This is a genomic window from Polaribacter sp. 11A2H, assembly GCF_011379025.1.
GTDB lineage: Bacteria > Bacteroidota > Bacteroidia > Flavobacteriales > Flavobacteriaceae > Polaribacter.
The window spans coordinates 73,908-189,250 of sequence record NZ_WTLD01000008.1 but is presented as its reverse complement, the minus strand read 5'-3'; the positions used below and the strand labels follow the sequence as shown (position 1 = coordinate 189,250).

110 protein-coding genes and 1 pseudogene (1 of these 111 only partly in view) are annotated in these 115,343 nt (G+C 29.5%); 41 read left to right on the top strand and 70 right to left on the bottom strand.

Features of this window, described 5'->3' with window-relative positions:
* The 6 genes from GQS58_RS12095 to GQS58_RS12070 form a co-directional block, all read right to left on the bottom strand.
* Window positions 1-252 carry the 5' portion of a hypothetical protein gene (locus GQS58_RS12095; RefSeq protein ID WP_166386211.1) on the bottom strand. Its footprint begins 12 nt before the window's first position, so only the first 252 of its 264 coding nucleotides appear in the window; the start codon lies at window positions 250-252; the stop codon falls past the left edge of the window.
* Window positions 253-1,043: 791 nt separating this feature from the next.
* The gene (locus tag GQS58_RS12090; protein WP_166386209.1) at window positions 1,044-1,775 is read right to left on the bottom strand and encodes a GLPGLI family protein; all 732 of its coding nucleotides are present in this window, start codon (window positions 1,773-1,775) and stop codon (window positions 1,044-1,046) included.
* A gap of 52 nt (window positions 1,776-1,827) precedes the next feature.
* Window positions 1,828-2,046, bottom strand: a complete 219-nt coding sequence (locus GQS58_RS12085) for a hypothetical protein (protein WP_166385898.1) — start codon at window positions 2,044-2,046, stop codon at window positions 1,828-1,830.
* Between the two features lie 226 nt (window positions 2,047-2,272).
* Window positions 2,273-2,410, bottom strand: coding sequence for a hypothetical protein (locus GQS58_RS12080; protein ID WP_166386207.1), 138 nt, complete (start codon window positions 2,408-2,410; stop codon window positions 2,273-2,275).
* A gap of 135 nt (window positions 2,411-2,545) precedes the next feature.
* Window positions 2,546-3,268: a GLPGLI family protein gene (locus GQS58_RS12075; RefSeq protein ID WP_166386205.1), complete on the bottom strand. Its 723-nt coding sequence runs from the start codon at window positions 3,266-3,268 to the stop codon at window positions 2,546-2,548.
* A gap of 82 nt (window positions 3,269-3,350) precedes the next feature.
* Window positions 3,351-3,554 (bottom strand): hypothetical protein, encoded by a 204-nt coding sequence (locus GQS58_RS12070; protein ID WP_166386203.1) that lies wholly within the window; start codon window positions 3,552-3,554, stop codon window positions 3,351-3,353.
* Between the two features lie 811 nt (window positions 3,555-4,365).
* On the opposite strand from GQS58_RS12070, the gene GQS58_RS12065 reads away from it, so the two are divergent.
* Window positions 4,366-4,656 (top strand): helix-turn-helix domain-containing protein, encoded by a 291-nt coding sequence (locus GQS58_RS12065; protein ID WP_240914606.1) that lies wholly within the window; start codon window positions 4,366-4,368, stop codon window positions 4,654-4,656.
* Window positions 4,657-4,773: 117 nt separating this feature from the next.
* Here the strand turns inward: GQS58_RS12065 and GQS58_RS12060 are convergent, their stop codons facing one another.
* The 17 genes from GQS58_RS12060 to dinB form a co-directional block, all read right to left on the bottom strand.
* On the bottom strand, window positions 4,774-5,514 hold the full coding sequence (locus tag GQS58_RS12060) for a succinate dehydrogenase/fumarate reductase iron-sulfur subunit (RefSeq protein ID WP_166386201.1): 741 nt from the start codon (window positions 5,512-5,514) through the stop codon (window positions 4,774-4,776).
* 10 nt (window positions 5,515-5,524) lie between these two features.
* The gene (locus GQS58_RS12055) at window positions 5,525-7,537 is read right to left on the bottom strand and encodes a fumarate reductase/succinate dehydrogenase flavoprotein subunit (protein ID WP_166386199.1); all 2,013 of its coding nucleotides are present in this window, start codon (window positions 7,535-7,537) and stop codon (window positions 5,525-5,527) included.
* A 10-nt stretch (window positions 7,538-7,547) separates the two neighbouring features.
* On the bottom strand, window positions 7,548-8,225 hold the full coding sequence (locus tag GQS58_RS12050; protein WP_166386197.1) for a succinate dehydrogenase cytochrome b subunit: 678 nt from the start codon (window positions 8,223-8,225) through the stop codon (window positions 7,548-7,550).
* Window positions 8,226-8,387: 162 nt separating this feature from the next.
* The gene (locus GQS58_RS12045; RefSeq protein ID WP_166386195.1) at window positions 8,388-10,004 is read right to left on the bottom strand and encodes an aspartate:alanine exchanger family transporter; all 1,617 of its coding nucleotides are present in this window, start codon (window positions 10,002-10,004) and stop codon (window positions 8,388-8,390) included.
* 206 nt (window positions 10,005-10,210) lie between these two features.
* Window positions 10,211-10,828, bottom strand: a complete 618-nt coding sequence (locus tag GQS58_RS12040; protein ID WP_166386193.1) for a DUF6973 domain-containing protein — start codon at window positions 10,826-10,828, stop codon at window positions 10,211-10,213.
* A 423-nt stretch (window positions 10,829-11,251) separates the two neighbouring features.
* A complete protein-coding gene (locus GQS58_RS12035) occupies window positions 11,252-12,124 on the bottom strand; it encodes a helix-turn-helix domain-containing protein (protein WP_166386191.1) in 873 nt (290 codons plus the stop codon).
* Window positions 12,125-12,160: 36 nt separating this feature from the next.
* On the bottom strand, window positions 12,161-12,619 hold the full coding sequence (locus tag GQS58_RS12030) for a 3-oxoacyl-ACP synthase (RefSeq protein WP_166386189.1): 459 nt from the start codon (window positions 12,617-12,619) through the stop codon (window positions 12,161-12,163).
* A gap of 9 nt (window positions 12,620-12,628) precedes the next feature.
* Entirely contained in the window at window positions 12,629-13,195 is a 567-nt protein-coding gene (locus tag GQS58_RS12025; RefSeq protein ID WP_166386187.1) for a 4'-phosphopantetheinyl transferase superfamily protein, read from the bottom strand.
* Complete coding sequence (locus tag GQS58_RS12020) at window positions 13,188-13,439, bottom strand: acyl carrier protein (RefSeq protein ID WP_166386185.1); 252 nt, start codon at window positions 13,437-13,439, stop codon at window positions 13,188-13,190. The genes GQS58_RS12025 and GQS58_RS12020 overlap by 8 nt, the downstream gene beginning before the upstream one ends.
* 69 nt (window positions 13,440-13,508) lie before the next feature.
* The gene (locus tag GQS58_RS12015; RefSeq protein ID WP_166386183.1) at window positions 13,509-14,783 is read right to left on the bottom strand and encodes a beta-ketoacyl-[acyl-carrier-protein] synthase family protein; all 1,275 of its coding nucleotides are present in this window, start codon (window positions 14,781-14,783) and stop codon (window positions 13,509-13,511) included.
* Between the two features lie 54 nt (window positions 14,784-14,837).
* A complete protein-coding gene (locus GQS58_RS12010) occupies window positions 14,838-15,278 on the bottom strand; it encodes a 3-hydroxyacyl-ACP dehydratase FabZ family protein (protein ID WP_166386181.1) in 441 nt (146 codons plus the stop codon).
* Window positions 15,279-15,331: 53 nt separating this feature from the next.
* A complete protein-coding gene (locus GQS58_RS12005; RefSeq protein ID WP_240914605.1) occupies window positions 15,332-15,946 on the bottom strand; it encodes a transposase in 615 nt (204 codons plus the stop codon).
* Window positions 15,947-15,963: 17 nt separating this feature from the next.
* Complete coding sequence (locus GQS58_RS12000) at window positions 15,964-17,016, bottom strand: type III polyketide synthase (protein ID WP_166386179.1); 1,053 nt, start codon at window positions 17,014-17,016, stop codon at window positions 15,964-15,966.
* A gap of 92 nt (window positions 17,017-17,108) precedes the next feature.
* The gene (locus tag GQS58_RS11995; RefSeq protein ID WP_166386177.1) at window positions 17,109-17,819 is read right to left on the bottom strand and encodes a methyltransferase domain-containing protein; all 711 of its coding nucleotides are present in this window, start codon (window positions 17,817-17,819) and stop codon (window positions 17,109-17,111) included.
* Window positions 17,819-18,982: an NAD(P)/FAD-dependent oxidoreductase gene (locus tag GQS58_RS11990; RefSeq protein ID WP_166386175.1), complete on the bottom strand. Its 1,164-nt coding sequence runs from the start codon at window positions 18,980-18,982 to the stop codon at window positions 17,819-17,821. The genes GQS58_RS11995 and GQS58_RS11990 overlap by 1 nt, the downstream gene beginning before the upstream one ends.
* A 16-nt stretch (window positions 18,983-18,998) precedes the next feature.
* A complete protein-coding gene (locus tag GQS58_RS11985) occupies window positions 18,999-19,451 on the bottom strand; it encodes a GNAT family N-acetyltransferase (RefSeq protein ID WP_166386173.1) in 453 nt (150 codons plus the stop codon).
* A gap of 341 nt (window positions 19,452-19,792) precedes the next feature.
* Window positions 19,793-20,875, bottom strand: a complete 1,083-nt coding sequence (gene dinB / locus GQS58_RS11980) for a DNA polymerase IV (protein WP_166386171.1) — start codon at window positions 20,873-20,875, stop codon at window positions 19,793-19,795.
* Between the two features lie 311 nt (window positions 20,876-21,186).
* On the opposite strand from dinB, the gene GQS58_RS11975 reads away from it, so the two are divergent.
* From GQS58_RS11975 to GQS58_RS11955, 5 genes are all read left to right on the top strand, one after another.
* Window positions 21,187-21,516, top strand: coding sequence for a HesB/IscA family protein (locus GQS58_RS11975; protein WP_166386169.1), 330 nt, complete (start codon window positions 21,187-21,189; stop codon window positions 21,514-21,516).
* Between the two features lie 15 nt (window positions 21,517-21,531).
* Window positions 21,532-22,980 (top strand): Fe-S cluster assembly protein SufB, encoded by a 1,449-nt coding sequence (gene sufB / locus GQS58_RS11970; RefSeq protein WP_166386167.1) that lies wholly within the window; start codon window positions 21,532-21,534, stop codon window positions 22,978-22,980.
* Between the two features lie 79 nt (window positions 22,981-23,059).
* The gene (gene sufC / locus GQS58_RS11965; RefSeq protein WP_166386165.1) at window positions 23,060-23,806 is read left to right on the top strand and encodes a Fe-S cluster assembly ATPase SufC; all 747 of its coding nucleotides are present in this window, start codon (window positions 23,060-23,062) and stop codon (window positions 23,804-23,806) included.
* Between the two features lie 137 nt (window positions 23,807-23,943).
* A complete protein-coding gene (gene sufD / locus GQS58_RS11960) occupies window positions 23,944-25,257 on the top strand; it encodes a Fe-S cluster assembly protein SufD (protein ID WP_166386163.1) in 1,314 nt (437 codons plus the stop codon).
* A gap of 100 nt (window positions 25,258-25,357) precedes the next feature.
* Window positions 25,358-25,561, top strand: coding sequence for a hypothetical protein (locus GQS58_RS11955; protein ID WP_166386161.1), 204 nt, complete (start codon window positions 25,358-25,360; stop codon window positions 25,559-25,561).
* Window positions 25,562-25,634: 73 nt separating this feature from the next.
* Here GQS58_RS11955 and GQS58_RS11950 read toward each other — a convergent pair whose 3' ends face one another.
* The 3 genes from GQS58_RS11950 to GQS58_RS11940 are packed head-to-tail and all read right to left on the bottom strand — an operon-like array spanning window position 25,635 to window position 29,827.
* A complete protein-coding gene (locus GQS58_RS11950; RefSeq protein WP_166386159.1) occupies window positions 25,635-27,284 on the bottom strand; it encodes a hypothetical protein in 1,650 nt (549 codons plus the stop codon).
* Window positions 27,285-27,301: 17 nt separating this feature from the next.
* Entirely contained in the window at window positions 27,302-28,462 is a 1,161-nt protein-coding gene (locus GQS58_RS11945; RefSeq protein WP_166386157.1) for an ATP-binding cassette domain-containing protein, read from the bottom strand.
* 45 nt (window positions 28,463-28,507) lie between these two features.
* On the bottom strand, window positions 28,508-29,827 hold the full coding sequence (locus tag GQS58_RS11940; RefSeq protein ID WP_166386155.1) for a serine hydrolase domain-containing protein: 1,320 nt from the start codon (window positions 29,825-29,827) through the stop codon (window positions 28,508-28,510).
* A gap of 100 nt (window positions 29,828-29,927) precedes the next feature.
* Here GQS58_RS11940 and GQS58_RS11935 point away from each other — a divergent pair, with 100 nt between their 5' ends.
* Entirely contained in the window at window positions 29,928-31,142 is a 1,215-nt protein-coding gene (locus tag GQS58_RS11935) for an aminotransferase class V-fold PLP-dependent enzyme (RefSeq protein WP_166386153.1), read from the top strand.
* Between the two features lie 81 nt (window positions 31,143-31,223).
* On the opposite strand, the gene GQS58_RS11930 is transcribed toward GQS58_RS11935, so the two are convergent.
* Window positions 31,224-32,855: a G-D-S-L family lipolytic protein gene (locus GQS58_RS11930; protein ID WP_166386151.1), complete on the bottom strand. Its 1,632-nt coding sequence runs from the start codon at window positions 32,853-32,855 to the stop codon at window positions 31,224-31,226.
* A gap of 18 nt (window positions 32,856-32,873) precedes the next feature.
* Window positions 32,874-35,726 carry a TonB-dependent receptor gene (locus GQS58_RS11925; RefSeq protein ID WP_166386149.1) on the bottom strand — a complete coding sequence of 951 codons (2,853 nt, stop codon included), beginning with the start codon at window positions 35,724-35,726 and terminating at the stop codon, window positions 32,874-32,876.
* Between the two features lie 192 nt (window positions 35,727-35,918).
* Here GQS58_RS11925 and GQS58_RS11920 point away from each other — a divergent pair, with 192 nt between their 5' ends.
* Window positions 35,919-36,851 carry a bifunctional riboflavin kinase/FAD synthetase gene (locus tag GQS58_RS11920; protein ID WP_166386147.1) on the top strand — a complete coding sequence of 311 codons (933 nt, stop codon included), beginning with the start codon at window positions 35,919-35,921 and terminating at the stop codon, window positions 36,849-36,851.
* Between the two features lie 399 nt (window positions 36,852-37,250).
* Complete coding sequence (gene serS / locus GQS58_RS11915; RefSeq protein ID WP_166386145.1) at window positions 37,251-38,525, top strand: serine--tRNA ligase; 1,275 nt, start codon at window positions 37,251-37,253, stop codon at window positions 38,523-38,525.
* Window positions 38,526-38,667: 142 nt separating this feature from the next.
* Here the strand turns inward: serS and GQS58_RS11910 are convergent, their stop codons facing one another.
* Window positions 38,668-38,811 (bottom strand): hypothetical protein, encoded by a 144-nt coding sequence (locus GQS58_RS11910; RefSeq protein WP_165731424.1) that lies wholly within the window; start codon window positions 38,809-38,811, stop codon window positions 38,668-38,670.
* Between the two features lie 125 nt (window positions 38,812-38,936).
* On the opposite strand from GQS58_RS11910, the gene GQS58_RS11905 reads away from it, so the two are divergent.
* The 4 genes from GQS58_RS11905 (at window position 38,937) to mgtE (ending at window position 43,335) form a co-directional block, all read left to right on the top strand.
* On the top strand, window positions 38,937-40,730 hold the full coding sequence (locus tag GQS58_RS11905) for a tetratricopeptide repeat protein (protein ID WP_166386143.1): 1,794 nt from the start codon (window positions 38,937-38,939) through the stop codon (window positions 40,728-40,730).
* A 96-nt stretch (window positions 40,731-40,826) separates the two neighbouring features.
* Entirely contained in the window at window positions 40,827-41,156 is a 330-nt protein-coding gene (locus GQS58_RS11900; RefSeq protein ID WP_166386141.1) for a DUF4286 family protein, read from the top strand.
* Window positions 41,157-41,189: 33 nt separating this feature from the next.
* Window positions 41,190-42,002, top strand: a complete 813-nt coding sequence (rsmA, locus tag GQS58_RS11895; protein WP_166386139.1) for a 16S rRNA (adenine(1518)-N(6)/adenine(1519)-N(6))-dimethyltransferase RsmA — start codon at window positions 41,190-41,192, stop codon at window positions 42,000-42,002.
* On the top strand, window positions 41,983-43,335 hold the full coding sequence (gene mgtE, locus GQS58_RS11890) for a magnesium transporter (RefSeq protein ID WP_166386137.1): 1,353 nt from the start codon (window positions 41,983-41,985) through the stop codon (window positions 43,333-43,335). Before rsmA ends, mgtE begins: the two co-directional genes overlap by 20 nt.
* Before the next feature lie 298 nt (window positions 43,336-43,633).
* Here the strand turns inward: mgtE and GQS58_RS11885 are convergent, their stop codons facing one another.
* Window positions 43,634-44,164: an RNA methyltransferase gene (locus tag GQS58_RS11885; protein WP_166386135.1), complete on the bottom strand. Its 531-nt coding sequence runs from the start codon at window positions 44,162-44,164 to the stop codon at window positions 43,634-43,636.
* Between the two features lie 470 nt (window positions 44,165-44,634).
* Between GQS58_RS11885 and mutS the strand changes: the two genes are divergently transcribed.
* The gene (gene mutS / locus GQS58_RS11880; RefSeq protein ID WP_410524707.1) at window positions 44,635-47,208 is read left to right on the top strand and encodes a DNA mismatch repair protein MutS; all 2,574 of its coding nucleotides are present in this window, start codon (window positions 44,635-44,637) and stop codon (window positions 47,206-47,208) included.
* Entirely contained in the window at window positions 47,208-47,663 is a 456-nt protein-coding gene (locus tag GQS58_RS11875; protein ID WP_166386131.1) for an RNA methyltransferase, read from the top strand. The genes mutS and GQS58_RS11875 overlap by 1 nt, the downstream gene beginning before the upstream one ends.
* A gap of 23 nt (window positions 47,664-47,686) precedes the next feature.
* On the opposite strand, the gene GQS58_RS11870 is transcribed toward GQS58_RS11875, so the two are convergent.
* From GQS58_RS11870 to GQS58_RS11840, 7 genes are all read right to left on the bottom strand, one after another.
* Complete coding sequence (locus GQS58_RS11870) at window positions 47,687-48,394, bottom strand: zinc-dependent peptidase (protein WP_240914608.1); 708 nt, start codon at window positions 48,392-48,394, stop codon at window positions 47,687-47,689.
* A 165-nt stretch (window positions 48,395-48,559) separates the two neighbouring features.
* A complete protein-coding gene (locus GQS58_RS11865; protein WP_166386127.1) occupies window positions 48,560-49,168 on the bottom strand; it encodes a short chain dehydrogenase in 609 nt (202 codons plus the stop codon).
* Window positions 49,169-49,235: 67 nt separating this feature from the next.
* Window positions 49,236-49,799 (bottom strand): Crp/Fnr family transcriptional regulator, encoded by a 564-nt coding sequence (locus GQS58_RS11860; RefSeq protein WP_166386125.1) that lies wholly within the window; start codon window positions 49,797-49,799, stop codon window positions 49,236-49,238.
* A gap of 170 nt (window positions 49,800-49,969) precedes the next feature.
* Window positions 49,970-50,773: a tetratricopeptide repeat protein gene (locus GQS58_RS11855; RefSeq protein WP_166386123.1), complete on the bottom strand. Its 804-nt coding sequence runs from the start codon at window positions 50,771-50,773 to the stop codon at window positions 49,970-49,972.
* 5 nt (window positions 50,774-50,778) lie between these two features.
* Complete coding sequence (locus GQS58_RS11850; RefSeq protein ID WP_166386121.1) at window positions 50,779-51,276, bottom strand: hypothetical protein; 498 nt, start codon at window positions 51,274-51,276, stop codon at window positions 50,779-50,781.
* Window positions 51,277-51,445: 169 nt separating this feature from the next.
* Window positions 51,446-52,579 (bottom strand): hypothetical protein, encoded by a 1,134-nt coding sequence (locus tag GQS58_RS11845; protein WP_166386119.1) that lies wholly within the window; start codon window positions 52,577-52,579, stop codon window positions 51,446-51,448.
* A 332-nt stretch (window positions 52,580-52,911) separates the two neighbouring features.
* Complete coding sequence (locus tag GQS58_RS11840; protein ID WP_166386117.1) at window positions 52,912-54,177, bottom strand: D-alanyl-D-alanine carboxypeptidase; 1,266 nt, start codon at window positions 54,175-54,177, stop codon at window positions 52,912-52,914.
* A 90-nt stretch (window positions 54,178-54,267) separates the two neighbouring features.
* On the opposite strand from GQS58_RS11840, the gene GQS58_RS11835 reads away from it, so the two are divergent.
* Window positions 54,268-54,594 (top strand): twin-arginine translocase TatA/TatE family subunit, encoded by a 327-nt coding sequence (locus tag GQS58_RS11835; protein WP_166386115.1) that lies wholly within the window; start codon window positions 54,268-54,270, stop codon window positions 54,592-54,594.
* Between the two features lie 177 nt (window positions 54,595-54,771).
* Here the strand turns inward: GQS58_RS11835 and GQS58_RS11830 are convergent, their stop codons facing one another.
* The 3 genes from GQS58_RS11830 to GQS58_RS11820 all read right to left on the bottom strand — a co-directional run bounded on the left by GQS58_RS11830 (window position 54,772) and on the right by GQS58_RS11820 (window position 56,424).
* On the bottom strand, window positions 54,772-55,413 hold the full coding sequence (locus tag GQS58_RS11830; RefSeq protein ID WP_166386113.1) for an O-methyltransferase: 642 nt from the start codon (window positions 55,411-55,413) through the stop codon (window positions 54,772-54,774).
* A 177-nt stretch (window positions 55,414-55,590) separates the two neighbouring features.
* Window positions 55,591-55,854, bottom strand: a complete 264-nt coding sequence (locus tag GQS58_RS11825; protein ID WP_166386111.1) for a hypothetical protein — start codon at window positions 55,852-55,854, stop codon at window positions 55,591-55,593.
* A 3-nt stretch (window positions 55,855-55,857) separates the two neighbouring features.
* Window positions 55,858-56,424 (bottom strand): sigma-70 family RNA polymerase sigma factor, encoded by a 567-nt coding sequence (locus GQS58_RS11820; RefSeq protein ID WP_166386109.1) that lies wholly within the window; start codon window positions 56,422-56,424, stop codon window positions 55,858-55,860.
* 256 nt (window positions 56,425-56,680) lie between these two features.
* Between GQS58_RS11820 and panB the strand changes: the two genes are divergently transcribed.
* From panB to GQS58_RS11795, 5 genes are all read left to right on the top strand, one after another.
* A complete protein-coding gene (gene panB / locus GQS58_RS11815) occupies window positions 56,681-57,499 on the top strand; it encodes a 3-methyl-2-oxobutanoate hydroxymethyltransferase (RefSeq protein ID WP_166386107.1) in 819 nt (272 codons plus the stop codon).
* Between the two features lie 163 nt (window positions 57,500-57,662).
* Window positions 57,663-58,601, top strand: coding sequence for a 2-hydroxyacid dehydrogenase (locus tag GQS58_RS11810; protein WP_166386105.1), 939 nt, complete (start codon window positions 57,663-57,665; stop codon window positions 58,599-58,601).
* 661 nt (window positions 58,602-59,262) lie between these two features.
* A complete protein-coding gene (locus GQS58_RS11805) occupies window positions 59,263-59,649 on the top strand; it encodes a VOC family protein (RefSeq protein WP_166386103.1) in 387 nt (128 codons plus the stop codon).
* 31 nt (window positions 59,650-59,680) lie between these two features.
* Window positions 59,681-60,094, top strand: a complete 414-nt coding sequence (locus tag GQS58_RS11800) for a hypothetical protein (protein WP_166386101.1) — start codon at window positions 59,681-59,683, stop codon at window positions 60,092-60,094.
* Between the two features lie 12 nt (window positions 60,095-60,106).
* The gene (locus GQS58_RS11795) at window positions 60,107-60,505 is read left to right on the top strand and encodes a DoxX family protein (RefSeq protein ID WP_166386099.1); all 399 of its coding nucleotides are present in this window, start codon (window positions 60,107-60,109) and stop codon (window positions 60,503-60,505) included.
* Window positions 60,506-61,302: 797 nt separating this feature from the next.
* Here GQS58_RS11795 and GQS58_RS11790 read toward each other — a convergent pair.
* The 4 genes from GQS58_RS11790 to GQS58_RS11775 are packed head-to-tail and all read right to left on the bottom strand — an operon-like array spanning window position 61,303 to window position 67,948.
* Window positions 61,303-62,160: a class I SAM-dependent methyltransferase gene (locus GQS58_RS11790; RefSeq protein ID WP_166386098.1), complete on the bottom strand. Its 858-nt coding sequence runs from the start codon at window positions 62,158-62,160 to the stop codon at window positions 61,303-61,305.
* Between the two features lie 55 nt (window positions 62,161-62,215).
* Window positions 62,216-64,093 carry a tRNA uridine-5-carboxymethylaminomethyl(34) synthesis enzyme MnmG gene (mnmG, locus tag GQS58_RS11785; RefSeq protein ID WP_166386096.1) on the bottom strand — a complete coding sequence of 626 codons (1,878 nt, stop codon included), beginning with the start codon at window positions 64,091-64,093 and terminating at the stop codon, window positions 62,216-62,218.
* Window positions 64,094-64,142: 49 nt separating this feature from the next.
* A complete protein-coding gene (ybeY, locus tag GQS58_RS11780; protein ID WP_166386094.1) occupies window positions 64,143-64,553 on the bottom strand; it encodes an rRNA maturation RNase YbeY in 411 nt (136 codons plus the stop codon).
* Between the two features lie 2 nt (window positions 64,554-64,555).
* Window positions 64,556-67,948 (bottom strand): DUF4175 family protein, encoded by a 3,393-nt coding sequence (locus GQS58_RS11775; protein ID WP_166386092.1) that lies wholly within the window; start codon window positions 67,946-67,948, stop codon window positions 64,556-64,558.
* A 110-nt stretch (window positions 67,949-68,058) separates the two neighbouring features.
* Between GQS58_RS11775 and GQS58_RS11770 the strand changes: the two genes are divergently transcribed.
* The 6 genes from GQS58_RS11770 to GQS58_RS11745 all read left to right on the top strand — a co-directional run bounded on the left by GQS58_RS11770 (window position 68,059) and on the right by GQS58_RS11745 (window position 74,164).
* A complete protein-coding gene (locus tag GQS58_RS11770; RefSeq protein WP_166386090.1) occupies window positions 68,059-68,898 on the top strand; it encodes a hypothetical protein in 840 nt (279 codons plus the stop codon).
* A gap of 254 nt (window positions 68,899-69,152) precedes the next feature.
* A complete protein-coding gene (gene gltX, locus GQS58_RS11765) occupies window positions 69,153-70,673 on the top strand; it encodes a glutamate--tRNA ligase (RefSeq protein ID WP_166386088.1) in 1,521 nt (506 codons plus the stop codon).
* A 2-nt stretch (window positions 70,674-70,675) separates the two neighbouring features.
* Window positions 70,676-71,215, top strand: coding sequence for a hypothetical protein (locus tag GQS58_RS11760; protein WP_166386087.1), 540 nt, complete (start codon window positions 70,676-70,678; stop codon window positions 71,213-71,215).
* Window positions 71,216-71,374: 159 nt separating this feature from the next.
* Window positions 71,375-72,304 carry an SPFH domain-containing protein gene (locus GQS58_RS11755; RefSeq protein ID WP_205860424.1) on the top strand — a complete coding sequence of 310 codons (930 nt, stop codon included), beginning with the start codon at window positions 71,375-71,377 and terminating at the stop codon, window positions 72,302-72,304.
* A gap of 97 nt (window positions 72,305-72,401) precedes the next feature.
* The gene (locus GQS58_RS11750) at window positions 72,402-73,271 is read left to right on the top strand and encodes a LytR/AlgR family response regulator transcription factor (protein ID WP_166386086.1); all 870 of its coding nucleotides are present in this window, start codon (window positions 72,402-72,404) and stop codon (window positions 73,269-73,271) included.
* A 17-nt stretch (window positions 73,272-73,288) separates the two neighbouring features.
* Complete coding sequence (locus GQS58_RS11745) at window positions 73,289-74,164, top strand: LytTR family DNA-binding domain-containing protein (protein ID WP_166386084.1); 876 nt, start codon at window positions 73,289-73,291, stop codon at window positions 74,162-74,164.
* A 199-nt stretch (window positions 74,165-74,363) separates the two neighbouring features.
* On the opposite strand, the gene tatA is transcribed toward GQS58_RS11745, so the two are convergent.
* The 3 genes from tatA to rnr all read right to left on the bottom strand — a co-directional run bounded on the left by tatA (window position 74,364) and on the right by rnr (window position 77,680).
* Entirely contained in the window at window positions 74,364-74,552 is a 189-nt protein-coding gene (tatA, locus tag GQS58_RS11740) for a twin-arginine translocase TatA/TatE family subunit (protein ID WP_068447859.1), read from the bottom strand.
* Window positions 74,553-74,608: 56 nt separating this feature from the next.
* Entirely contained in the window at window positions 74,609-75,298 is a 690-nt protein-coding gene (locus tag GQS58_RS11735) for a head GIN domain-containing protein (protein ID WP_166386083.1), read from the bottom strand.
* Between the two features lie 156 nt (window positions 75,299-75,454).
* Complete coding sequence (gene rnr, locus GQS58_RS11730) at window positions 75,455-77,680, bottom strand: ribonuclease R (protein ID WP_166386080.1); 2,226 nt, start codon at window positions 77,678-77,680, stop codon at window positions 75,455-75,457.
* Between the two features lie 115 nt (window positions 77,681-77,795).
* On the opposite strand from rnr, the gene GQS58_RS11725 reads away from it, so the two are divergent.
* The 3 genes from GQS58_RS11725 (at window position 77,796) to GQS58_RS11715 (ending at window position 80,411) form a co-directional block, all read left to right on the top strand.
* Complete coding sequence (locus GQS58_RS11725) at window positions 77,796-78,701, top strand: diacylglycerol/lipid kinase family protein (RefSeq protein WP_166386078.1); 906 nt, start codon at window positions 77,796-77,798, stop codon at window positions 78,699-78,701.
* A 729-nt stretch (window positions 78,702-79,430) separates the two neighbouring features.
* Complete coding sequence (gene rpiB, locus GQS58_RS11720; RefSeq protein ID WP_166386076.1) at window positions 79,431-79,865, top strand: ribose 5-phosphate isomerase B; 435 nt, start codon at window positions 79,431-79,433, stop codon at window positions 79,863-79,865.
* Between the two features lie 99 nt (window positions 79,866-79,964).
* Entirely contained in the window at window positions 79,965-80,411 is a 447-nt protein-coding gene (locus GQS58_RS11715; protein WP_166386074.1) for a GNAT family N-acetyltransferase, read from the top strand.
* On the opposite strand, the gene GQS58_RS11710 is transcribed toward GQS58_RS11715, so the two are convergent.
* The 7 genes and pseudogenes from GQS58_RS11710 to dinD form a co-directional block, all read right to left on the bottom strand.
* Window positions 80,408-82,960 carry a carboxypeptidase-like regulatory domain-containing protein gene (locus GQS58_RS11710; RefSeq protein ID WP_166386072.1) on the bottom strand — a complete coding sequence of 851 codons (2,553 nt, stop codon included), beginning with the start codon at window positions 82,958-82,960 and terminating at the stop codon, window positions 80,408-80,410. The genes GQS58_RS11715 and GQS58_RS11710 overlap by 4 nt on opposite strands.
* On the bottom strand, window positions 82,923-83,840 hold the full coding sequence (locus tag GQS58_RS11705) for a FecR family protein (RefSeq protein WP_166386070.1): 918 nt from the start codon (window positions 83,838-83,840) through the stop codon (window positions 82,923-82,925). Before GQS58_RS11705 ends, GQS58_RS11710 begins: the two co-directional genes overlap by 38 nt.
* A 60-nt stretch (window positions 83,841-83,900) precedes the next feature.
* Window positions 83,901-84,410, bottom strand: a complete 510-nt coding sequence (locus GQS58_RS11700; protein ID WP_166386068.1) for an RNA polymerase sigma factor — start codon at window positions 84,408-84,410, stop codon at window positions 83,901-83,903.
* Between the two features lie 275 nt (window positions 84,411-84,685).
* The gene (locus GQS58_RS11695) at window positions 84,686-85,252 is read right to left on the bottom strand and encodes a pseudouridine synthase (RefSeq protein WP_302849996.1); all 567 of its coding nucleotides are present in this window, start codon (window positions 85,250-85,252) and stop codon (window positions 84,686-84,688) included.
* Window positions 85,253-85,256: 4 nt separating this feature from the next.
* Window positions 85,257-86,054: an alpha/beta hydrolase gene (locus tag GQS58_RS11690; RefSeq protein WP_166386066.1), complete on the bottom strand. Its 798-nt coding sequence runs from the start codon at window positions 86,052-86,054 to the stop codon at window positions 85,257-85,259.
* 43 nt (window positions 86,055-86,097) lie between these two features.
* Window positions 86,098-86,895: an aldose 1-epimerase gene (locus tag GQS58_RS11685; RefSeq protein ID WP_166386064.1), complete on the bottom strand. Its 798-nt coding sequence runs from the start codon at window positions 86,893-86,895 to the stop codon at window positions 86,098-86,100.
* 1 nt (window position 86,896) lies between these two features.
* Window positions 86,897-87,737, bottom strand: a pseudogene (gene dinD, locus GQS58_RS11680) (DNA damage-inducible protein D).
* Between the two features lie 100 nt (window positions 87,738-87,837).
* On the opposite strand from dinD, the gene recA reads away from it, so the two are divergent.
* Window positions 87,838-88,845: a recombinase RecA gene (gene recA, locus GQS58_RS11675; RefSeq protein WP_166386062.1), complete on the top strand. Its 1,008-nt coding sequence runs from the start codon at window positions 87,838-87,840 to the stop codon at window positions 88,843-88,845.
* Between the two features lie 149 nt (window positions 88,846-88,994).
* The gene (locus tag GQS58_RS11670) at window positions 88,995-89,537 is read left to right on the top strand and encodes a GNAT family N-acetyltransferase (RefSeq protein ID WP_166386060.1); all 543 of its coding nucleotides are present in this window, start codon (window positions 88,995-88,997) and stop codon (window positions 89,535-89,537) included.
* A 1-nt stretch (window position 89,538) separates the two neighbouring features.
* On the opposite strand, the gene GQS58_RS11665 is transcribed toward GQS58_RS11670, so the two are convergent.
* Window positions 89,539-89,691, bottom strand: a complete 153-nt coding sequence (locus tag GQS58_RS11665; RefSeq protein WP_166386058.1) for a PspC domain-containing protein — start codon at window positions 89,689-89,691, stop codon at window positions 89,539-89,541.
* Window positions 89,692-89,911: 220 nt separating this feature from the next.
* Here GQS58_RS11665 and GQS58_RS11660 point away from each other — a divergent pair, with 220 nt between their 5' ends.
* Complete coding sequence (locus GQS58_RS11660) at window positions 89,912-90,628, top strand: LytR/AlgR family response regulator transcription factor (protein ID WP_166386056.1); 717 nt, start codon at window positions 89,912-89,914, stop codon at window positions 90,626-90,628.
* Window positions 90,629-90,693: 65 nt separating this feature from the next.
* On the opposite strand, the gene dut is transcribed toward GQS58_RS11660, so the two are convergent.
* From dut to GQS58_RS11645, 3 genes are read right to left on the bottom strand one after another with little or no spacing between them, the layout of a single operon-like run.
* Entirely contained in the window at window positions 90,694-91,125 is a 432-nt protein-coding gene (gene dut / locus GQS58_RS11655; RefSeq protein WP_166386054.1) for a dUTP diphosphatase, read from the bottom strand.
* On the bottom strand, window positions 91,106-92,005 hold the full coding sequence (locus GQS58_RS11650) for an alpha/beta hydrolase (RefSeq protein ID WP_166386052.1): 900 nt from the start codon (window positions 92,003-92,005) through the stop codon (window positions 91,106-91,108). The genes dut and GQS58_RS11650 overlap by 20 nt, the downstream gene beginning before the upstream one ends.
* A 3-nt stretch (window positions 92,006-92,008) precedes the next feature.
* Window positions 92,009-93,463: a polysaccharide biosynthesis C-terminal domain-containing protein gene (locus GQS58_RS11645; protein WP_166386050.1), complete on the bottom strand. Its 1,455-nt coding sequence runs from the start codon at window positions 93,461-93,463 to the stop codon at window positions 92,009-92,011.
* A 95-nt stretch (window positions 93,464-93,558) separates the two neighbouring features.
* Here GQS58_RS11645 and GQS58_RS11640 point away from each other — a divergent pair, with 95 nt between their 5' ends.
* From GQS58_RS11640 to GQS58_RS11630, 3 genes are all read left to right on the top strand, one after another.
* Complete coding sequence (locus GQS58_RS11640) at window positions 93,559-94,554, top strand: NAD(P)H-dependent glycerol-3-phosphate dehydrogenase (RefSeq protein WP_166386048.1); 996 nt, start codon at window positions 93,559-93,561, stop codon at window positions 94,552-94,554.
* A gap of 190 nt (window positions 94,555-94,744) precedes the next feature.
* The gene (locus GQS58_RS11635; RefSeq protein ID WP_166386046.1) at window positions 94,745-95,404 is read left to right on the top strand and encodes a hypothetical protein; all 660 of its coding nucleotides are present in this window, start codon (window positions 94,745-94,747) and stop codon (window positions 95,402-95,404) included.
* A 101-nt stretch (window positions 95,405-95,505) separates the two neighbouring features.
* A complete protein-coding gene (locus GQS58_RS11630; protein ID WP_166386044.1) occupies window positions 95,506-96,774 on the top strand; it encodes an MFS transporter in 1,269 nt (422 codons plus the stop codon).
* A 56-nt stretch (window positions 96,775-96,830) separates the two neighbouring features.
* On the opposite strand, the gene GQS58_RS11625 is transcribed toward GQS58_RS11630, so the two are convergent.
* The 3 genes from GQS58_RS11625 to GQS58_RS11615 form a co-directional block, all read right to left on the bottom strand.
* Complete coding sequence (locus GQS58_RS11625) at window positions 96,831-97,169, bottom strand: hypothetical protein (protein WP_166386042.1); 339 nt, start codon at window positions 97,167-97,169, stop codon at window positions 96,831-96,833.
* Between the two features lie 470 nt (window positions 97,170-97,639).
* Window positions 97,640-97,978, bottom strand: coding sequence for a hypothetical protein (locus tag GQS58_RS11620; RefSeq protein ID WP_166386040.1), 339 nt, complete (start codon window positions 97,976-97,978; stop codon window positions 97,640-97,642).
* 296 nt (window positions 97,979-98,274) lie between these two features.
* Window positions 98,275-99,921, bottom strand: coding sequence for a glycerol-3-phosphate dehydrogenase/oxidase (locus GQS58_RS11615; RefSeq protein ID WP_166386038.1), 1,647 nt, complete (start codon window positions 99,919-99,921; stop codon window positions 98,275-98,277).
* 160 nt (window positions 99,922-100,081) lie between these two features.
* Between GQS58_RS11615 and GQS58_RS11610 the strand changes: the two genes are divergently transcribed.
* Entirely contained in the window at window positions 100,082-100,516 is a 435-nt protein-coding gene (locus tag GQS58_RS11610) for a TerB family tellurite resistance protein (protein WP_166386035.1), read from the top strand.
* Window positions 100,517-100,562: 46 nt separating this feature from the next.
* Window positions 100,563-101,153 (top strand): 2OG-Fe(II) oxygenase, encoded by a 591-nt coding sequence (locus GQS58_RS11605; RefSeq protein WP_166386033.1) that lies wholly within the window; start codon window positions 100,563-100,565, stop codon window positions 101,151-101,153.
* A 34-nt stretch (window positions 101,154-101,187) separates the two neighbouring features.
* On the opposite strand, the gene GQS58_RS11600 is transcribed toward GQS58_RS11605, so the two are convergent.
* Window positions 101,188-101,730: a pyridoxamine 5'-phosphate oxidase family protein gene (locus GQS58_RS11600; RefSeq protein WP_166386031.1), complete on the bottom strand. Its 543-nt coding sequence runs from the start codon at window positions 101,728-101,730 to the stop codon at window positions 101,188-101,190.
* A 78-nt stretch (window positions 101,731-101,808) separates the two neighbouring features.
* Between GQS58_RS11600 and GQS58_RS11595 the strand changes: the two genes are divergently transcribed.
* Window positions 101,809-103,284, top strand: coding sequence for a Na+/H+ antiporter NhaC family protein (locus GQS58_RS11595; protein ID WP_166386029.1), 1,476 nt, complete (start codon window positions 101,809-101,811; stop codon window positions 103,282-103,284).
* Window positions 103,285-103,789: 505 nt separating this feature from the next.
* Window positions 103,790-104,374, top strand: a complete 585-nt coding sequence (locus GQS58_RS11590) for a cupin domain-containing protein (RefSeq protein WP_166386027.1) — start codon at window positions 103,790-103,792, stop codon at window positions 104,372-104,374.
* A gap of 313 nt (window positions 104,375-104,687) precedes the next feature.
* Here the strand turns inward: GQS58_RS11590 and GQS58_RS11585 are convergent, their stop codons facing one another.
* The 8 genes from GQS58_RS11585 to pheS form a co-directional block, all read right to left on the bottom strand.
* A complete protein-coding gene (locus tag GQS58_RS11585) occupies window positions 104,688-105,083 on the bottom strand; it encodes a hypothetical protein (RefSeq protein ID WP_166386025.1) in 396 nt (131 codons plus the stop codon).
* A gap of 9 nt (window positions 105,084-105,092) precedes the next feature.
* Window positions 105,093-105,689: a TetR/AcrR family transcriptional regulator gene (locus GQS58_RS11580; protein ID WP_166386023.1), complete on the bottom strand. Its 597-nt coding sequence runs from the start codon at window positions 105,687-105,689 to the stop codon at window positions 105,093-105,095.
* 9 nt (window positions 105,690-105,698) lie between these two features.
* Window positions 105,699-107,117 carry an efflux transporter outer membrane subunit gene (locus tag GQS58_RS11575; protein WP_166386225.1) on the bottom strand — a complete coding sequence of 473 codons (1,419 nt, stop codon included), beginning with the start codon at window positions 107,115-107,117 and terminating at the stop codon, window positions 105,699-105,701.
* 1 nt (window position 107,118) lies between these two features.
* Window positions 107,119-110,265, bottom strand: coding sequence for an efflux RND transporter permease subunit (locus tag GQS58_RS11570; RefSeq protein WP_166386021.1), 3,147 nt, complete (start codon window positions 110,263-110,265; stop codon window positions 107,119-107,121).
* Between the two features lie 22 nt (window positions 110,266-110,287).
* Window positions 110,288-111,421, bottom strand: a complete 1,134-nt coding sequence (locus GQS58_RS11565; protein ID WP_166386019.1) for an efflux RND transporter periplasmic adaptor subunit — start codon at window positions 111,419-111,421, stop codon at window positions 110,288-110,290.
* 13 nt (window positions 111,422-111,434) lie between these two features.
* Entirely contained in the window at window positions 111,435-111,938 is a 504-nt protein-coding gene (locus GQS58_RS11560; RefSeq protein WP_166386017.1) for a GbsR/MarR family transcriptional regulator, read from the bottom strand.
* A gap of 250 nt (window positions 111,939-112,188) precedes the next feature.
* Window positions 112,189-112,446: a hypothetical protein gene (locus GQS58_RS11555; RefSeq protein WP_166386015.1), complete on the bottom strand. Its 258-nt coding sequence runs from the start codon at window positions 112,444-112,446 to the stop codon at window positions 112,189-112,191.
* A gap of 86 nt (window positions 112,447-112,532) precedes the next feature.
* A complete protein-coding gene (gene pheS, locus GQS58_RS11550; protein WP_166386013.1) occupies window positions 112,533-113,552 on the bottom strand; it encodes a phenylalanine--tRNA ligase subunit alpha in 1,020 nt (339 codons plus the stop codon).
* Between the two features lie 134 nt (window positions 113,553-113,686).
* Between pheS and GQS58_RS11545 the strand changes: the two genes are divergently transcribed.
* On the top strand, window positions 113,687-115,343 hold a 1,657-nt coding region (locus tag GQS58_RS11545), incomplete at its 3' end, for a PEP/pyruvate-binding domain-containing protein (RefSeq protein WP_317168376.1).

The following is a 115,343-nucleotide window of genomic DNA, read 5'->3' as shown; positions in this document are numbered from 1 at the left end:
AAGACAACCAGTGTAATACCTCATATAAATTTCCATATACATGTCGTCATCGTTAGGATGGTCACCTATATCTTCTGCAATCTCATAAGTATTACCTCTAGCCCATCTTACACAACCACCAGCACAACCAAAATCTTCGACGATTTCAATAGCCTTTGCTGTTGTTGTAATCGGTGTTTCAGTCGAAACATTCGCATTCATCATAGTTCCTGTTGCAAAAACAAAAACCATTGCTAAAATTAATTTTTTCATAATATAAAATTTGTAATCCAAACTTTAAATTTGGATTCTTTGATTTAAAAATATTTAGAGGTTTATATGAGTTAACAAGTTTAAATATCTCTAAAAACTTGTAGAAAAAGGGTTACTTTTCAGATTCCTCTTCGTTCCTCATTCGGAATGACACTCGTTTCATTTTTATATTTCTTAATTCCGCAAGCGGAGGTTTTTTGTTTTCGTTATCCATATCAATAGCTTATTAGTTCTAAGTGAGATTTCTCATAAGTTTATATTGAGCGTAGTCGAAATACCAAAAAAAGGAGCATTTCGAAATGACAATTGTCTTTATTTTACAATTGTTCTATGCTATAACATTAAAAAAACAACTGTTTGTGAGATTCCTCAATCGCCCAAAAAGGCTCATTTCGGAATGACACATGAGTATTATTTAAAAGATTACTTCATCTAAAACTATTTGTATTGACATTTTTTTTGGGGGAGACGAAAGAAATTTTCTTTTTCATAACAATTTCTTTTTCCAAATTTGGGAAATATATTTTATAACACCAAAAAATCCTTTCCTCTTTTTAGATTAACTGTTTTCAGGGAGTTAGCTTCACTGAAAACAGTTAGTCCAAAAAGGAAATAAAAAAAAGCTTGACTAATTGTTATGAAATACTTTAGGCTCTTCTATTAAAAAAGAGTTTTTAAACAATCTTTTACAGTGCTTAAAAAGGTTACTTTTTATGAAGAACAAAAGTTGAAATATTAAAAAGTAATAAAATCAGTAGCGTATTTTTTAACATAAAAAATTATTAATGAATTTATATACCTTTATTTTTTTGCAATGTTGATGATGCTTTTTCTTGATATTCCTTTTCGGTTACCTTAATCCCTTTTGTTGGTTTTTCTATTTTTATTTCTTCTTTAGGATTTAACATGATTTTTTTTGCATAATAAATTTTCTTATAAACCTCTAGCTCTAATATTAAACCAGGTAAACCATCATAACCTAAAGGACCAAAAGAAATTGGTATTTTTGTTGTAAACCAAGCTGTAATTAAATGTTTTCTACCTTTAGTGTTTACAATAATCTCTGTTGTAGCTTTAAAACATTCGAATTCTCCTATTTTTTTAGTTTCTTTTTGTATTTCCCATTTCAACTTAGGTTTTGTAATTAAAAATAATTCTCCAAAAGCATTTAATTGTAAAATCCGTTTATCTTTATTATAGTAAACTCCTTTATCATATGGCCCAGGACCTAATTGTTTTTTATGATTACTTTCAGACTCTAATAATGGTTTCATTGTAAAAATTCCAATATTATTATCAACCCTAAGTTCGAAAGTTAATTTTTTTTCACCTTCTGCATATAGTTCATACATTTTTTGAAATCTTTTATACTTTTCTGGGGTTTCTTTCATTCTCTGTTTATCCTTTTCAGTTAAAACCCTTTTCTTAGATTTTTTTCCGTATTCAATTACCCCTCTAGAATTTTGTGAATTGGTATTAAAAAAAAAGAGCAATACAAAAGGTATTATTAATATTTTATTCATAATTTTTTATTTTAAAAGGTTGCTAGTAAAACTAACAACCTTTGTTTATTATTTACGCACAATGTGTTTCATAGTATTCGTTCATATAAAACCATTCTGAATATTCACTATACCCCATGTCAGTTCCATACTCCCAAGCTTCCGAGAAACAATCATCTGCTTTTTCAATAGTTCTTGTTATTTGTGTAGTTATTTCTTTGTTAGAAGTATTCGCATTCATCATAGTTCCTGTTGCAAAAACAAAAACCATTGCTAAAATTAATTTTTTCATAATATAAAATTTGTAATCCAAACTTTAAATTTGGATTCTCTGATTTAAAAATATGTAGAGTTTTATATGAATTAACAAGTTTAAAATTCTCTAAAAACTTGTAGAAAAAGGTTCTCACATTAATCAGATTTCTCAATCGCTAAAAAAGCTCATTTCGAAATGACTATCGTTTTATTTTATATTTCTTAACTCAAATATAACTAAACAGTTAGTTTTAACTAATTATTTAGTTATAAATATTCAAAATAGTTGCGAAATCTCCCTTTTTTAAAAGCAACTTATAATAGCCTTCGTTGTCTGTAATTGCAAATTGTAAGTTTTTAGAAACGTCTTTAGGTTTTGCGATTACATTTGCATACGACATTGAGTTTTGCAAACTGTCTTTTACAGATCCTTAAAGGGTTACTTTTTGGGAGAAGCCTGTAGTTGATAAAGCAAAAATAAATAGGAGGTTCTTTTTTATGAAGTTTTTTATTTTTATTCTTGTAATTTTATACATTTAATTACCAAAAACACTCTTTTTGGCTTTACCAATAATTTTTTTAAATTCTTCTAGAGTTACAAATTCTCCTCCTTTTGGCTCAATTACATGTACCTCATCTTTTGGGTTTAATATAATTTTCTTGACTCTAAAAATAGATCTACTTATTTCTAATTCAAGAATTAAACCAGGTAAACCATATTCTCCTTTTGGACCAAAACTAACAGGTATTTCTGGAGTATACCAAGCAATTACTTTTTCATTAGCTCTAGTAGCCTTTAAAACTTTGTATCCATTAATGGTTTTAGTTTCTTGTGTTAATTTCCATTCTAAAAATTCATTAGGATATATAAAGCAATCACCTAAGGATTCACAATTTTTTATTAAGTATTTTTTATCTTTATCATTGTAATAGTATTTATTAGTGCCTCCAGCATTTATTTTAGCTATTGATAAACCTACATCATTATCATCTATATTCATATTATCATCTACCTCATAAATACCACTACCATTTTTAAATGTAATTTTTGAATTGATTGGTTTTGCCTGAAAATAAACTTTATCTAACGTTTTTATAAGTTCTTTATTTTTTATTGAATCTTTCTTCTTTTTTAAATATTCTTTTAGAATTTTTTCACTTATTGTTGATTCGTAATATACGATTCCAGAAAAATTAGATTGCCCCCAAATAATTGAAGATGTAAAAAATAACAATACTATTGTAAACTTGTTTTTCATCCTTTTAGCTTTTTTGTTAAGAAATATATTATTAAAAAAAATCTAGAAACTTTTAAATTCCTAGATATTAAACTATTCATTTTTATTTCATACAAATTGCATAAAATTTATTGTAATTCTCCATTAATTCACCTCCTACACCTCTGTCTGATTGATCTTCTGAGATTTCTAATGCTAACTGCCTTGCACCCCAATTACAATCACTAGCTTTTCCAAACTCCTCCACTACTTTAATAACTTCTTTTGTTGTTGGTAAAGTTTCATCATTAGTAGATGTTGCATTCATAAAACTCATTCCTAATGATAGTATAAAAACTTAATATAACTTTTTTCATAATATAAAGTTTTGTTACCTAAATATTATTTAGGTTAATTGATTTAAAAATATTTAGAGCTTTATATGAGTTAACAAGTTTAAAACTCTCTAAAAACTTGTAGAAAAAGGTTTACTTTTCAGATTCCTCTTCGTTCCTCATTCGAAATGATACTCGTTTCATTTTTATATTTCTTAAATCCGCAAGCGGATATTTTTAGTTTTAATTAGATTATATTTTTTCTTAGATAGCACTTGTTATAAATAAAATTTCTCATAAGTTTAATTTGAGCGTAGTCTAAATACCAAAAAAAAAGGCTCATTTCGGAATGACAAAACTGTATCATTTAAAAAAATACTTGGTGTAAAACTATTTGTGTTAACACTGTTTTATTTAGGGGAAGAAATTTTCTTTTTCATAGCAATTTCTTTTGTTAAAATTGGGAAATAAATTTTATAACACCAAGAAATTCTTTCCTCTTTTTGGACTAACTGTTTTCAGTGAGTATAAAAAATTAAAAAAACGATATTTTTTTACAGTTGAAATTTATTCAATAAAAAACTCCTTAGATTAATCTCTAAGGAGTTTGTATCTTCTAAAGACTTTAGAAGTCTATATAGACTATAACTAGTTTATATTTTTTGTGGAAATAAATTTCTTTTCATAGCAATTTTCCCAGAGTACAAAAGTCGGAAAGATTCTCATAGTTAACAAGAAATCCTTTCCTCTTTTTGGACTAACTGTTTTCAGTGAGAACGCCTCACTGAAAACAGTTAGTCTAAAATGGAAATAAAAAAAACCTTTTTTAGCATTATATTTGATGTAAGAAAAAGAAAAAAGAAAATGCTAAGAAAAATTACTATTGAAAACCCTAAAGATAAAGCAATCAATGTTCTACAGAAAATTGTTACGAGAAGACAAGAATTAGGACTCTCACAAACAGATTTGGCAATTCAATTAAACATGACCACAAGTGGATATTTTAAAATAGAAAAAGGAGACTCTAAACTAGATCTTTTAAGGCTATTTGCAATTGCAGAATGTTTAGATATAGAGGTTAAATCACTTTTTTAAAAGGTAAAATATCTGTTTTTATTATAAAACAAAACCCCGAAACTAATAATTAGCTTCGGGGTTTTTATATTTATAAATTTACTTTAAGATTGCCTTGTAAAAACTAGCAATGACAAATTATAAATTAGCTTTCATCAACTCTCTATTCATACGAGCTATATTGTCTAAAGAAATTCCTTTCGGGCATTCTACTTCACAAGCTCCTGTATTTGTACAGTTTCCAAAACCTTCTAAATCCATTTGTGCAATCATGTTTTTTACACGATCTGCCGCCTCTACTTGTCCTTGTGGCAATAAAGCATACTGAGATACTTTTGCGCCTACAAATAACATTGCAGAAGAGTTTTTACACGTTGCCACACAAGCACCACAACCAATACAAGTTGCTGCATCCATAGCGTCATCTGCTGCGTGTTTAGAAATTGGTAGTGAGTTTGCATCTTGTGTATTACCAGAAGTGTTTACAGAAATGTAACCACCAGACTGCTGAATACGCTCAAAAGCCATTCTGTCTACTACTAAATCTTTTATTACAGGAAATGCTGCTGCTCTAAATGGCTCTATTGTAATAGTATCGCCATCTTTAAACATACGCATGTGTAACTGACAGGTAGTAATACCTCTATCTGGTCCATGAGCTTCTCCGTTAATATATAAAGAACAAGCACCGCAAATACCTTCTCTACAGTCATGATCAAAAGCAACTGGCTCTTCGCCACCGTTTACTAATTGTTCATTCAAAACATCCATCATTTCTAAAAAAGACATGTGCTCTGAAATATCATTCACTTTATAGTCTACCATTTGACCCTTTGAACCAGCGTCTTTTTGTCTCCAAATTTTAAGTGTTAAATTCATTTTGTCTTTCTTATTTGTATGAACGTTGTTTCAATTCAATATCGTTAAACTCTAATTCTTCTTTGTGTAAAACTGCATCTGCAGGTTCTCCCTTATATTCCCAAGCAGCTGCAAAAGCGAAATCTACATCGTTACGTTTTGCTTCTCCTTTTTGAGGTCCGTCTAATTCTGCCGATTCCTCTCTAAAGTGTCCTCCACAAGATTCTGCTCTCATTAAAGCATCTTTTGCAAACAATTCTCCTAATTCTAAGAAATCTGCAACTCTACCTGCTTTTTCTAATTCTGGATTCATTTCATTTGCAGTTCCAGGAACAGAAACTTCTTTCCAAAATTCTTCACGAATCGCTTTAATTTCGGCCATTGCCTCTGTTAAACCTTTTGCGTTTCTAGACATTCCTGCCTTATCCCACATTACTTTCCCTAATTTCTTATGGAAATAATCTACAGATTTTGTTCCTTTATTTTCAATAAAATGATTGATTCTTTCGGTAACTTCTTTTTCTGCTTCATCAAATTCTGGAGTTTCAGTTGAAATTTTTCCAGTTCTAATGTCATCAGATAAATAATCTCCAATTGTATAAGGTAAAACGAAATAACCATCTGCTAAACCTTGCATTAATGCTGATGCTCCTAATCTGTTTGCTCCGTGATCAGAGAAATTTGCTTCACCGATACAGTAACATCCAGGAATCGTTGTCATTAAGTTATAATCTACCCAAACACCACCCATTGTATAGTGTACCGCTGGATAAATCATCATTGGAGTTTCATATGGATTCTGATCTATGATTTTCTCATACATCTGAAATAAGTTTCCGTATTTTTCTCTAACAATTTCTTGTCCTAATTCTTTTATTTTTGCAGGTGATGCATCTTTTATATTATGAATCTTAGCTTGCTCTTCTCCATAACGTGTAAAAGCAGAAGCAAAATCTAAATAAACAGCTTCTCCAGTTGCATTTACTCCATAACCAGCATCACAACGTTCTTTTGCTGCTCTAGATGCAACATCACGCGGTACTAAGTTACCAAATGCAGGGTAACGTCTTTCTAAATAGTAATCTCTTTGGTCTTCTGTTAAATCTTTAGGCGTTTTCTTTCCCTCTCTAATCGCTAAAACATCTTCCATGTTTTTAGGAACCCAAATACGTCCATCATTACGTAAAGATTCAGACATCAATGTTAATTTAGACTGATAATCTCCAGAACGCGGAATACATGTTGGGTGAATCTGTGTATAACAAGGATTTGCAAAATATGCTCCTTTTTTATGAATTTTCCAAGCTGCAGTAGCGTTAGAACCCATTGCATTTGTAGATAAGAAATATACGTTACCGTACCCTCCAGAACCAATTACAACAGCATGTGCAGAATGACGCTCAATTTCTCCTGTAATTAAATTTCTAGCAATAATTCCTCTTGCTTTTCCATTAACAATAACAACGTCTAACATTTCATGTCTGTTAAACATCTCAATTTTACCACGAGCAATTTGTCTATTCATTGCAGAATAAGCTCCTAATAATAATTGTTGACCTGTTTGTCCTTTTGCATAAAAAGTTCTAGAAACTAAAACTCCACCAAAAGAACGATTGTCTAACAAACCACCATAATCACGTGCAAAAGGAACTCCTTGTGCCACACATTGATCAATGATATTTGCAGAAACCTCTGCTAAACGATATACGTTTGCTTCTCTAGAACGGTAATCTCCACCTTTTACAGTATCGTAAAATAATCTGTAAGTAGAATCTCCGTCTCCTTGATAATTTTTTGCAGCGTTGATACCTCCTTGTGCAGCAATTGAATGCGCTCTTCTTGGAGAATCTTGGTAAGCAAATGCTTTTACATTATAGCCTAACTCTGCTAATGTTGCTGCGGCAGAACCACCAGCTAATCCTGTACCTACAACAATAACGTCTATATTACGTTTGTTTGCAGGGTTTACCAAGTCAATTTTATTTTTATAATCTGTCCATTTATCTTTAATTGGACCTTGAGGTACTTTTGAATCTAAAGCCATATTGTATAGATTAATGGTTTAAGTAATGATAAATTGCAATAAAAATAAATCCTAAAGGAATTATAATTGAATATGCTTTACCTATTGTTTGTAATGTTTTTTTACGTCCGGATGTAGAACCCATAGACTGAAATGCTGATGTAAATCCGTGTGCCAAATGCAATCCTAAGAAAACAAAAGCAACAACATAAGCAGCAACTCTAACAGGGTTTACAAATTTATGCAACAATTCTTCGTGGTAACGATACCCTTCTACTCCTGGTATGGTACCAGACCAGTCTCCTTGAATAAATTTTGTGTTAATTTCTGGAAACCAAAAATCGATAAAATGTAAAATGATAAATGCTAAAATAGCAGCACCACTCCAAATCATGTTTCTACTCATCCAAGATGAATTAGCTGCACCATTGTTTTTTGCATACCCAACTCCGTTTGCCTTTTTGTTTTTTAATTCTAAGATAAATCCCATTACAAAATGAAAAACCACACCAAAAATTAATACCGGCTGCAAAGCAAATTGTATTAAAGGGTTTGTTCCCATAAAATGTGAAACTTCGTTAAAAGTATCTGGGCTAAAAACTGATAAAAGATTGATTGCAAAATGCTGTAATAGGAAGAACATTAAAAAGAATGCAGAAAGCGCCATGGCTACCTTTCTTCCAACTGAAGATTTGAAAAATCCGCTCATTGTATAAATGTATAATTAAGTTATAATTGTTGTTTTACAAATGTACCATTTAGATACGCTCTACTGAAATAATAAAGGTTGTTTTTTGGTTATTTAGAATCGTTTTAATATGATGATTTTGTTTTAATTACCCTTTTTAATTTTGTACTTAAATTTAACACGCTACAACAAAGCCATTACTTCTGCTACAATAATTATAAGCACCAATGAAAAAGGATACACTGCTGCATAAGCAATTTGCGGAGCATCAGACTCTGTCATAGAATCGGTAGCACTTAACCCGGGTGTAGATGTCATACCTCCTGTTAAAGCTCCTAAAATAGACAAAAAGTTAATTTTTAAAATAAATCGACCCACAAGAACCACTGTAATCATAGGAATTAAGGTAATTAGAGCGCCGTATAAAAATAAAATAAAACCATGTTTTTCAATTGCAGAAATTAAACTTTGTCCTGCTTTTAAACCAACTGGAGTTAGAAATAATAAAAGTCCAAACTGACGCAATATTTGGTTTGCAGGACCTGATAAATTCCAAATTACGGTAGCAAATTTTCCTTTCCAACTTAAAAAGATAGAAGATAAAAGTACACCTCCAGTAAGACCTAATTTTAAACCGATACCTCCTAACGGAATAGCAATTGCCCCTACAAGAATACCGATAACAATACCAAATGCAACGGGTAAAAAACTAGTTTCGCCTATTCTTTTTAAACTATCTCCAAAAAGTTCTGTAACTACAGAAACATTTCCTTTAGAACAAGAAACTAAAATTTTATCTCCATATTTAATTTGAGTTGAAGGATGAGGAGCCAAATCTATACTAGCTCTTCTAATACGTGTAATAGTAGCAGAATAATTTTCTAGAAGATTTAATTCTTCAATTGTTTTATTTACCACAGTATCATTACTTACCACATACCATTTTACTTCATAGGTGCCACTTCTAGGAATTTTAATATCGGTAACTTTACCTAATAAAACTTCAATTCTTTGCAATGCATTAACGGTACCTACTGCTTTTATAATATCTCCTGTTTCTAAAATAGTATCTTTTGTAGGAGAAGTAGGTAGCTGATTAGGCTTCATAATACGTGAAATATTAGCCTTGGTCATAAACCGTATTCTTAACTCATTAATTGTTTTTCCGTTTACGTTTTCATTAGAGATAATTAAGTTTTTATTAATCACCATTGGTGTGTTAGATTTCGATTTTTCTTCAAAATCTTTTTCTTCTTTCTTGATGTTTACTCTAAATAATGTAGGTCCTAATTTTACAAATAAAATAACACCTAAAACTCCAAATGGATATGCAATACCATAACCAATAGATGCTAAAGGAGATTGAGAAGCCTCTATAGAAGCCGCCAAACCAGGTGTAGACGTTAGCGCACCTGTTAACAAACCACTCATCATATTCATATCTACATCATAAATATAAGAAATAGACACGGCCGTAATTCCACCTGTTATAACCGTAATTCCTGCCAAAAGAATTAATTTAGCTCCTTGTTCTTTAAAAGAACTAAAAAAAGAAGGTCCTGCTTGCATACCAATGGTATAAATAAATAAGACCAAACCTACACTTTGTATAATTGGAGGAATGTTAAAGGTAATGCCATTTAAATTGTAGAGATATCCAAAAAAGATAGCAACAAAAATAACTGCAGAAGTATCAAAACTAATTCCTTTTATACGAATGTTTCCTAAGGCGATCCCTAAACCAATAACTAGAAATAACACAAAGTAATCTTTAGTGAGTAATTCTAAAAAAAATTCCATAATTTTAATATTAATTTTATTGTGTTTTTATAAAAAACTGACTTTCATTTAAGTAAGCAAAAATAGCTCTTTACTTTATTAAATTTTTATGATATTTATCACTAGAAGCCCTGCTATTACTAGTGTAATTTACTTATCCCTCCCCTAACTACTATGCCTATTGGACGAATACGTTGTAGTATATTTTATTACTTAAAAGGATCCGTTTATTTATTATCCGAAGAAATTAAGCATTTATCATTTCCCCACTTCCCTTTAAGTTCCTCTGTGTTAATTACTTCTCCATTACACCTTAAAAAATTCCCTTCTTTATCTTTTTTAATGATTTTCATTTTACCTTTCTCAATGGCGTTTATAATTCTATAAATCAAACCATTTTTAGACACAATACTACCTTTTGCAATTAGCTTTAATCCTTCTTCATTATTGTATAAATCCATTTCAGTTGAAATTTCATCTGGAACAACACCATCTTCTAATTTTTGTTTTTTGTACGTTAAATAATTTTCTTTTTCATGTGCCTCTCCTAAAGAACGAGCAGAGTTCTCACCTATTTCCTGAGCTAACCTTGCCATCCAATAGGCATGCCTAAAAGCATCTACTTGCCCACCTGCACCGTCTTTATCTAATACATCTGTTTTTGAAATAGAATCTGCTACTCTAGTAGTTTCTTTAGAAATCTCTAAAGATTTTTTTGCCTTAAAAGGATGAAAAAATACCCATTTTTTAATTGGAGGAGAGAGTTTAAAAAATCTTTTAAAATTAGATTGTCCAAATGAATGTATAGCAAAGAGTATCGTTAAAAGAAATAGTATCCTTTTCATTTTGAAAATAATGATTTGTAAAAAACAAAAATACTCCTTTTAATCGAAAAAAAACTTTCAATAGAAAATCCCTTTATGGGTCTTGCTTTTATAGTAGTAATATTTAATGTTCATCAATTTTTAAAATTTAGTACAAAAAAAAACCATCTTAATTATAAAAATTAAAATGATTTAAATATATCTTTTTAAAAAACAGGAATCACTTTCTAAAAAAATTGAGAAATTGGGGGACTTCTTAATTATTTACAGCAAAACTAAACTTAATTAAAAAGTATTTTTAGATAATAATACTCCTAAAAACTGTAAAAACGGGAAAACAAAGAAGAATTCAACTACTCTGAACATGCTTTTCTAAGAAAAAACAACCTTTACATTATAGAAAATTAGTACTATTTAAATAAAATTCAAATTTTAAAATAAAGATTATGCATACTTTTTTCTAAATTCTTCTGGTGTAGAATTAGTGTGTTTTTTAAAATATTTATACAAATTGGTAGGCTCATTAAAACCCGTTTTAAAAGCAATCTCTTTTATAGAAAGATCATAATGTATCAGCAATCTTTTCACTTTAATTATAACAGTATCATCTATAAACTCTTTAGCAGATTTGTTTGCAATAAATTTTACAACCATATTAAGCTTTTTTGCAGAATACCCTAACTTATCTGCATAATCATACACTTTTTTAGTTTTGTAATAATCTTCTTCTAATAAATTTTGAAAAATAATAAACTCTTTTAAATATCTACTCTGTTGTAAAGTGTTATACCCAGTCGATTTTATTCTATAAATTAAAGTAATTAAAATATGTAATAAACTCCTTATCAGTTTAAAAGAATAAATATCATTTACAACTAAAACCTCTTTTTCTATTCCTTTTATTAATTTAAAAATACTCTCAAAATCGAAGTCTTTTAATTGTGTTTTTGGAGAAACTAATAACTCATTAAACATCTGAATAGCATTTGCAACCTCAATTTCATTTAAATAACTATTTAAAAACTCTTCTTTAAAACATAATAGAAAACCTTTTGTTGCCTTATTTAAATAAAACCGATGCATTTGATCTTTTCTAATAGCCAAAATAGTCCCTTTATCATATTCATAATCAGAAAAATCAATTGAGTGTTTACCTTTTCCTTCTGTTATAAAAATTAATGCATAAAAATCTACTTTATGATTTTTTGTAAGAATTTCTTCACTTTCAAACTTATCTAAGTCTTGAAAATTGACAATATCAAAATTTGATTGCTGGAGTTTTAAGTAATTATGGGTTCTGTGTAGGGTAATTGACATCTATTTAAGGTATTTAAACCTCTAAAATACAGATTATTATTTTAGTCCTTTTATAATTATTGTATTTCCATTAAAAACAATTGCATCTTCCATCTTTTTACCTAACAACAACTTACCGATTGGAGACGAAACAGAAATAGCAAAATACACTACATTATCAACTGTAAGTTGACCTGCAGAAATAGATAAAAAATAGTTAGTAATATTTGTTTCAATCACCGTGCCTAGATGTGCAATATTAGACGTTTTAGAAACATCAATTTTAGCTAAAATCTCTTTCATTTGTGTAATTCCTTCAAGTTGCTGACTGGCTTTTTCCATTTCTAACTGCAACATGGCTCTACCAGTTTCATGCTTATCGCCAGCAGAACTTTTAGTTTCTGATTGTAATGCTTTTTGATTTGAAGTAATAATTTCTGTAACCGTATCTAAGCGCTTATTTACAAAAGCTTCACACTGCTTATAAAGTGCTTCTTTAACTTTTAATTCCGACATATATTATTTTTATTTCTCTAAAGAAAACACAAAGGCACCATAATTTCCATGATGCGAAATTGAGCAAGATTTGGTTAATAATTTTTTCTTGTGATAAAACAAAGGAGCACCAACAGTTGTTTTTATTTTTATGATTTCCTCGGATAAAACACCTGTTTCTATGGCCAATTGTATTTTTAGATCGATATGTGTTTTTTTTGATGAACCAATCTTTGAAAAAATAACAACTTCATTATTCTCTTCTTTGGCAATTGTATGGATATAAAATGGATTAAAACTTGTACTTGTACCATATTTATGATCTTTAAAAAGCACAAAGCCTTCTGTTTTAGAAATTAAACTACATTCAAATTTTTGAGGTGCAAAAAAGCGTTTTTCTATTTTTTGAGTATAACATTTATAAGCCGCTTCTTTCATAGACCAAAATTGCCAAACTTTTAAAAATGGATTCTCTGCATCACGAATTTCTTCTTGTTCTTTTTGGGTGAATTGTTTTTCTAAAAACCCTTTTCGTTGCCAATTACTTTGGGTTTTAGCAAGGTTTAAATCTACAATATCATTGCCAATATTATGCATCCATTTTAGATTGAATTACAGCAATAGTTGCTTTTACAGAAAGCATTTTCTCCATAGAATCGTTGTCTATTTCTATTTTAAACTCATCTTCTACATCTAAAATAATATCTACCAAATTTGCAGAATTTATTTCTAAATCATTTATAAAATCTGTTTCTTCAGATAAGTTTTTAAAACCTTCTTCGTTTTGAATATATGGTTTTACAATTGTTGTTAATTTCGATATAATTTCTTCTTTCGTCATATTTTATTTATTGTTTTAGACCTCACAGGTTTTTAAAACCTGTGAGGTCTTTCTATAACTTACAATTAGTTATAATTTATACTTTTTAAAGATAACACATGCATTAACATCACCAAAACCAAAACTTGCTTTTGCTAAAATAGTAATGTTTTTCTCCACCATTTTTGTCGGAATTTTATCTGTAGAAATTAATTCAGAAATTTCTGAATGCACATCTTCGCAATTAATATTCGGAAACACAAACTGTTCTTTAATTTGCAAAACGGAAGCTACAGACTCAATAGCACCAGAAGCAGCCAAACAATGGCCAACCATAGATTTTAAAGAGTTAATGTAAGGAAAATCAGTTCCTTTTCTTTGCAATGCTTTGGTCCAATTTTCTATCTCTAAACTGTCTTTAGAAGTGGCTGTTAAATGGCCGTTTATTACATCAATTTCATCTACAGAAATAGCAGCATCTAAAATTGCATCTGTTATACATTTCTGAACCGCTTCTGCATTTGGCGCAGTTAAAGTTCCGCCATTTCTTTGTCCGCCAGAATTTATATTCCCACCTAAAACCTCTGCATAAATGGTTGCTTTTCTTTCTAAAGCGCTTTCTAACGATTCTAAAACCAAGGCACCTGCGCCACTTCCAGGAACAAAACCAGACGCCGTTTCACTCATAGGTCTCGATCCTTTTTCTGGACTTTCATTGTGCTTATAAGACATTACACGCATTGCATCAAATCCGCCCCAAGTATACAAACTACTGTCGCTAGAACTGCCAACTAACATTCTTTTTGCCTTTCCGTTTTTAATACGTTCAAACCCCATTAACAAGGCTTCTGTACCCGTTGTACAAGCAGACGAATTTGTGGTTACTTGGTTTCCTAAACCTAGAATTCCGCCTAAATAAGCCGAAATTCCGCTTGCCATGGTTTGCACCACAGAAGTACTACCCAAACGTCTTACATTTTGATCGTCAATTTTATAAATTGCTTCTCTAAATTTTTCAATACCAGAGGTTCCTGTTCCAAAAATTAAACCAGAATCATAGTCTAATTTAGAATTTTCATCCACCGAAAAACCAGCGTCTTTCCAAGCATCAATTCCTGCCATACAACCGTATAAAATACTTGTACTATTGAAACCTCTTAATTGTAAAGGCGATAAATATGCAGCTTTTTTTTCTTCAGAAACTTCCGGAATTCCACCAATACAGCAAGAAAATCCTTTGTCTTTTAAATTTTGATGAAAAGTAATTCCTGAAGTTCCTGATTTTATGGCATTTGTAAACGCAGGCAAACCAACGCCATTTGGCGACACCACTCCTAAACCAGTAATTACGACTCTATTTTTCATTTGTTTATCGATTTTAGACCTCACAGGTTTTAAAAATCTGTGAGGTCTGTAAAATTAACCTTTTATCATTCCAGAAATAGTTCCTCTACAAACCAGTTCATTTTTCTCATTCATCATTTTTACTTTACATTTTAACTTATTGAATCTAAAATATTCTTTTTCTGAAATTACCGTTACTTTTTCATTTGGTAAAACAGGTAAATAAAAATCAATATTATTAGAAGTTAACGCAATTTGTGGTTTTTTTTCTTCGGATGAAATTTCGTCTTTTAATAAATAAATACCCAAACAAACAACACCAATTTGTGCCATTGTTTCTGTTAAAATAACACCTGGCGTAATCGGATTTCCTTTAAAATGACCTTCATAAAAAAAGGCTTTTTCGTTGAAAGTGTAATTTCCGGTAATTCCATTTTCTGAAATTTCTGTGAGTTCATCAACAAACAAAAAAGGATTTGTATACGGAAGGTTTTTAATGATTTCTATTGGGTTCATTTATTTAATTTAACAGACCTCACAGGTTTTAAAAACCTGTGAGGTCTTCTTTATTACTCTAAAGTTAAAGATTCTAAAATAGTTACTTCTTTAATTTTATGAGCCTCGATAAAATTTTGTTTGTCTTCAAAAAGATTGATAACAGAGTCTCTTAATAAACTTGTTATTTTATCTGATAAAATAGAATTGTAAGAAGAATGTTTATACGTTCTAAAATCATCTACAAACTGATGGTGTGTTGGGTTTAAATGAATGTATAAAATCAACTTTCTTAAATACTCTTCATTATCTAATTTTATTCTTGAAAAACGATCTTTAAATAAACTTCCACTTCTTCCATATTTTTTATTGATACTTTTTGAATACGCATTAAATAAATTTGAAAATGATTGAGATATTTCTTTTGAAGCAACCTCTTCTTTTGTCTTTATTAATAAGTGAAAGTGATTTTTCAATAAACAATAAGTCAAAATCTCTAAAGTTTTAGAAAGGTGTTTTTTTACTAATAGAAGAAAATAAGCATAATTCTGCTCTTCAATAAAAATATTTTCTTTATTGTTTCCACAGTTATAAATATGGTAAAAAGAATCTTCTACTAAAACTTCATATTTCATATTGTTTTCTTTATCAGACCTCACAGGTTTTAAAAACCTGTGAGGTCTAGTCATTACTTATCATCATTCAATTACCACTCCAACAATATTCGTTGTGCAGAAAACCCAGGACCAAAACTTAACATAAGCCCTCTTTCTCCTTTTGGCAGATTTCGATCCATAAATCGTTCTAAAACATACAAAACAGTTGCGCTAGACATATTGCCGTACAAACGTAAAACTTCTTTTGTGTCGTCTATATTTTTACCTAAAACACCAAATAAATCTTCTACCGTTTGTACAATTTTCTTTCCTCCAGGATGAAAAATTAAGTGGTCTACATCATCAATCGTCAAATTATTTCGTTCTAAAAACGGATGTACAATTGCCGGAAAATGATCTGAAATCTTCTGAGGAACTTCCTTATCCAATATCATTTGCAAACCTGTATTTACCAATTTAAAGCCCATCATAGAAGTGGCATCGTAAAAATGATACATCGCTTCATCAATAATTGCTGGCCCTTTATCATCTTCATAAGAAGATAAAATAACTGCAGAAGCTCCATCACCAAAAATAGCAGCACTTACAATATTTGTCATCGAATAATCTTCTAACTGAAACGTTGCTGTTGGTGCTTCCACAGCAATTACGGCAGCTCTTTTATTAGGATTCGCCTTTAAAAAATTCTTTGCATAAATAATACCCGAAACTCCTGCTGCACAACCCATTTCTGTAACGGGCAAACGCACAATATCTTGTTTCATTTGCAAGGAATTAATCAAATAAGCATCCATAGACGGAATCATAATTCCGGTGCAACTTACCGTAATTATATAATCGATATCTGTAGGTTTTAAACTCGCTTTTTCTAATGATTTTTTTAAAGATTGTTCTGCAAGTTTTACAACTTCTCTTGCGTAAATATCATTTTTTTCTTCAAAAGAAGTTGCCACAAAAACTTCTTCAGGATCCATTATAGAATAGCGCTTGTCTACACCTGCGCCTTCAAAAAGTTTAATCACTTTTCTTTGAAAACGGGTATCTTGCTCTTGCATCCATAATTTTACAAACGGAATAATATCTTTTGTTTCTCTGTGATATTTTGGTAGTTGTTTTGCAACCGATGTTATTTTAACTTTCATATTTTTAGACACTGATTTCACGAATTCTCACTAATTTATTTCGACTTGAATTTCACTAGATTTTTATGGTTTAAAGTAAAACCTAAAACTTTTTAACGTTTCAATATCCATTGAAAACGAAATGCCCATTTCCAAGAAATTTGTGCTTTTACATTTAATTTTTGAGAGATTCTTTCTAAATCTTTTCTTTTGAATCCTCTTAAAACGGACGTTAATCCGTCTTCAATAATCATTTTATTTTTGATAAAAAGTGACAACAGCATAAAAAGGTAATATGCCAATTTATGTCGATGTAAATCGTTTACTACAATTGCTATTTTTGTTTGTTTTAAAGTGTTTCCTAAAAAAGAAACCAATTGTTCTTCTTTAAAATGATGTAAAAATAAGGTGGCCAATACTACATCGAATTGTCTGTTTTTAAATGTATCAGAAAAAATATCTTCCGTTTTAAAACTCAGTTCTGGAAACGCTGTTGACAATTCATTGGCGTATTCTATTGCTGTGGGGTTTGCATCAATACCTAACAACGTCATTTTATAGCCTTTGTTTCTTCCAAATTTTGCCACATCTCGTAAAATATCTCCATGACCACAACCAATATCTACAATAGTTAGCTCTTGTTCTTTTGGGTGATTTTTTAATACTTTTTTCAGTGAATTTAAAGTTACTAAATTTCCGCCTAAATACCGATTTATATTTTCTAACTTATCTAAAGTGTCTCGCAGCAAATCTCCGCCAATAGAAAAATCGTCCATTAATTCTTCTTTGTCTGTTCTATTTTTTGTGCTGATAAAAAAATCCATTAAATTTTCATTGGTTTACCATGTGTTTGCTTAATTATAATTGGTAATAAAAAAGGTAGTTTCTTTAAAATTTGCAACAAAATAGCTGCAATTCTATCTTTTCGAAACAACATTGCTATAAAATGACCTGCTTTTAAACGCAAACTAAACTTTTTATTCCACTGTCTAATATATTGCTTTTCGAGCTCGTTTCTAGACACTTTTTCACTATTCAAGTAATTTAGAATCAATTTAGAGGCAATTTGTGCAGACTGAATTGCCATACTCATTCCGTTTCCGCATAACGGATGAATCATTCCTGCAGAATCTCCGCACATTAAAATATGGTTTTCTACTGGTTTTTTGGTTTCAAAAGAAACCTGACTAATCGTTAACGGTTTCTCAAAAATAGCTTCAGAATTATTAAAAATTTCTTTTAAAAATTGATTTTTAAAAACAACTTGTTCCTGAAAATCATTAATGTTTTTATATTTTTTAAAGGAAGCGTAATTGGTGATATAACACAAATTAATCGCATTATTTTCTACTTTAGAAACACCACAATAACCACCTTTAAAATTATGAAGCGCTACTAAATCTTCTCTAAAGTTTCCTTTTACATGAATTTTAACTCCTAAATAAGGTGATTTTTTTTGGATAAACTCACGTTCCATTTTTACATCTAACAAAGAACGTTTTCCAAAAGCTCCAATCGTAATTTTTGAAGTGAACGTGTTATTCTCTTTGGTTTCAACCAAAAACACATCATTTTTAAAAGCAACATTTATTACGGAATCTTTTAAAATTGTAACTCCGTTTTTTATCGCTTTTTCTGATAAAATAAGATCTAATTGATACCGTGAAATTCCGAATCCACCCAAAGGTAACTTTGCAGAAATAAGGTTGTTCTTAGTAGTTGATAATTGAAAGTTTTTAATTTTAACAGCGCCAAAATCAAACGGATTAATCTCTAAAAAGTCTAAATAAGGCAATACTTCATTCGATATATATTCACCACAAACTTTGTGTTTAGGGTATTCATTTTTCTCAATTAATAAAACCTTTTTATTAAATTTTGATAAATGAATTGCATTGCATAAACCTGCTAAACCTCCACCAATAATAATTACATCTGCAACTAAATTGCTATTATTATAACTATCTGTGTTTATAGGTTTTTTCATTTTAATCTATTGACTTTTACAATGCTTTTTCAAAACAAATACTGTTTTCCATTCCTTTGTACTGTCCGTAATTTAGAATCTTTTTATAATTGCATTTGGTGTAAAATTTTACGGCTTCAACTTGTCTTTCACCAGTTTCTAACACACATTTTTTATACCCCAATTCCTTTGCCCAGGTTTCTAATTCTTGCACTACTTTTTGAGCAACTCCTTTTCCTCTAGCATCCAGAGAAACAAACATTCTTTTTAACTCTACAGATATAGCATCAAACTTTTTTATTGCTCCGCAGCCAACTGCTTTTTTATCAACAAAAACAACCACCACATTCTTTAAAACATCAATATTATTAAACTGATTGTAAAAAGCATGTGCTGCCCCATCCATCATTTTTAAATAAGCATCTAACTGTTTTACCAAACTGATAAAATCTTTGTCTTCAGAATTTGTTCTGATAATTTCTATTTTCATTTTTAATATTATTTGTATAATTCTAAGACCTGATAAAAACAATCAATCTTAAATAATAACATACAATTTATTCCTTTCTTTGATATGATTTATGGTTTTTCTTTCAGTTTGTCATTTCGACCTTTTGAGAGAAATCACATAAAGTTACGCTGTTTTGTATTTTCCTGGTTATGAAATTTCTCCTACCGTCGAAATAACAATTGAAAATATTATTAATTCTTTTCATTTTTAGGCAAGCCTACAGACATTAAACTCTTCATAATTTAAGTTAACAGATTACTCAGTAATGCTGCCGCACAATGTTTACCATAATTTTGTAAAATACAAAAAGACGCTTAGCGTCAGAACTCAAACTTTAACTGTACCCAAACGGGTTCTTTATACTCGGTATTTAAATTACCAAAAGACAAGCCTAATAAACGTACCGAATTGGTAATTTTATCTTGAAACAACAACTCTTTTACAACAGGAAAAAATTCGTTTTTGGTCTGCATAAAATATTCTTTGGTTTTACTCCTAGTATGTTGTGTAAAATCTGAATACTTAATTTTTAAGGTAATCGTTTTTCCCTTTGTATCGGTTTTAGTCATGCGCCTTTCTAACTCATCGGCAATTTTCTCTAACTTTTCTATCATAAAAATTTCCGAAGAAATATTTTCACTAAAAGTTCTTTCTGCTGCAACAGACTTTCTAATTCTATTGGGTTTTACGGCGCTATTATGAATTCCGCGAACAATATTATAATAATGAGTACCAGATTTTCCGAAAGATTTAACCAGCTCTTCTAACGATTTTTTCTTTAAATCGTTCCCAACAAAAATACCCAAATTATACATTTTTGCAGCGGTAACCTTACCAACTCCGTAGAATTTATTGACAGGTAATTCTTCTAAAAACTGAATAACCTCATCTGGATGCACTGTTTTTTGTCCGTTAGGTTTATTAATATCAGATGCTACTTTTGCTATAAACTTATTTATAGAAATTCCGGCGGAAGCCCGTAAACCAGTTACTTCAAAAATACGCTCTCTAATTTCTCTTGCAATGGTGTTTGCAGACGGATTTCCTTTCTTATTTTCTGTAACATCTAAATACGCTTCATCTAAAGAAAGTGGCTCTACCAAGTCTGTATACTCATAAAATATTTCTCTAACTTGAGCTGATATTTCTTTATAGCGAGCAAAATTACTATTTACAAAGATTAAATGCGGACATTTTTGTCTGGCTAAAGCGCCACTCATGGCAGATTTTACACCAAATTTACGAGCTTCGTAACTGGCTGCAGAAATAACGCCTCTTCTACCTTCGCCACCAACAGCAATCGCTTTTCCCCTTAATTCTGGGTTGTCTAATTCTGCTACAGATGCGTAAAAGGCATCCATATCTACATGAATTATTTTTCTAAAAGGTGGTTGCAATTCCATGTATCGAAAGTACAAAATGAGTTATAAATTTATCAATATTTTGTTATTATATTCATAATTCATTTCAGAGAGTTTTATCAACAATAAAAAATGTTAGTACATTAATTTATATAAACGAGTATTTATATTTTCTTAGAATCTGCAATAGTATATTATTAATCTAAAATAATATCATGGTCTGTAAAACGGTTACTTAAAAGAACAATCAATAAAACCAATTGCATAATTGGGTTTGTTAATGAAAGTTTGTTATTTTTCTTCGACTTATATTGTATATTTGTCCACAATTTAGATTTAATCTATTTAAAATTATGATAAAAGTTTCAGACACAGCAAAGAAGAAAGTCATAGAATTAATGACTGACGATGGCTTTAATGCAGCAACCGATTTTGTACGCGTTGGTGTAAAAAGTGGTGGTTGTTCAGGTTTATCTTACGATTTAACTTTCGATAACAAAAAAGAAGAAAACGATAAGGTGTTTATGGAGAATGATGTAAAAATCATTGTTGATAAAAAAAGCTTTTTATATTTAGTTGGAACCACCTTAGAATACTCTGGAGGTTTAAACGGAAAAGGATTTGTTTTTAACAACCCAAACGCAAATAGAACTTGTGGTTGTGGAGAATCATTCTCACTTTAAAAATTTAAGAAAAAGATGTCAAAGTACACAGAGGAACAGCTAGAAGAAGAATTAAAAACTCAAGAATATAAATACGGTTTTTACACAGATATAGAAAGTGACACATTTCCTGTAGGATTAAGTGAAGATGTTGTTCGCGCAATTTCTAAAAAGAAAAATGAGCCAGAATGGATGACCGAATGGCGTTTAGAGGCTTATAGGGTTTGGGAAAAAATGGAAGAACCAGAATGGGCTAATGTGCATTATGCGAAACCAAGTTTTCAAGACATTGCTTACTATTCTGCACCAAAAAAGAAACCTAAATTAAATAGTTTAGATGAAGTAGATCCAGAATTATTGGACACTTTTAAACGTTTAGGAATTTCTTTAGACGAACAAAAAAAATTAGCTAATGTAGCGGTAGATATTGTAATGGATTCTGTTTCTGTTGCTACTACTTTTAAGAAAACATTAGGTGAAAAAGGTATTATCTTTATGCCTATTTCTGAAGCAATTCAAGAACATCCAGAATTGGTAAGAAAATATTTAGGAACCGTTGTACCAACTACAGACAACTTTTATGCAGCATTAAATTCGGCTGTTTTTTCTGATGGATCTTTCTGTTACATTCCAAAAGGTGTTCGTTGTCCGATGGAACTTTCTACCTATTTTAGAATTAATGAAGGTGGAACAGGACAGTTTGAAAGAACTCTAGTAGTTGCAGATGCAGGGAGTTATGTATCTTACTTAGAAGGATGTACTGCGCCAAGTAGAGATGAAAATCAATTACATGCAGCTGTTGTAGAATTAATTGCAATGGATGATGCTGAAATTAAATATTCTACTGTACAAAACTGGTATCCTGGTAATAAAGAAGGAAAAGGTGGCGTTTACAATTTTGTAACCAAAAGAGGATTGTGTGAAACCAATGCTAAAATTTCTTGGACACAAGTAGAAACTGGTTCTGCTGTAACTTGGAAATATCCTTCTTGTATTTTAAAAGGAAATAATTCTGTAGGTGAGTTTTACTCAATTGCAGTTACTAATAATTTTCAACAAGCAGATACAGGTACAAAAATGATTCACTTAGGTAAAAATACTAAGTCTACCATTATTTCTAAAGGAATCTCAGCAGGTAACTCACAAAACTCCTATAGAGGTTTGGTACAGATACATGCAAGAGCAGAAAACGCACGTAATTTCTCTCAATGTGATTCTTTATTGATGGGTAATGCATGTGGTGCACACACGTTTCCTTATATAGAAGTTAAGAATAAAACAGCTCAAGTAGAACACGAAGCAACTACAAGTAAAATTGGTGAAGAACAATTATTTTACTGTAACCAACGTGGTATTGATACAGAAAAAGCAATTGCTTTAATTGTAAACGGATTTAGTAAAGAGGTTTTAAATAAATTGCCAATGGAATTTGCTGTAGAAGCTCAAAAATTATTGGAGATTAGTTTAGAAGGAAGTGTTGGATAATTTATAACCAACCATAAAATATACAATTATTAAAAATAATGCTTCTAGCCAAAAGCTAAAAGCCAATAGCATAAAAAGAATGTTAAAAATAGAAAATTTACAAGCGAGTATTGATGATAAATCAATTTTAAAAGGATTGAGTTTAGAAGTAAAAGCAGGTGAAGTACATGCAATAATGGGACCTAATGGTGCTGGTAAAAGTACTTTGGCTAATATTATTGCCGGTAAAGATGATTATGAAGTTACTGCTGGTACAATTGAGTTAAATGGAGAAGACATTAGCGAATTAGCACCAGAAGAAAGAGCACATAATGGTGTGTTTTTATCTTTTCAATATCCTGTAGAAATTCCTGGAGTTTCTGTAACCAATTTTATTAAAACTGCAATTAACGAAACTCGTAAAGCAAAAGGTTTAGAAGACATGCCTGCAAAAGACATGTTAAAAATGATCAGAGAAAAATCTGAATTATTAGAAATAGACCGTAAATTTTTATCTCGTTCTTTAAACGAAGGTTTTTCTGGAGGAGAAAAGAAACGTAATGAGATTTTTCAAATGGCAATGTTAGAACCAAAATTAGCCATTCTTGATGAAACTGATTCTGGTTTAGATATTGATGCTTTGCGTATTGTTGCAAACGGGGTAAATAAATTAAAATCTAAAGACAATGCAGTAATTGTAATTACGCATTACCAACGTTTATTAGATTATATCGTACCAGATTTTGTACACGTTTTACATGATGGGAAAATCGTAAAAAGTGGAGATGCTTCTTTAGCTTTAGAACTAGAGGAAAAAGGATACGATTGGATTAAAGAACTTGTATAAGTTCACAGTAAAATCAGTAGCAGTTTGCATCCAGCAACTGTGTATAAAATTAAGTTAAGAATAAAAAATAGTCAGTTTACAATAGTTTAATGAAAATTCATAAAACTATTGTAAACTGAGTACTGAAGACTGAAACAATGGAATTAAAAGACAAACTATTATCATCATACCTTGCATTTGAAAATGATGTAGACACCAATTCTGACATACACGAAATCCGTTCTAAAGCATTTAAAAACTTTGAAACATTAGGGTTTCCTACTAAGAAATTAGAAGCTTGGAGGTACACTTCTTTAAACGCTGTCTTAAAACACGATTATAGCATTTTTCCTAAGAAAGACTGTAATATAGAAATGGCTGATGTAAAACAGTATTTTATACATGATATAGACACTTATAAAATTGTTTTTATCAATGGAAAATACAGCTCTTTTTTATCAGAAACCACACACGATGCTATAGATGTTTGCTTAATGTCTGCAGCTTTAGCTAAAGATAAATATAAGCCAGTAATAGAAAACTACTTTAATAAAATTGCAGAAAAAGATAATTTAACATCTTTAAATACTGCATTTGCAACAGAAGGAGCATACATTCATATTCCTAGAAATACCGAAGTAAAAAAACCGATTCAAATTATCAATTTCACTACAGGTACAGAAGCTGCTACAATGCTACAACCTAGAAATTTAATTGTTGTTGGAGAGAATTCTCATGTTCAAATAATAGAACGTCATCAAAGTTTAACAAGCAATCCTGTTTTAACCAATTCGGTTACAGAAATTTTTGCTGATAAAAGAGCATTTGTAGATTATTATAAGATTCAGAATGATGATTTAAATGCATCGTTAGTAGATAATTCTTTTGTAGAACAAAAATCTAATAGCGTTGTTTCTGTACATACTTTTTCTTTTGGAGGAAATATCACCAGAAACAATTTAAACTTTTATCAAAAAGGAGAATACATAGATTCTATCTTAAAAGGGATTACAATTAGCGAAGGGAAGCAACATATAGATCACCATACTTTAGTGCATCACATAGAGCCTAATTGCGAATCTCATCAAGATTATAAAGGAATTTATGACGAGCGCTCTACAGCCGTTTTTAATGGTAAAGTAATTGTAAATAAAGAAGCTCAAAAAACAAACGCATACCAACAAAACAATAATGTTTTATTAAGTGGTAAAGCAACGATTAATGCAAAACCTCAACTAGAAATTTTTGCTGATGATGTAAAATGTTCTCATGGTTGTACTGTTGGTCAATTAGATGATGAAGCATTATTTTACATGCAACAACGTGGTATTCCTAAAAAAGAAGGGAAAGCATTGTTAATGTTTGCTTTTGCAAACACCGTTTTAGAAAGCGTTAAAATACCAGAGGTAAAACAACGTATTACTAAGATAATTGCAAACAAATTAAACGTAAATATTGGTTTCGATTTGTAGATCTCAAAATCAATTATTATATAAATATAAAAAACCACGCAATTTGCGTGGTTTTTTATATTTATATATTTTTCGTAACTTTATAATAAAACAGAAAATCATGAACAAAACAATTAAAACAGTATTATTAATAGCCGGAGTTGCACTACTTGTTTACGGAACTTACACTATGATTCAACCAGAAACAGAAGTTTCTATTGGTGATTTAGATTTAATAAAATCTCAAGACAACACCAATTCATATATTACTATTGCTTTAGGAATTGCTGCTGTAGCACTTAGTTTAATAAAAGGTAAAAGTTAATAAAACAACCAGTAAATTATTTTAAAAACCACTTAGAAATAAGTGGTTTTATTATGTTTTAGTCTAAAATTGTTTACTCAGGTCTTGCTTTTAATTTTCTAATAAATAACGAATACACGTAGATTGTAATTACACTAATCAACAGTATTGCCCAAAAACCATAATTCTGAAACCACGTTTCAAAATTACTTTTATAATTATAATTTTGAGGGTTTAACTCTAAATAAACATCTTTTAAAAATCTAGAATAACTAAAAGCAGTAAATAAAAAGAAGGTTGGTACTGCAAATAAAACTAAAGACCAAAAGATAGATATTATTGTTTTTTTCCAGTTTAAAATATAAGAAAAAATTGAAAAAACGATAATTAAAAACGAGATAAATAACATTATAAAGTACTCGTTGTATTTACTATACCCAAACAAATTGTTAGAAGAAGACATTAACCAAACTATTAAGACCAAAACAACCAAACTTGCTACAAAACTTAACAATAATGTTTTAATACTTGTTGTTTTAAATATTAAAATAAGAATACTTAAACAAAAAGAAAAGGCAATTATAAAATACAAAAAGACAATATCAAAACCAGAAAAATAAGATTCATATACGTTCTTAAAAAAATTATCAGTATTATTAAAATCGAAGTATAAACGCTTAGAATACGGAATATCTTTACCCGAAGATAGATTGTTTACTCCATAACCTGTTCTTGCATAGTATTCTTCTTTTGGGTTGCTCTCATTAATCAATTCAGTTAAAAGGTAATTTGGTTTATTGTCTATTAATTTAAACCAATTGTCTACTGTTAAGTTATGTTTTATTTCATATTTTTTTGAGATAGAAAGCACCTCACTTAAGCCTGCTTTTATTTTTACATCATCTTTATTATTTAATATTTCTTCGTAGAAATGAAGCTGTTTTTTATAATCTAAAGTATCTTGACCGTAATTAAACTCCTGTTTTGAATAGTTTAATAGCGACGGACTTAAAAACTCTTTAAACTCACTTATATCAATTATAGTTCTATCGTCAAAATTATCAAAAACAATCTCAGATCTAGCTTCGTAAGAGTTATTCGTTTCTATATCATAATTACTATTGAACTTATAAAACTGTAAAAAACGACCATCCATTTTGATAAAAGCTTGTGTAGTATCAATATTTGCTTCTAAATTATGATTATAGCCAACTACAACCTTTAAAGGAAAAGGAGCCGGATATTCTTTTTTATCTATTTCATATTCAACTTGATTTTGCGCTAAAAACAAACTAAACTTATTAAAAACCTTAATATCGTTATCTATTTCTTGCCAACTATAAAGAGACCTCGTTTTAATTTTTAACCCGGTTTTAAAAGAATAAAATTGTGTTGTACTTATTAAGATGATGATAAAAACAATGCAAAATTGCTGAAAAATCATTCCTTTTTTTATGGAATATAAATTTTTAAAAGCATTATTTCTTAAGTAAAAAACAATCCAAATTAATAAGATAAAAATAGAGATTAACACGTTGTAATACACGTTAGATGTAATGTAGAAAAAATCATCTAATTTATGATGTTCTTTTAAATCTGATAAATCATTTACAGTACAAAAGCCTATTAAAAAGAAAAGTAGGTGAATAATTATATTTACTCCAAGCATCCAAACTAAACGAGTATTCCATATTAATGGGTAATGTTCTAAAAGGTATTTATTTATTTTATTGATGAAATTCATTATTATTTTTTAGAAGATTAATACACAAAAAAGCGTCTGGTAGATTTAGAAATATCTCTAATATAAGTTACATTTAATTGATGACTTGCAATTGTATTTAGCACAATATTAAATGTAATTTCATGCTTAAAGTACAAGATATAAACACCTCCATTAAACTCTAGCTTTTCTAAATTCAGTTCTTTAAAAACAGTTTCTAATTCTTCTCTAGCGTTGGTTGCATCTAATTCTATAATTAATTGCTTTGCTGTTTTTCCTTCTATATTTAATTGATTAGAAGGTTTACCATTTCTTAAATAAATAACCTCATCAGAAATTTTTTCTACTTCATATAATTGCTGAGAAGAAAACACCATTGCAATTGGGTTTACAGGCGATTTAGACATCATCTTTAAATCTTCTAGAATAATTTGTTGTGCCAAAATATCTAAATTTGCTAAAGGCTCATCTAATAAAATAATTTCTGGCTTACGTAACATTGTTCTTGCCAATTCAAAACGCATTTTATATCCAGAAGAAAGTTCACTCCATTTTAAATCTTTGTATTTCCAAAGACCAAACCTGGCAACCATCATTAAAACTAATAAATCATTTTTTTTGCCTTTTACACCATAATGTACCAATGCAAATTTTAAATTATCTAAAACTTTACCATACCAAACTGCGGTTCTTTGCGGTATGTAAACCAATTTAGACAACACATTGTAAGCGTCTTTATTTTTTGATGAAAAAGAATATTCTAAACTACCTGCAGATACTTTATTTAAAGAAGCCAACACCGTTAATAATGTTGTTTTTCCATTTCCATTTTCGCCAACCAAACCAAAAACATCGCCTTTTTTCAATTCGATATTTACAGGACCTAAAACAAAACGACCTTTGTTATAATCTTTGGTAATATTTTCTGCTTTTAAAATTGGTGTACCAACTAAGTTTTTGGTTTCAATTTTTATCTTTTTTAGTTGATTACAGCATTCTGTAAACAACAAAAGTAGCGACGATTTATCATCACTACTTTCATTTTCATATTTTTCTACAAAGTCTAACACTTTTGTAAATATTTCTGTAGAATCGGTATTTAAAGAAGCATCTAAAAGCGTTCTATACCCTAAAGAAAAATCGCCTCTCTTAAAATATAAAAGCGCATTTTCTATTAATTCTTCTTGTGTTTGTATCATATTTCTCTAAATTCTAGCAATTTTTATAATTAGAAATGATAAAGTTTATTTTATCGATTCAATCACCCCTTTTAAAAAGGTGTTTTCATCAAAATTCTTTAAACCAAAACGGACAATTACCATCTCTTGATCGGGTAAAACGTACACTCTTTGTCCTTGAAAACCATCTGCATAATACATGTTTTTGGGTACATCTTTAAAATCATTTTCTGCATTTAGCCAGAACTGCGCACCATAAGTTCCGTTTGATGTTGGCGTTGGCGTAGTTATATAGTTAACCCATTCTTTGGTAAATAATTGTTCTCCATTCCAATTACCATTTTTAAGGTATAAAAGCCCAAATTTAGACCAATCTCTTGCAGTTGCCCATGAATAAGAAGAACCCACGTAATTCCCACTTAAATCGGCTTCTAAGACCATAGAATTCATCCCTATTTTATCAATAAAATTAGTGTACCAAAAATCTAAATATTCTTGATGCGTTTTAAAGTAAGTTCTTAAAATACCTGATAATAAATTAGAGGTTCCAGAGGAGTAATTCCAACTTTCGTTTGGAGTACCAACCAAAGGCTTATTTTCTTGCATCTTGGTCATATCTCTATCTAAAAACAACATTTTAGTTGCATCTGAGATTCTACTATAATTTTCATCCCATTCTAAACCAGAATTCATTTGTAATAAATTATTGATAGTAATGTTTTTACGTTCGTCCTTTTGCCAAGAATCAATAGGAGCCTTATCAAACACATTAATTCCACCTTGGGTTTGCATAACTCCAAATACAGTACTTAACAAACTCTTAGTCATAGACCAACCTAATAATTTTGACTCTTTATGAAAGCCTTCTGCATATTTTTCTGAAACAATTTGATCTTTATAAACAACCAAAACAGCTCTTGTTTTATTGATTGAATCAAATAGAAAATCTACAGATTCATCAATTTTATCATAATCTAAATTTGCAAAAATGGTGTCTTTTTGTGGTGCATTTCCGTAAGGATAAGGTGTGTTATTATCTGGTTTTAACCTTTTAGGAATTAAGTAATCTGCAGTTTCATCACTTTCTTTTAAAGTTAAAACAGCTCCTAAACCTTCTCTATAAATAGCTTTTCTTGTTAACAAGCCAAAAGCAGAAGATGTTGCATTTTTATTTTCTAAATCAACGCTATCCGAAGCCAAATTAACTGGAGAAAAATCATTGTCCGTGGTATCAGTATATTCTAGAGTTCTCTCTGCAACAAAAACAGACGAAGCAATATTTTTAGCAGAATAACCAGCCAATAGGTTCAATTTTGGATAATTATAAATTACTGTAGATAAAACAAGAATCAATACTAAAAGTAGAATACGTTTAAAAATTTTCATCAGAAAAAGAGTTTAATTATGTAAAAATAAGAAAATCATATTGTCTTTATCACAAGTTTAAAAAATCAACGGTTATCTTTGTCTTTTAAATTGATTTTGTATGATAAATGTTGATAAAATTAGAGCAGATTTTCCAATTCTAAAAAGAACCGTTCACGGAAAACCTTTAGTCTATTTTGATAATGCTGCTACTTCTCAAACACCACAAGTTGTTATTGATGCAATTGTAGATTATTACAGTAATTACAATGCTAATATTCATAGAGGCGTACACACTTTAAGTCAGGAAGCAACAGATAAATACGAACAAGCGCGTATTAAAATTCAACATCATTTTAATGCTAAAGAAGCGTATGAAATTATTTTAACTTCTGGTACAACAGACAGTATTAATAGAGTTGCAGCTGGTTTTGCATCACTTTTAAGTACAAGTGATGAAATAATTGTTTCTGCTTTAGAACACCATTCTAATATTGTGCCTTGGCAAATGTTGTGCGAGAAAACGGGCGCTGTTTTAAAGGTAATTCCTATGTTAGAAGATGGTTCTTTAAACATGGAGGCATATCATAATTTATTGAATGAGAATACAAAATTAGTCTTCTGTAACCACGTTTCTAATGCATTGGGAACAGTAAACCCAATTAAAGAAATTATTGATGCTGCGCATAAGGTGAATGCTGCTGTTTTAATTGATGGAGCTCAGGCTACACCTCATATAAAACCAGATGTACAAGCTTTAAATGTTGATTTTTATGTGGCTTCTGCTCACAAATTATGTGGGCCAACAGGTGTTGGAATGTTATACGGAAAACAAGAATGGTTAGAAAAACTACCTCCTTACCAAGGTGGTGGAGAAATGATAGAAACCGTAACTTTTGAAAAAACTACATACGCAGGTTTGCCTCATAAATTTGAAGCTGGAACCCCAAATATTTGTGGCGGAATTGCTTTTGGAGCAGCCATAGATTATATGAATTCCGTTGGTTTTGATAATATTGCTGAATATGAACATGAGCTTTTAGCTTACGGAACACAAGAACTTTTAAAAATAGAAGGATTAAGAATCTACGGAACGACAAAAGATAAAACAGCTGTAATTTCTTTTAATGTAAACGATATTCATCCGTATGATATTGGTTCTATATTAGATAAATTAGGGATTGCAGTAAGAACAGGACACCATTGTGCACAACCAATTATGGACTTCTATAAAATACCAGGAACCATAAGAGCTTCTTTTTCTTTTTACAATACAAAAGAAGAAATAGATATTTTAGTTGCTGGCGTAAAAAGAGCAACAATGATGTTGTCTTAAGTAAACAACACTTTATAAAAACAAAAAAGGTTGAAAATTAATATTCTCAACCTTTTTTTATGCAACTAATACGCTATTTTATTATTTTAAACTAGGAGAATAATTTGTTGGGTACGCTCCTGCTTTTGCTAAACTATTTGTAGCTGTGGTAAAGTTAGAACCATATTTAGCATCTATAGAAGCTAAAATTTTGTTTGCCATTAAAGCATAACCTCTACTTGTTAAATGAATACCATCTAAACTGATTAAACCACCAGTAACTAAGTTTGTAGTCATTGTATAACCATCAAATACAACTCCGCTTGTAGAAGCTTCATTTAAAATAGCATTTAAATCTACAAAAGCTAACCCTTTTGCACTAGCAACACTAGCAATTGTAGCATTATAACCATCTGTAGCCGTTTTAATTTCTAATTGTTCTTCTGGTGTTAACACCCATTTATCTGCTAATGGAAGTGTTACTCCTTCTGCAGAAAACTGACCCGCTAAAGCTTGTGGCAACCCTTTACTCATTAAAAATTGTAAAGAAGTAGTATTTATTTTACCTATTACCCCACTACTAGATAACACTAATAAATCTTTTGCCGTTGCAGGTCTTGCTTGTCCATAATATTGCCCAAATAAAGAGGCAACTAATGGAGCAGCTTCTGCAGGAAGACCAAATTGCTGAACAAAAGGAACAAAGGTAGCACTAGAAAGTAAGCCTCCAGTAATTTGAGCAGATATATCTGTTAAACTTTCATCTTTTATAACAACAGGATTTGTATTCTCTAAAGAAAATTCAATAATTCTATCTGTTTCACCTAAAGCCGTAAAAACTCTATTTATACCTCCGTAAACAGTGTTTAATGTAGGTATTTGAGCTTTAAGAGCCGCACCTGTATCTTTATCATTAGGGTCTAAAGGATTAAAAGGTACCGTTGTAAAATGTGGTAAATCTGTAATATTAGGAACATTTGTAATAACTCCTTTAGAAGAAACTGCTGTTAATTGATTTACCATGTCATTAAAGACAAAATCGAAAGTAGCTATTGGTGTAATTGGGTTTGTACCATCTCCTCCTGTTGTAGCATATCCTAAAACATCATTACCACCAATTTCTGTTAATGTAAAAAATGTTGGGTTTTGTGCAATTGCATATTCTAACATAGAAACTGATGGTGAGTTTGCCATTCGTCCAAAATATGGGTTCAAACTTGCATAACCATTAAGGTTGATATGAGTACTCTTTGCACCTGGCACTCCAACATTTGTAAAAATACTACCATCTGCTGCCAAACTTACTCCAGCATTTGTAGATACTGGTGGTACAGGAGCACCTAAATTTGTTAAAAATTCATTTAACCTTTGCGGAGTTGCTCCATTAAAAATTAATCGATAAGCAAAATCATCAACTCCAGGAACTGGAATTATCATACCACCGGTATTATCATTCATTAATGGCTGATTAAAATCTCCTCCTCCAGCAGCTTTAAATTTTGTTGCTAAAATATTTGGAAAAGAATTCTCTTGACCTGCTTTAAATAAAGCCCCATCTGTATAACCTGCAGTAAAAGAAGCACCAAGAGAAACGTATTTAGAGAAATCTAATCCGTTTGCGTTTAGTGCTACTGCTGTTGCATCTTCTGAAATTGTATCTAACTCATTATTCACATCACAAGATGTTAAACTAAGCGTTAAAAGAAACAATCCTATATATTTATAATTTTTCATAAATTATCGTATTTTATTTTAGTTATTAATTGTCCAAGAAAGGTAATACTGAGAACCAATTGCACCAACACCAGGAGCACTTAAATATTCTTTACCCGTTAAGTTAGCACCACCTAATTTAAAAACAGATTTCCAAGTAGGAACGCTATAATTAATTTGCGCATCTAAGACTGTTCTAGAAGCAATTGTTGCATCTAAGAAAGTAGACTCCCATCTGTACTCATCTTGCCATCTTGCATTAATATTAAAACCAAAGTTTTTAAATAAATCTGTTTTCCCAAATTGTAATTTTACTTTGTGTTCTGGAGTATTAAACCCAGCTTCAAAATCTGGATCAGATGCTTGGTCAAATTCAAATTTAGAGAACGTATAGTTTAAACCTAAATTAAATCCATCTAAAATTTTTGTATTTAAACCAATAGAAGCACCGTAAGAGCTAATATCTGCTGCAGAGTTGGTATATGTTTGAAAAGCGGTAAAATCTCCACTTCCTAAAGCCACTAATGCTAAAGGAACTTGCGATCCTCCTGATCCAACTGGTGCTGTTTGTGTTAAGTTAACATCGCCATAAAAAGGAACGACAACATTTTTGTTTGCAATAAAATCTTCATATTGGTTATAATACACACTTAAATCTACAGTTACTCTTTGACTGTCTGCTAAAGCTAAACCTCTATAACCAACTTCAAAAGCAGTTACTTTTTCTGGTTTTACTATAGATACATTCGCATTACTTGGTGCTGCAACTTGTCCGGCAGCAAATGCTTCTACAGAACTTGCAGAAAAAGCATTTTCATAGGCAGATCTTCCAGAAAGAGCAGTGGTTCCAGATCCTGTAAAATTCTGACCTGCACCACTAACTGTTAAAGGATTTGTTACATATCTATCTAAATTATCTGGTGCAGAACCTACTAAAAATCCTCTACCAGCATTTAATCCAATATATTGATCTTGTGTTGTTGGGTTTCTAAAACCTGTTTGAAAAGAGGCTCTAAAATTTTGATTTTTATTTTCTCCGCCTGCATACGCAAAAGAAACTCTTGGAGAAAAGTTACCTTCAAAATTTTGTGCTTTATCATAACGAATAGAAGCCGTAATTTTTAAACGATCGTCTTCTAAAAATTGTTTTTGAACTTGTGTATACACACCATATTCATTGTATTCTATAGGACCATCATAATCTGTAAAAATACTTCCGTTAGAATTTAAAGAATATAATCTATAAGAACCACCAATCTGAAACTCTGCCCAATCTATATAATCTCTAAAGTTATAGTTTGCATCTGAATGATAATATTTTGTGTTGTCTTGAAACTTTGCACCTGTAACTAAATTTGGATCTGCTATTACTTTATCAAAAGCAGCATTAAATTCTGCTGAACCAGGAAGTAACCTACCCGACTCTGCTGTTTGTCTAGCAATTGCATGTGCTTGGTCTGCAGTTAAACCGGCTAAAGTACTTTGTACAAAAGCACCTGTGTACTGACCAAACCATGTATTATCATCTTTCCAAGATCTATTAATATTAATAGCTGCAAAACGAGTATCATAAGAATTACCTGCATCTTCACTTGTCATATATCCTCTAAGAAAGAAATTTTTACCTTTAATTTCTAATTTATGTTGCTCCATAAAGAAGTCTTTAATATTGTATCTATTGGTACCTTGGTAAATAGTATTTCCAATACCAAATTTAGAATTCCATATTATTTCTAAACGATCATCTCCAAAAGGACGATAATTTAAAGAACTCCCAAATTTTACACTTTTAGCTTCATAAGACATTAAATCTCTTTCATCATACCCTGTTCTACTTATATTTTCACTCGGCACTAAAGCTGCAGCTCCGGCAGGTAAAATACCTAACCCCTCTAATGTTTCTGCAACACCTCTTAGATTGGTAGAAACCTCATCTCCATAAACGTTTAAACCGTCATAGTTTCTATCAGAATCTCTATCTCCAAAAGCATAACCACCATCTCTGGTATTTCTATAATCTGTAGCATGCCATTCTGTACCTTTTAAATAAGATAAAGTAGCTTTAGCAGCAAACTTATCAGAAAAAGCATACGCCATTCTAAGATTAAAATCATTATACTCATTGTCTCCAGCTGCTTCTTGACTTGTAATTCCAGATTTTAAAGAAATACTAATACCTTGATCTTCAAAAGGACTTTTACTTGTCATAAACATTATTCCGTTAAATGCATTTGCACCATATAAAGCAGAAGATGCACCAGGAAGTAACTCAACCGTTTTTACATCTAGCTCAGACATTCCTAATAAATTACCCAATGCAAAATTTAATGCTGGCGATGAATTATCCATACCATCTACTAACTGCATAAAACGAGTATTAGAAAACGTTGCAAAACCACGTGTATTTACAGACTTAAAAGTTAAACTGTTTGTGTTTACATCTACTCCTTTTAAGTTTTCTAATCCGTCATAAAAAGAGGGGGCAGAAGTGTTTTTAATAGCTCTACTATCCATTCTTTCTACCGTAACTGGAGATTCCATAATACGTTCTGGAGTTCTAGAAGCAGAAACCACTATTTCATCTAAAGAAGTTGCATTTTCTTTTAAATTAGCAGCTACTTTTTGATTGTTTTTTGTAATTTCTACTTTTACTGTATGAAAACCTAATACAGAAATTTCTATGGTAAAAGGGGGTTTGTCTGCAACCTCTAATACAAAATTTCCATCGAAGTCTGTAGTAGTACCTACGGCCTTTCTAGAAATTTTAATGTTTGCTCCAGGAAGAGTTTCTCCTGTTTTAGCGTCTTTAACAGTTCCTGTAACAGTGGTTTGAGCTACCATTGTTACACTACTAAAAGCTATAATTGCAAGAAGTATAATTTTTTTTATCATAATTTGATTTTTTTGTTAACTAAATGCAAAATACAATATTTTTTGAATAATTTAACAAACAGGTCTTTATTTTAAGATTATAGCAATATATCACCATAATATTATTAAATAGAAAGTTTAAAAACTACTCTTTTTCATATTAGTAAAAACCGTTAGTTATTGTACATTTGTCATATATTTAATTATCTTTTTTTGAATACAATTCAGAATATTTCTAATTTTTCTACTTCAGAAAAAACATACGTAACCATAGGTACTTTTGATGGCGTTCATTTTGGACATCAAAAAATTATTGACAAACTAGTTTTAGAGGCTAAAAAAGCAAATAGTAAATCTGTTTTACTTACTTTTTTTCCGCATCCAAGAATGGTCTTGCAAAAAGATGCTACTATAGAATTGATAAACACGATTGAAGAACGTGCAGAATTACTTAAAAAAACAGGTTTAGATTACTTAATCATTCATCCTTTTAGTAAAGAATTTTCTAGAATGAATGCACTTGAATTTGTGCGTGATGTTTTGGTAAATCAACTAAATATTTCTAAATTAATTATTGGTTACGATCATCATTTTGGGAAAAATAGGGAAGGAAACATTGTTCAATTAACAGAATATAGCCATTTATACGATTTTGTGGTAGAGGAAATTCCGGCACAAGATATAGATGATGTTTCTGTAAGTTCTACAAAAGTAAGAAGTGCTTTGGCTACTGGAAATTTAAAAACTGCCAATGATTATTTGGGTTATAACTTTATGCTGAGTGGTACTGTTGTAAACGGAAAAAAGTTAGGCGGAAAAATTGGGTATCCAACGGCAAATATTGATGTAAAAGAAGCGTATAAATTAATACCTAAAACGGGGGTTTATGTTGTAAAATCTACCATAGACAATAAAACTGTTTTTGGAATGATGAATATTGGCAGCAGACCAACCGTAGATGGAACTTACCAAACAATTGAAGTCCACTTTTTTGACTTCAACCAAAATTTATACAACGAATATTTAACGATAGAATTACTTTATTTTTTACGTGATGAAGAAAAATTTAGTTCTATTGATGCATTAGTTGTTCAGATTAAAAAGGATGAACAAACGGCTAGAGAGTATATTAAAGAAAACCTTTAAGTTTTTACAATTTTTTTTTTTTTGCAGATTTGTGTTATCACTGTTATGGGACTTCTCAATACTTCGAAATGACAATTTCGGTATTTAATATTAAAGACCCTTCAGGTTTTTAAAACCTGAAGGGTCTGAACTGAGTAACCTTATAATAACTTCCTTTTTTAGTATTCACTACGCGTTAAGGATAGCGCAATTGTTTGAGCTCTTTTTTGTTTTTCTACAAAAAAAGCGAGTGCGAAAGCCTGACCCTTGTGGTAACGCCCAAAAAACATTTGAAAACATCTATTTTCTATGATTTCTTTGTGCCTATTTGTTTAGAATTTTACAGCATACTTTTATGTATAATTTAGTGTAAAACAATTTCACAAATTATATCTTTGCATTTACAAAAATTCTACAAAAATGTTACAAGTACAGTTTATTAGAGACAACAAAGAAACGGTTTTAGCAGGTTTAGCAAAACGTAATTTTGCCAATGCAGCAACTATTATTGAACAAGTTTTAACTGCGGATGAGAATAGAAGATCTACTCAGGTTGAGTTAGATAATACTTTGGCAGAATCTAATAAATTATCCAAAGAAATTGGTGGTTTTTTTAAATCTGGAGAAGTACAGAAAGCGAATCTTTTAAAGGAAAAAACAGTTCAGTTAAAAGAGAAATCTAAAGAGCTTGGTGATAATTTTAATGCTTTTGCAGAAGAGTTGCAAACGTTACTTTATCAAATACCAAACATACCGCATACTTCTGTAAAAGCAGGAACTTCTGAAGAAGATAACGAGAACATTTTTAGTGAAGGAACAATTCCTGATTTAGGAGAAAATGCTTTGCCTCATTGGGAATTAGCTAAGAAATACGATATCATTGATTTCGAATTAGGTAATAAAATTACAGGTGCTGGTTTTCCGGTTTATAAAGGAAAAGGAGCAAGATTACAACGTGCATTAATTAACTATTTTTTAGATAAAAATACCAAAGCAGGTTATACAGAAGTACAAGTGCCACATTTGGTAAATACAGAATCTGCAACGGCAACGGGTCAATTGCCAGATAAAGATGGGCAAATGTATCATTCTACGGTAGATGATTTATATTTAATTCCTACGGCAGAAATTCCTATCACGAACATGTTTCGTGGTAATTTAATGCAAGAAGCTGAATTTCCTATTACCGTAACGGGCTATACACCTTGTTTTAGACGTGAAGCAGGAAGTTATGGTGCACACGTAAGAGGTTTAAATAGATTGCATCAATTTGATAAAGTGGAGATTGTACGTATTGAGCATCCAGATAATTCTTACCAAGCTTTAAACGGCATGGTAGAACATATTAAAGATATTTTAAGAGAGTTAAAATTACCTTATAGAATATTACGTTTGTGTGGTGGTGATACTGGTTTTACAGCTGCTTTAACCTTCGATTTTGAAGTGTTTTCTACAGCGCAAGACCGTTGGTTAGAAATTAGTTCTGCATCTAACTTTGAGGCTTTTCAGGCAAATAGATTAAAATTACGTTTTAAAAATAAAGAAGGTAAAAGCGAATTAGCACACACCCTAAACGGTAGTTCTTTGGCTTTACCTCGTGTTTTAGCAGGTATTTTAGAAAACTATCAAACTGCAGACGGAATTAAAATACCGGATGCTTTAGTACCTTATTGCGGGTTCGATATTATAGATTAATTTTAGTATTCAGTTTACAGTAGCAGTATTCAGTGCTAAAGTTTGTGAAAATATGATTCAGTAGCGGTTTGCAGTTCTAATAGTACTGCAAACTGAGACTGATTACTTTTTTTCACTGCTTACTGAGACTGGTAGCTGCAAACTAATTTGCAACTACAGCAACCATTAATCTTTTGTATTTATTCATTTCTAAAAGTGAATTTAAATACGCACTAATTTGTCCGTTTTTCATAAACTCTATAGAATTGTTTTTTGCTGTTTCGTATTGTTTTTTAAATGTATTCATCTTCTTAAAATTTGATTGGTTATATTCTCTTTAGACAAGTTTCGTGCCAAAATGTTACAAAGAACACCTTAGAACAGACGTCTTTAATAAAAATTTAACATATTTCTTACTTATCTTTGAAATTGATGAAACAACTGTTTTTACTTATTTTTATTACCATAACTAGCGTTAGCTTTTCTCAAGGTGATTATTATTTGGCAGAAGATTACTATAGAGAAGGAGAGTATGAAAAAGCCACTCAAATCTTTAAAAACTTATATGCTAACAACCTTTTTAATACTACTTATTTAAGTAGATTGATTTCTTGTTATCAAGAAACCAATAAATTTAATGAAGTAGAAAAACTATTAAAAACCGCACTTGACAAAGACCCTAAACAAGCTTTTTTCTATGTGCACTTAGGGTATAACTACCAAAGACAAGAATTACAAGAGTTGGCAGAAAAAAATTACTCTTTAGCTTTAAATTCTATTGATACAAACAGTTTTTATGGCGGATTTATTGGTAGACTTTTTAAAGATTACAATCTTTTAGATCATGCAATTTTAGCTTATACAAAAACAATGGCTAAAAATAAAAAAGCAGATTATAACTTTAGAATTGCTCAGATTTATGGTGAAAAAGGTGATTTAAAAAAAATGTTTGAGGCTTACTTTAATCTAGTTGATAAAAACATTGAAAATTACGATTTAGTAAAAAGATATACGAGTAGTTATATTACAGATGATGCAAAAAATGAAGCAAATATTTTATTTAGAAAAACACTTTTAAAAAAATCTGCAAGCAACCCAAAAGATGTTTGGAATCTTTTATTAAGTTGGCTTTTTACACAACAGAAAGATTATCATAAAGCTTTTACGCAAAAAAAAGCTTTGTACAAAAGAAACCCTGTTGATTTAAATTCTATTTTTGATTTAGGAAAAATAGCTTTTGAAAACAAAGATTATAGCACTGCTAAAGAATGTTTTTATTTTATTACCCAACAAAAAACTTTACAAATAGAAAAAATTGATGCTTCTTTATATCTTACAAAAATAGCAGTCGCAACAAATAATCCTGAAGTAGAAAATATGTTTCTATCTCTTTTTAATCAGTACGGTAAAAATACATCAACCATAAAATTACAAGTAGAATATGCTGATTTTTTAACTTTTAAAAAAGACCAACCAAACGAAGCTAAAACTGTTTTAGAAGAGGCTTTAAACTATTCTCGTTCTCGATTTGATAAAGCCAGAATAAAACTAAAATTAGGAGATATTTTAGTTTTTACAGGAAATTACAACAAAGCATTGATCTATTTTTCTCAAATTCAAACGCAACTTAAAAACCACGAATTAGCACAACAAGCACGTTTTAAAGTAGCACAAACAAGTTATTATAAAGCAGATTTTACATGGGCTAAAGCACAGTTAAAAGTATTAAAAGGCGCTACAACACAATTAATTGCCAATGACGCTCTAGAGTTGTTTTTAAAAATTACAGATAATGAACCAGTAGATTCTATTCCGTCTGGCTTAAAACAATTGGCCAAGGCAGAACTGCTTTCTTATCAGAATAAAAATGAAGAAGCATTAACAGAATTACACAGTTTATTTACACCTAAAAACGTTTTTGAAAACGGGTTAACACTTGGGGAAGTAATTTATGATGATGTATTATTTTTTGAAGCAAAGTTGTTCATCAAACAAAAAAAATATGACGACGCTATTGCCAGTTTTTCAAAAATTATAGCCGCCGATAATCAAGGTATTTATGCAGATGATGTCTACTATGAAATGGCAGAATTGTATAATAATCAATTAAACAACCCAGAAAAAGCCTCAGAATACTATCAAAAGATTATTTTTGACTATTCTTCTAGTATTTATCTTGTAGATGCTAGAAAAAAATACCGAAAATTAAGAGGAGATGATATTTAATCATCCTGCAAGGGTTCAAAAACCTTGTAGGTATAAAAATAAATTAATAAACCTGCAAGGTTCTAAAAACCTTGCAGGATAAGGAAAAAAAATAGCATGTACATATACAACGTAACTATAAATATAGATGAAACCGTTCATTTAGAATGGCTAACCTGGATGGAATCGCACATTTTAAAAGTACTAAATACAGGCAAATTTACAGTAGCTAAATTAACCGAAGTTTTGGTAGAAGAAGAAATGGGTGGTAGAACGTATTCGATACAATATACCGCAAATACAAGAGAAGATTTAGACGATTATTACAAACACGAAGCAGAAATATTACAACAAGAAAGCCTGCGAAAATTTGGAGATAAAATGTTAGCTTTTAGAACAGAATTAAGGTTGATAAAAGAATTTTACCCTACAAATACTAACAATTAAGAACAATTTCTTTACTTTTTAAAAAACATAAACATGTCAGTTAAAGCAAAAAAACATTTAGGTCAGCATTTTTTAATGGATGAAAGCATTGCAAAAAACATTGCAGATGCCTTAACTGGAAATGGGTATGATGATGTCTTAGAAATTGGTCCGGGAATGGGGGTTTTAACCAAATACTTATTACCTAAAAAAGCAAAAGTAACTGTCATGGAATTAGACAGAGAATCTGTTGCTTATTTACATGAAACTTTTCCTTTAGAGCACATTAAATTAGACACCTCTAAAGAACATTTCGAAATTATTGAAGGCGATTTTTTAAAGAATCAAATTCAAGATATTTTTAATAAAAAGCAAGTAGCAATTATTGGTAATTTTCCTTATAATATTTCTACACAAATTGTTTTTAAAGCCATAGAAAATAGAGACTACGTACCAGAATTTGCAGGTATGTTTCAAAAAGAAGTGGCTAAGAGAATTGCAGAAAAAGAAGGTAGTAAAGTGTACGGAATTTTATCTGTTTTAACCCAAGCCTTTTTTGATGTAGAATATTTATTTACAGTTCCGCCAACAGTATTTAATCCGCCACCAAAGGTAGATTCTGGAGTAATACGATTAGTTCGTAAAAAAGATTATTCGTTACCTGTAGATGAAAAGTTATTTTTTAGAGTAGTAAAAACCGCCTTTAACCAACGAAGAAAAATGCTTCGTTCTAGTTTAAAGTCTTTCAATATTTCGGATTCTCTAAAAGAAGACCCTATCTTTGCGAAACGCCCAGAACAATTATCTGTTTCTGAGTTTATTTCACTTACGCAAAAATTGGCAGAAAATGACGTTCGAAATCAATGATGAATCCCTAGAAAACCTATCAGAACTTATCATTTCTAAAAATGATAAAGAAATAACAGCATTATTTTCTGAAGTCCATTTTGCCGATATTGCAGAAGTTTTAGACGAAGTTAATTTTGATGAAGCTATCTATATAATCAAACTTTTAGATAGTGAAAAAACATCAGAAATACTTACCGAATTAGACGAAGATACGCGTGAAGAAATTTTAAAAAACTTATCTGCAAAAGAAATTGCCGATGAGGTTAGAGAAATGGATACCGATGATGCTGCAGATATTATTGGTGAACTTTCAGAAGAGCGACAAAGACGTGTAATGTCTGCTTTAGAAGATGATGACCATGCGGCAGATATTAAAGAGTTATTGTCTTATAATGATAATTCTGCAGGAGCTTTAATGGCAAAAGAGCTCGTAAAAGTTTATGAAACCTGGACCGTTGCCGGCTGCATGCGCAGAATAAGAGGACAAGCAAAAGACGTTACCAGAGTGCACTCTATTTACGTAGTAGATAAAGAAGATAAACTAGTAGGTAGAATGTCTTTAAAAGACTTAATAATTGCCAAATCAGACCATAAAATAGCAGACATTTGTAAAGCAACCGTAGATGCTGTAAACGTGCATGAAGATGATGAAGCCGTTGCCAAAATAATGGCTAAATACGATTTAGAAGCCATACCTGTTGTAGATGATAACAACGTTTTAGTAGGTAGAATTACTATTGATGATATTTTAGATGTTATTAGAGATGAAGCCGACAAAGATTATAAAATGGCTGCTGGTTTTTCTAAAGATGTAGAAGCAAATGATACCATTTGGGAACTTACAAAAGCACGATTACCTTGGTTAATTTTAGCCCTTTTTGGTGGTTTTGTTTCTGTTTCTATTTTAGGTAGTTTTGATAGTGCAATGAGCAGTTTTCCAGAACTTTTTTTCTTTACCCCTTTAATTGCTGCAATGGCAGGTAATGTAGGTGTACAATCTTCTGCAATTATTGTGCAAGGTTTGGCAAACGACAGCTTAAAAGGATCACTATTTAAAAGGTTGTTAAAAGAAATATTACAAGGCTTGTTAAACGGTTTTGTATTGGCTGCCTTATTAATGTCTGCCGGAATGTTGTTTTTAGGTTTTCCACTAGATTTAGGTATTACCGTAGCAGCTTCCTTAATTTCCGTAATTATTATTGCCTCAATTATCGGTACTTTTATCCCTATTCTTTTAGCTAAAAAAGGCATCGATCCTGCTTTAGCAACAGGCCCATTTATAACTACCAGTAATGATATTTTAGGAATTTTAATCTACTTTTCTATTGCTAAATTAGTACTGGGTTTCTAAATTTTTTAGAAGCTATTTCCAGCTTTCTGCACTCGCTTTTTTTGCTAAAAAAAGCAAAAAAGAGCTCAAACAAATGCTTCAATCTGGGCTAAACTTGTTTGCTAACTACTTGTATTTATAAAACACCTTTTTTAGTCTAATTTGACAATTCAATATAATGCTTAAAGAAATCAAAAAAATAACACCCCACTAGTCATTTAGCCGCAAGGAGAAACCTCATAACAACAATATACAAACCAAAGCAACCTTATCTGATTTCTCTATCTGTTCGAAAAAGACAAACAGTATGAAAAAAGGACTATTTTCTTAACTTCACAAACAAGTCCCAAATAACAACCCCTGTAGTAACAGAGATATTTAAAGAATGTTTGGTACCCAATTGCGGAATTTCAATACACAAATCAGACGCATTTACAACTTCTTGTTGTACTCCTTTAACTTCATTACCCATTACAATAGCATACTTCTCTCCTATCGTCGGATAAAAAGTGTCGAGCATTGTAGAGTTTTCTGCTTGTTCAATAGATAAGACTTTTACATTTTCTGCTTTTAATTTTTCAACCAAAGTCAACGTATCCTCTACATATTCCCAAGCCACAGATTCTGTTGCACCTAAAGCTGTTTTATGAATATCTTTGTTTGGCGGAGTAGCGCAAATACCACATAAATAGATTTTTTCAATCAAAAAAGCATCACTCGTTCTAAACACAGAACCAATATTATTTAAACTTCTAATATTGTCTAAAACTACTATAATAGGCGTCTTCTCTACTGTTTTAAATTCATCAACAGTAATTCTTCCTAACTCGTTATTCTTTAATTTTCTCATACTTATTTTATTCAAAACTCCAAACCTCACAGAGGTTTTAAAAACATTCGTTTATAAGAGTTTTATCGCGTTCCTAACTATAATTATTTGGCTAAAGCCAATATTTAACTGATCATTAAACACAGACTAAAGTCTGTAACAATCCATAATTTTAATTCAATTACCTGTAGATTTATCCACAGGTCTTAAAGTATTTCCAGCATAATGGCTTTAGCCCAAATTTTGTTTTAATCAACAACCTCAACCCAAGGTTACAAGATATGCTTCGAAACAAATATTTAACATTTTAAAGCATGCCTCAGTAAATAAAACTCCTAACTATCGCCCTTTAATTAAAAGTTCTGACTTATTGTGAATAAGTTCACTACAAACTGCCAACTGAATACTGACTACTTTTTCTATCTTCGCAAAACTAACTGAAAATTTCCAAAAACTTGGCAAAATCAAAAGCAAAAAAGGTTACTCCTTTAATGAAACAATACAACGCAATCAAGAATAAATATCCTGATGCAATGTTACTTTTTAGAGTAGGAGATTTCTATGAAACCTTTGGTGAAGATGCTAAAAAAGCTGCTGATGTTTTAGGAATTACCTTAACAAAACGTGGTGCCGGAAGTGAAACAGAAACTGCATTGGCCGGTTTTCCGCATCATTCTTTAAATACCTATTTACCAAAGTTGGTAAAATTTGGAATGCGTGTTGCCATTTGCGATCAGTTAGAAGACCCGAAAATGACCAAAACCATTGTAAAACGTGGTGTTACAGAATTGGTTACTCCTGGAGTTTCTTTAAATGACGAAGTTTTACAAACCAAAACCAATAACTTTTTAGCGGCGGTTCATTTTGATAAAAAACAACTCGGAATTTCATTTTTAGATGTTTCTACAGGTGAATATTTAGTGGCGCAAGGAAATGCAGAATACATCGATAAATTGTTGCAGAATTTTAGTCCGAGTGAAGTCTTGGTTCAAAAACAACACAAACAACAATTTTTAGAACTTTTTGAAAACCGTTATTATACGTTTTATTTAGACGATTGGGTTTTTCAAAAAGAATACGCAAACGAAACATTACAAAATCATTTTGAAGTAAAGAGTTTAAAAGGTTTTGGAATCGAAGATGTTAAAAACGGAATTATTGCTGCCGGTGCAGTGATGTATTACTTATCTGAAACACAACATAATCAGTTAAAACACATTCAGCATATTGGTAGAATTGCTGAAGATAATTATGTTTGGATGGATCGTTTTACGGTTCGAAACTTAGAACTTTATAATCCGAATTCTGTAAACGCAGTAACGTTATTAAATGTTATTGATAAAACGATATCGCCAATGGGCGGAAGATTGTTAAAACGTTGGTTGGCGCTTCCATTAAAAAATATAGACGAGATTAAAAATCGTCATGAATTGGTAAAGTTTTTTATAGATTCTGATGAGTTTTCTCAGACGGTAACCTATCAATTAAAACAAATATCCGATTTAGAAAGATTGATTTCTAAAGTAGCAACAGGTAAAGCTTCACCAAGAGAAATTGTACTTTTAAAAGATTCTTTAAAGGCGATTCTTCCGATAAAAGCATCCGCAGAAAAGAGTAAAAATAAGGCTGTAAAAGCTCTCGGAAATCAGTTACATACTTGCAATGATTTAATTGAAAAAATTAATGAAACTTTATTTGATGAAGCTCCGGTAAACATCAATAAAGGAAATGCCATTGCAACAGGCGTTCATAAAGAATTAGACGATTTACGCGCTATTTCTAACTCTGGTAAAGAGTATTTAGATAATATGCTAAAGCGTGAAACAGAGCGCACAGGAATTACAAGTTTAAAGATTTCTTTCAACAATGTTTTTGGGTATTATATAGAGGTTAGAAATTCTCATAAAGACAAAGTTCCGCAAGAATGGATTCGTAAACAAACCTTAGTAAATGCAGAACGTTATATTACTGAAGAGTTAAAAGAATACGAAACTAAAATTTTAGGTGCTGAAGAAAAAATAGCCAAAATAGAACAAGAAATATTTTCTAAGTTATTACAATATATCATTCAATATGTACAGATAGTCCAAGAAAATGCACAGATTATTGCAAAAATTGATTGTTTATTGTCTTTTTCGGTTTTAGCAATAGATAACAATTATGTGCGTCCAATTATGGATGAGAGTACCGATTTAGAGATTAAAAATGGTCGTCATCCAGTTATTGAAAAACAATTACCGATAGATCAAGCTTATATTGCAAATGATGTGGTATTGAATAGAACTCAGCAACAAATAATTATGATTACCGGACCCAATATGTCTGGTAAATCAGCAATATTAAGACAAACAGCATTGATTGTTTTATTAGCACAAATGGGAAGTTACGTTCCGGCTCAGAATGCAAAAATCGGAATTGTAGATAAGATTTTTACTAGAGTTGGTGCAAGTGATAATATTTCTATGGGGGAATCTACTTTTATGGTAGAAATGAATGAAACCGCTTCGATCTTAAATAACGTTTCTGAGCGCAGTTTAATTTTGTTAGATGAAATTGGTAGGGGAACCTCTACTTATGACGGAATCTCGATTGCATGGGCTATTTCTGAGTTCTTACACGAACATCCAACCAAAGCAAAAACGTTGTTTGCTACACATTATCATGAACTGAATGAAATGACTACTTCTTTTGAGCGCATTAAAAACTTTAATGTATCGGTAAAAGAATTAGAAAACACCATTATTTTCTTGCGTAAATTGGTTTCTGGTGGCTCTGATCATAGTTTTGGTATTCATGTTGCTAAACTTGCTGGAATGCCAAATATGGTAATCCACAGAGCGAATAAAATTTTGGCAAAACTAGAAAAGAACAATAAAAATGCTGAAGTTAAAGACGTTTTAAAACAAGAACAAAATGAAGAAATGCAACTTAGCTTTTTTCAGTTAGACGATCCACTTTTAGAAAACATTAAAGAAGAAATTTTAGCAACAAACATTGATACTTTAACACCTATTGAAGCCTTAATGAAATTGAACGAGATTAAAAGAATGTTGATTAAAAACTAATGGTAAATAATTTAGAACAAGGTTTTTTCGGAATCGGAATTCAGAATGGAAAAACGCCCGAAAATTTAGGAGTTCTTTGGCGTTCTGCACAAAATATGGGTGCAAGTTTTATTTTTACCATTGGCAATCGCTATGCTAAACAAGCTTGCGATACACACAAAGCTACTGGAGCAATGCCTTATTTTCATTACGAAAATTTTGATGATTTCTTTAACAACTTGCCAAAAGGCGCCATGTTAGTGGGGGTAGAATTAGATGAAAAAGCAGTACAATTAGAAACTTTTAAACATCCGAGACGTTGCGTATATTTATTAGGCGCAGAAGATCATGGATTGTCTAATGCAGCTATTGAAAAATCGCATCATTTGGTAAAATTTAAATCGGAATTGAGCTTAAATGTTTCTGTTGCCGGAAGCATTATTATGTATGATCGGCAAGCGAAGTTTAATTTTTAAAGTTGATTAAAAATCTGTAAATATTATAAAATAGGATTCTTTTTATTAATTGGATCTTGCTTTAATAATTGCGTCATACTTTCATACAGTTCTGGTTCGTTTTCTTTAAAATATGCTGCTTGTTCAAAAAAGGTTTCTAATGAAACTGAAAAGAACTCAACAAGATTTGTACCTGCATAATCTCTTAAAACGATGTTTTCTTTCGCTTTTATTTTTTTAAATTTCGTTTTTGCTTGACTTTTCCAATTTTCAAAATCTCCTTTATTAAATATTTTAGAGAAATAAGATCTTGTATGATTCTCGAAAATTAAACAATGACCAAATTCGTGAATAGATAAATTAAGCGCATCATCTGTAATTTTAAAGCCCTTTTCTATTGCAGGCCAAGACATATTTACCTTTCTAGTTGCAATATTTACATCACCCTTAAAAACTGCTGTATTATTTTTATAAGAGTAAGAACTTGGTGCAACAAATACATCATTAAACTTATTTAAAGTATCCGTTTTTAATCCAAATGTAATTTGAACAAAAGCACTCGAAATAATAATTTTCATTTTTTTATTTACAATGAAATCAGGCTCTGAACTGAAGTTTGTTGTAGAAATAAATAATAATGTTCTTACTTGAAAATTAGTTTTATGAACATCTGAAAGGTTCTTATAATATGAGTTTGATTTAAATAGAACTTCATGACATTCAATTTTTGATTTTCTTCTAAAAAAAAGCAAGAATGATAGTGACAAAAATGTTTAAAAAAGTAACGCTCTTGTGTTTGGTTTGGTTCGTGTTTTAAGCTACTAATTTAGTAAATAATAACTAAATAAAAAGTCCTCACAAACTTTCGTAAATAGATGAGGACTTAGCAATAAATTATATACGGCTTAAGTTTGTATTTATGCATCTACAAAAATTACTTGACCCGTAATAAATCCATCAACCGAACGTTCAAAAGCTTTACCTACTAACTTTCCAGGAACTGGCTCAAAACCTGGCATCATTTCACCATAAACATCCCAAGCCTCTTCTAAAACAGTTGGGTTTATTGAGTTTACTCGGATTCCTCTTGGCATTTCAAAAGCAACACATTTAACAAATGTATCAATAGCGCCACTAGTAGTAGCATCAGCAATTGCAAAAGGTATAGGCTTAGTATTTAAAATTCCTGTTATTAAAGTAAATGACCCCTTATCTGCAATGTATTCTTGACCAATACGTACAATGTTTATTTGTCCCATCATTTTACTTAAAATGGTACTCATCCATTGTTCTTCGGTCATTTCAGTAAAATTTGCATATTCACAAACACCAACAGTGTTTACAACAGCATCAAAATGACCAACATCTTCATATAATTTCCTTAATGATGCTTCGCTTGTAATATCTACTTGAAAGTCATAGCTATCAGCAGAACGTCCAGCAGTTATAACTTTGTGTTTTCCTAGACCCGTAAGAGCAGCTTGTCCCATTTTTCCGTTTGCTCCAATTAAAATTATTGTTTTCATATAATATCTGTTTTTAAATTATATGCAAATTTATGAAGCACTAAAAGTTTATGAAGAGGACATTTGTCTAATACGTAATATTAGCTCTTATTCGACTTAGGTGACGTTGTGTAACGCCTAGGTACGAAGCTATATAATGTAGTGGAATCTCTTTGATATATTCAGGTTGCGTTGTAATTAAATCTAAATAGCGTTGTTGAGCCTTATCTTTTTGATGATTAAATATCCATTTTTCTAATTCAACATATTCCTTTTCGGCAATAATTTTCAAAAAACGCAACCAATTACTATTTGATTTGGCTAAATTTTCTAAAGTTGCTTTTGGTATTGAAATTATTTCAGCATCTGTCAGAGCTTGAATATTTTCTTCAGATTTTTTTTGTGAAATAAATGAAGAATAAGCCATTAATAATTTATTAGGAAAAGTGAAACAATATGTGATTTCATCTTCATTATTTGAATAATAATAGGAACGAAAAATTCCACTTTTGACAAAAGCTATAGAGTCGCAAATTTCATTATTATTAATATATAAATCGCCTTTTTTTAATAAAATAGTTTGAGATAAATTCAAGAAATCATTAATCTCTATGTCGGTAAATAAATTAAATGATTTTAAATATTCTTTCATTTCTTTCTTTGATGTTTGGTATGCTCAAATTACCGCCAACGTTGTTGTATAAGCTTTGTTGCGTTGTTTAAGCAGTGAATTTAGTAAATAAAACACGAACGGCGAAATTCCGGAGGAATTTCCCAAGTGAGCTAAAACCAGCAATAAAGTTTATACGGTGTTGTAACCAGTTATTTTTTATTCAGTTCTGCTTTAAATTTCATTATTTCAGACAGATATATTTCGTTTAAAAATTCGTTATAAATATCGTTTCTTTTATAATCAATGTTTTTTTCAGCTTTTAAAAGATTCTCTTTAGCTTTCTCAATTTCTCCAAGTTTTTCAAATGCTTTTGCAATTCCAAAATAGGATTCTGGTGTAAATTCAGATTGTTTTAAAGCTCGTTCAAATTCAGATATAGATTTCTCGTAATTCCCAAGTTCGTATTCACAAAGTCCTAAATAAACAAAAGTGTGGATGTCTACCCAATCTTCTTTATTGTTTTCAACATTAAGGTTAAAATTTTCAATAGCTTTCTTATAATTGTTTTTTCCGAAATAACATTCTCCTCTTAAAAAATCAATATTTTCTCCCCAAGGAGCATCTACAAAATTTGTTGTTAAACTATCTAACCTATTAAAGTCATTTAAAGCACTTTCATAGGCTCTTAATTTTCTCAATTTTAACCATCCTCGATAACCTAAATGTGATTCTGGTTCAAGTTCAACTGCTTTATTTAAAAGTTCAAAACCTTTTGCATATTCGCCTCTTTTGTTAAAAGCAACAGATTGTTCAAAATACACATCAGAATAATCTGAATGTTGGAATTTTAAAATATTAAACATAGTTTGCGAAAGATAAAGACCTTGAGAATGTTCAGCCATTTTGAATCTTTTTTCTTTAGGAGATAAAGCTGTAAAGTAGATTATTACTATTGAAATAGCGAAAAACAAAATTGTGAAAACAATCTTAATTATTTTGATAAAAATTTTCATAATTCTTAAAATATATCTGAGATTCTATCATTTTGAATTTTGAAGTTCAAAACATAATAACTATCAAGACTTTCATCTTTCCATTTTCCTGCTTCCCAACCATGTAAGCTTTTTATTGATTCTTGAATAAGTTTGATACTTTCAGATTTAAGATGGTTTTCTTTTAGATTCGTATTTACTGTTTTTACTCGGAATCGACCTATCTGATTTTTACAGTTAACTATAAATCTAAAAGTTATAATACCTGTTTCGTTAAAGTTTGTATTTTTTAAAAGTTCGTTTAATTCTTTATTGATGGCTTTTTTTCCGCCTTTATAATTAGTTCCAATTGAGTAGTATTGTGAAATTCTATCTTCATTACAAACCAAAAATTCAGAATTATCAAGATTTTGGTCAAACTCAATATCTACAATTCTATGAGTTGTTTGGTAATAAATCCAAAAAACAAGAATTGAAGCTAAAAGAAAACTACTTAGTAAAAGAATATTAAGTTTATTTTTCAATTCAGATTTTGGTTTGAGTGGTTAATAGGTTACAACGTTGTTGTATATGGTTTGTTGCGCGTTTTAAGCACCTAATTTAGTGAATAATTACAGACCAAGAAAGTCCGCGAGGACTTTCGTAAATAGGCGAGAAGCCAGCAATAAATTATATACGGTGTTACCAAAAGTTTTATTTTAATTTCATTATTTTTTTCCTACTTCCATTTTCAAACTCTATAATCATTAAAACATTTTTCGTGTTTAATGAAATTTCTTTCCCTAAAATATTATAAGCTTTTTTAGGAATTAGTTTTGATAAAATTAAATTATCATTCTCAACACTCAAAGAATTTTGTTCAGCAACAATTATATCTCCATAATCACTTGATGTAATTACTGGTAAAATAAAACTTGTTTCAGTATTTGAAGCAATATTAAATTTAACAATAATATTTCCAACAATTCCAATTATTTCATTTGTTGCTTGATTAAAAACTAAACTTTCAGGACTATTATCAGCGTTTTGAGATGAATTGCTAAAGTCTGTACTCAAGTTAATAGTATTTACTGTATTTCCGTTTGTTTGGTCAATTTCTAAAAGAGAATGAACATAATTTGAACTATTACTATAGTCTCGTTTTGTAACAAATAATTTATTGTTAGCAACAATTATATCTCCATAATCACTTGATGTAATTACTGGTAAAATAAAACTTGTTTCTGTATTTGAAGCGATATTAAATTTAACAATAATATTTCCAACAATTCCAATTATTTCATTTGTTGCTTGATTAAAAACTAAACTTTCAGGACTATTATCAGCGTTTTGAGATGAATTGCTAAAGTCTGTACTCAAGTTAATGGTATTTACTGTATTTCCGTTTGTTTGATCAATTTCTAAAAGAGAATGAACATAATTTGAACTATTACTATAGTCTCGTTTTGTAACAAACAATTTATTGTTAGCAACAATTATATCTCCATAATCGCTTGATGTAATTACTGGTAAAATAAAACTTGTTTCTGTATTTGAAGCTATATTAAATTTAACAATAATATTTCCAACAATTCCAATTATTTCATTTGTTGCTTGATTAAAAACTAAACTTTCAGGACTATTATCAGCGTTTTGAGATGAATTGCTAAAGTTTGTACTCAAGTTAATAGTATTTACTGTATTTCCGTTTGTTTGGTCAATTCCTAAAAGTGTATGAAAATAATTTGAACTGTCGCTATAATTTCTTTTTGTAACAAATAACTCTTGAGAAAAAAGGTTTGTTGTAATAATTAATAATAAAATTAGAATGTGTTTTCTTTCGTTCATTTTTTTTTTAATTTTTGGTAACGCTTTATATAACAGTAAAAATTTGTTTTATCCCCTAAATTCACAGGGTTTAAAAAAAAGTATTTACTTTTATAATTATTTCTTGATATTTAGATTTAGCAATTTATTATATGGTAAAAATAAACCATAAAAATATACTTGTTAATAACAAAACATTAAAATTCATTTTTTACTAAAACGTTTCGAAAATTTGAATAAAAAATATACCGCGGCCGCCAAAAATATTATTTGAATTACTTGCCAAATAAAACCTCCTGCACTAAAATCATTTATCGCTTCTTCCATATATGTTGCTCTTTTTTTAAATATACTTAATAATTATCTCTTAACTCCTCAAAAACAGCTTGCATTTTCTTTTTTACTTCAGCATTAGAATGCATGTAATGATTGTTCATATAACTGAATATTAATGTTTTTCCGGAGTTTGTAATTAAGTAACCACTTAAATTATAATTGTTCCCTAAAGTACCCGATTTTGCATGAATATACGGTTTTGGGTTTCCAGAAAACCAATTTTTTAAAGTCCTAGACTTTACGCCAACCGGAAAAAACTGAAACAACCTTTTTATTGGAATTTTTTGATGCATTTTGGTTAAAACTTCCACAAAAGAAATCGGTGTAAATAAATTATACCTACTCAATCCAGAACCATCTACCCAACGTGGTTTTTGTTTTAAATCTTTCAATTGATTTTCTAACATAAAATTTCTTGATTTTGCAGAATTTAACGTGTCTGAAAGAGTGGATGAAGCTAAAACTAAAATCTGTTCTGCTAAAAAATTATCGCTTACTTCCATCATTCTTTTAAATAAAGAATCTTTAGGAATACTATATGCAACTGTAGATGGTTTTAAGACTGATTTATGCATTAAACTTACTTTGTTGGGTAAAATATCATTCCAGAGATTTAAAAGCAAAGAATCACTTATAATCATCGGAATTTTGGTTTCTCTTTTCCTATTTTTTCCAAAGTAAAAAGAATTAGAAAGCTCTTTTCTTCCATAACTTTTATCTGTAATTTCTAATTTATCAGCAAAATAGTTAGGAGCAACTTTTATTGAATCTTCATTTTGGACAAACACAACATTTCCATACATAGGAAAAGCACTTACTTCTGGACTAAAATAGCTATCAAAATCTTCCCAAGCCCAACCTGGTCCGTATCTTTTATCAGAAATATTATTAGCAATTATATGTACCTTTTTGTATTTTTTTGCCAATTTTAAAGCGGTACTGTCTTTAAAAAATGGATGCAAAAAAGTAGGATCTCCTGTGGCTTGTATTGTAATTGTATCTTTATTTACAGCATATTTAAAAGCCGGAATTGAATCTGGTAACATTTCTAACCCCGTAAAAAGTGTAAAAATTTTAGTATTACTAGCTGGTGTAAAATACTTATCTGCATTATAACTATAAAGTACTTTATCTGCAGCTACATCATAAATGTAAATTCCCGTAAATTGATTATCATAAAAAGAAGCTGTTATTTTTTGATCAATATTTCTAGATAATTTAACCGTTTTACAGCTTGTAAAATAGACAGTTACAAACAAAACTACAAGTACTCTTTTAAGCATTTAAACTATATTTAATATATTTTTTTTTCTAAACTACAAATATTTTGGTTTGTGAAGTTTATATATTGAATAAATATTTACCTTTGTTTTATGAATTCTACTCTTTTATTTATTAGTGGTCCAGAAATAATGGTTGTCATGTTAATTGTGGTAATGCTTTTTGGTGCAGATAAGATTCCTGAAATTGCCAGAGGATTAGGAAAAGGAATGCGTCAGGTAAAAGATGCAACCAACGATATTAAGAGAGAAATTAATGAAAGTGCTAAATTGCCTATTTCAGAGACTGATTCTGCAAAAGAAGTTACTAAAGGTGTTAATGAAGAATTTAAAAGTATTACAAAAGACATTAACAAAGGAATTAATTCTGTAAAAGATAATATTGAAGATCTAACAGGTCCTATAAAACGTAATTTCTAACTTTACTTTATTCTGAATTTAGTTATAGAATAGCACATTACATTCAAAAAAAATCTTTACCGCACAAAAAGAAAACCATCATTAATAATTTAACAGCTTCTTTTTAACTATTTTATTTGTTTTTAAACAGCTATGTTTTTGTTTACAAACATTGTTTTTTATCCTGTGAAACAGAAACTACTTTACTCTGCTTATTGTTAAACCATCTCTAATTGGCAAAAGTACCGTTTCAACTCTATCGTCTGTATTTAATAGTTTATTGTAAGCCAAAAGTATTTTTGTATCCTTATCTTTTGGATCTAATTTTTCAACAACTTTACCACTCCAAAGTACGTTATCAGATAAAATAATTCCACCAGAATTCATTTTATCTATAATTAAATGAAAATAATTAATGTAGTTTGTTTTATCTGCATCAATAAAAACCAGATCAAATTTCTCATTAATGGTAGGTATAATATCTATTGCCTTACCAACATACTGTTTTATTTGATTTCTAAAACCAGATTTTTCAAAGTATTTATTTTGAAGTGTTTCTAATTCTTCATTCTTATCTAATGTAAAAATTTTTCCTTCGGGTGCTAAACCTTCGGCTAAACACAAAGCAGAATACCCAGTATAAGTACCAATTTCTAAAATATTTTTTGGTTGAATTATTTTTGAAATCATAGACAATACTCTTCCTTGAAGATCACCGCTTAACATTCTTGGGTTTAATACTTTTTGCCAAGTTTCTTTACTTAATTGTTTTAAAATTATAGGTTCTTGTTGTGAGTGATCTACAGCGTAGTTGTCAATATTTTCTGGTAAAAAATGCATCTGATGTTTGGTCGAGTACAGTCGAGACCTTATTAAGTTTCTTTACAAATCTCTCGGCTGTACCCGAGAAAATAAAAAGCGAATGTACAAAAAAACGGAATCTATATTTCTATAAATCCCGTTTCAATCTAACAAAAAATCAAAAAATGTAGTTTTTTAAAAACTACCAAAATATTTTTATTCTTTTATTTTAGCTAACTCTTTTTTAAGAGCTTCCTTTTCTTCTTTACTAAGGCAACGTTTTGTTGGTTTACAACTTCTTGCATGCCCTTTGTACATATTTGTAAGTGCTTTATTTTGCTTTGTGTAAAGACAACATATTTTACAACTTAAAAAATGTAGATTTAGTTTTATTTTTTCAACTAAAGAAGCAGCACCATATTGGCTTTTATCACAAATAGTAGTTGCTTCGTCGCAAGTAATTTTTAAATTTTTAAACATCTCTTAATTATTAAACCAATTATCTTCCATACATTTTCTGAGCTGTGTTCTTGCTCTATGAATGATAACCCATAAGTTGGACGCTGTAATATCTAACTCCTTACAAATTTCTTCAGTTTCGAACCCTTGTATGGTTTTCATTCTAAAAACCATTGCATATTTTTTAGGCAAAGCATCTATACAAGAATCTAACTGACTTTTTAATTCTTCGTTTTCAATGGTTTTCTCAGATTCATTGTCCCAACTCTGTGGTACCCTCTCTTCTAACCAATTACCTTCGTTTTCACCATCATCATAAAAATTCATTCTAACTTCAGCTTGCCCTTTTTTAGAATTTATTTTTCTATAATAATCTATAATTTTTCTTTTTAAAATAGAAATTAACCAAGTTCTTTCTGTAGATTTTCCTTGAAAATTTTTAGCAGACTTTAATCCTGCAAAAAAAGTATCTTGAACTAAATCTTTAGCTAAATCACTGTTATTTACACGCACAATAGCATAATTATACATATAGTCTGCATAATTATCTATCCATTTGTCTGTGTTTAATACAACTTGCTCTTCTGTCATTTAATAAATAAAGGTCAAAGATAATGTTATTTTTTATTCTTTACTCTTTTAGATTATCACTTCTTTTTACACCTAAAACATAATTAATTAAATACAGGTTGTTAGAAATTTAATTAGATAATTATAAGTAACCAGCAATAAATCTAAACAAATAGCTTAATAATAAAATTTATTTTTCTTAAGATTAACGAAATATTAACTTGTTTAATCTTTATGCTTTTCCTTACATTTACATACTATTTTAAAAACAAAAAGTATGTCAACAGCAAAAAAAGAATATAAAAAAGTTACCGTAAAATCTTTGGTAGATATGAAAAAGAATGGAGAGAAAATTTCCATGCTAACTGCCTATGATTTTACAATGGCAAAAATTTTAGATGGAGCTGGAATCGATGTTCTTTTGGTTGGTGATTCTGCCTCAAATGTTATGGCAGGTCATGAAACAACTTTACCTATTACGTTAGATCAAATGATTTATCATGCAAGTTCTGTTGTTAGAGCAATAACCAGATGTCTAGTGGTTGTAGATTTACCTTTTGGTAGTTATCAATCTGACCCAAAAGAAGCCTTGCGTTCTGCCATTAGAATTATGAAAGAAAGCGGCGGACATTCTATTAAATTAGAAGGTGGTAAAGAAATTAAAGAATCTATTAAACGCATTTTAAATGCCGGAATTCCTGTAATGGGTCATTTGGGTTTAACACCACAATCTATCTATAAATTTGGTACTTATACGGTTAGAGCAAAAGAAGAAGAAGAGGCAAAACAATTAATGGAAGATGCTTTAATGTTAGAAAAATTAGGCTGTTTTGGAGTTGTTTTAGAAAAAGTACCAGCTAAATTAGCACAAGAAGTTGCAGAGGCTATTTCTATTCCTGTAATTGGTATTGGTGCCGGAAATGGTGTAGACGGACAAGTTTTAGTTACCCACGATATGTTAGGAATGACACATGAATTTCATCCTCGTTTTTTACGTAGATATTCTGATATGCATGCAGATATGACTGGTGCTTTTGAAAGCTATATTGCAGATGTAAAAACTGGTGATTTCCCTAATGATAAGGAGCAATATTAGAGCCCATCCTAATCTTCCCAAAGGGAAGGGACTTCTTGTTACAAAAATATGATCCACTAAATTCACAGATAAACACGAATGAAGTGTGTGTTTATCTGTAAAATTTGTGGGAAATAAAAACCTCTGTTGACTATGTTTCTATGTGGTCAAAAAATTATTACAAATGAAAATTCTACACTTAGATTCAAATCATCCTCTTTTACTTAAACAACTCTGCGAGTTGGGTTTTAGTAACGATGAAGATTACACTTCTTCAAAAGAAGAAATTCTAGCTAAAATTCACAACTACGATGGTTTTATTATTAGAAGTCGATTTTCTATTGATAAAGCATTTTTAGATAAAGCTACTAATTTAAAGTTTATTGCACGGGTTGGCGCAGGTTTAGAAAATATAGATTGTGCGTACGCAAAAAGCTTAAATATTGAATTAATTGCTGCTCCAGAAGGAAATAGAAACGCCGTTGGAGAACATAGCTTAGGAATGCTATTATCGCTATTTAATAAGCTAAACAAAGCTGATAAAGAAGTTAGAAACGGAAAATGGCTACGCGAAGAAAACCGCGGAATTGAACTAGACGGTAGAACGGTTGGTTTAATTGGTTATGGAAATATGGGGAAATCTTTTGCAAAAAAACTACGTGGTTTTGATGTGGAAGTATTGTGTTATGATATAAAACCAAATGTTGGCGATGCAAATTGTAAACAAGTTTCTTTAGAAGAATTACAAGAAAAATCAGATGTTTTAAGTTTACACATACCACAAACAGCACTTTCTGAAAACCTGATAAATGCAGATTTTATCAATGGTTTTAAAAAGCCTTTTTGGTTGATAAATACCGCTCGTGGAAAATCTGTAGTCACCAAAGATTTAGTTGCAGCTTTAAAAACTGGTAAGGTTTTAGGTGCTGGTTTAGATGTTTTAGAATATGAAAAAGCCTCTTTTGAAAACTTGTTTTCTGATGATAAAATGCCAGAAGCTTTTCAATATTTAATCAATGCAGAGAATGTTTTGTTATCGCCACATGTTGCCGGTTGGACTGTTGAAAGTAAAGAAAAATTAGCACAAACTATTGTAGATAAAATTAAGGCAAAATTTAAATAGATCATTTTATTTTAACATTCAGACCCTTCAGGTTTTAAAAACCTGAAGGGTCTTTTTTGTATTATAAAATCTAAGAAGTAATAGTTTCTACCTTTTCATGAGAAATTACATAGGTTTGTGTTATCACTGTTATGGGACTTCTCCTTTGGTAGAAGTGACAATTTTGTATTTCTTTTATGCTCAGATATGGTTACCCCAGTTTTGTAATTTAGACCTTTTTTGAAGAAAACTCATAAAGTTATTCAATTTTACAATAGCTACTTTATAGGATTATTCAATGCTAGTAATTCACAAAATATGTTTAACTTGTTACACTTTTGCCATTCCGAACGAAGAATGAATAAGAATCTTATTATTGCCAAATTTTATGAGATTTTTAAATCAACAAGAAAGTCTCATTTTGAAATGACAATTGTATAAATCTAAAATTATGCAATACAAAGCCACATCAGCAGAAGAATATATAAATCAGGTTCCTAAAGAATGTAAAATACGCTATTAGATTTACGTACAACAATCAAACAAAACCTACCAAACTGTATAGAAGAAGGTATTCCGTATGGAATGATAGGCTATTATATTTCTCATTCTTTGTATCCAGATGATATCTGTTGATGAATGTATGGCAGTTTATGAAACTAATATTAAAAAGAAAAAGTTTATGAAAAAAAGAGTTACAGGAATTGGAGGTTTGTTTTTTAAATCTGAAGATGCAAAAGCAGCAAAAGAATGGTATAAAAATCATTTAGGATTTAATACTGACGATTGGGGATCTACTTTTTGGTGGAAAGATGAAAACGGAAATAAATGCGCAACACAATGGAGTCCGTTTGCAGAGGATACCAAACATTTTGAACCTTCTAAAAAGGATTTTATGTTTAATTACAGAGTAGAAAATTTAGTCGAATTATTAGCAGAATTAAAGAAAGAAGGTGTTACTATTGTAGGTGAAATGGAAGAACATGACTACGGTAAATTCGGTTGGATTTTAGACAACGAAGGAAACAAAATTGAGCTTTGGGAACCGATAGATAAAGCTTTTCTTTAGAAATATATAAGAACAAATTAATCAAAAAATCATGTCAGATAAAAGTAAAAATATAGAAGATAACCTAAAACAAACTGCTGGTTCAATTTCTAACGATGCAAAAGAAACCCTTGAAAATACGAAACAAAAAGCGAATGAATTTGTAGAAGATGCTAAAGAGGTTTTTGAAGATACAAAAGGAAAAGTAAATGAACTTTTATCTGATGAAAACATAGAGAAAGTAAAACATAAAGCAGAAGAGTACACAGAAATTGCAAAACAAAAAACAACTGAATTTACAGATGACGCCAAAGAAACTTTTGAAGATTTAAAAGAAAAAGGCTCCGAATTAGCTGGAGACGCAGCAGAACATTTAGCCGATTTTGCAGAAGATGCTAAAGAAGAAATAGAAGAGATGAAAGAAAAGTCGAAAAGCTTTTTACATCGATTATTCGGAAAATCATAAAGGGAAGTAATTATGCGTTTTTTATCTGATTACCCAACTGAGATTTTAATCTTACTATTTTTAATCATCACATTTTTAATATCTGCCTTTGAAAAAATATTAGATTGGAAAGGAACGATCTCTTTTATAAAAGATCATTTTAAAAATTCTCCATTAAAAGGCAGTGTTCCGTTTTTATTATCCATTTTATTAATCATAGAAATTATTGCTGTAGGATTTATGATTATTGGAGTGTATCAAATTTATACTTCAGAAGCAAAAGAAATTGCATTACTCGGAATACAGCTTTCTGCTATCAGTATAATTTTTATGCTTATTGGGCAACGTCTTGCAAAAGATTATCCAGGAGCGATGTCTTTAGGTGTCTATTTTATCATTTCACTTTGTGGTGTATATTTACTAAATAAGTAAAACTGATATTTTTTATCAATTATATAAATAATATTTATAGAAAAAGCTCTTAAAACAATCGTTTTAAGAGCTTTTCTTTTTTAACTAAGGCATTTCTATTCTATTAGAGTTAAACTTTTAACAAGTCTTTTTAAAATCGTTTTTAATGGCTTTTTAAGCACAAAAACTAAAGTAAGATATCCTTTTCTTCTTTTTGATGTAAATGAAACTGAAAATTGATTTTAGAACCTTCTTTTTTTCAATTTTGATATCTCTTTCTTAAAAACATCTTTATTTAGTATTCTTAAATATTTATACATTACGACTTGTTTACAAAAAAATTGAACTTTATCCGATAAGAAAAAACACAACTAAACCAGAATTTAAAAGAGAATACAATTTTTAGTAAAAACTAATTATAATTTAATTTAGAAACTAAAAATCAGAATTACATTCTAATTACTTCTATTTATAAAAAAGTAATTTATTTTGAAGTAACTGAACTTTTCAAACTTATTATAAATCTGTAAAACGGGTATTATATAATTCTACAAAAGCTACCACTACTCCAACATTAATAATGATTATATAAAATTTAATATTTATTACCTGGTAATCTATTTTTTAATTTAATGTTTGTAGCTAAACCATAAAACCATTCTTAGATCAATTTTTTAAATATTGTTTAAAAAAACGCTCCTAATTTTAGATTAAAAATTAAAATGTTCCACGAGGAACAACTTGATTTATCATCATAAAAAAACCTTCAAAATTTTAATTTTGAAGGTTTCTAATATTTTTTAAAAAAAATTATAATACTACTTATTTTTAATCACATAGATTAAAGAAGAATACTCAGAACTAGAACTTGCTTTTAAATTAGAAACAAAGCCTCTATAAAAAGCTTTCATAGGATTCATTTTACCTGTTTTATATTTTTCACTTAAAAGCGAAACATAATAAGAATCAAACTTCATTGGTAATATTTTTTCTACCTCCATATTATCTTCCGAGAAAATTTTCTGAATGGAGTTTTGAGAAAAATGCCAGATATGTCTTGGTACATCAAAAGCTGCCCAATACTCTTTATAATATTTTGCATCATCACTTTTATGATTAGGAACTGCAATAATTAATCTTCCATTTTCAGAAAGCAATTCTTTTAATTTAGAAATATAATCAGACAATTTTTCAACATGTTCTAAAACATGCCAAAGTGTAATTACATCAAATTTTTTATTTTGAATATCCAATAATTCTTCTTCTAAAAAAACTCCTTTTTCTTTAGCTATTCTTCTTGCATCAACACTTGGTTCTACACCAAAAACATTCCAATTATTAGATGTACATATTTTTAAAAAATCTCCTGTACCTGCTCCAACATCTAAAATATTTTTTGCTTCTGTTTTAAAAGAATTAATTAAAGCTAATTTTCTTTTTAACGTAATATTTTTTACAGACTGATATACTTTATCTATAAAAGTTTTTTTACTATCCGTATGTGAAATATAGTTTTCACTCTTATAGTAATTTTCTAAATCTACAGGAATTGGTGAAGTCACCAACATATCATATTCCTTATTAAACATTACTTCATAAGTTTCATCTGAAACTGTAAAATCTTTACAATTTATAAATGGTTCTAGTCTTTTGTGAAGCCCTCTTTTTTCCCCCATAATTCTTTTTCTTTTTAAATTGTTCCACGAGGAACATAGCAATTATTTTCACAATTTATCTACCCATATAAACCAAAAGCACAGAGATGTCGCTGGGTGAAACGCCACTTATTCTACTCGCTTGTGAAATGGATGTAGGTTGTATTTTACTAAGCTTTTCTCTAGCTTCAAAAGACAGAGATTTAACTTTTTGATAATTAAATGTAGAAGGGATCATAACATTCTCTAATCTATTTAATTTATCTGCATTGTTCTTTTCTTTTTCTATGTAACCAGAATATTTTAAATGAATAACAGCTTGCTCAATAGCTTCCTTATCAATTGTATTTTCCTCTAAAAAAGCTGTTAATTTATTTACGCTTTTAAAATCAGAAAAATCTAATTGAGGTCTAGCCGCAATTTTATAAAGCTTCATAGATTGATTAATTAAAGCCAATCCTTTTGCTTCTAAAATAGGATTAATTTCCTCTTGTTTTACACTCGTTTCTTGTAAAAACTGAATTAACAAATCTGCTTTCGCTTGTTTTTCTATAACTCTATCTAATCGTTCTTGAGATGCTAAACCTAATTTAAAACCAATTGGAGTTAATCTTAAATCTGCATTATCTTGTCTTAACAACGTTCTATATTCTGCTCTAGAAGTAAACATTCTGTAAGGCTCTTCTGTTCCTTTAGTTATTAAATCGTCTACCAAAACGCCAATGTAAGCTTCGTTTCTTTTTAATACAAACGGTTCTTTTCCTTGAACTTTTAAAGCAGCATTTACACCAGCCATTAAACCTTGTGCAGCAGCTTCCTCATAACCTGTAGTTCCATTTATCTGTCCTGCAAAAAACAAATTCTCTATTAACTTTGTTTCTAAAGAATGTTTTAATTGTGTTGGCGGAAAATAATCATATTCTATAGCATACCCATATCTTAAAAATTTTACGTTTTCGAAACCAGCAACAGAACGAATTGCTTTGTCCTGAATATCTTCTGGAAGAGAAGTAGAAAAACCATTTACATACATTTCACAGGTTGTCCATCCTTCTGGTTCAATAAACATTTGATGTCTATCTTTGGTTGCAAAACGATCTATTTTATCTTCTATAGAAGGGCAATATCTTGGTCCGGTAGATTTAATTCTACCATTAAACATTGGCGATCTATCAAACCCAGTACGTAACAAATCATGCACATCTAAGTTTGTATACGTAAGCCAACAAGAGCGTTGTTTTACCAATGCTTTAGTGGTTGGTAAGTAAGAAAATTTCTCTGTAACTTCATCACCAGGTTGCTCTATCATTTTAGAATAATCTAAAGATCTACCATCTACTCTTGGTGGCGTTCCTGTTTTCATTCTACCAGATTCAAAACCTTTAGCAACTAAATCTTCTGTAATTCCGGTTGATGCTCCCTCACCTGCTCTACCACCTCCAAAACTTTTATCTCCAATATGGATCAATCCATTTAAAAAAGTACCTGCAGTTATTACAACAGTTTTTGCTTTTATTTCTAAACCTAAAGCAGTTTTAACTCCTATAATTTTATTACCATCAAACAATAAACCGTTTACAGAATCTTGATAAAAATCTACATTTTCTGTTTGCTCTAACATTGTTCTCCAACATTCTGCAAACTGCATTCTATCAGATTGTGCTCTTGGACTCCACATTGCAGGTCCTTTAGATTTGTTTAGCATCTTAAACTGTATCGCTGTTTTATCAGTAACAATTCCGCTATAACCACCTAACGCGTCAATCTCTCTAATTATTTGTCCTTTTGCGATTCCACCCATTGCAGGGTTACAACTCATTTGCGCAATATTTTGCAAATTCATTGTAATTAGTAAGGTATGCGCACCCATATTGGCAGCAGAAGCCGCGGCCTCACTACCAGCGTGACCACCTCCTACTACAATAACATCGTATGTTGTTGAAAATAAACTCATTATATTATAGTTCCACGTGAAACCTTGTATTTATATTATTGATTATCAATTATTTGAATTCAGATAATGCCACATTTTCGGCATTTCTCATCTCTTTTTTCTCAATTTCTGTTTTATCTTTAAACCCCATATAGTGAAGTACGCCATGTATCATTACTCTATGTAATTCTTCTAAAAAAGAAACCTCAAAATCTTTCGCATTATCAGCAACTCTTTCAATAGAAATATAGATATCTCCACTAATTAACTTACCTAAAGTATTGTCGAAACTAATTACATCCGTTAAAGTATCGTGTTGTAAAAACTCTACATTTAATTTATGAAGGTATTCGTCATCACAAAAAATATAGTTCAATTCACCTAAACTAAAACCTTTTTTTGAAACCACATTATCAATCCAATATTCTAAAAGATTTTCATCTTTTAAATCAAAATCTGTTTCGTAATTAAAAGTAATCATAATTAATCCTTATTTGAGTCAGAAAAATATGCTCTAACTTTGTTTTTATAATTCTGCTGCAAAGGTAATGATTGTCTGTTTAATATCTCTGTTTGATTGTAAAACTGCTTTTTAAATTCTAAAGCCTTTATATTTATCTTTTCAAATTCTTTTAAATTAGAATTAGACTTTCTTTTTTTATCTTCTCCTTGTTCTAAAGCAGCTTTATCTAACTTTAATAATTCATAATTTAATTGCTGCATTTTTTGAAGTGTTTCAGCGTTAAAACCTTTTTCTAAAATTTCATTTTCTAAGTATTCCATCTTCTTTAAAGCTTTTTTAGCTTCTGAATTATTAACATTTCCAGCTTCCTCAGACATCTTAATTTGTTCTTGTAGTTCTTGTCTTAATAAACTTTGTTGCTTATAAATCTCATAAATTTCTCCGTTCAAATCATTATTAGAACCACCTTTTCCATTCTCGCCTTTCTCTCCATTCGTTCCCTGTTTGTCTACTTTACCTTTTTGTCCATTACCATCTGGTTTATCGATTTCTCCTGGTTTCTCTCCTTTTTTTCCTTCTTTGCCTTCAGCTTTATTATCACTAGGTTTATTACCCTTTTTAAATCCTTCCTGCATTTTTTCAGACAACTCTCCTTGCTTCTTTATAAGGTCTGGAAGACTAAAACCATCACCTTTCTTTTTCTTTCCTTTGCCCATTTTCATAGACATAGAATTCTTCATACTACTTAATATGTTACTTAAATAATCTGCTAAACTATTTACAGAAGTCATAACGTAACGTTGATTAGAAACTCCATATGAAAAAAGATTTTCAGAAAAATTATATAAAGATTGGTCTAAGTTATAATGCGTTGTAGATAAATCATCTTTAATAATTGCTGAAATTTTAGGCAACCTCATAGACAACACATACAGACTATCATCTATGTGTTCGAAATACGTTTTTAAAACATTCTGACTTTTTAAAGCTTTTCCAAAATCTGGATGTGATGTGGAAATTTGATCAAACTTATGCATTAAAGATTCTTGTTTAAAAGAAAAAATAACAAGGTTTTCTAAAATTTTACGCAAGTCATCTATGTTTTCTTCCATAGATTCTCCCTCCATTTCCAACATTGCTTTTTGCATTTTAGCACTCATTTCTTTCATCTTTTTTGATGAATTTTTTTGACTCTTTTTTGCATCAGAATTATTTTCTTTAGATAAATTTTCTTCAGATTTTTTTAATTCAGTATCAATAGCTTCTTTTTCATCTTCCACATCCGGAAGCTCCATAGCTTCTTTTAATTTCTCATTATCCTTATTAAGTTCTTCTAAATCTTTTTTTATCGCTTCAAATTCTTTTTTTATTTCTCTCTGATTATCTAAATTATACTCTTTTTCTTGAGATAGCACTTCTTGTTTTTTAGATAATACTTCAACCTTATTAGCAATTTGCATTGTTTTCTGCTCAACATAAAAACGTTTTGTCAATTCTAAAATACGTTCTAAGCTTCTTTCTTGTTGTTTATTTTGTTGCGATAATTCTTTGGCTTTTTTTAACAAATCTTCTTTGTTAAGTTTTTTACCCATTTTCTCAATTTCATCTAACAATTTTTGTTGCTTATCTATTTTTTTAAGTTCTTCGATGCGTTTTTTTAGTTCTTCTTTTTTTGTTTGAAGATCTTCATTTTCTTCTTTTTTTTCATCTAAATTTTCATGTAACTTTTCAGTTTGACGTTGCATCATTTTATTATAATTGTTCTGACGCGCTACAAATTTTTCAATCTTCTTTTTATCATTCCAATTAATTTGCTTCTTACTTTGTAAATCTTGCTGAACTTTTTCTAATTCTTTCTGCTGCTTTTGTTGTTTCTGAATTGAATTTGAAATATTATTAATCGTATTTCTTTGCTCTTGCAACAACTCCTCCTCTACTTCATCCGTTGTTTTTTGTCGATAATTAAAAACTTTAGTCTTTGTTTTTTTATTTCCATTTACAGCGTCATTATCAAATACCTCAAAAAACAATTCATAATTAATTCCTGCTTCTAAGTTTAGTCCGTCAGGAAACTGATAAAAGAAAGTTTGAATATTTTCTTTTGTTATTAATAACTCAAATTTATTTTGATTTGTAGGTTGCTCATTATTATAATAAACGAGTTGTAATTTTTTAATTCCATAGTCATCAGAAATCTGACCAGCAAACTGCGCAGCTCCACGTGAAATACTATCAATATTAGATTGCACAGAAATCAATGGAAATTCATCTTTTCTAACATCTACATAAAACTCTAAATTCTCAAAATCTTTTAAATATTTATTGGATGATGAAATTTGATAATTTAACGGGTTTTGAATTCTTTTAGAATATGTAAAATTATTATCTGAATTTGAATCAAAAAAAACACTTTTATTATTGTTGATAAAAGCCAACGAATCTGTTTGATTTGCAGTTACATTCCAAGTAATAGTAGTACCTTCGGGAACAATTACATTACCAGAATTTTTAATCATTTCATTTTTCCTACCTAAATATCTGGGATACTTAACATCTAAAGAAATAGCATTAATAGTAGGTGTTTTTATCACTTCTATTTTATAATCTTGAGATTGAACTCCGTTTGCTTCAATAAAAAAATCAATTGGTTGTTGAACATCAGAAAAAGTATAAGTAAAGGTTCCGTTACCATTATTTTTTAAAAAATATTGCTGATTTTCAAAGTGGATCAGTGACTCCATTGGTAATACTTTTCCGATGGTCTCAACCAAAATAGAAATAGACTTTCCTTGTAATACTTTTAAATCATTATTTTTTAACGAAAATAAAAATGGAGCAGGCGGATTGTAAGCTGTATTATGATTTACAACACGTTGTAAACTTTGAGATAATTTATCATTAGTATGTGTAAATAAGGTTATTAAAAATATTAAAACAGGAACTATTGCATATTTTAAATACTTTTTATTTTTGGTAAAATCTACAGCTTTTACAAACGGAATGGGTTGTAGTTCTGTTTCTTTTTGTTGAATACTTGCTAACAATAAATCAGAATTATTGTTATTTTTTTTCAATTGTAAAACATTCAATAATTTATCCTGAACTTCAGGAAAATGAGCACCAATTATTTTGGAAGATTGTTCATAAGTAATTCCTTTTCTAAGACCAAATAATTTAAAAATTGGCACAAAAATAAATCGAATAAGTAAAAAAAATTCCACTATTAAGAAAACCCAAAATAAAATAGTTCTTGCCGTTGGTTTTAACCACAAAAAAAATTCTATAAATACCGTGAAAAAAAAGTACAGAAATCCTAAAGAAAGAAATAATATGCTTCCTTTTATCAATTCACTCGTGTAGTATTTACGTGTAAATTGATGTAACTTCTCTTCTATGTTCTTAAATTCTGCCATAATTAACTATTAAAAATACTATTTTTACATAGATAAGCAACCAAATAACTGTTAAAACGATTTTTACAAGTAATTAATAATAAGTACAACTAAAGTTAAAATTAACTAAAATGAAAAAAATAACAAAACTTCTATTTTTATTAGTAAGTATTTCTGCATTTTCTCAAGGACCTTGGACACAGGAAAAAGGAAAATTTTATACACAAGTATCCTTTTCTACGATACCAAGTTATAATGAATTGTTTGGCGATCCTGATTATACTATTAATGGAGAACTAACAGATAATACCCTTCAACTTTATGGTGAATATGGTATTTCTAATAAAACTACTTTACTCGTAAATGTGCCTTATAAAATCATTAAACACAAAGAGTTAGTAAATCCTTGTTTAATTGGTCCTTGTCCAGAACATACAAATAATAAAACTGCTTTAGGAAATATAGAAATTGGTGTAAAACATAATTTCTATAAAAAAGATTGGTTACTTTCAGGTCAGTTTTCTGTAGAATCGAATACAGGTTCGTATGATGAAAATTCTGGTTTAAGAACAGGTTATGATGCATTTACGTTCACTCCCCTATTCTTAGCTGGTAAAAGTTTTAATAAATCTTATGTACAAACATTTATAGGAACCAAAATTAGAACCAATAATTACAGTTCTAATTTTAAAATTGGTGGAGAATATGGTGGCAAAATTTATAAAAATATTTGGTTGATAGGTTTTCTGGATATTGAAAAATCATTTGAAAACGGAGATATAGAAATACCAAATTCTAATAAAGCAACAGGTTTATATGTTAATGATCAAGAATATGGTGTTGTTGGTATAAAAGCAATTGGAGAATTTTCTGATAATTTTGGAATTACCGCAAGTTTACCCGCTGCTTTTTATGGAAACAATGTGGCCAAACAAGTTGCCTTAACAGTTGGTCTTTATAAAAAGTTTTAAAAAATTAACTCATATATCAAAATTAGTAAGCGTATCAGCCCCTTCCGGTTTTAAAAACCTGAAGGGGCTTTTCAATACAAAACTTTTATAACGAAAAAAGTAGTTAAAAAACACCTCTATTTTTTCTTTTCCTTAATTTCTATTCTCTCTTATAAAAACTATCTTTGCGCATTAAAAAAGCACCTTAAATTTTCTTTAAGTTGCAATATATAATGTCTTACTTGCTTTGGCAGGAATCAAAAAAAAACAAAAAAATGGAATCTAATGTTCGCGTTCGTTTTGCACCAAGTCCTACAGGACCTTTACATATTGGTGGTGTAAGAACGGCTTTATACAATTATTTATTTGCTAAAAAATATAACGGAACTTTTGTACTTCGTATAGAAGATACAGACCAAACTCGTTATGTGGCCAATGCAGAGCAATATATTATAGACGCTTTAGAATGGTGTAATATTCCTTTTGATGAAGGTCCGGGTAAGAACGAAAAATTTGGTCCTTACAGACAATCAGAACGTAAAGCATTGTACAAAGAATATGCAGATAAACTAATTGAAACCGGTTGGGCATATTATTGTTTTGATTCTACTGAAGCGTTAGATGCAGAAAGAAAAGCACACGAGGCGGAAGGAAAAACTTTTATCTACAATTGGCATAACAGAGCTGGCGGAACGTTAGTAAATTCTTTAGTTTTAACAGATGATGAAGTACAAGCTAAAATAAATGCTGGTGAAAATTATGTAATCCGTTTTAAAACTCCACAAGACGAGCTTTTAAGAATGGAAGATGAAATTCGTGGAAATATTAGAATTGATACCAATACTTTAGATGATAAAATTTTATTTAAAGGAGACGGAATGCCAACCTATCATTTAGCAAATATTGTTGATGATCATTTAATGGAAATTACACACGTAATTCGTGGTGAAGAATGGTTACCTTCTATGCCACTGCACGTTTTATTATACAAAGCTTTTGGTTGGGATGCTCCTAAATTTGCACATTTACCGTTAATTTTAAAACCTGTTGGAAAAGGTAAATTAAGCAAACGTGATGGAGATAAATTAGGTTTCCCGGTGTTTCCTTTAGAATATACTAACGAAGTTTCTGGTGATGTTTCTCGTGGATATAAAGAAGATGGTTATTTTTCTGATGCCTTTATTAACATGTTGGCTTTCTTAGGATGGAATCCTGGAACAGAACAAGAATTATTTAATTTAAAAGCTTTAATTGAAGCTTTCGAATTGAAACGTGTGAGTAAATCTGGCGCAAAATTTAATCCAGATAAAGCAAAATGGTTCAATCAACAATATATGCAGACAAAGTCTGATGACGAGTTGACTGATTTATACTTGCCTATTTTAGCTGAAAAAGGAATTACAAAAGACAAAGAGTTTGTTTTAAAAGTTGTTTCATCTATAAAAGAAAGAGCCGTTTTTGTAAATGATTTTTGGGATTTATCAAACTTCTTTTTTGAAACTCCAACAGAATATGATGAAAAAGCTAGTAAGAAAAACTGGAAAGAAGGAACTGCTGAATTAATGCAAGAATTAAGTACTGTAATTTCTTCTATTGACGACTTTTCATCAGAAAATACCGAAAAAATAGTTAAAGAATGGATTTCTGGCAAGGAAATTGGTTTTGGTAAAGTAATGCAACCTTTAAGACTCTCTTTGGTAGGTAAATTAGCAGGACCTCATTTATTTGATATCATAGCAATGATTGGTAAAGAAGAAACTGTAAAAAGGTTAGAAAACGCAATAGAAAAACTATAATTATGAAAAACTTAATCCTATTTATTATTCTATTTTGTGCTTTTACAACTCAAGCACAATATGGTAGTTATGGAAACAATAGTGGCAGACAAAGACAAATGCCACAAACAGAACAAAAAGCTCCAGATCCAGATTTTAATATAGAAAGATATGTTGGTATTGTTAATTATGATATAGAAAAAGCAGCTAAAAAATCTAGTATAAAGCTTACGTCTAAAGAAGGGCAAGAATTTTCTAAGGTATTAACAAAGTACAATAAGGATATTAAAGACATCACTAGAATTAATACCTTTGTACTAAGAAGTACCAAAGATATGGTAGATAATTTTCAGAAAGAGGTAATAAAAACAGGTGATCGTTCTACTCAGAAAAAGGTTATGACAACTATGGGAGAAAACCTAAAACCAATTTCTGAAATACTAAAGAAAGAAGATTCAATACTAGTTAAAAAAATGAAAGGTTTACTTTCTGCAAAAAAATATAAAAAGTGGATAAAGTATAACAAAAAAATATATAAATATTTTCCGAAAGAAGAAGAATAATTTATTAATTAAAACATATAAAAAATCCTGTAAAAAATACTTTTACAGGATTTTTTTTTATAAAACTGTAACATTTAAATAAAATTACGTCCTATAAATAACTACTGAAATACCCTATCTTTACATATAAACAAATTATTAACTTTTAAAAAACAAACTATGATACCAACTTCTATTATTATACCTATTGTTATAATTGCACTTATCTTATTTTCATCATTTTTTATGGTAAAGCAACAAACTGCTGCTATTATAGAACGTTTTGGAAAATTTCATAGCATTAAACAATCTGGACTTAAATTAAAGATTCCTTTTGTTGATAAAATTTCTGGAAAATTGAGTTTAAAAATTCAACAATTAGATGTTATTATTGAAACTAAAACTTTAGATGATGTTTTTGTAAAATTGAAAGTTTCTGTACAATATAAAGTAATCACAGAAAAAGTATATGACGCTTTTTATAAATTAGATTATCCACATGATCAAATAACTTCTTATGTTTTTGATGTAGTAAGAGCAGAAGTACCAAAAATGAAATTAGATGATGTTTTTGTTAAGAAAAATGACATTGCTATTGCTGTAAAAACAGAATTAAATGATGCAATGTTAGATTATGGTTTCGATATTATTAGAACTCTTGTTACCGATATTGACCCAGATGCTCAAGTAAAAATAGCAATGAACAGAATTAATGCTGCAGATAGAGAAAAAACAGCAGCACAATATGAAGGAGATGCACAACGTATTTTAATTGTAGAAAAAGCAAAAGCAGAAGCAGAAAGCAAACGTTTACAAGGACAAGGTATTGCAGACCAAAGACGTGAAATTGCACGTGGTTTAGAAGAATCTGTAGACGTTTTAAACAGAGTTGGTATAAATAGCCAAGAAGCATCTGCATTAATAGTTGTAACGCAACATTATGATACTTTACAATCTATTGGTAGTGAAACTAACAGTAATTTAATATTATTACCAAACTCACCACAAGCAGGTAGCCAAATGTTAAATGATATGGTTGCAAGTTTTACAGCAAGTAACCAAATTGGTGAAGCAATGAAAAATGCAAAACCTAAAAAATTAGATAAATAAAATTTTATTAATACAAATTATCTGCATCTTTTAAAGTTACTAAATACATAGTAATTTTAAAAGATGTTTTTAGTAGTACTATTAAATTAGAACAAAAATGTATATTATAAACTGGTTTAAAAAGCCTTACTTTTTTATAAACTCTGTAAAATATAATATTGTATTAAGTTTAGGAGTTGGTTACTTTATTTTCTTATTTCTTTTTCTTTTTCAACCATATACTATATCTAGTAGCTTAAATAACAAACTTTTATATACTGCTGGTTTTGGTTTAATAACCTTTCTATTAAAAGCCTTTTTCTTTACAGTACCTCCTTATTTTTTTAAAGATTTTTTTAAAGATGAAAATTGGACCGTTGGTAAACAAATAATGTTACTTATAGCTTTAGTAAGTTCTATCACTTTTAGTAATTATTTTTATAATTTATTTATTCAAAATACAGATAATATGGATTTAGTATCTCTAAAATCTTTTTTTCTGTATACTTTTTCTGTGTCTATTTTTCCGATAATAATTTTTATATTTATAAGTGAAAAATTACATCGCTTTTCTCGAATAAAAAATTCGAAGAAAATAATGGGACTTAAAGTTACAATACCTGTTTCTGTAGAAACAAATAATAAAGAAATAAAGATACTAGCAAATAATAATAAAGAAAACGTTACTTTTAATACAGATAACTTAATATATATAAGTTCTAATAGTAACTATGCTAGCTTTTTTATAAACTCTAAAAATGGTGTACAAGAACATATTTTAAGAAATACTTTATCTAATATTAATAAAAAATTAGAAGGTAATAAATACATTATAAGGTGTCATAAATCTTTCATTGTAAATACAAAACATATGAATGCAATTTCTGGAAATGCAAGAGGATACTTTTTAGAATCTGAATTATTAACAAAACAAATTCCTATTTCTAGGTCATTTAAAAAAGAAGAACTTAAAAATTTAATTCATTAATTAAAATTTATTTTTTTATGAAAAAAATTGGAAAATGGCTATCTAAGCCTTATTATTTTAACCCATCTCTTAAGTATAAACTTAAAATCAGTTTTTTTCATGGGTTATTTATATTCCTATTTTTATATATTTTTAGGCCATTTTACCTTACCCATTTTAAAGTAATTATTTTAGAATATACTTTAGGAATAGCATTTATAGCATCTTTAGGCACTTTAATTGTCTTATATATACCGGCTCTTATCTTTAAAAACTACTTTAATGAAGATAATTGGACTATTGGTAGAAATCTACTTTTAATGATTATAGGAGTTACGTTAGTAGGTATTGTATTATGGTATTTTGGCGAAGTATATTCAGAACCCTATAATCTTAGAAAAATTAGCCTATTAGAATTTCTATTTTATACGCTGTTAGTTAGTTTAATTCCGTTAATCTTCTTTATTTTTTTAAATGAAAAAAATATAAGAATTAGAAGGGAAAAAAAAGTATTTGAAATTAAAGAAATTAAAAAAGAAAAAGAAATTAGTAATACTAAAAAACTAGCTAGTGAAATTTGTATTAATTCTGATAATGGAAAGGAAAATATTACTTTTCTAATAGATAATTTAGTTTATATTACTTCTCAAGGAAACTATGCAAGTTTCTTTTTAAAAAATGAAAATGACCTTAAAGAAAAAATATTAAGAGTTACTTTAACAAAAATAGCAACCGAACTAAAAGAGTATTCTAATGTTATTAGATGTCATAAAAGTTATATCGTAAATATTAATTATATAACAGATATTTCTGGAAATGCAAGAGGTTATTTATTAGAATCAAAATTTATACCAATACTTATTCCAGTATCCAGGAGTTTTTCTAAACAATCTTTGCAAAGCTTGATACAATAATCCTTCCCATTTATCCCAAATACTCTAAAAATCTTCCTGTTTACAACAAAATTTTATTAATTTCAATTAAGATATATATATTTGTCTCCTGAAAAAGAATTAAAAATATTGGGGGATTTTTTTAATTCATAAACTAAAAAAGCTCAACTTGTATTATACAAATTGAGCTTTTATTATGTTTAAAAAGAATAACTTACTATTATTTCTTCTCTTCTAATTTTTCTTCTGGTTCTTCTTTAGCAGCGTTTTTAAACTCTTTAATTCCACTTCCTAAACCTTTCATTAATTCTGGAATCTTCTTACCACCAAATAATAGTAAAACTACTACCACAATAATAATTAGTTGTGGACCACCAATGAACATAAAATTTGTTGCTAAACTATACATGTTTTCTTTAATTTAATAATACAAATATACAAAAAACTGAATAACAGTAACCTTTGTTAATTCCTTTTTTGAATAATTCCACCAATTACTTTTTTATCTTTAACAACCTCCGGATTTCCTTTGTAAAATATAGATCCTCCAAAGCTTACTTTTGCACTTAAAGTTTTGCCTGCTAAAATTTCTGCTTTTGCTCCTGTACCTGCAAAAACATTAGAATTACTTGTTATTTGCATGTCAAAACCATTATAAACACCATATAAATCTACATCTACTTCTTGGGTATCTGCAGTACCAGAAAGTTTTATTATTCCGCCAGAAGATGTTTTAACAGTTAAATATTTAACATCTGTTGTTAAATTAATAAAAGCTCTTTCTTGTGCGTTTACTTCTAATTTATCTTGATTTACATCTTTACCAGTTACTGTTGCACCCTCATTAGCATCTATAATAGCTATATTTTTATTATAATATAGTTTTACTAGTACTTGACCATCTGCGGCATTGTTTTCTGGTTTTAAAGAAAAAGGTAATGATATTTTTAAGATGTTATTTACATTCTTAATTTTTACCATCTCAGACTTTTCTCCAGTAATTTCTAATTTTTGATCTGCAGATTTTATCAATTCTAACTCTATTCCATTAAAAACTTTTAACTCAGAATAATCTCCTAAATTTTTAGTTACAGTTGTTTGTGCTATTGTTATAGAACTTAACAGTATAGCACAGATATATATTACATTTTTCATTATTCAAAAGTTTTGATTACTATATTTAATTCAATAATTATACCACTATAAAGGCTTTTTACCTTTTTTATTGTCACAATAATAAAAAAGATAAAAACCTAAAAGCATTAAAAATTAGTTAATGAATTTTTAAATCAATCATATATCATTTAAAAATTATGCTTCAATTAAAGCAAAATCTAAATGTTTTCTTTCTAAATCTGTATGCTTAACTCTAACTACAACTTCATCACCTAATTGGTAAATCTTTTTTGTAGCCTGACCTACAATAGCATACTGTTTTTCATCAAAAATATAATGATCACTTTTTATATCTTTAATTCTAACCATTCCTTCACATTTATTAGAAGCAATTTCTACATAAATTCCCCATTCTGTAACACCAGTAATTACGCCTTCGAATTCTTCATCTTTATGATCTTGCATGTATTTTACTTGCATGTACTTAATTGATGATCTTTCTGCTTTAGAGGCTAATTCTTCTCTGTTAGATGAATGTTTACACTTTTCTTCATACTTATCTGCTTTTGGGCTGTCTCCGCCATCTAAATAATGTTGTAGTAATCTATGTGTCATTACATCTGGATAACGTCTAATAGGCGACGTAAAATGGCTGTAATAATCAAAAGCTAATCCATAATGCCCAATATTCTGAGTTGTATAGACTGCTTTAGACATAGTTCTAATAGTTAAAGTTTCAATCATGTTAGATTCTGCTTTACCATGTACATCACTTAATAACTGATTTAAAGAATCTGAAGTTTCTTTTTTGGTATCTGTATTAATTTTATAACCAAATTTACGCACCATGTTTTGTAAAGAAGCTAATTTTTCTACATCTGGCTCGTCGTGTACTCTGTAAATAAATGTTTTATTTGTTGCTTTTCCTTTAGAAAAACCAACAAATTCTGCCACTTTTCTGTTTGCTAACAACATAAATTCTTCAATTAATTTATTAGCATCTTTAGATTCTTTAAAGAAAACGCCTACTGGGTTTGCTTCTTCATCTAAATTGAACTTTACTTCTACTCTATCAAAAGAAATTGCGCCTTGTTTCATTCTTTTTTTACGAAGAATTTTAGCCAATTCATCTAATTTTAAAGTAGCCTCTACAATTTCTGGCGTTACTGTGTATTCTTTATCAATGATAGAAATATCTTCTGGCATTGTATAAGGCTGAATATCATCAGATAATTTTACATTTTCTATAATAGATTGTGCTTCTTCATACGCAAAACGTTGGTCTGAATAAGTAACTGTTCTACCAAACCACTCGCCTACTATTTGTGCTTTTTCATTTAATTCAAACACTGCAGAAAACGTTAATTTTTCTTCATGTGGTCTTAAAGAACACACTCCGTTAGACAGCATTTCTGGTAACATTGGTACTACTCTATCTACTAAATAAACAGAGGTTGCTCTTTTATAAGCTTCATCATCTAAAATAGTTTTTGGTTCTAAATAATGCGAAACATCTGCAATATGAATTCCTATTTCGTAATTACCATTTTCTAATTTTGTAAATGATAAGGCATCATCAAAATCTTTTGCATCTTTAGGATCTATCGTAAAAGTTAAATCTTTACGCATATCTCTACGCTTAGAAATTTCTTCTTTGGTAATTTCTATCGATAAATTTTCTGCTTCTTTTTCTACCTCTGGTTCAAACTCAAAAGGCAATCCATATTCTAATAAAATAGAATGCATTTCTGTGTTATGATCTCCTGGTTTACCAAGAACAGTTGTTATTTTACCAAACGGATTTTTAGAATTTTTAGGCCAATCTAACAAAGTAGCTTGTACTTTATCGCCATCTACTGCTCCATTCATTTTACTTTCAGAAACAAAAATATCTGCATACATTTTGTTATTATCTGGTACAACAAAACCAAAATTTTTGTTTTTATTCTTCTGTAAAACTCCTACAAATTCTGTTTTTGCACGTTCTATAATTTCTACAACATCTGCTTCATATTTCTTTCCGCTTCGTCTTTTATAAACATACGCTTTTACAGTATCATTATGTAAACCTTTACCTAAATTAATATTCGGGATAAAAATATCATCTTCATAATCATCTGTTACAAAATATCCATTTCCGGTAGAAGTTACATCTAAAGTACCAATAGAATATTTTTTATCAACATTTACTTGAAACTTGCCACGTTCTACTTCTTTTATTTCTTTTGTTGCAGCTAATTCTGCTAATTTCTTAATTATTTGGGTTTTCCCGTCTGTATCAGAAATCTTTAATTTTGCAGCAATTTGCTTATGATTATAAGATTTTTCGCTGTCTTGTTTTAATACTTTAAATATATTTCTGGTTAAGTCTTTTACAACATTCCCTTTCTTTTTATATATTTTATTTTTCTTTTTTGTCATTAATTCTTACTTCTTATTATATGATACTAAATTACAATTATTTACTGTGATTGGCTATTAAAAAATAGTTATCAATCTAAAATTGTAATTTGGCATTACTTTAATTATTATTTTTATGTCTACATCTTGGTTTATAATTGCAAATCCTATTTCTGGAAATCGGAATTTTTCTAAACAATGGAAGGAAATTCAACAATTATTAAACAATAAGAAAATAGACTTTTCTTTTGCTTTTACAAAATTTTCTAAACACGAAATTGAATTGGTAAATACCGCAATTCAGCAAGGCTTTAGAAATATTATTTCGATTGGTGGAGATGGAACACTACACAATGTAGTTAACGGAATAATGCTGCAAAGATACGCAAAAACTTCTAATATAACTATTGCTGTGATTCCACAGGGAACTGGCAACGATTGGATAAAGACATACAACATACCTAATAACATTGAAAAAGCGATTGATATTATTTGTAAAAAGAATATAATTTTACAAGATATTGGTGTTTTAAAAACTAAAAATAAAACAACTTATTTTAATAATGTAGCAGGTTTAGGCTATGATGGTTACATTGTTAATAAACTAAAAACTTTAAAACATTTTGGGTCTTTGGCTTATATATTAAGTGGTATTGCCGGTTTACTCTTTTATAAAAAAACAGTGTTTAAAATTATTTTTGATGATAAAATACTAGAAACTAATTGTTTAATGACAGTTTTTGGTATTTGTAAATTTTCTGGTGGTGGTATGCAGTTTACAAAAGAAGTACATACTACAGATGGTTTATTAGATGTTACCATAGCTAAAAACCTGACTATCTTTGATTTAATTTTAAATCTACCTAAATTATATTCTGGTAAAATTGTAGATCATAAAAAAATAGAAACTTATAAAACCAAAGAAATTAGGGTGGTTCCACAAACAGAAAAACCTTTTATTCAGGCTGATGGTGAGCTACTTGGAACAGGAGAAGTACATGTAAAAATTATTAAAAAGGCTATTAATTTTGTGGTAAATTAAAGAAAAATCACCACAAAATACTATATAGCTTATATTTTTAAACGAAAGAAGAAGTTGAATAAAGCTACATTGTTTTAATTTTTTAAAGGTTAATCTAAATTTTAATTTTTAAAATATAGAAAGAATAAATAATTTAATGAAAGCTAAATCAATTTCTTCTCTATTTTCTTTTTGCTTTCCTCCTATTTCATTTTTTCGTTTTCAACAGTTATAAACATTCTATATTATAATTATATTTTCTTTTTAAATTTAAAAAAAACAATAATGGTTATAATAGTGTGTGAATAGCTACTATAAAAAAAACACTTTTTATTATTATATTTCAGTTATTAAAAATCATTGACAAGTTATGAGTTACCTAAAAGCTTAAAAATCAATTTAAAATTAGAGTTGTTAACAATAGTTATAAACAGTAGTTAACCTAAAATTCTTAATAGTTAACAACCCAATTGATGTAAACAAATGGTTAATTTTATGTTGATAAACTTTTATCAAAAACTCATAAATAAAGTTGTGTATGTCATAGTACTCGCTGTATTGTAATTTTAATTTAATATACCAAATTTACTTGTAAAACTTTACTGATACTTCTTAACAATTACCTAACATAGCTAAAGAGTTAAAAATTAATAAGTTATTAAAAAAGGTGTTTTTTTGATTGTTTATAACTGTTGATAACCGTTACTTTCTGTATTTTTGCTACTACAACACAATTAAAATCAATTTATTATGACTATTGCTATTGGTAACGATCACGCAGGTACAGAATACAAATTCGAAATTATAAAACATTTAGAAGAAAAAGGGTATAAAGTTCTAAATTTTGGAACCAATACAAACGACTCTATGGATTATCCGGATGCCATTCATCCAACAGCAGACGCTGTAGAAAGTGGTAAAGCAACATTAGGTGTTATTTTATGTGGAAGTGGAAACGGAGCACAAATGACAGCAAATAAACACCAAGGTATTAGAGCTGCTTTATGCTGGAATAATGAATTGGTTGCATTAACAAGACAACATAACAATGCAAATATTCTTACTATTCCTGCACGTTTTGTGTCTTTACAACAAGCTATTGGTTTTGTAGATATTTTTCTTACTACAGAATTTGAAGGTGGAAGACATGGAGACAGAGTTAATAAAATTTCTTGTGCTGGATAATTAGTAAAATATTCTTGATACAAAAATTATAAAAAATAAATAAAAATCACTCAAACTTACTATTAGATTGAGTGATTTTTTCTTTTAAATTGATACAAAATGGACTTTTTAATAAAATCTTTTAATGAATTAAATACAACAGAACTGTATAATATACTTCAATTACGATCGGAAGTTTTTGTGGTAGAACAAGACTGTGTGTACCAAGATGTAGATTTTAAAGATCAAAAAGCACTACATGTTTTTGGTTTTAAAAATGATAAAATTATTGCATATACACGTATTTTTAAACCAGGAGATTATTTTAAAAATGCTAGTATTGGTAGGGTAGTAGTTGCTGCTAACGAACGTAAATACGGTTTTGGACACGATTTATTAAAAGCTTCTATTAAAGCCATTAAAGATGATTTTAAAGTAGATAAAATTACAATTTCTGCTCAAAAATATTTAAAGAAATTTTACGAGTCGCATCAATTTATTCAAGTAGGCGAGGAGTATTTAGAAGATGGTATTCCGCATATTAGAATGGATAAAAATGGTAACTAAAAATTGATTCTAAAACTTAAATTAGGAGTAAAAGGTAAAGAATAATTATCTACTCTTCTTACATTATTTTCACTAGTATTATCTAGAAGATAATAAGAATTTATAATGTTTTGTTTGTCTGTAATATTGGTAAAACCAAGACGAATAGTAGATTTTAAGACTTTAGATAAATTAAAATTATAACTTGCAGAAAGATCTAATCTAAAAAAATTAGCTAATTTTTCTTGGTTAGGATTGTTATAATTAACAATTGTTCTATTTTCATTTTGTATGGTTTCATTTCCTACAACAGGTTTTGTATACGGTTTACCAGAACGCATAACCCCACCAAATGAAATTTTAAAAAATTGACTTAAATTATAGTTAAAAGCAGTACTTAAAGAGTGTGTAATATCTAAACTATTAGAAAATGTAGCCGGAGTAAAAATATTGAATGTATAATTGTTTTTGGCATAGGTATAACTTAGCCAAGTACTAATTTTTTTATTTTGTTTATTCACTAAAAATTCTACACCTTTTACATCATAATTTCCTATAGAATTAGCGGTTAGATTGTTATAAAAACCTTGATTTTCTGCAGTAATTCCATCTACTTTTTTGTAAAAACCAGTAATATCTATATAAAAATTTTCTTTAGAATATTCCAAACCAAAAGAAGCTTGTTTACTTTTTATAATAGGTGTATTATCATGATCAGAAAGTATCCATCTTTGTTTTTCAATTCCTAAAAAGTTATTTTCAAAATCTATTTTCTGAGCCGTAGTTTGGTTTTTATATTCACCTTCTAGTTTTAAAGATAATTCGGTATTTAATTGCTGACGAATATTAATTCTAGGTTCTACTAAAAATTTATCAAACTTTTCAAAGTAGTTTGCTCGCACTCCAAATCTGGTATATGTATTTTTTTTATGATACTCAATTTCTGAATAAAAAGCACTTTTTAACAATGTATGTTTGTCTGTATTGTTAAAAGATGGTGTATGTACGGTAAGGCTATTATTAACTTCTATTTTATTAAAAACCAACCCATTAGTTAATTTTAAAATATCAGAAAACTCATATTTAGTATGCAATTTTATAGCTGTTTCTAATACATTATTAAATTGTTTTTGGTATTGATCTACATCTCTATTATAATTTGAAGAGTTTATTTTATAATCTGAAAAGAAAATAGATAAATTAGTAGAAAATTTAGCATCCCAATTAGCATCCCAACTAATTTTAGCACCCAAATTTTCTTGTTTTAAAATGCTATTTTCTTCTATTTCAGTATTTTTTGAAGTGTATTGTTCTTTATAATCTAAATTGTTTTTTATGTGAATAAAATTTGTTCTAATTGCATGATTGTAACTAATATCATATAAAATTTTAAAAGAATAATCATAGAAATAAAAGTCTGAATCTGTGTTATTTACAGTATTTTTTTTGGTAGTATTACCTTGAAAACTTCTAGTAAAATAATTTTTATAAGTTGGGGTGTTAATAACATCTGTAATAGATCTTCTGGCAGAAATGTGCAGTTCTAAATTATCTTTTATAGGTACTTGTAAAAAAGCATCTGCACTTAATAAATTAAAACCGCCGCCTCCAGAAAATTTATTAGTAATTTCATTAGAAGCTTCCATATTTATGGTAGAGGATACTCCGTCTGAAAAAGCACTAGTTGTTCCGTTTTTAATAACAGCTACTTTTTTAGTTAAATACGGATTATAAGCAGAAATAAGTCCAAAAAAATGACCTGAATGGTACATTTTAATACCATCCCAAAGCATTAAATTTTGGTCATTGCTACCACCTCTAACATTAATATTAGAAATACTTTCGTTGATGCTTTGTACACCTGGCAAAATTTTAATTGTTTTTAAAATATCTGGTTCTATTAAACCAGGTAGAATTCCTAATTTTTCTGTGTTTAAAACCGTACTTCCATCAGTATTTTTATGCAAACCGGCAGTTATAAACTTAGGCATTGTTACTTCGGATAATTCTTCTGTTTTTTCTTCTAAATAAATTTGTTTACAACTGGTAGAAAACAATTCTTTTACCGTAATATTTTTTGTTTTAAAACTTATAAAAGAAACAGTTAAACTAGCATTTACAGGTATGTTTTTTAAATAAAAAATACCTTTATTGTTGGTTGTTGTTCCTAATTTATAACCATTTACTTTTACAGAAGCTAAATATAAAGGTTCTAAAGAGTTTGAGTTTAAAATAGTTCCGCATATAGAAATATACTTATTCAAAAAAGAAACAGTTACATATCTATTATCTAAAGTATTAAATAGTAAAAAGGTTTCTTTATTTAAAAAATTGATAAGGTTTTCTATTGAAATTCCTTTTTCTGGTTTTTGGATAAAAATATTTTTTACATCATTATCAGAATATGAAAATTTTATATCATAACTTTTTTCAAGTTCTAATAATAACGAAGAAAGCGTTGTTTTATCAGAAGAATTCTGAGTAAAAACAACACTTGTTATCAATAAAAAACAACAAACAAGAAGCCGTATTTTAATTACCATGGTTAAAGATAGTAATTTTTTTACCATCAATTTTATAAGATAATTGCAACGGAATTGTAACAGATTTTAGGGCAATATTTATATCTCTATGTGTAAAGCCACCAGAATATAAAATATCTAAATCAATGTTTTTTGTTTCAATTGTATACCCAAACTGATTTTCTATTTCATCTAAAATAAAATGCAAAGCTGTACTTTTAAAATTAGACTCTTTTTGTAACCAAGATTTCTCATCTATATTAAAAGTATTGGTGGTATCTACAACTCCATTTACCACTTTAAAAATGGTTCCTTTAGGTAGTTTTATCAACTTATTTTTATAGCTAACACTTACCAAACCTTCATAGGTTTTTACTTCAAAATAATTAGCTCTTTCCTTTACATTAAACTGTGTACCAAGTACAGTAACATCTCCAATTTCTGTATTTACGGTAAACTTTTTTCCTTTTTGTACTTTAAAAAAAGCTTCTCCGTCTAAGGTTAAATTTCTGTTTTCTTGCCAATCTTCTTTAGCATAAGAAATTTCTGAATTTGCATTTAAAACTACCTCAGAATTATCTGGTAAATTAAAGTTCTTTGTTTCTGCAAATGCTGTTTTAAATTTATAATTATTAGTATTAAAAAGAAGAAAATAAGAAGTTGTTAATAACACAACAATAGCTGCGGCATATTTGTAAATATTCTTATAATTAAAGGACACAATTTTTCCTTTTTTAGACGTATTTTTAGTTTTTAATTTTAGGTCTGCAAGAGATTTATGAATATCTACTTTAGGCGTTTCTATTTGAGATGAATAATGTGCTATTTTTTCTAAAGTATTAAAATTTTTAGTTTCTTTTAACTGCGTTAATTCTTCATCAGAAATTTCTCTGTTTAGCCATTTTAAGATGTCGTTTTCTTTTTCCATTTTCTTGGTATTCTATATATAGAACAACTAATCAGTAGTTTACCCTACCTTAAATTGGTGTTAAATTCCGTCTATTTTATTTCTTAACTTTTTTAATGCTGATGACATTCGTTTTTCTACTGCTTTTTGAGATATTTCTAACAATTCTGCTATTTCTCTGTATTTTTTTCCATCAATTCTATTCATTAAAAAAACTTCACGTTCTCCTTCTGTTAAACCTGCAATAGCATTTTGTAGTTTGTCTTTAAACTCTTTTTCTTCTAATAAATACTCTGGACTTTGGTTATTAACATCTAAATAAGGACTGCTTTTTGCATATTCAAAAACTACTTTTTGATGTTTTACTTTATTTAGAAAAAGATTGTTAATAACTGTAAATAAGTAAGACTTGGCTTTTGTAAAATCTATTTTAGAACACTGTTCCCAAACCTTTATAAATGCTTCTTGTGCTAAGTCTAAAGAGGTGTTTTTATCTCCAGATTTATAGTAAGCAAAATTACTTGCAGACTGTACATGAGAAGTATAAAACTCATTAAAATAGATTTCATCACAAAGAGATTTATCACTCATATAGAGGTTTTAAAAAAGAAAATAAAGTGTAAAAATAAAACAAAGTTGTTCTATTAAAAAATAAGTTTATAAAATCTATTTAGCTTTATCGTTTTAGAAGTAAAAATGACAAGTAAATGATTATTTATCGCCCTTTTTTGTCATTTTATAAATAAGATAACCAAAACCTACTACAAAGTGAAAAATAATTACAGCAGCTACTATATATAATGTGGTATTAGAATTGTTCATTACACAAAATTAGAAATATAAATATTCTTTTTTTCTGATAATTGTCACATAAAAGAATCCACTTCTTTTACGCCACTAATTTCTAAATTACCTAATTCTATTGTTCCAATTCTAACCCGAATTAAACGTAAAGTAGGCAAACCGACAGCAGCAGTCATTTTACGTACTTGTCTAAATTTTCCTTCTCTAATAATTATAGAAACCCAGCTTGTTGGTCCGTGTCTTTCATCTCTAATTTTCATGCTTCTCAGCGGAAATTTAGGATCATCAATAATAGAAGCTTTCCCTGGTTTTGTCATGTATTTTTTACCGTTAAAACCAATTTCTACACCATTTTTTAACTGTGCTATTTCTTTTTCGGTGATTACTCCATCTACTTGTACGTAATATTCTTTTTCGTATTTATTACTTCTAATTTCTGCGGATACTTTTCCATCCGTTGTTAATAAAAGTAATCCTTCCGACGGAACATCTAAACGACCAATTGCCATGGTTCCTGCTGGGAAATCATGTAAATCTCCTAAAAGTTTTTTCTTCCGCTTTGCGGGATTTACAAACTGAGAAATCATTCCCCAAGGTTTGTGAATTATAAAATGACGATGTTTTTCTATCAATTTATTCGTCTTTTAAAGAAGATAAAAACTCCTTAAAGGAAGCCCAATAGGTTTCATTACCTTCTGTAGTTTCCCAAAGTGCTCTAGTACCATGAATCCCTTTTACTTCTGGTATAAAATGTGTTAAATAACTAGCATTTACTTTATCAACCAACTTTTTAACACCCGCACTTTCACTTAAAGAAGAAGTAACAAAAACAGGTTTTTTATACGTACTTATGCTTTTATTGATGTTTATTCCTTTAAAATATTCACCAGGACTAAATGCTGCAACCGCTTTAATTTTAGCATTATGTACACCCATTAAAAGCGCCAAAGAAGAAGAATAAGAACTACCAACTAATATTATTTTTTGTCCGCCATTTTGGTTGTATATATAATCTACAGCAGCTTCAATATCTTGTTCTGCATCTAAATAAGAAATGCCTAAACCTTTTATATTAGCGGCTATTGCTGTCTGATTATCTATATTATTAACCGTGTTGCCAGAACGTTGATCTATTGCCATTACAGCATAGCCTAATTTTGTTAATTCTATAGCAGTATCTTTATATTCTCCTCTACTATAACCTGCCTGATGACATAGTAAAATAGTGATAGGCGTTTCTTTACTTTTATAAATATCTGCAGTAATTGGTAAACTATCTTTAGATGGAAAAGTGATGGTTGTTTTTTCTAAATTCGGACTTGTTTTTTTTATGATTGTTTTATTTTCTAAGGCTATAGTTGGTGTATCTGTAGCCTGTTTTTTACATGAAAAAAGTACTAATAAGCTAATAATTACGGTATATTTTATCATTTTTTTAAGGGTAGTTTTTAAGTTTTATAACTTAAGAAGTTATTTATAATATTTTAATAGCGACAGCAAAACTATTTTTTCCTGTTGATAAACGCATGTTTTTTTCAGAAAATTTTTGATCTGTGTACGATGTATATTGCGTAATTGGCTCAATACAAAGCATGTTATCAACTTCTGTCCACAACATAAAATTATGAAAACCTTTTGTAGTAATTTCTAAATCGTTTCTATCACTATTTTTTAAAGTGATTTTATCAGCATTTAAAATAGGAAAAGCATTAGCACCCGCTTTATAAACATCGGCTAAAGTAATTTCTGTATCATTAGAAATTAAAGTTTCGTTACCAGTACCAGACAACATAAATGCAGGATGATAGCCCAACATAAATGGCATTCCCTCAATAGAATTAATGATAAATTCTATGTTTAAAACATCATTTTCTAGGGTAAAATTCTTTTCAAATGTAAAATCGAAAGGCCAAGAAAGGTTTTCTTCTGTAGATTTTACAGGAAATTTACTATTGTTAATAAGTGTATCTTTTTTATATTTTTTGATGAATTTAGCCGAGTTTTCATCCGAAGAAACTAAAGAATATTCTAACTCACGCAACAAACCATGTTGATCTAAAATTGCATCTCCATTTTTGGTATGCACTCTAAAATTATTTTTAGAAGTAGGACCAATTACAGGAAACATTTCATCATCAGAATTACGCCAACCTTTGTTTCCTTTTTGATGAATATATTCTTTATCATCTTTTTTAAAACTGATAATTTCTCCTTTTTCTATGTTAACCTTAGATTTTTTATCATTAGAAATTAAGGATTGTATACTTTTCATATTAATTTAATTTTTCAGGATTTTTACCTATTTTTTTTGATTCAGAATTTACCCTTCTTTCTAATTTTTTTATATCCTCTTCAGGTGGTAAATTTTCTGGTTTAATTCCTCTTTCAATTAGTATTTTTCTTACGGAACTATTGTTTGTTACGTGCTCTTTAGAAATACTATTTTCAGTCCTTAAATCTTTTTCTTTGGTATTAAAAACGGTTATTTCTGTTGCAAAATCTTTTGCTTTAATGGTAATAGTTGGTAAATAATCTGCTAAAGCTCTACTATTAGGAATCCCTAATTTAACTTTCATTTGTTGTGGTAGACAACCCAAATAATGCTTGATCTCCTTTACTTCTTATTAACCCAAAATTTTTGTCATTACCCGTTTTTTCATAGATTAATTCTGATAAATCTTTTTCTGACAACGTTAATTTTTGTCTTGCTTGTAATCTTTCCCAATCTTTAATTCTTTGTTCAATTAACTCAAATTTTCTAGTTTGCATTGCAAAATAATTTTGAGCGAAAGCAATGCTCTCTTTTCTAGGATCACCGTTCTGTGCAATTAAATAACAAGCATATCTTGTTAACATTAAATCATCTATTTCTCTTTTCGTATTTGAACCAATTTCAACCATTTTCTTGACGTCAGGAAAATGGTCAAGAATTTCGTTACCAGTTACATCACAAGCAATTTTAGCTTTATTAATAACTTTTATAAAATTTTCCCATTTTGAATACCCTAATAAAATTTGTAAATCTCTTGCAAACCAAAACTCAATACCACTTTCAGTAGTTAGAGAGTGGTCTTCAAAATTTTTGGATAAGCTTTCTACGATTTCCTTTTTCATCTTTTTCAATTTTTTATAAAAATACAAAAAAAGATGAGTACAAAAAGAAACTCTTTTTGTAACTTGTGGCACTTATTTAAAATTAAAAAAAGCAAGATTAATGGCGGCAGATAAAGAAAAAACAGCAAAGCTAAAAGCACTTCAACTTACTCTAGATAAGCTAGATAAGACGTATGGTAAAGGAGCTGTAATGAAATTAGGTGATGTAGTAACTGAAGATATAGATGCAATTTCATCTGGTTCTTTAGGGTTAGATTTGGCTTTAGGCGTTGGTGGTTACCCAAGAGGAAGAGTTATTGAAATCTACGGACCAGAATCTTCTGGTAAAACTACCTTAACATTACATGCAATTGCAGAGGCTCAAAAAGCAGGAGGAATTGCAGCATTTATTGATGCAGAACACGCATTTGATAAATTTTACGCAGAAAATTTAGGAGTAGATATAGATAATTTAATTATTTCTCAACCAGATCATGGTGAGCAAGCTTTAGAAATTGCAGAAAACTTAATTCGTTCTGGTGCAATTGATATTGTGGTTATTGATTCTGTTGCGGCTTTAACGCCAAAAGCAGAGATTGAAGGAGAAATGGGAGATTCTAAAATGGGTTTACATGCTCGTTTAATGTCTCAAGCATTACGTAAATTAACAGGTACAATTTCTAAAACAAAATGTACGGTTATATTTATTAACCAATTACGTGAAAAAATTGGAGTAATGTTTGGTAATCCAGAAACTACAACGGGTGGTAACGCATTAAAATTTTATGCTTCTGTACGTTTAGATATTAGAAGAAGAACACAAATTAAAGACGGAGACAAGGTTATTGGAAACAGTACTAAAGTTAAAGTTGTTAAAAATAAAGTAGCACCTCCTTTCCAAATTGCAGAATTTGATATTATGTATGGACAAGGAATTTCTAAAGTTGGTGAAATTTTAGATATTGGTGTAGAGTTAGGTATTGTTAAGAAAAGTGGTTCTTGGTTTAGTTACGGAGAAACAAAATTAGGCCAAGGTAGAGATGCTGTTAAAGGCTTAATTAAAGACAATCCTGAGTTGGCAGAAGAACTTGAAGGTAAAATTAAGATTGCTATTGAAAATCAAGAATAAATATTAAAAGTTCTAACTATTATTATTAAACTGCTATAGAAGTAATCAATCTATAGCAGTTTTTTTTATGCTAAAAAAACGAATTTATTTTTGTTGTGTATAATTTACTTCTTTTTGTAAAGCAACAATTACTTTTATAAGTTTGCAATATGATTAAGCTAACAAAACAAGTATCCTTAAAAAATATAACAACTACAGATTGTACTAAATTGTATGATTTAATGCGCGAAGTTTACCCTTTAGCATACAGTCATTTTTGGAAAGATAAAGGAGATTGGTATATAAACGCTCAATATTCTAAAGAGCATATTTTAAAAGAAATATCCGAAGAAAATACGGAGTATTATTTTATCCTTTTTAAGGATGAAATTGTTGGTAATTTTAGAATTATTTGGGATGAAAAATTAGAATATTTATCCGAAGAAAAACAAGTAAAATTACACAGAATTTATCTTCATAAAAAAATGCAAGGAAACGGAATTGGAAAAAAACTTGTTTCTTGGTTATCAGAAAAAGCAATTCAAAAAGGCTATACTATTATTTGGTTAGATGCAATGGATGAGCAACCCCAAGCTTTTCAATTCTATAAAAAGTTAGGTTTTGTATATCATTCTCACACTTTTTTACCTTATAATTTATTATACAAAGAGGTAAGAAAAATGAGTCAGGTTTATAAAGTATTAGAAGACTAAATTATTCTTTAGACACTATTTTTACCAACCATAAAATTAGATAAGCACCAAGCCCTAAACCAGCAAATAAAACTAACAGTACAAATAATATTCTAATATTTTTTGCAGTAAACTGTGTTTTTGTACTTAACCATTGACATACACCTAAAATCATAAATCATAAATTTTTTGTTATTAACTTTAAATATAATTAAACTTATTAATTTTAGAAAAAATATTTAAAAATTAATTATTAATACTTTAAAGTACAATTAATTATACAATTTCGTCCTTTTTTTATTATTGTTTATCCTAAAATTAATTTAATTAATACTTTTTATCTCTAAATTTGTAAAAATTTTATTTTTTGAGATTTTTCCTTTTTTAATGAGAATATGAAATACAAATACGTAATTATACAAGACAAAGAAGATGCTTTAGATGATTTAAAAGCAACTTTAAAAGAACATTCTAATTATAAGTTAGTTGATGTTGCAACAACTTTAGAAGATGCTTTTTCTTTAATTATTAAAACAAAACCCAATCTTATTTTTTTAGATGTAGAAATTGATGATAAAAATTCTTTTACACTTATTCCTAAATTAAAGGAATTTTTTATAGAGTTGCCAACTATTATTATGACTACAGCACATAATTATTATGCAAAAGAAGCAGTAAATAATAAAGTATCTTATTTTTTAAGTAAACCAATTGAACCTGTAGAACTACAAAAGTCATTATTATTATTTGAAAAAGTGTTTACAGAAGGACAAACACATCTTGCAGTAAAAACAAGTTCTTACATAAATATTTTGGCTTATAAAGACATTTGCTTTTTACAAGCAGAAAGAAACTATACCAATGTTTTTAATATAACTGGTGAGAAGTTATCTACTTCAAAATCTTTAAAACATTTTGAAGAAACGTTACCAAAAAAATTTATTAGAGTTCATAAGAGTTTTATTATAAACAAAGATTGTATTGAAAAGTTAAATACTAGAAAAGGACAAATATTTTTACATCCAAAAGATGTTTTCATAGATTTAGAAGAAAACGTTATTCCTATTGGAAAAGAATACATGCAAAAACTTAAAAATTCCTTTTCCTTTTAAAATAAAATTCCCGCGAAAGCGGGAATAAAAGTTATAAATAATTATCTTAAGAAGTGTTTTAGTATTTAAACACCTGTGCTTCCAAAACCACCAGCACCACGTTCTGTTTCATTTAAAACAGTTACTTCTTGCCAGTTTACACGCTCGTGTTTTGCTATAATTAATTGTGCTATTCTTTCACCATCATTTATTACAAAATCATCGTTAGATAAGTTGACTAAAATAACCCCAATTTCACCTCTATAATCTGCATCTACAGTTCCTGGAGAGTTTAAAACAGTTACCCCTTTTTTTGCAGCCAAACCACTTCTTGGTCTTACTTGTGCTTCAAAACCAATTGGTAAAGCTATAAATAAGCCTGTTTTAACAATCGCTCTTTCTAACGGCTTTAATGTTATTGAAGTTTCAATATTTGCTCTTAAATCCATTCCTGCAGCACCTTCAGTTTCGTAATTAGGTGTTGCGTGTTTCGATTTGTTAATTATTTGTACGTTCATTGTTTTCTAAATTAAATAAAAATGTAATTACTTCTAAAAATTCTGCTTTCCAAAAAGACTCTGTGTGTTTGCCATCTGGGTGTACTTTTGTTTTTAAATTTTGTGATGGAAAACCAAGATCTATTAATAATTCTGCCATATTTTCGGTATCTGGAACCATAGAATTTCCTTCTTTATCACCCACTAATAAATAAAGTCTTGTTTTTTGCTGATTTCCATTTTCTTCGGCAAATGTAATTACTTTATCAGAAAACCAAAAAGAGGTAGAAAGTGCACCAATTTTGCCAAAAACTTCAGGATATTTTAAGCCTCCATAAAAGGAAATTAGTCCTCCTAAAGAGCTACCAATAATTGCGGTATTTTCTGAGGTGAGTTTGGTTCTGTAATTTTCATCGATGTAAGGTTTTAGTTCATTTACCAAGAAATCTACATAAATTTTACCTTTTCCTCCACCGTATTTTACATTTTCCCAAGGTGTATATTCTTCAATTCTTTTCTCTCCACCGTTTTCTACACCAACAACAATAAAACTTTTCCCTGTTTTTTTGTAAAGATTATTTAATGTTTCATCAATTTCCCATTCACCCACAAAAGAAGTAACATTATCAAATAAATTTTGTGCATCGTGCATATATATTACATCATATTTCTCTTTTGATGAGTTATAATTTGGAGGTAAATACAACCAAATTTTATGCGGAATATCGTTTAAACCATCAATAACAAATGTTTTTTCTAAAATGGTAACATTGGCTGCTTTTGTAGAAGTTTTTTCAGAATTTACTTTAGATTTTATTTCTTTTACTTCTTCTGTTGTTTTTACTTTACAAGAAATAAAAAAAAGTAGAAAAGCTAAAAATAAAAGTGATATTCTTTTCATAATTTATCGTTTTAATATTTGTTTAATTTCCTCTTTTTCGTTAAAATAAATCAATCCAAAGAAAAGAAAAAGGGTTAAAATAGAAAACCAATACTGTCCTCTAAATACGGTAAAAGAAATCAATTCAAAAACAATAGAGAATACTAAATAATAAGCTATTTTTTTTAATTTATAATTTACAGGATAATGTTTTTTACCCACAAAATAAGACAATACCATCATGGTACCAAAGGCTATTAAGGTTGCCCAAGCAGAAGCCATAAAACCAATTTTAGGGATCATTATTAAGTTAAAAACAATGGTAATAATGGCGCCAACAATAGAAAAGTACATTCCGTATTTTGTTTTGTCCGTTAGTTTATACCAAATGGATAAATTGTTATAAATACCTAAAAATAAGTTTGCTAAAAGTATAATTGGCACTATAGAAAGCGCTGTAAAGTATTCTGGTTTTCCTAATAATATTTGCGCAAACAAATCGATAAAAACAACTACAGTTAGCATAAAAAAGGCTCCAAAAATGGTAAACCAAGTCAAAACTTTCGAATAAGTTTCTTTAGCATTTTTTTTATCAGCATTATTAAAGAAAAAAGGTTCTGCACCCAAACGAAATGCCATAATATACAAAGTCATAAAAACGCCTAATTTATAGCAAGCCGCGTAAATTCCCATTTGTTTTTCGCCTAAAATATCTCCTAACAGCAGTTTGTCTAAATTTTCATTGGTTACAAATGCTAAACTTCCAATCATAATAGGAAAACTATATTTAAACATTCTTTTGAAAAGCGAAATATCAAAATCGAATTTAAATTTAAAAACATCAGGAAAAAGTAACAGAAAAGTAGATAAACTTGCGAGTGTACCGGCTACAAAAATGTGAATTACTTTAGGATAATTGTTATAATAATTTACAATAAATTCTGGTAAAGAAATTTCGTTTTTTAAAGCATAAGGTACAAACCAAAGAAAGAAAACATTTAAAATAGAAAAGACACCAATATTTATTAATTTTATGGCTGTAAACTTTAAAGGTTTGTTTGTAACACGTAAATATGCGAATGGCACCACTACTAAAGTATCTAACGTAATTGTATATACTAATAATTTAAAAAATAAAGGATTTTTAAATCCGAAGAAAAGAGAAATTTCATTATTAAAAAATAAGGCTAAACATAAGAAAATGAGTGTAGAAATTAGCAAACTAATAAAGGATGTAGACACCACTTTTCCTTTCTCTTTTTCTTTAGAAAAAAAACGGAAAAAGGCAGTTTCCATACCAAAAGTTAGTAGTGCATTTAAATAGGCAGCGTACACATAATAATCTGTGTTTATAGCATATTTTTCTGCATCTAAAGTAGAGGTATGTAGTTTTACCAAAAAGATATTTATTGCACGTGGTAAAACAGCTGCAATTCCGTATATTATGGTGTCTTTAAAAAAACGTTTTAAGGAACTCAAAATTTTTAATTAGCGAACACAAATATAATAATTCGTAAATGCAATCCTCAAAAGATAATAGTTTTATTACTTTTGATGTATAAAATGATCAATAGATGAATAAGCAAAAAAAAATAGCAGTTTTTGGTGGAGGAAGTTGGGCAACCGCAATTGTGAAAATGTTGAGCGAAAATTTAGAAACAATTGGTTGGTACATGCGTAATGAACAAGCAATTGAACACATAAAAGAAAACGATCATAATCCTAATTATTTACAATCTGCAGATGTGTATGCACGTCAGTTAGATTTATCTAGTGATATTAATTACACGGTAGAAAATTACGATGTTCTTATTTTTGCAATTCCGTCTGCTTTTTTAACCAGTGAATTAAAAAAATTAACGTCTTCTTTAGAGGGAAAAATTATTTTTTCTGCTATTAAAGGAATTGTACCCGAAACAGGGTTAATTATTGGCGAGCACTTTAATAGAGAATTTAATGTTCCTATAGAAAATATTGGTGTTATTACGGGACCTTGTCATGCAGAAGAGGTAGCTATGGAGCGTTTATCTTATTTAACTATTGCTTGTAAAGATGAAGAAAATGCCAAATTTATAGAGAAATCTATTCAAAGTTGGTACATAAAAACTAAAATTTCAGACGATATTATTGGTACAGAATATGCAGCTATGTTAAAAAATATTTATGCGGTTGCAGCAGGTATTGCACATGGTTTGGGGTATGGAGATAATTTTCAGGCAGTGCTAATGAGTAATGCTATTAGAGAAATGAAAAGCTTTATAAAAAAGGTGCATAAAATGAAACGTAACATCAATAATTCTGCTTATTTGGGAGATTTGTTGGTTACCGGTTATTCTCTTTTTAGTAGAAATAGACAATTTGGAAACATGGTTGGTAAAGGGTATACGGTAAAATCTGCACAAATGGAAATGAGCATGATTGCAGAAGGGTATTATGCGACCAAAAGTGCTTTTAAAATGAAAGAAGAAAACGGGGCAAATACACCTATTATAGATACCGTTTACAATATTCTATATGCAAATAAAAACCCTAAAAAAGAATTTCAAAAATTGACAGATAAATTAGATTAAATGTTCCTTGAGGTTTTTACCTCTAGGTTTCCCTTAAAATTGTCTTTCCCGTGAAAACGGGAATCTAAATAAAGAATTTCTAATTCTATTTAAAATAAGATGTAACTAATAGTTATAACAGATATTTAATGTTGTTTTTATAATAAATTGTTTATTTTTGAACATTGAAGTTAATTATTAAACAATTACAATGAAAACAATACAAGAAGTTGTAGAAAGCACCATTAGAAAAACACCTTTTATAGAAGAGGCTTTAAATGAAAAGTTGATAAATGTTTCTTCTTTAGCAAGAATTATTTTACCGGAAGTTTCTACCGCTTTAAAAAAGGAAGTTAAGGTTGGTGCAGTTATGATGGCTATTAATAGACTTTCTCCTGCAAGTGAATTACGTATTAGAAAGAACATAAAAAAATTAGCTTTAGATTTAGGAGATGTAATTGTACGATCTGATTTGTGTGATTTTACTTTTAAAAATACAACTTCATTATTAAAAGAGATTGCAAAAATTTTAATGAAATCTTCAGAAAGTTCTGATTATTTTTTAACCGTTTCTCAAGGTATTTTTGAAACTAATATTGTTACTAGTAAAAATTTAGAGCCTTTTGTAAATGAGATTTTTGAAAAAGAAGCCCTTATTTCTAGTGTATTAGATTTGGCTTCTATTACTATTAAACTTCCAAAAGAAAACCAAGAACAATCTGGTATTTATTATTTTATTTTAAAACAATTGGCTTGGGCAGATATACCGCTACAAGAAATTATTTCTACTACAAATGAAATGACGATTGTTGTAAAAGAAGAAGATATTAATCAAACTTTTGCCATTTTAATGGATATGAAATTGAGTTAAATAGAACCTTAGTTACTTATTTTAAATTAACAGATCATCCTACAAGGCTTCTAAAACCTTGTAGGTATATTATAAAAACAACCAACTATCTATTTTTTATAATGACAAAGCAAGATCCTTATGCAGCATTAAAAATTAAGGAATTCAATATTTTTTTATTTGTTAGATTCTTGCTCGTTTTTGGTTGGTCTATGCAATTTATTGTCATAGAATGGCAAGTATATTCTATTACAAAAGATCCTTTATCTTTAGGCGTTATTGGTTTAATGGAAATTATTCCGGCGTTTACAATGGCTTTATTTGCGGGTCATATTGTAGATCAAAATGAAAAAAGAAACTTACTAGCTATTTGTACAGCAGCATTTTCATTGATTAGTTTGGGGCTGTTTTTATTAACATCAGATGTTGTTGTTGGTCATTGGTCTACTAATAAAATTCTATATTCAATTTACGCTTTGGTTTTCTTTGGCGGATTTTTACGTTCATTTTTCGGACCTACAATTTTCTCTTTAGTGGCATTATTAGTTCCTAAAAAGATATATCATAATGCGGCAACATGGAGTACAAGTACCTGGAAAACGGCTTCGGTTTCTGGAGCCTTATTTGGTGGTTTTTTAATCAGTTGGATTGGTGTTGATAAAACACTTTGTTTGGTTTTTATCTTGGTCATTCTATCCTTAATTTTTACTTTTTTAATAGAAAAGAAACCTATTTTAAATAAAAAAATTGGAGAACCAATGAAAGAAAGTTTAAAAGCTGGTGTAAGGTTCGTGTTTCATAATAAAGCTATTTTAGGTGTTTTAACATTAGATATGATTGCAGTTTTATTTGGTGGAACCGTAGCTATTTTATCTGTTTTTGCACAAGATGTTTTAAAAGTTGGGCCAGAAGGTTTCGGTATTTTAAATGCTTCTATTTCTATGGGAAGTATTGTTACCATGTTTTTAACAACATACATTCCTATCAACAGAAAAACAGGTAAAAAAATGTTGGTTTCTGTCTTTATTTTTGGGTTGAGCATTATCGCTTTTGGGTTATCTTCTATTTTTTGGGTAAGTGTTTTAGCATTGTTTATAAGTGGTGCTGCAGACGGAATATCAATGGTTATTCGTCAAACAATACTACAATTAAAAACACCCGATGATATGCGAGGTAGAGTTTCTTCTGTAAACTCTATGTTTGTTGGTTCTTCTAACGAGTTAGGTGCTTTTGAAAGTGGTTTAGCCGCAAAGTTTTTAGGAGCTTCTATGGCGGTTGTTTTTGGAGGAACGATGACGTTACTTACTGTTGTTGGTATTGGTGCTTTAAACCCAACGTTAAGAGATTTAGATTTAACAGAAGAGATAGAAGCAAACCAGAAAGAAGCGTAATTTTAAGGCATAAAAAAACCGTTTATCAGTATTTGTGATAAACGGTTGTAGAATTATTATTTTTCTTCTTTTATGGCTGAAATAGATTTAACAGTTTGTGTCTCTCCAGTAAAATTACCTTCTTCATCAATCAGGTCTATTTCTTTATTTATCCAAGTAATATTGAATTTTTTATCAATCATTTCATCTTCATATAAAGAAAGTTCTATATTTTCATCTAAATCGTAGAATAAAATAGTTACATCTTTATCGTCTACAAATCTAAAATATTCCATTTCAGTTAATCCTTTAAAAGTAGCAACAATTTTGTTTTCTTTTTCTTGTGCAGAAATAGAATTAACAGAAAAAGTAAGGGTAATAAACAGCACTAATGCTGATGCATATAATGTTTTCATGATTTTTAAATTTTAAGGTTATTTTTTAATAAATATAGTAGCTGTTCTTTTTCTTAAAAGAACCTGCTTTTTGTTAGAAGTGCTAGAAACTATATTTTCATAAGCCTTAAAAATTACTGATAGTATATATCAAATGTACATTTTTTTTTAATTGAAAATTAAATTATTTGTTAATTATTAAATTAACAAATAAATATTTTTAAGTGTTCTTTTTTTTAGTTATTAAGTTTGTTTTCAGTATATTAAAATCTATGTATTTTTTAAACTATAGGCATTACACTATTTTTAGCTGTGCTAAATAGGGTAAGAATACAATAAATATCACTTTCTAAAATTAAATTTAAAGTAATTTTATCATTCGAAAAGGCAAATTATATTTTAGTTAAAATAGGTCTATAAAAAAGGCAATAAATCAGTATTTATAGCGCATATAAAAACTAGTTGTAAAAATTTATAAATTGTTTTAATTACTATTTATTTAACTTAATAGATAATATAGTTTTTACAGTAATTTTTTCACCTGTTTGTTGCCCCACGGAATCATATTCATCTACAAGTTTATTTTTCCAGGTAAGTATAAATTTTTTATTTATTTTACTATCATCTTCTTTCTCAAAATCTATATTTTTTGATTTATCATAAAATAAATACTCTATATTATTATCATCTACAAATTTATAATCTTGATTTTCTGTAGGGCCAATATAAGTAGCAATTAATGTATGTACTGTTTCTTGAAATGTTATTTTTTTTGCAGAGAAAGAGCATGCAATAAATAAGATAACAATTGAGGTATATAACGTTTTCATAATTTTTAAATTTAAGGTTATTGTAAATATTATAAATACTTTGTGATAAAGAAGTTATTTAAATTGAATAGGGTAAATTCATCAGCATTAAAATTAACAATGACATACTCAAATATAATATTTTTTTTTATTGATAACGAGTATTAATCTCAATTTTTTAAAAGTACTATATTTTAATTAACTTGATTTTCAGTAGTTTGAATATTAATAAGTGTATTTAAAAGGTAGCTTTAATATAAAACCTCACAGATTTTTACAATCTGTGAGGTTTTATATTTGTGTTTTACAACGAGATTTTAATTAAAAGTAGTAGCCAATAGTATTTTTTCTTCTAATTCTAGTTGATGTTTTTCCGTTGTTTTTTCATCCCAAGAAAAATGAGTTTTAAATAAGTCTAAAACATATTCTTTATACAGAAACACGCTGTGTGTGTCAAAAAATAAACGTCCGGTTCTTCGCATAAAAAAGTCGGTAGGCGTGCAAGTCATTTCATAGTTTATGGTAAACCAAACTTCTGCAATGATCATTTTTTCTTGCATATTATCATGCATTAAATCATCAAATTTTTGCAAAATAATATCTGTTTGTTTTCCGTAATTATGTACTAAATATTCTGCATCTTTTCTATCGAAGTCTACTTCTGCAATTCTATTCTGAATAGCATCTGTATAAATTAATACTTCATGATAGTTCTCAAAAGTACCGCCAGAAAGTGCTATTTCCTTTGTTTTTATTTCTTCAAATTTTGTATCGAATCTGCGTTCATATTTCTTGGCAACTAAATCTACAATTCGTTCTGCCATTTTTCTATAACCGGTTAATTTACCACCAGCAATAGAAATCAATTCTGTATCAGAAACAAAAATTTCATCTTTTCTAGATAACTCAGAAGAAGACTTTCCTTCTTCATGAATTAAAGGTCGCAAACCTGCCCAAGAAGATTGAATGTCATCCAACGTAAGTTGTATATTTGGAAACATATTATTCACCGCAGAAATAAGATACGTAGCATCTACCAAATTGGTTTCTACATTATTTTTATCTAGTTGATAATTGGTATCTGTAGTACCAAAATAGGTAACTTTTCCACGCGGAATAGCAAACATCATACGTCCGTCTGGTACATCAAAGTAAACAGATTGTTTTACAGGTAATTTTTCATGAGCAACTACTAAATGAACTCCTTTTGTAAGGTGTAATCTTTTACCTATTTTAGAGTGATTAATTTGCCTTAATTCATCTACCCAAGGTCCGCAAGCATTTACTACATATTTAGCTTTAATTTCATATTCTTCATCAGAAAAAGTATCTATTACTTTTGCGCCAACAACCCTATTATCTTCATAAATAAAGGCTTTAGCAGCAGTGTAGTTTATAATTTTTGCATCGTAATTTAAAGCCGTTTTTAAAACTTCAATAGTTAAACGAGCGTCATCTGTTCTATATTCTGCATAATACCCAGCACCATTTAAAATGTCTTTTGGTAACAAAGGTTCTTTTTCTAAAGCTTCGGCTTTGTCTAACATTTTTCGTTTGTCTTCTCCTTCTACAGAAGCTAAAATATCGTATACTTTTAGTCCGATGGATGTTAGCCAAGAACCATACGTTCCTTCTTCTATTAAAGGTAAAATCATTTTTTCTGGCACTACTAAATGCGGAGCTAAATCATGTACAATTGCACGTTCTGTACCTACTTCTTTTACCAACCAAAAATCGAATTGTTTTAAATACCGTAAACCACCATGAATTAGTTTTGTAGATTTACTAGACGTACCAGAAGCAAAGTCGTTCTTTTCTATCAAAGCAACCTTCATTCCTCTAGAAGCTGCGTCTAGAGCAATACCTGCGCCTGTAATTCCTCCACCAATTATTAATAAATCAAATTCTGTTGATTGTAATTCTTTGGCAATATTTTCTCTATTGAAATAAGAAAAGTGACTCATATTTTAAGTTGAATTTATAAACGAATATTTATTTGAATGTTATCTTTAGCAAAATACAAAAAGCAAAACATTCAATTTGTCTTTTTAGTAATATTTTAGGAAACGTCTTTTTAACTTTTTTTTTAGACCATTTTCACTATTTTTATCAAAAATAAATAAAATGGCAATATCAGATTTATATACAACAGGAAAACATAAACAAGAAATAGGACATTTTGCAAATATTGTAAAAATTGCAAAAGCAGATGGAGATATTTCGGAAGGTGAAAAAGAACTATTAATTAGAGCAGGAAAAAACTTAAATATAACTTTAGAAGAATCTATTCTTATTTTAACAAACCCAGAAAAGTACCCAACAAATGCACCAGTTGGTTATGAGGATAGAATAGAACGTTTATATCGTTTGGCTAAAATGATTTTGGTAGACGGAGAAGCAAAATTAGTTGAAGTTCAATTGATGAGAAAAATAGCAATTCGCTTACATTTTTCACATGATAATGTAGAAAAAGTATGCGATGAAGCAATTCATTTAGTGCTAAATAACAATGATTTAGAAGATTTTACTAAGGCAATAAAATTAGTGAACAAGGATTAATTTTTAATTGCAAACAATTCACAACCTAGAGCTGTGGTTGTCCTGGATGGACGATCTTGCAGAGCAAGATTATGTAATTATTGATGATTTTATAGACAACAACCTTTATAAAGAAATTAAAAACTTCCTTTTTAAAAAAATAGATGTTTTTGATAAAGCAGGTATTGGTTCTCTTAACCAACACACAATAAAAAAAACCATTCGTGGTGATAAAACCTATTGGTTAAATAAAGACAGAGATACGGTTCTTAGTGGTTTTTGGAATTTATTAGAAGAAACTAAAAGCATCTTAAATAGGTATTGTTATCTAAGTTTATCTGGCCAAGAATTTCATTTAGCTCATTATCCTTCTGGAGGTTATTATAAAAGACATTTAGATCAATTTGAAGGTAGAAATAATAGAATGATTTCTATGATTATTTACCTTAATGATAATTGGGAAACAGAAAATGGTGGACAATTAGAAATTTTAGATAAAAATAAAAAATTACAATTAGTAGCACCTATTGCAAAAAGATGTGTTTTATTTAAAAGTGATAAAGTACCACATGCTGTTTTAAAATCTTTTAAAGACAGGTATAGTTTAACGGGTTGGTTGCTTTACCAACCAACAAGTTTAGGCCCGTTATTAGGGTAATTATATTTTTCTTTTTTATAAGTTACCCAAAACATTATTCTAATATTTGGGTAGGTAAACCATCAATACTGGTTTGGTTTTTATCTTTCCAGTATTGTGTAATACCTTCTTTTCCTTGTTCTGCGGCCCAATCATTTAACTCATTTCTCTCGCTTTTAAACTCGAAAAAAGGAATTGACATTCCGCAAGAAGTTTGTGCAGATTCTATAGTAATATCAAATATCTGACGCGTTCCTGGAGTTTCTGGAAACAGTGTAATTAAAGCATTCCAAGAAGCATCTCCCTCTTTAATTTCTTTTCCTTTACCATATAACCTAAGAATGTTTGGTGCACCATCAAAAGCACAAAACATAATGGTAATTCTATCATTTTCTAACAAATGTGCCGCAGTTTCGTTTCCGCTTCCGGTAACGTTTAACCATAAAACTCGGTTTTCATTCATCACTCTAAAAGAATCCATTCCTTTAGGAGATAAATTTATACGTCCAGAATTTGGAGCAGTAGCCACAAAAAAGATTTTCTGAGCTTCAATAAATTTTTGAAGTCTTGAGGTAATTTTGGTGTAAAATTTAGACATGCTGTAAATGGTTATAAGGTTGCTAATTTACAAATTATCGTTTTAATTGTTTATTTTAGGCAAAAAAATACTTTTTTTATGGAATATGGATTTCTTTCAGTAATACCACCAATTGTTGCCATCATTTTAGCCTTAAAAACCAAACAAGTATACATTGCTTTGTTATTTGGTATTTGGTTTTCTTGGTTGATAATAGAAGGCTTTAATCCGCTTGCGGGAACTTTAGCAATGATAGAAGGAATGGTAAACGTTTTTCAATCTAAAGGAAATACAAGAACCATAATGTTTAGTGCGTTGGTGGGTGCGTTGTTAATTTTTATTCAATATTCTAGAGGAGTAGAAGGTTTTATCAATATTATCAACAGAAAGTTAGTAAAATTAGAAGACAAAAAATCGGGTTACAGTAGAGTAGTGGTTCAGGTTTTGGCAACTTTTACCGGTTTACTTTTATTTGTAGAAACTAGTATTAGCTCACTAACAGTAGGTACTTTATACAGACCAATTTTCGATAAATTAGGCATTCCTAGAGAAAAACTAGCCTATATAGCAGATTCTAGTTCTGCGCCATCATCCATATTAATTCCCTTTAATGCTTGGGGAGCCTTTATAATGGGACTTTTATTAACACAAGGAATAGACAAACCTTTTCCTATGATGATGGCATCTATAAAATATAATTTCTACCCTTTATTAGCCATCGCAATTGTGTTTATTGTTATCCTTACAAAGAAAGATTTTGGACCAATGAAAAAAGCCGAAAAGAGAACCAAAGAAACAGGCGAATTAATGGACAAAGGTTCTAAACCAATGGTTTCAGATGAAATTACGTCATTTCCCCCAAAAGAAGGCATTCAAGCAAAAGCCTATAATATGATTGTACCGCTTTTGGTAATGGTTTGTATGATGCCCATAAACTTAATTTATACAGGTTGGAGTGCCGTAGAAAAATCTACCTCATTTTTTAATCATGTCTCAGAAGCAATTGGTAAAGGTTCTGGATCTTCCTCTGTGTTATATGCTGTAATTACGGCATTATTGGTTGCCATGGCAATGTATTTTATACAAGGAATTATGAAGCCAAAAGAAGCCGTTAATTTAACATTAAAAGGAATTAGTGAACTTATGCCATTAGCCTTGTTAATGTTGCTAGCATTTGCTATTGGAGACGCTTGTAAAGAATTAGAAACCGGAATTTATGTTGCCAATGTTACCAAAGAATGGTTGTCGCCAGAATTGTTGCCAGCAGTAGTTTTTATAATCAGTTCTTTTATCGCTTTTTCTACCGGAACCTCTTGGGGAACGTTTGCCATAATGTTGGCAATTTCAATACCTATGGCAAATATTCATGGAGCAGATGTAACTATTGTAGTTGCCGCAACTTTAGGTGGCGGAATTTTTGGAGACCATTGTTCTCCAATTTCCGATACTTCTATTATTTCTTCCATGGCATCCGCAAGTGACCATATAGACCATGTAAAAACACAATTACCGTACGCCTTGGTTGGTGGTGCAATTACAGTAATTATGTATTTAATTATCGGGTTTTTTGGGTAATATTATTAAGAATGAGTAACGAATGAAGTAATCTGTTTGTTATAACAATTTGGGCGTTACCACAAGGGTCGCGCTTTCCACTATATCTTTTTGTAAAAAACAAAAAGGATGCCGTTGCAATCGCTAACGCGGGCATATTTATAAACAAGTTGCAATTTCGTTTAGTCTGTCATTTCTAAATAAGTTTTTTTTAAGCGATTGAGAAACCTCACATTCAATTTGTCGTTTCGACCTTTTGGGAGAAATCACATAATGTTTGTTAATTTTTAGGACCACTGTTATGAGATTTCTCTTAACATCGAAGTGACAATTTTGGAGTTTATTCTGTTTTTTGGCGAACCTTTATAGAAAACATAATTGTATTAGAAAAGAACTAAAGGTTGAAAAAAGCATCATTTAAACCATAAATTTTTAAAATAACACTAACTATTTTTAATCAAAAAAATATAAATTTACAATATTATTTAATCAATCTAAATTAATAACGTTCTGAAACTCGACAATTATGAATAGAAAAAAATTTATACACTTATTAGGGTTAACTCCATTGATATTTCCTGTTTCAAAATTATTTGCCAATAATGATAATGAAAACCAGTATGAGAAGTTTTATTTTAAAGATGATGGAGTAATACCTAATAATAAATTACCATTACTACTTATTAAAGATGCTTTACCAAAAAACGAAAGGAACCCTAGTAAATGGTTTATAAAAACTTTTGAATCTAATAACTGGACAAATTCTTGGACAAACGGTATCTATTCTTTTCACCACTACCATAGTACCTCACATGAAGTTTTAGGAATATATTCTGGTGAAGCGATCATTCATTTAGGTGGAGAACAAGGAGAAAAAGTTAAAGTTACCAAAGGAGATGTAATTATTATACCTGCTGGTGTTGGTCACAAAAAAATTGAAAGTTCAAATCTTGGTGTAGTAGGTGCATACCCTGATGGTCGTGACTGGGATTTAATGAGAGGCTCTAAAGGAGAGCGACCAGCTGCAGATAATAATATATTGTCACTTCCAATACCTAATGAAGATCCGCTTTTGGGTAAACTTGGTGGATTACTCAATATTTGGGTTTAAAGCAAAGAGTTAAAAGTTAATTATAATTAAGGTTTTATATTATACAATTCTATTAATAGCAATTGAGAAATCTCATAACCAGTTTGTCATTTAGACTTTTTAGGAGAAATCACATAAGGCTTTTTCATTTTTGTGTTATACCAAATGAATTTAATCGGTCATTTTAATGTTTATTTGGTATTATCACTGTAATGCGACTTCTCCTAACGTAGAAGTGACAATTTTGGAGCTTTTTGAATCCTGCATTAAAATAAAAAACCTCTTTAAGTTTTAAAACTTAAAGAGGTTGATAAACTATATATTAAATATTTTTTTATTCAGCTAAAATACCACGCTTTTTAATTTCATCAATCATACGTAAAGCACCTTCTTTAATAGTGTTTTCTTTAAAGATAAACGTTTTTTCGTATAAAGTGTTTCCTTCAAAAAAAGTAACCTGAAAACGGTTGTTTAATTTGAATAACTCTGGTTGAATAAACTCAATCTTAGCAAAAGAATTTGCTGGAAGTTTGTCTAATTTTTTACGAAATAAAGAGGTTATTTTAGTTTCAGAAAAACCTTGCGTAACAACCACCATCATTTCTAAATCTACATTTTTATTATTGATAATGTAAACATTCCAATCGTTGGTGTTATAAATATCGTTAAATTCATAAACGATGGCCATTTCTACATCTGTAACTTCTGGTATATGTATGTCTTTTTTCATAGAGAATAATCAAGAAAATAATTTGTTTATGTCTTTGTAGTTTGATGTAATTACCCCTTTTAAATTATTGATTATAAGGTGTTCAAAAACAGTATCAACACCGTATTTATCAAAAAGATTTATGGGCTCAAAAACTAAGTGAGTTAGTTTTGTAAAATACAAATCGCAAAACAAATTGATGTTTAATTTTTTGCAAATATACTCTTTTTCTATAGCCTCTTCTAGCAAAGGTTTTAAGTTGCTTTTTATAAAATTATCTTTAAATTCTATAAAAGCGGCATCTGCATTGTGATGATATTTTTTAATTCCGTATAAAAAAGCAGGTTGAACGTAGTTTAAATATTGAAAACTATTTTTCTGAATTAAGATTATTTTTTCAATAGGATCTTTTGTGGTTTTCAGAATTTTATCTACTTCATGTAGGTGTTTTTCAATAATAAGACGAACCCCTTTAGAAATGAGTTCGTCTTTAGTTTTAAAGTGTTTGTAAATGGTTTTTTTAGAAATACCAAGTTCAGAAGCGAGCTCGTTCATAGAAAAACGCTTGCTTCCAAACTTGATAAAGTTTGTAATAGAACATTCTATAAGTTCTTGTTTACTAACCATTTTAAGTTATTATTTTAAACCTCCACCCAAAGCTTCGTATAAGTTAACAACAGATTGTAATTGTTGTAATCTACTACCAATTACTTTAATTTCTGAGCTTAATGCACTTTGTCTTGCTGTTAATAAGTCTAAATAAGTTGCATAACCATTCTTTAATAATTCTTCAGAATTTGTTTCTGCTTTACGTAAAGCTTCTACTTCATTCTTTAAGAATTCGTACTTTTTGTTTTCAGAATTAAAAGAATACAATGCATTAGAAACTTCGTTCCCGGCAACTAATAAGGTCTTTTTAAACCTTAAAAGCGCTTGTTCTTGTTGTGCAATAGCAACTTCTTTTTGTGTTTTTAGCTTTCGCTGATTAAAAAGAGGTTGTGTTAAACCACCAACAATGTTAGCGAATATTGAGTTTGCATTAAATAATTTATCAAATTCTAAACTTTGCAATCCACCAGCAGCTGTTAATCTAAATGATGGGTATAAGCTACTTCTAGCAACATTTGTTAATTCGAAAGCACTAATTAAACCATATTCTGCAGCCATAACATCTGGTCTATTGCTTAATAATTGCGATGCAACACCTATTTTCATATCAGCATTTATAGTTTGATTCTCTAAACTACTTCTTTTAACTTCTTGCGGAGTTTTACCTAATAAAATACTTAATGTATTTTCTGCTCTAAATAATGCCACTTCTAAATCTACTTCTAATGCTTTGGCATTGTTGTATTGTGCAATATTTTGATCTACTGCAATCTGGTTTGTTAAACCTGCCTCTTTTAAAGCTTTAATAGTTTCTACCCCTTTTTCTCTTGTTTTAATAGATGTTTTGGTAACTTCTAATTGTGCATCTAGAGCTAAAATATTATAATAAGTAGCAGCAATGCTAGAAATTAATTGAGTTTTTACAGCTTGATGACCGGCAACACTTTGTAAAAAAGCAGCTTGTGTTGCACGTTTATTGCTACGTATTTTTCCCCAAATATCAGCTTCCCAAGAAAGGTTTGCAGTAATATCCCATTGATCCGTAGAAGTGTTTGTTAAAAACGACCCAAATTGTGTGTTTTTAGACAATTCTTGATGTGTAAGATTTGTACCAACACTTAAAGTAGGTAAATAACCTGCTTTACCTTGTTTAACATATGCCTCGGCTGCAACTATTTGTTGAATTGCAATTCGAATGTCCATATTGTTTTGCAATCCTTCTTCTATATATTGCTGTAAATAAGTATCGGTAAACAACGTTTTCCAAGATACATCTGCCATAGATATACTATCTGATGGCAAATTATCTGTTCTGTACAAGTTTTCTGTTTCTTCTACTGTAGGTCTTGTGTACTCTTTAGCAACAAAACAACTTTGTAACGTAAAAGCCATTACAGCTACAACGACTCCTTTTTGAAGGTTTTTATTTTTTATAATTGATATCATCTTATGCTTCTTCATTTTGTTCAGAAATAACTGCTGGTTTACTAGAAACTTTTTCTTGTAACCATTGAAATAATATAAATAGTATTGGAATAACAAAGACTCCTAATATCGTTCCTATCAACATTCCTCCAACGGCACCTGTACCAATAGAGTTGTTTCCTTCAGATCCAACTCCTTTTGCTAATACTAATGGCATTAAACCAAGTATAAAGGCAAATGAGGTCATTAAAATAGGACGTAAACGAGATTTTGCTCCATGTATAGCTGCATCAGAAATACTTTCTCCATTTTTTCGTCTTTGTAGCGCAAACTCCACAATTAAAATGGCGTTCTTGGCGAGCAGACCAATTAACATGATTAAAGCAATTTGGAAATAAATATTGTTTTCTAATCCGAAAAAATAGGTACTTATATAGGCTCCAAATACACCAAAAGGAAGTGATAATACTACTGCAAATGGTAATAAATAACTTTCGTATTGTGCACTTAATAAGAAGTATACAAAAAGAATACTTAAAGCAAAAATAAATATAGTTTGGTTACCCGCACTTACTTCTTCTCTTGTTAAACCAGAATAGGCAATAGTATAGTTACTTGGTAATTTTGCAACTTCTTCTTCTATAACTCTAATAGCATCTCCAGTACTAAAACCTTCGTTTGTAGCACCTGTTATGGTGGTAGAATTAAATAAATTGAAACGCGTTACCGATTGTGGCCCATATACACGTTCTAGTTTTACAAATTGTGTAATTGGTGTCATTTCACCAGAATTTGTTCTTACATACATGCTATTTAAATCATCTACCGTTGCTCTATCATCTGGTAATGCTTGAATATACACTCTAAATTGTTTTCCGAATTTAGAAAAATCGGATGCATAAACTCCACCAATATAACCTTGTAATGTAGAGAAAATACTATTAATAGGCACTCCTTTTTCTTTTGCTAATGGTACATTAATATCCATTTCATATTGTGGATAACTAGTGTTAAAAGAAGATTGCGCATATTTTACTTCTGGGTGTTTCATTAAAGCCATTGCAAATTCTTTATTTGCTTTGTCTAAGTCTTTAAATTCTCCTCCAAATTTATCTAGTAAATTTACTTCAAAACCGGCAGAGTTACCAAAACCACGAATACTTGGTGGCGAGAAGAAAATTATATTTGCTTCTGGTATTCCTGCTACAACTCCAAATAATTTACCTGTAATTGCTTGTACAGAAGTAGATGGATCTTCACGATCACCCCAATCTGCTAATTTTATAATACCAAATCCGTAATTACTACCCGCTCCACTAATTAAACTTCTACCTTTAATAAAGTTGACGGCAACAATACCTTCAATACCATTTATTTTATTGTACAAATCTTTAGAAACTGCATTTGTTCTATCTAAAGAAGAACCTGCTGGTAACTCTATATTTGCAAAAATAATTCCTCTATCTTCATTAGGTACAAAACCTGTTGGTGTTTGTTCTGATGCCCAAAAAATACCTACAATAGCTAACACTAATAATAAACCAGATATCCATTTTCTTTTGTATAAGAAATGTAACGATTTTCCATATCTTTCTACAGTAGCGTTAAAACCACGATTAAACAGTGTGTAAAAACGTTTTAAAGGGCTTTTACCTTTTAATTCTTTATCTTCTTTATGTGGTTTTAATAATAAAGCACATAATGCCGGACTTAAAGTTAAGGCGTTTACTGCAGAAATAAGGATTGCAATAATTAAGGTAACTCCAAATTGCTCATAAAAAACTCCTGTTGGACCAGAGATAAAAGTTACCGGAATAAATACAGCTGCCATTACCAAAGTAATAGATATAATAGCTCCAGAAATTTCGTTCATGGCAATTAAGGTTGCTTTTTTAGCACTCTTTTCTCCTTCATCTAACTTGGCATGTACGGCTTCTACAACCACAATGGCATCATCTACCACAATACCAATAGCAAGTACTAATGCAAATAGCGTTAATAAGTTAATTGAATACCCAAAAACATTTAAGAAAAAGAAAGTACCAATAATAGAAACGGGTACAGCTATTGCTGGAATTAAGGTAGATCTAAAATCTTGTAAGAAGATAAATACCACTAAGAACACCAATAAAAAGGCTTCTAATAAGGTATGAATTACTTTTTCTATAGAGGCGTTTAAAAATAAACTAGTATCATAAGGAACAAATACATCTAAGCCTTCTGGTAAGTCTTTTTTAACAGCTTCTAAAGTTACTTTAATGTTTTCTATAATTTCTCTTGCATTAGATCCTTTAGTTTGAAAAATACCCATAAAAACGGCAGGATGTCCTTTACTCATAGCATTAGATGCATAAGATTGCGCATCTAATTCTATTTTAGCAACATCATTTAAACGCAAAAATTGTCCGTTACCTAATGCTTTTATAATAATATCTCCATATTGTTTTTCTTCTTTAAAACGACCACTATAGGTTAATGTGTATGAAAATGATTCTCCACTATTTTGTCCCAAAGATCCAGCTGCTGCTTCTAAATTTTGTTCTTTTAAAGCTGCTGTTATATCCGAAGGGATTAAATTATAGGCTGCTAATTTTTCTGGCTTTAACCAAATTCTCATAGCATAATCTTGTTGAGAGAATACACTAACATCTCCAACACCACTAATACGCTGTATAGCAGGAATTACATTTATCTTTAAATAATTCTGAATAAAAGTAGCGTCGTAGTTGTCGCTTTCAGAATACATAGAAATAAACATTAATGCACTTGTTTCTTGCTTTTGCGTGGTTACACCTGTTTGTACAACCTCTGCAGGTAATAAAGGCGTTGCTCTAGCTACACGGTTTTGAACGTTTACTGCAGCAATATCTGCATCTATTTCTTGGTTAAAATAAACAGTGATTTCTGCGGTACCTGTATTAGATGCCGTAGAAGTAATGTACGTCATACCTTCTACACCATTAATTTGTTCTTCAATAGGTACAATTACACTTTCTAAAACAGTTTCTGCGTTGGCTCCGGCATAAGAGGCAATTACCTTTATGGTTGGTGGAGCAATATCTGGGTACTCTTCTATAGGTAAGCTTGTAATACTTATAACTCCAAGCAAAACAATGATAATAGAAATTACGGTTGAAAGAACGGGTCTTTCAATAAATGTTTTTAACATAACTAAATAAGTTTATGGTTTGCTAGTTTTTAAATAAAGTTTCAATAGGTTTAATTGCATCATCAAAAGAGATTTCTTGTGGTGTAATAGCGGCACCATTTCTTAATTTACCAACACCAGTTGTTACAATTTTATCTTTTAAATCTACACCAGATGCTACAACATATAAATTGTCTACTATTGCTTTCACTTTAATAATAGAAGTTTCTACGGTGTTACCTTCAGCTACTTTAAACAACATAATATTTCCTTGTTGTTCATAAGTTGCTTGTTGTGGAATAACAATTGCATCTTCATAAATTGTTGGAATTTGAATTTTACCACTATTTCCATTAGATAATAGTTGGTTTGGGTTGTTAAAAACAGCTCTTAAACTAACAGTACCTGTACTTTTATTTACTTGTCCTGTGCTTGTTTCTATTTTACCTTTTTCTGCATACGTGCTTCCGTTTGCTAATACTAGATTTATTGCAGCATAATTTGCTAATTTTTCTTCTAAGTTTTTGCCTTCAGCATTTTGTAAAAAGTCTAAATACTCACTTTCGTTTAAACTAAAAAAAGCATATACTTTACTAATATCACTAACGGTTGTTAATGGAGTTGGATCTGCAGGACTTACCAATGCACCTTCTCTATAATTAATAGCACCTACATAACCATCTACTTGACTTCTTATGGTTCCGTAAGCAATACTTGCAGAAACACTACTATAGTTTGCTTTAGCTTGTGCTAAATTTGCTTTTGCAGTTTCTAATTGAACCGAACTAATAATGTTTTTTTCTACTAACGGTATTAATTTATTTACTTCTACTTGTGCAACATTAATACGTGCTTTTGCTGCACCTGCATCTTGACTTAAAGACTGTGTTTCTAATCTAAATAATACTTGCCCTTTACGTACTTTCTGACCTTCGTCTACCATTACTTTTTGTATGTATCCAGAAACTTTTGCTCTTACAGCACTGTTTACAACTCCCTCTAAACTTGTTGGGTATTCTTTAAAACCTGTAACTGTTTTAGGCTGCATGGTAACTACAGGAAAAGAAGGTGCAGGACCTTGTGCTACAGCTGCTGTTGGTTGCTCTTTGTTTGTACAACTTGCAATTACTAAAAATACACTTAGTGATAGTAATGGTAATAATTTATAATGTTTCATTTTTAATCTTGGTTTAAATATCAAATTTATTATTGGCTAGTTTTAATCTTAATTCTTTTACAGAGGTTGTTGCTCCGTCTATAAATTTTATATAGTCATCATGAAAAGTCAAATCGAACTTTTCTTCTTTATTTTCAATTTTTTTGGTGTTAATGGTTTCTTTATAATTTTTTATTTCTAAATGCATTTCACGTTCTTCTTCCCACTTATCTATCATACTATCTATATGTTGGAGTACCATACCTTTATTAATGATAAAATATTTTTTTCGATCACCCGTTTTGGTGAAATACACAATCTTATTTAAGTCTTGTAAATGATTTAGGTGTGTAGAAATGGTACTTTTGCTTGCACAAAGTATGGTTACCATGTCTTCAAAAGTGGTTCCTTTTTTACCTGTTAAGATGATGTAAGATAAAATACGAGCAGCAACAGGTGCTAAATGTTCTCTGTCTTCTAAATGGACACCTAGTTTTTCTACCAAGCCCATTTTTACTTTGCAAATTTTTTCTTTCATTTTCTTTGCTTTAACACTGTTTTTGAACATTAATTATCCATGTACAGTAAAATTCGGTGCAAATATATATTTTTAGTTCGGAACAAACCGAACTTATCGAAGTTATTTTTTTGTTCAAGAAAAAAGCCGATAGAAATATCGGCTTTAAGTTTTGTAATATGTAAGTCTAAAATGTGTTTATTAACCGCTAAAAGCGGATAAAGGTCTAGATAATAAGCTTTTTAAAAATTTTTCTTTTGTAACTATAGAATTACCAAAGTTTATAAAACTCTTCTTTAGAGATAACGTCTCCGTCACATTCATCTATCGTTAAAGTTCCTTCACACAAACCACCAAACTCATCTTCTAGATGATCTTCGTTATATTTAGTCACTTTTTCGTTTTTATAAACAGTAATTTGTTTTAAAACTTCGTCTGCATCATTGGTTTCAAAATACCAAGTTGAGGTTCCCCAATCTGCATATTCATCATCTCTTTCTTCATCCCAAAATTGTGAAAAGTATTTCATTATATAAATTATTTTTTATTATTAAAATTTACAATACCTATTATACAAACATCTTAACTCTTTCCTTACTTAAAAGGTTAGAAATTTTATAAAACAGATTTAAATTGTTCTAAGAAACGTTTATCGTTTTCATAAAACATTCTAATATCTGGTATTTGGTATAACAACATGGCAATACGTTCTATTCCCATTCCAAAAGCATAACCAGAGTATTTTGTTGGATCTATATTTGCATTTTTTAATACATTAGGGTCTACCATTCCGCATCCCATAATCTCTAACCAACCGGTACCTTTTGTAATTTTATAATCTGTTTCTGTTTCTAATCCCCAATAAATATCTACTTCTGCACTTGGCTCTGTAAACGGAAAATAAGAAGGACGTAAACGTATTTTAGATTTACCAAACATCTCTTTAGTAAAGTATAAAAGTGTTTGTTTTAAATCGGCAAAAGAAACATCTGTATCAATATACAAACCTTCTACTTGATGAAAAATACAATGTGCTCTTGCAGAAATGTCTTCATTTCTAAAAACTCTACCTGGAGAAATTGTTCTTATCGGTGGTTTATTTTCTTCCATATATCGTACTTGTACAGAAGATGTATGTGTACGTAATAAAATATCTGGATCTTGTTCTATAAAAAACGTGTCTTGCATGTCTCTTGCCGGGTGATATTCTGGCAAGTTTAAGGCAGTAAAGTTATGCCAATCATCTTCTATCTCTGGACCTTCTGAAACCGTAAAACCAATTCTGTTAAAAACATCAATAATTTGGTTTTTTACCAATGAAATTGGATGACGAGAACCTAAGTTAATAGGCTCTGATGGGCGAGATAAGTCTCCATAAAAAGATTTATGACTTGTAGTACTGTCTAAAGACTCGCTTAACTCGGCAACTTTTCCTTCTGCAGATTTCTTTAAATTATTTAATGCTTGTCCAAAATCTTTACGCAACTCTGCGTCTACATTTTTAAATTCAGCAAATAAATCCTTAAGTAAGCCTTTGCTACCTAGGTATTTAATTCTAAAAGTTTCAACTTCTTCTTTTGTGCTTGCATTAAATGATTTTACATCACCAATCAGTTCTTTTACTTTATCTAACATTACATACTAAATTAGATGGCGAATTTACACATTTTTATTTTTGTTGAATCTAATTTTGAGCTGAATACTTACAAATTATTAATGTTCTAAACTAGAAAATTAATATATTGTAAGTTATATAAAACAGTATAATAATGAAAGAAAATATCTTATCTAATTTAAAAACGTATGCTTTTAAGGAGGTAACTTTTGATAAATTAATGCAAAATAGAATTAATAAGGTATTAATAGTTTGTTCTAACTACGATTTTTATATGCTTGAAGAAGATGGTAGAATTGAAGAACGAATTTTTAATGAATACACTTCTTTAAACCTAAGGCATCCACCAAACTTTATTCATGCAAATTCTGCTAAGAGAGCAATTAAAATGATGGAGACTCACCAAATAGACATTGTTATTACTTGGTTAGATATTGGTAATTACAATGCTTTTGAAACTTCAAAAAAAATTAAAGAAGCATACCCAAATGTTCCAATAGCAGCTTTAAGTCATCATTCTTCTCAATTAAGAAGTAAATTACAAAAAGAAAATACAGATAGTATAGATTTTGTTTTTCATTGGAATGGTAATGCAGATATATTTTTGGCAATTATTAAATTAACTGAAGATAGAATGAATGCTGAAGTTGATATTAATACGATTGGTGTTAAAGCCATTTTATTGGTAGAAGATTCACTGAAGTTTTATTCTAGATATATTCCGCTTATCTATAAAGTGATTCTTAAACAAACACAAGGATTAATGTCTGAAGGATTAAACGAGCATAGAAAAATGCTGTTAATGCGAGGGAGACCAAAAATTTTATTAGCCACTACTTTTGAAGAAGGTATTGAATTATTTGATACGTACAAAGAAAATTTACTAGGTGTAATATCTGATGTGAATTACTTTAAAGACGGAGTTAGAAACAAAGAAGCAGGTTTTTTATTATTAGATTATGTAAGAAAATATAAACGTTATTTTCCTTTTTTAATGCAATCATCTAATGAAAATAATGAGAGGCGAACGTTAGAATTGAAAGGTAAATTTTTATATAAACACTCAGAAACTTTAGGAGTTGATATTAAAAATTACATTATAAAATACTTTGCTTTTGGAGATTTCGAGTTTTGGGATCCTACTCAAATGAAAGTTTTAGCAACAGCTAAAGATTTAGGAGAATTTCAAAGAGCTATAAAGAAAGTTACTGAAGATTGTTTGATGTATCACGCAAAAAGAAGTGAGTTTTCTAAATGGTTAAAATCTAGAGCGCTGTTTCCTTTAGCAGATTTATTGAGCGTTATAGAATATGATGAATTTGAAAACAATGGTCAAATAAGAGATTTCTTACTTAATTCTATTAAGTCATATTTAGTTTATAGATCTAGAGGTGTAATTGTAAAGTTTAACAAAGATAAATACGATGAGTTTGTTGGTTATGCACGAATTGGTGAAGGTGCTTTAGGAGGTAAAGCAAGAGGTTTAGCTTTTATAGATTCCTTTTTAAAACGCAATAATTTATATAACAAATATAAAAACGTAAGTATTACTATACCAAGAACTGTTGTAATAAGTACAGAAGTTTTTGATCAGTTTATAGAAACCCATAAACTAATAAAATTTGCAGCAAAATGTACAGATGATGATAAAATATTAAACGAATTTATTTCTAAAGATTTACCAGAATGGGCTTTAGAAGATATTAGAGCATTTTTAAAAACCACTACTTGTCCTATTGCAGTAAGATCATCTAGTATGTTAGAAGACTCAAATTATCAGCCTTTTGCAGGTGTTTTTGCAACCTACATGA

What these genes read in the sequence shown, in the direction of transcription:
- GQS58_RS12090 (WP_166386209.1), bottom strand. Translation starts at nt 1,775, where the DNA reads ATGAATAAAATATTAATAATACCTTTTGTATTGCTCTTTTTTTTTAAT.
- GQS58_RS12085 (WP_166385898.1), bottom strand. Translation starts at nt 2,046, where the DNA reads ATGAAAAAATTAATTTTAGCAATGGTTTTTGTTTTTGCAACAGGAACT.
- GQS58_RS12080 (WP_166386207.1), bottom strand. Translation starts at nt 2,410, where the DNA reads ATGTCGTATGCAAATGTAATCGCAAAACCTAAAGACGTTTCTAAAAAC.
- GQS58_RS12075 (WP_166386205.1), bottom strand. Translation starts at nt 3,268, where the DNA reads ATGAAAAACAAGTTTACAATAGTATTGTTATTTTTTACATCTTCAATT.
- GQS58_RS12070 (WP_166386203.1), bottom strand. Translation starts at nt 3,554, where the DNA reads ATGAATGCAACATCTACTAATGATGAAACTTTACCAACAACAAAAGAA.
- GQS58_RS12065 (WP_240914606.1), top strand. Translation starts at nt 4,366, where the DNA reads ATGGAAATAAAAAAAACCTTTTTTAGCATTATATTTGATGTAAGAAAA.
- GQS58_RS12060 (WP_166386201.1), bottom strand. Translation starts at nt 5,514, where the DNA reads ATGAATTTAACACTTAAAATTTGGAGACAAAAAGACGCTGGTTCAAAG.
- GQS58_RS12055 (WP_166386199.1), bottom strand. Translation starts at nt 7,537, where the DNA reads ATGGCTTTAGATTCAAAAGTACCTCAAGGTCCAATTAAAGATAAATGG.
- GQS58_RS12050 (WP_166386197.1), bottom strand. Translation starts at nt 8,225, where the DNA reads ATGAGCGGATTTTTCAAATCTTCAGTTGGAAGAAAGGTAGCCATGGCG.
- GQS58_RS12045 (WP_166386195.1), bottom strand. Translation starts at nt 10,004, where the DNA reads ATGGAATTTTTTTTAGAATTACTCACTAAAGATTACTTTGTGTTATTT.
- GQS58_RS12040 (WP_166386193.1), bottom strand. Translation starts at nt 10,828, where the DNA reads ATGAAAAGGATACTATTTCTTTTAACGATACTCTTTGCTATACATTCA.
- GQS58_RS12035 (WP_166386191.1), bottom strand. Translation starts at nt 12,124, where the DNA reads ATGTCAATTACCCTACACAGAACCCATAATTACTTAAAACTCCAGCAA.
- GQS58_RS12030 (WP_166386189.1), bottom strand. Translation starts at nt 12,619, where the DNA reads ATGTCGGAATTAAAAGTTAAAGAAGCACTTTATAAGCAGTGTGAAGCT.
- GQS58_RS12025 (WP_166386187.1), bottom strand. Translation starts at nt 13,195, where the DNA reads ATGCATAATATTGGCAATGATATTGTAGATTTAAACCTTGCTAAAACC.
- GQS58_RS12020 (WP_166386185.1), bottom strand. Translation starts at nt 13,439, where the DNA reads ATGACGAAAGAAGAAATTATATCGAAATTAACAACAATTGTAAAACCA.
- GQS58_RS12015 (WP_166386183.1), bottom strand. Translation starts at nt 14,783, where the DNA reads ATGAAAAATAGAGTCGTAATTACTGGTTTAGGAGTGGTGTCGCCAAAT.
- GQS58_RS12010 (WP_166386181.1), bottom strand. Translation starts at nt 15,278, where the DNA reads ATGAACCCAATAGAAATCATTAAAAACCTTCCGTATACAAATCCTTTT.
- GQS58_RS12005 (WP_240914605.1), bottom strand. Translation starts at nt 15,946, where the DNA reads ATGACTAGACCTCACAGGTTTTTAAAACCTGTGAGGTCTGATAAAGAA.
- GQS58_RS12000 (WP_166386179.1), bottom strand. Translation starts at nt 17,016, where the DNA reads ATGAAAGTTAAAATAACATCGGTTGCAAAACAACTACCAAAATATCAC.
- GQS58_RS11995 (WP_166386177.1), bottom strand. Translation starts at nt 17,819, where the DNA reads ATGGATTTTTTTATCAGCACAAAAAATAGAACAGACAAAGAAGAATTA.
- GQS58_RS11990 (WP_166386175.1), bottom strand. Translation starts at nt 18,982, where the DNA reads ATGAAAAAACCTATAAACACAGATAGTTATAATAATAGCAATTTAGTT.
- GQS58_RS11985 (WP_166386173.1), bottom strand. Translation starts at nt 19,451, where the DNA reads ATGAAAATAGAAATTATCAGAACAAATTCTGAAGACAAAGATTTTATC.
- dinB (WP_166386171.1), bottom strand. Translation starts at nt 20,875, where the DNA reads ATGGAATTGCAACCACCTTTTAGAAAAATAATTCATGTAGATATGGAT.
- GQS58_RS11975 (WP_166386169.1), top strand. Translation starts at nt 21,187, where the DNA reads ATGATAAAAGTTTCAGACACAGCAAAGAAGAAAGTCATAGAATTAATG.
- sufB (WP_166386167.1), top strand. Translation starts at nt 21,532, where the DNA reads ATGTCAAAGTACACAGAGGAACAGCTAGAAGAAGAATTAAAAACTCAA.
- sufC (WP_166386165.1), top strand. Translation starts at nt 23,060, where the DNA reads ATGTTAAAAATAGAAAATTTACAAGCGAGTATTGATGATAAATCAATT.
- sufD (WP_166386163.1), top strand. Translation starts at nt 23,944, where the DNA reads ATGGAATTAAAAGACAAACTATTATCATCATACCTTGCATTTGAAAAT.
- GQS58_RS11955 (WP_166386161.1), top strand. Translation starts at nt 25,358, where the DNA reads ATGAACAAAACAATTAAAACAGTATTATTAATAGCCGGAGTTGCACTA.
- GQS58_RS11950 (WP_166386159.1), bottom strand. Translation starts at nt 27,284, where the DNA reads ATGAATTTCATCAATAAAATAAATAAATACCTTTTAGAACATTACCCA.
- GQS58_RS11945 (WP_166386157.1), bottom strand. Translation starts at nt 28,462, where the DNA reads ATGATACAAACACAAGAAGAATTAATAGAAAATGCGCTTTTATATTTT.
- GQS58_RS11940 (WP_166386155.1), bottom strand. Translation starts at nt 29,827, where the DNA reads ATGAAAATTTTTAAACGTATTCTACTTTTAGTATTGATTCTTGTTTTA.
- GQS58_RS11935 (WP_166386153.1), top strand. Translation starts at nt 29,928, where the DNA reads ATGATAAATGTTGATAAAATTAGAGCAGATTTTCCAATTCTAAAAAGA.
- GQS58_RS11930 (WP_166386151.1), bottom strand. Translation starts at nt 32,855, where the DNA reads ATGAAAAATTATAAATATATAGGATTGTTTCTTTTAACGCTTAGTTTA.
- GQS58_RS11925 (WP_166386149.1), bottom strand. Translation starts at nt 35,726, where the DNA reads ATGATAAAAAAAATTATACTTCTTGCAATTATAGCTTTTAGTAGTGTA.
- serS (WP_166386145.1), top strand. Translation starts at nt 37,251, where the DNA reads ATGTTACAAGTACAGTTTATTAGAGACAACAAAGAAACGGTTTTAGCA.
- GQS58_RS11910 (WP_165731424.1), bottom strand. Translation starts at nt 38,811, where the DNA reads ATGAATACATTTAAAAAACAATACGAAACAGCAAAAAACAATTCTATA.
- GQS58_RS11905 (WP_166386143.1), top strand. Translation starts at nt 38,937, where the DNA reads ATGAAACAACTGTTTTTACTTATTTTTATTACCATAACTAGCGTTAGC.
- GQS58_RS11900 (WP_166386141.1), top strand. Translation starts at nt 40,827, where the DNA reads ATGTACATATACAACGTAACTATAAATATAGATGAAACCGTTCATTTA.
- rsmA (WP_166386139.1), top strand. Translation starts at nt 41,190, where the DNA reads ATGTCAGTTAAAGCAAAAAAACATTTAGGTCAGCATTTTTTAATGGAT.
- mgtE (WP_166386137.1), top strand. Translation starts at nt 41,983, where the DNA reads ATGACGTTCGAAATCAATGATGAATCCCTAGAAAACCTATCAGAACTT.
- GQS58_RS11885 (WP_166386135.1), bottom strand. Translation starts at nt 44,164, where the DNA reads ATGAGAAAATTAAAGAATAACGAGTTAGGAAGAATTACTGTTGATGAA.
- mutS (WP_410524707.1), top strand. Translation starts at nt 44,635, where the DNA reads ATGAAACAATACAACGCAATCAAGAATAAATATCCTGATGCAATGTTA.
- GQS58_RS11875 (WP_166386131.1), top strand. Translation starts at nt 47,208, where the DNA reads ATGGTAAATAATTTAGAACAAGGTTTTTTCGGAATCGGAATTCAGAAT.
- GQS58_RS11865 (WP_166386127.1), bottom strand. Translation starts at nt 49,168, where the DNA reads ATGAAAACAATAATTTTAATTGGAGCAAACGGAAAAATGGGACAAGCT.
- GQS58_RS11860 (WP_166386125.1), bottom strand. Translation starts at nt 49,799, where the DNA reads ATGAAAGAATATTTAAAATCATTTAATTTATTTACCGACATAGAGATT.
- GQS58_RS11855 (WP_166386123.1), bottom strand. Translation starts at nt 50,773, where the DNA reads ATGAAAATTTTTATCAAAATAATTAAGATTGTTTTCACAATTTTGTTT.
- GQS58_RS11845 (WP_166386119.1), bottom strand. Translation starts at nt 52,579, where the DNA reads ATGAACGAAAGAAAACACATTCTAATTTTATTATTAATTATTACAACA.
- GQS58_RS11840 (WP_166386117.1), bottom strand. Translation starts at nt 54,177, where the DNA reads ATGCTTAAAAGAGTACTTGTAGTTTTGTTTGTAACTGTCTATTTTACA.
- GQS58_RS11835 (WP_166386115.1), top strand. Translation starts at nt 54,268, where the DNA reads ATGAATTCTACTCTTTTATTTATTAGTGGTCCAGAAATAATGGTTGTC.
- GQS58_RS11830 (WP_166386113.1), bottom strand. Translation starts at nt 55,413, where the DNA reads ATGCATTTTTTACCAGAAAATATTGACAACTACGCTGTAGATCACTCA.
- GQS58_RS11825 (WP_166386111.1), bottom strand. Translation starts at nt 55,854, where the DNA reads ATGTTTAAAAATTTAAAAATTACTTGCGACGAAGCAACTACTATTTGT.
- GQS58_RS11820 (WP_166386109.1), bottom strand. Translation starts at nt 56,424, where the DNA reads ATGACAGAAGAGCAAGTTGTATTAAACACAGACAAATGGATAGATAAT.
- panB (WP_166386107.1), top strand. Translation starts at nt 56,681, where the DNA reads ATGTCAACAGCAAAAAAAGAATATAAAAAAGTTACCGTAAAATCTTTG.
- GQS58_RS11810 (WP_166386105.1), top strand. Translation starts at nt 57,663, where the DNA reads ATGAAAATTCTACACTTAGATTCAAATCATCCTCTTTTACTTAAACAA.
- GQS58_RS11805 (WP_166386103.1), top strand. Translation starts at nt 59,263, where the DNA reads ATGAAAAAAAGAGTTACAGGAATTGGAGGTTTGTTTTTTAAATCTGAA.
- GQS58_RS11800 (WP_166386101.1), top strand. Translation starts at nt 59,681, where the DNA reads ATGTCAGATAAAAGTAAAAATATAGAAGATAACCTAAAACAAACTGCT.
- GQS58_RS11795 (WP_166386099.1), top strand. Translation starts at nt 60,107, where the DNA reads ATGCGTTTTTTATCTGATTACCCAACTGAGATTTTAATCTTACTATTT.
- GQS58_RS11790 (WP_166386098.1), bottom strand. Translation starts at nt 62,160, where the DNA reads ATGGGGGAAAAAAGAGGGCTTCACAAAAGACTAGAACCATTTATAAAT.
- mnmG (WP_166386096.1), bottom strand. Translation starts at nt 64,093, where the DNA reads ATGAGTTTATTTTCAACAACATACGATGTTATTGTAGTAGGAGGTGGT.
- ybeY (WP_166386094.1), bottom strand. Translation starts at nt 64,553, where the DNA reads ATGATTACTTTTAATTACGAAACAGATTTTGATTTAAAAGATGAAAAT.
- GQS58_RS11775 (WP_166386092.1), bottom strand. Translation starts at nt 67,948, where the DNA reads ATGGCAGAATTTAAGAACATAGAAGAGAAGTTACATCAATTTACACGT.
- GQS58_RS11770 (WP_166386090.1), top strand. Translation starts at nt 68,059, where the DNA reads ATGAAAAAAATAACAAAACTTCTATTTTTATTAGTAAGTATTTCTGCA.
- gltX (WP_166386088.1), top strand. Translation starts at nt 69,153, where the DNA reads ATGGAATCTAATGTTCGCGTTCGTTTTGCACCAAGTCCTACAGGACCT.
- GQS58_RS11760 (WP_166386087.1), top strand. Translation starts at nt 70,676, where the DNA reads ATGAAAAACTTAATCCTATTTATTATTCTATTTTGTGCTTTTACAACT.
- GQS58_RS11755 (WP_205860424.1), top strand. Translation starts at nt 71,375, where the DNA reads ATGATACCAACTTCTATTATTATACCTATTGTTATAATTGCACTTATC.
- GQS58_RS11750 (WP_166386086.1), top strand. Translation starts at nt 72,402, where the DNA reads ATGTATATTATAAACTGGTTTAAAAAGCCTTACTTTTTTATAAACTCT.
- GQS58_RS11745 (WP_166386084.1), top strand. Translation starts at nt 73,289, where the DNA reads ATGAAAAAAATTGGAAAATGGCTATCTAAGCCTTATTATTTTAACCCA.
- tatA (WP_068447859.1), bottom strand. Translation starts at nt 74,552, where the DNA reads ATGTATAGTTTAGCAACAAATTTTATGTTCATTGGTGGTCCACAACTA.
- GQS58_RS11735 (WP_166386083.1), bottom strand. Translation starts at nt 75,298, where the DNA reads ATGAAAAATGTAATATATATCTGTGCTATACTGTTAAGTTCTATAACA.
- rnr (WP_166386080.1), bottom strand. Translation starts at nt 77,680, where the DNA reads ATGACAAAAAAGAAAAATAAAATATATAAAAAGAAAGGGAATGTTGTA.
- GQS58_RS11725 (WP_166386078.1), top strand. Translation starts at nt 77,796, where the DNA reads ATGTCTACATCTTGGTTTATAATTGCAAATCCTATTTCTGGAAATCGG.
- rpiB (WP_166386076.1), top strand. Translation starts at nt 79,431, where the DNA reads ATGACTATTGCTATTGGTAACGATCACGCAGGTACAGAATACAAATTC.
- GQS58_RS11715 (WP_166386074.1), top strand. Translation starts at nt 79,965, where the DNA reads ATGGACTTTTTAATAAAATCTTTTAATGAATTAAATACAACAGAACTG.
- GQS58_RS11710 (WP_166386072.1), bottom strand. Translation starts at nt 82,960, where the DNA reads ATGGTAAAAAAATTACTATCTTTAACCATGGTAATTAAAATACGGCTT.
- GQS58_RS11705 (WP_166386070.1), bottom strand. Translation starts at nt 83,840, where the DNA reads ATGGAAAAAGAAAACGACATCTTAAAATGGCTAAACAGAGAAATTTCT.
- GQS58_RS11700 (WP_166386068.1), bottom strand. Translation starts at nt 84,410, where the DNA reads ATGAGTGATAAATCTCTTTGTGATGAAATCTATTTTAATGAGTTTTAT.
- GQS58_RS11690 (WP_166386066.1), bottom strand. Translation starts at nt 86,054, where the DNA reads ATGATAAAATATACCGTAATTATTAGCTTATTAGTACTTTTTTCATGT.
- GQS58_RS11685 (WP_166386064.1), bottom strand. Translation starts at nt 86,895, where the DNA reads ATGAAAAGTATACAATCCTTAATTTCTAATGATAAAAAATCTAAGGTT.
- recA (WP_166386062.1), top strand. Translation starts at nt 87,838, where the DNA reads ATGGCGGCAGATAAAGAAAAAACAGCAAAGCTAAAAGCACTTCAACTT.
- GQS58_RS11670 (WP_166386060.1), top strand. Translation starts at nt 88,995, where the DNA reads ATGATTAAGCTAACAAAACAAGTATCCTTAAAAAATATAACAACTACA.
- GQS58_RS11665 (WP_166386058.1), bottom strand. Translation starts at nt 89,691, where the DNA reads ATGATTTTAGGTGTATGTCAATGGTTAAGTACAAAAACACAGTTTACT.
- GQS58_RS11660 (WP_166386056.1), top strand. Translation starts at nt 89,912, where the DNA reads ATGAAATACAAATACGTAATTATACAAGACAAAGAAGATGCTTTAGAT.
- dut (WP_166386054.1), bottom strand. Translation starts at nt 91,125, where the DNA reads ATGAACGTACAAATAATTAACAAATCGAAACACGCAACACCTAATTAC.
- GQS58_RS11650 (WP_166386052.1), bottom strand. Translation starts at nt 92,005, where the DNA reads ATGAAAAGAATATCACTTTTATTTTTAGCTTTTCTACTTTTTTTTATT.
- GQS58_RS11640 (WP_166386048.1), top strand. Translation starts at nt 93,559, where the DNA reads ATGAATAAGCAAAAAAAAATAGCAGTTTTTGGTGGAGGAAGTTGGGCA.
- GQS58_RS11635 (WP_166386046.1), top strand. Translation starts at nt 94,745, where the DNA reads ATGAAAACAATACAAGAAGTTGTAGAAAGCACCATTAGAAAAACACCT.
- GQS58_RS11630 (WP_166386044.1), top strand. Translation starts at nt 95,506, where the DNA reads ATGACAAAGCAAGATCCTTATGCAGCATTAAAAATTAAGGAATTCAAT.
- GQS58_RS11625 (WP_166386042.1), bottom strand. Translation starts at nt 97,169, where the DNA reads ATGAAAACATTATATGCATCAGCATTAGTGCTGTTTATTACCCTTACT.
- GQS58_RS11620 (WP_166386040.1), bottom strand. Translation starts at nt 97,978, where the DNA reads ATGAAAACGTTATATACCTCAATTGTTATCTTATTTATTGCATGCTCT.
- GQS58_RS11615 (WP_166386038.1), bottom strand. Translation starts at nt 99,921, where the DNA reads ATGAGTCACTTTTCTTATTTCAATAGAGAAAATATTGCCAAAGAATTA.
- GQS58_RS11610 (WP_166386035.1), top strand. Translation starts at nt 100,082, where the DNA reads ATGGCAATATCAGATTTATATACAACAGGAAAACATAAACAAGAAATA.
- GQS58_RS11605 (WP_166386033.1), top strand. Translation starts at nt 100,563, where the DNA reads ATGGACGATCTTGCAGAGCAAGATTATGTAATTATTGATGATTTTATA.
- GQS58_RS11600 (WP_166386031.1), bottom strand. Translation starts at nt 101,730, where the DNA reads ATGTCTAAATTTTACACCAAAATTACCTCAAGACTTCAAAAATTTATT.
- GQS58_RS11595 (WP_166386029.1), top strand. Translation starts at nt 101,809, where the DNA reads ATGGAATATGGATTTCTTTCAGTAATACCACCAATTGTTGCCATCATT.
- GQS58_RS11590 (WP_166386027.1), top strand. Translation starts at nt 103,790, where the DNA reads ATGAATAGAAAAAAATTTATACACTTATTAGGGTTAACTCCATTGATA.
- GQS58_RS11585 (WP_166386025.1), bottom strand. Translation starts at nt 105,083, where the DNA reads ATGAAAAAAGACATACATATACCAGAAGTTACAGATGTAGAAATGGCC.
- GQS58_RS11580 (WP_166386023.1), bottom strand. Translation starts at nt 105,689, where the DNA reads ATGGTTAGTAAACAAGAACTTATAGAATGTTCTATTACAAACTTTATC.
- GQS58_RS11575 (WP_166386225.1), bottom strand. Translation starts at nt 107,117, where the DNA reads ATGATATCAATTATAAAAAATAAAAACCTTCAAAAAGGAGTCGTTGTA.
- GQS58_RS11570 (WP_166386021.1), bottom strand. Translation starts at nt 110,265, where the DNA reads ATGTTAAAAACATTTATTGAAAGACCCGTTCTTTCAACCGTAATTTCT.
- GQS58_RS11565 (WP_166386019.1), bottom strand. Translation starts at nt 111,421, where the DNA reads ATGAAACATTATAAATTATTACCATTACTATCACTAAGTGTATTTTTA.
- GQS58_RS11560 (WP_166386017.1), bottom strand. Translation starts at nt 111,938, where the DNA reads ATGAAAGAAAAAATTTGCAAAGTAAAAATGGGCTTGGTAGAAAAACTA.
- GQS58_RS11555 (WP_166386015.1), bottom strand. Translation starts at nt 112,446, where the DNA reads ATGAAATACTTTTCACAATTTTGGGATGAAGAAAGAGATGATGAATAT.
- pheS (WP_166386013.1), bottom strand. Translation starts at nt 113,552, where the DNA reads ATGTTAGATAAAGTAAAAGAACTGATTGGTGATGTAAAATCATTTAAT.